The 111737-nt window shown below is 60.8% G+C and carries 101 protein-coding genes, 4 tRNA genes and 2 pseudogenes (1 of these 107 running past the window's edge); 59 read left to right on the top strand and 48 right to left on the bottom strand.

Annotation, left to right across the window (positions count from 1 at the left end; translation table 11 throughout):
* Both cydB and ACM6IP_RS13145 read left to right on the top strand, forming a co-directional pair.
* A protein-coding gene (cydB, locus tag ACM6IP_RS13150) for a cytochrome d ubiquinol oxidase subunit II (protein ID WP_095166424.1) crosses the window boundary here: on the top strand, positions 1-887 show its 3' portion. It extends 121 nt beyond the left edge of the window; only the last 887 of its 1008 coding nucleotides appear in the window; its start codon lies off the left edge, out of view; the stop codon is at positions 885-887.
* A gap of 54 nt (positions 888-941) precedes the next feature.
* A complete protein-coding gene (locus ACM6IP_RS13145; protein WP_401127225.1) occupies positions 942-1109 on the top strand; it encodes a DUF2474 domain-containing protein in 168 nt (55 codons plus the stop codon).
* Between the two features lie 73 nt (positions 1110-1182).
* Here ACM6IP_RS13145 and ACM6IP_RS13140 read toward each other — a convergent pair whose 3' ends face one another.
* Together ACM6IP_RS13140 and ACM6IP_RS13135 are read right to left on the bottom strand one after the other, a co-directional pair.
* Positions 1183-2307, bottom strand: coding sequence for a methyltransferase (locus ACM6IP_RS13140; RefSeq protein WP_159998070.1), 1125 nt, complete (start codon positions 2305-2307; stop codon positions 1183-1185).
* Between the two features lie 200 nt (positions 2308-2507).
* A complete protein-coding gene (locus tag ACM6IP_RS13135) occupies positions 2508-3224 on the bottom strand; it encodes an autoinducer binding domain-containing protein (RefSeq protein ID WP_414861631.1) in 717 nt (238 codons plus the stop codon).
* 359 nt (positions 3225-3583) lie between these two features.
* Here ACM6IP_RS13135 and ACM6IP_RS13130 point away from each other — a divergent pair, with 359 nt between their 5' ends.
* Entirely contained in the window at positions 3584-4360 is a 777-nt protein-coding gene (locus ACM6IP_RS13130) for a ferredoxin--NADP reductase (RefSeq protein WP_095166431.1), read from the top strand.
* Positions 4361-4405: 45 nt separating this feature from the next.
* Here the strand turns inward: ACM6IP_RS13130 and mscL are convergent, their stop codons facing one another.
* Entirely contained in the window at positions 4406-4819 is a 414-nt protein-coding gene (mscL, locus tag ACM6IP_RS13125) for a large-conductance mechanosensitive channel protein MscL (RefSeq protein ID WP_095166433.1), read from the bottom strand.
* A 695-nt stretch (positions 4820-5514) separates the two neighbouring features.
* On the opposite strand from mscL, the gene radA reads away from it, so the two are divergent.
* Entirely contained in the window at positions 5515-6882 is a 1368-nt protein-coding gene (radA, locus tag ACM6IP_RS13120) for a DNA repair protein RadA (protein ID WP_095166434.1), read from the top strand.
* Between the two features lie 9 nt (positions 6883-6891).
* Here radA and ACM6IP_RS13115 read toward each other — a convergent pair whose 3' ends face one another.
* A complete protein-coding gene (locus tag ACM6IP_RS13115) occupies positions 6892-7260 on the bottom strand; it encodes a PilZ domain-containing protein (RefSeq protein WP_401127231.1) in 369 nt (122 codons plus the stop codon).
* A 159-nt stretch (positions 7261-7419) separates the two neighbouring features.
* Between ACM6IP_RS13115 and ACM6IP_RS13110 the strand changes: the two genes are divergently transcribed.
* The 3 genes from ACM6IP_RS13110 to yjiA all read left to right on the top strand — a co-directional run bounded on the left by ACM6IP_RS13110 (position 7420) and on the right by yjiA (position 10775).
* Entirely contained in the window at positions 7420-9486 is a 2067-nt protein-coding gene (locus tag ACM6IP_RS13110; protein ID WP_095166437.1) for a carbon starvation CstA family protein, read from the top strand.
* Between the two features lie 15 nt (positions 9487-9501).
* A complete protein-coding gene (locus tag ACM6IP_RS13105; RefSeq protein WP_028620750.1) occupies positions 9502-9699 on the top strand; it encodes a YbdD/YjiX family protein in 198 nt (65 codons plus the stop codon).
* A gap of 104 nt (positions 9700-9803) precedes the next feature.
* A complete protein-coding gene (yjiA, locus tag ACM6IP_RS13100) occupies positions 9804-10775 on the top strand; it encodes a GTPase (RefSeq protein ID WP_095166439.1) in 972 nt (323 codons plus the stop codon).
* A gap of 262 nt (positions 10776-11037) precedes the next feature.
* Here the strand turns inward: yjiA and ACM6IP_RS13095 are convergent, their stop codons facing one another.
* From ACM6IP_RS13095 to ACM6IP_RS13085, 3 genes are all read right to left on the bottom strand, one after another.
* Entirely contained in the window at positions 11038-11619 is a 582-nt protein-coding gene (locus ACM6IP_RS13095) for a hypothetical protein (RefSeq protein ID WP_414861630.1), read from the bottom strand.
* 205 nt (positions 11620-11824) lie between these two features.
* Positions 11825-13078 (bottom strand): serine hydroxymethyltransferase, encoded by a 1254-nt coding sequence (gene glyA / locus ACM6IP_RS13090; RefSeq protein WP_095166449.1) that lies wholly within the window; start codon positions 13076-13078, stop codon positions 11825-11827.
* A 248-nt stretch (positions 13079-13326) separates the two neighbouring features.
* A complete protein-coding gene (locus ACM6IP_RS13085) occupies positions 13327-17175 on the bottom strand; it encodes an EAL and GGDEF domain-containing protein (RefSeq protein WP_414861629.1) in 3849 nt (1282 codons plus the stop codon).
* 283 nt (positions 17176-17458) lie between these two features.
* Between ACM6IP_RS13085 and ettA the strand changes: the two genes are divergently transcribed.
* Complete coding sequence (gene ettA / locus ACM6IP_RS13080; RefSeq protein ID WP_095166464.1) at positions 17459-19123, top strand: energy-dependent translational throttle protein EttA; 1665 nt, start codon at positions 17459-17461, stop codon at positions 19121-19123.
* A 264-nt stretch (positions 19124-19387) separates the two neighbouring features.
* Positions 19388-20725, top strand: coding sequence for an NADP-specific glutamate dehydrogenase (gene gdhA / locus ACM6IP_RS13075; RefSeq protein ID WP_095166466.1), 1338 nt, complete (start codon positions 19388-19390; stop codon positions 20723-20725).
* Here gdhA and ACM6IP_RS13070 read toward each other — a convergent pair.
* From ACM6IP_RS13070 to ACM6IP_RS13055, 4 genes are all read right to left on the bottom strand, one after another.
* Positions 20722-21216 carry a GreA/GreB family elongation factor gene (locus tag ACM6IP_RS13070; protein ID WP_095166468.1) on the bottom strand — a complete coding sequence of 165 codons (495 nt, stop codon included), beginning with the start codon at positions 21214-21216 and terminating at the stop codon, positions 20722-20724. The two genes, gdhA and ACM6IP_RS13070, sit on opposite strands and share 4 nt — an antisense overlap.
* A 135-nt stretch (positions 21217-21351) precedes the next feature.
* Entirely contained in the window at positions 21352-21657 is a 306-nt protein-coding gene (locus tag ACM6IP_RS13065) for a chorismate mutase (protein WP_414861628.1), read from the bottom strand.
* Between the two features lie 60 nt (positions 21658-21717).
* On the bottom strand, positions 21718-23571 hold the full coding sequence (locus tag ACM6IP_RS13060; RefSeq protein WP_320333049.1) for a DUF4105 domain-containing protein: 1854 nt from the start codon (positions 23569-23571) through the stop codon (positions 21718-21720).
* A 92-nt stretch (positions 23572-23663) separates the two neighbouring features.
* Positions 23664-24152 carry a DUF3015 domain-containing protein gene (locus tag ACM6IP_RS13055; protein WP_095166474.1) on the bottom strand — a complete coding sequence of 163 codons (489 nt, stop codon included), beginning with the start codon at positions 24150-24152 and terminating at the stop codon, positions 23664-23666.
* Between the two features lie 277 nt (positions 24153-24429).
* Here ACM6IP_RS13055 and ACM6IP_RS13050 point away from each other — a divergent pair, with 277 nt between their 5' ends.
* Both ACM6IP_RS13050 and ACM6IP_RS13045 read left to right on the top strand, forming a co-directional pair.
* On the top strand, positions 24430-26868 hold the full coding sequence (locus ACM6IP_RS13050; protein WP_095166476.1) for a Lon protease family protein: 2439 nt from the start codon (positions 24430-24432) through the stop codon (positions 26866-26868).
* 265 nt (positions 26869-27133) lie between these two features.
* Positions 27134-27475 carry a hypothetical protein gene (locus ACM6IP_RS13045; protein WP_095166481.1) on the top strand — a complete coding sequence of 114 codons (342 nt, stop codon included), beginning with the start codon at positions 27134-27136 and terminating at the stop codon, positions 27473-27475.
* A gap of 2 nt (positions 27476-27477) precedes the next feature.
* On the opposite strand, the gene ACM6IP_RS13040 is transcribed toward ACM6IP_RS13045, so the two are convergent.
* Positions 27478-29307 (bottom strand): hypothetical protein, encoded by a 1830-nt coding sequence (locus tag ACM6IP_RS13040; protein ID WP_414861627.1) that lies wholly within the window; start codon positions 29305-29307, stop codon positions 27478-27480.
* Positions 29308-29464: 157 nt separating this feature from the next.
* On the opposite strand from ACM6IP_RS13040, the gene ACM6IP_RS13035 reads away from it, so the two are divergent.
* From ACM6IP_RS13035 to ACM6IP_RS13025, 3 genes are all read left to right on the top strand, one after another.
* On the top strand, positions 29465-29953 hold the full coding sequence (locus ACM6IP_RS13035) for a TIGR00645 family protein (RefSeq protein WP_095166485.1): 489 nt from the start codon (positions 29465-29467) through the stop codon (positions 29951-29953).
* Positions 29954-30063: 110 nt separating this feature from the next.
* Positions 30064-30366 (top strand): DUF6482 family protein, encoded by a 303-nt coding sequence (locus ACM6IP_RS13030; RefSeq protein WP_095166487.1) that lies wholly within the window; start codon positions 30064-30066, stop codon positions 30364-30366.
* Between the two features lie 129 nt (positions 30367-30495).
* A complete protein-coding gene (locus tag ACM6IP_RS13025) occupies positions 30496-31113 on the top strand; it encodes an FKBP-type peptidyl-prolyl cis-trans isomerase (RefSeq protein ID WP_095166489.1) in 618 nt (205 codons plus the stop codon).
* An 83-nt stretch (positions 31114-31196) separates the two neighbouring features.
* Here the strand turns inward: ACM6IP_RS13025 and ACM6IP_RS13020 are convergent, their stop codons facing one another.
* The 3 genes from ACM6IP_RS13020 to ACM6IP_RS13010 form a co-directional block, all read right to left on the bottom strand.
* The gene (locus ACM6IP_RS13020) at positions 31197-31454 is read right to left on the bottom strand and encodes a hypothetical protein (RefSeq protein ID WP_095166625.1); all 258 of its coding nucleotides are present in this window, start codon (positions 31452-31454) and stop codon (positions 31197-31199) included.
* Positions 31455-31659: 205 nt separating this feature from the next.
* Positions 31660-32001: a zinc ribbon domain-containing protein YjdM gene (locus tag ACM6IP_RS13015; RefSeq protein ID WP_414861626.1), complete on the bottom strand. Its 342-nt coding sequence runs from the start codon at positions 31999-32001 to the stop codon at positions 31660-31662.
* A 195-nt stretch (positions 32002-32196) separates the two neighbouring features.
* Entirely contained in the window at positions 32197-33165 is a 969-nt protein-coding gene (locus ACM6IP_RS13010) for a polyprenyl synthetase family protein (RefSeq protein ID WP_095166627.1), read from the bottom strand.
* 240 nt (positions 33166-33405) lie between these two features.
* Here ACM6IP_RS13010 and rplU point away from each other — a divergent pair, with 240 nt between their 5' ends.
* The 5 genes from rplU (at position 33406) to ACM6IP_RS12985 (ending at position 37167) form a co-directional block, all read left to right on the top strand.
* A complete protein-coding gene (gene rplU, locus ACM6IP_RS13005) occupies positions 33406-33720 on the top strand; it encodes a 50S ribosomal protein L21 (protein WP_003176051.1) in 315 nt (104 codons plus the stop codon).
* Between the two features lie 35 nt (positions 33721-33755).
* A complete protein-coding gene (rpmA, locus tag ACM6IP_RS13000) occupies positions 33756-34031 on the top strand; it encodes a 50S ribosomal protein L27 (RefSeq protein ID WP_093419745.1) in 276 nt (91 codons plus the stop codon).
* A 193-nt stretch (positions 34032-34224) separates the two neighbouring features.
* On the top strand, positions 34225-35448 hold the full coding sequence (gene cgtA / locus ACM6IP_RS12995) for an Obg family GTPase CgtA (RefSeq protein WP_095166490.1): 1224 nt from the start codon (positions 34225-34227) through the stop codon (positions 35446-35448).
* A gap of 123 nt (positions 35449-35571) precedes the next feature.
* The gene (proB, locus tag ACM6IP_RS12990) at positions 35572-36690 is read left to right on the top strand and encodes a glutamate 5-kinase (RefSeq protein WP_414861625.1); all 1119 of its coding nucleotides are present in this window, start codon (positions 35572-35574) and stop codon (positions 36688-36690) included.
* A gap of 15 nt (positions 36691-36705) precedes the next feature.
* Entirely contained in the window at positions 36706-37167 is a 462-nt protein-coding gene (locus ACM6IP_RS12985; RefSeq protein WP_095166494.1) for a CreA family protein, read from the top strand.
* A 116-nt stretch (positions 37168-37283) separates the two neighbouring features.
* Here the strand turns inward: ACM6IP_RS12985 and rpsT are convergent, their stop codons facing one another.
* Positions 37284-37562 (bottom strand): 30S ribosomal protein S20, encoded by a 279-nt coding sequence (gene rpsT, locus ACM6IP_RS12980; RefSeq protein WP_003185593.1) that lies wholly within the window; start codon positions 37560-37562, stop codon positions 37284-37286.
* Between the two features lie 252 nt (positions 37563-37814).
* Here rpsT and murJ point away from each other — a divergent pair, with 252 nt between their 5' ends.
* From murJ to ispH, 6 genes are all read left to right on the top strand, one after another.
* Positions 37815-39353: a murein biosynthesis integral membrane protein MurJ gene (gene murJ / locus ACM6IP_RS12975; RefSeq protein ID WP_414861624.1), complete on the top strand. Its 1539-nt coding sequence runs from the start codon at positions 37815-37817 to the stop codon at positions 39351-39353.
* A 129-nt stretch (positions 39354-39482) separates the two neighbouring features.
* Complete coding sequence (gene ribF / locus ACM6IP_RS12970; RefSeq protein WP_095166498.1) at positions 39483-40421, top strand: bifunctional riboflavin kinase/FAD synthetase; 939 nt, start codon at positions 39483-39485, stop codon at positions 40419-40421.
* A gap of 13 nt (positions 40422-40434) precedes the next feature.
* Positions 40435-43266 (top strand): isoleucine--tRNA ligase, encoded by a 2832-nt coding sequence (gene ileS / locus ACM6IP_RS12965; RefSeq protein ID WP_095166500.1) that lies wholly within the window; start codon positions 40435-40437, stop codon positions 43264-43266.
* A complete protein-coding gene (lspA, locus tag ACM6IP_RS12960) occupies positions 43259-43771 on the top strand; it encodes a signal peptidase II (RefSeq protein ID WP_095166502.1) in 513 nt (170 codons plus the stop codon). Before ileS ends, lspA begins: the two co-directional genes overlap by 8 nt.
* Positions 43772-43778: 7 nt before the next feature.
* Positions 43779-44216, top strand: coding sequence for an FKBP-type peptidyl-prolyl cis-trans isomerase (gene fkpB / locus ACM6IP_RS12955; protein WP_174244638.1), 438 nt, complete (start codon positions 43779-43781; stop codon positions 44214-44216).
* 153 nt (positions 44217-44369) lie between these two features.
* Positions 44370-45317: a 4-hydroxy-3-methylbut-2-enyl diphosphate reductase gene (gene ispH, locus ACM6IP_RS12950; protein WP_095166506.1), complete on the top strand. Its 948-nt coding sequence runs from the start codon at positions 44370-44372 to the stop codon at positions 45315-45317.
* Here the strand turns inward: ispH and ACM6IP_RS12945 are convergent.
* Positions 45294-45833 carry a GspH/FimT family pseudopilin gene (locus tag ACM6IP_RS12945; protein ID WP_095166507.1) on the bottom strand — a complete coding sequence of 180 codons (540 nt, stop codon included), beginning with the start codon at positions 45831-45833 and terminating at the stop codon, positions 45294-45296. The genes ispH and ACM6IP_RS12945 overlap by 24 nt on opposite strands.
* A 211-nt stretch (positions 45834-46044) precedes the next feature.
* Between ACM6IP_RS12945 and pilV the strand changes: the two genes are divergently transcribed.
* The 5 genes and pseudogenes from pilV to thiO all read left to right on the top strand — a co-directional run bounded on the left by pilV (position 46045) and on the right by thiO (position 49388).
* Positions 46045-46494, top strand: a complete 450-nt coding sequence (pilV, locus tag ACM6IP_RS12940; RefSeq protein WP_414861623.1) for a type IV pilus modification protein PilV — start codon at positions 46045-46047, stop codon at positions 46492-46494.
* Positions 46491-47195: a PilW family protein gene (locus tag ACM6IP_RS12935; protein WP_401127260.1), complete on the top strand. Its 705-nt coding sequence runs from the start codon at positions 46491-46493 to the stop codon at positions 47193-47195. Before pilV ends, ACM6IP_RS12935 begins: the two co-directional genes overlap by 4 nt.
* A 9-nt stretch (positions 47196-47204) precedes the next feature.
* A pseudogene (locus tag ACM6IP_RS12930) lies at positions 47205-47675 on the top strand (PilX N-terminal domain-containing pilus assembly protein); the annotation flags it as partial.
* 153 nt (positions 47676-47828) lie between these two features.
* A complete protein-coding gene (locus ACM6IP_RS12925) occupies positions 47829-48230 on the top strand; it encodes a type IV pilin protein (protein WP_095166512.1) in 402 nt (133 codons plus the stop codon).
* A gap of 57 nt (positions 48231-48287) precedes the next feature.
* Positions 48288-49388, top strand: a complete 1101-nt coding sequence (thiO, locus tag ACM6IP_RS12920; RefSeq protein ID WP_095166514.1) for a glycine oxidase ThiO — start codon at positions 48288-48290, stop codon at positions 49386-49388.
* Positions 49389-49397: 9 nt separating this feature from the next.
* Here the strand turns inward: thiO and ACM6IP_RS12915 are convergent.
* From ACM6IP_RS12915 to ACM6IP_RS12905, 3 genes and pseudogenes are all read right to left on the bottom strand, one after another.
* A pseudogene (locus ACM6IP_RS12915) lies at positions 49398-50351 on the bottom strand (sigma-54 interaction domain-containing protein); the annotation flags it as partial.
* Between the two features lie 103 nt (positions 50352-50454).
* Positions 50455-50691: a PP0621 family protein gene (locus tag ACM6IP_RS12910; RefSeq protein ID WP_095166631.1), complete on the bottom strand. Its 237-nt coding sequence runs from the start codon at positions 50689-50691 to the stop codon at positions 50455-50457.
* Positions 50692-50815: 124 nt separating this feature from the next.
* Positions 50816-51832, bottom strand: a complete 1017-nt coding sequence (locus tag ACM6IP_RS12905; RefSeq protein ID WP_095166515.1) for an outer membrane protein assembly factor BamD — start codon at positions 51830-51832, stop codon at positions 50816-50818.
* Between the two features lie 151 nt (positions 51833-51983).
* On the opposite strand from ACM6IP_RS12905, the gene rluD reads away from it, so the two are divergent.
* The 7 genes from rluD (at position 51984) to ACM6IP_RS12870 (ending at position 57078) form a co-directional block, all read left to right on the top strand.
* Entirely contained in the window at positions 51984-52946 is a 963-nt protein-coding gene (gene rluD / locus ACM6IP_RS12900; protein ID WP_095166517.1) for a 23S rRNA pseudouridine(1911/1915/1917) synthase RluD, read from the top strand.
* Positions 52943-53668, top strand: a complete 726-nt coding sequence (pgeF, locus tag ACM6IP_RS12895; protein ID WP_095166519.1) for a peptidoglycan editing factor PgeF — start codon at positions 52943-52945, stop codon at positions 53666-53668. Before rluD ends, pgeF begins: the two co-directional genes overlap by 4 nt.
* A 130-nt stretch (positions 53669-53798) precedes the next feature.
* A complete protein-coding gene (clpB, locus tag ACM6IP_RS12890) occupies positions 53799-56363 on the top strand; it encodes an ATP-dependent chaperone ClpB (protein WP_320333040.1) in 2565 nt (854 codons plus the stop codon).
* A gap of 299 nt (positions 56364-56662) precedes the next feature.
* A tRNA-Asn gene (locus ACM6IP_RS12885) sits at positions 56663-56738 on the top strand.
* Positions 56739-56747: 9 nt separating this feature from the next.
* Positions 56748-56824, top strand: a tRNA-Pro gene (locus ACM6IP_RS12880).
* 5 nt (positions 56825-56829) lie between these two features.
* Positions 56830-56905: transfer RNA gene (locus ACM6IP_RS12875), tRNA-Lys, on the top strand.
* Positions 56906-57001: 96 nt separating this feature from the next.
* Positions 57002-57078, top strand: a tRNA-Pro gene (locus ACM6IP_RS12870).
* Between the two features lie 170 nt (positions 57079-57248).
* On the opposite strand, the gene ACM6IP_RS12865 is transcribed toward ACM6IP_RS12870, so the two are convergent.
* From ACM6IP_RS12865 to ACM6IP_RS12845, 5 genes are all read right to left on the bottom strand, one after another.
* The gene (locus tag ACM6IP_RS12865; RefSeq protein ID WP_095166523.1) at positions 57249-58547 is read right to left on the bottom strand and encodes an NAD(P)/FAD-dependent oxidoreductase; all 1299 of its coding nucleotides are present in this window, start codon (positions 58545-58547) and stop codon (positions 57249-57251) included.
* Between the two features lie 60 nt (positions 58548-58607).
* Positions 58608-58781, bottom strand: a complete 174-nt coding sequence (locus ACM6IP_RS12860; RefSeq protein ID WP_095166525.1) for a DUF3094 domain-containing protein — start codon at positions 58779-58781, stop codon at positions 58608-58610.
* Between the two features lie 63 nt (positions 58782-58844).
* Entirely contained in the window at positions 58845-59375 is a 531-nt protein-coding gene (locus ACM6IP_RS12855) for an MOSC domain-containing protein (protein ID WP_095166527.1), read from the bottom strand.
* Complete coding sequence (locus ACM6IP_RS12850) at positions 59372-59998, bottom strand: DUF1780 domain-containing protein (protein WP_095166529.1); 627 nt, start codon at positions 59996-59998, stop codon at positions 59372-59374. The genes ACM6IP_RS12855 and ACM6IP_RS12850 overlap by 4 nt, the downstream gene beginning before the upstream one ends.
* A gap of 126 nt (positions 59999-60124) precedes the next feature.
* Positions 60125-62776, bottom strand: a complete 2652-nt coding sequence (locus ACM6IP_RS12845; protein WP_414861622.1) for an autotransporter outer membrane beta-barrel domain-containing protein — start codon at positions 62774-62776, stop codon at positions 60125-60127.
* A 351-nt stretch (positions 62777-63127) separates the two neighbouring features.
* Here ACM6IP_RS12845 and ACM6IP_RS12840 point away from each other — a divergent pair, with 351 nt between their 5' ends.
* The 3 genes from ACM6IP_RS12840 to ACM6IP_RS12830 all read left to right on the top strand — a co-directional run bounded on the left by ACM6IP_RS12840 (position 63128) and on the right by ACM6IP_RS12830 (position 67056).
* The gene (locus ACM6IP_RS12840; RefSeq protein ID WP_095166533.1) at positions 63128-64471 is read left to right on the top strand and encodes an aromatic acid/H+ symport family MFS transporter; all 1344 of its coding nucleotides are present in this window, start codon (positions 63128-63130) and stop codon (positions 64469-64471) included.
* Between the two features lie 3 nt (positions 64472-64474).
* Positions 64475-65686, top strand: a complete 1212-nt coding sequence (locus tag ACM6IP_RS12835; protein WP_095166535.1) for a benzoate/H(+) symporter BenE family transporter — start codon at positions 64475-64477, stop codon at positions 65684-65686.
* Positions 65687-65787: 101 nt separating this feature from the next.
* Positions 65788-67056, top strand: coding sequence for an OprD family porin (locus tag ACM6IP_RS12830; protein ID WP_414861621.1), 1269 nt, complete (start codon positions 65788-65790; stop codon positions 67054-67056).
* Here ACM6IP_RS12830 and ACM6IP_RS12825 read toward each other — a convergent pair.
* Positions 67051-67290 (bottom strand): DUF2790 domain-containing protein, encoded by a 240-nt coding sequence (locus ACM6IP_RS12825; RefSeq protein WP_159998021.1) that lies wholly within the window; start codon positions 67288-67290, stop codon positions 67051-67053. The genes ACM6IP_RS12830 and ACM6IP_RS12825 overlap by 6 nt on opposite strands.
* 230 nt (positions 67291-67520) lie before the next feature.
* On the opposite strand from ACM6IP_RS12825, the gene ACM6IP_RS12820 reads away from it, so the two are divergent.
* Together ACM6IP_RS12820 and ACM6IP_RS12815 are read left to right on the top strand one after the other, a co-directional pair.
* The gene (locus tag ACM6IP_RS12820; RefSeq protein ID WP_095166540.1) at positions 67521-68207 is read left to right on the top strand and encodes an energy-coupling factor ABC transporter permease; all 687 of its coding nucleotides are present in this window, start codon (positions 67521-67523) and stop codon (positions 68205-68207) included.
* Between the two features lie 63 nt (positions 68208-68270).
* Complete coding sequence (locus tag ACM6IP_RS12815) at positions 68271-68486, top strand: hypothetical protein (RefSeq protein WP_095166542.1); 216 nt, start codon at positions 68271-68273, stop codon at positions 68484-68486.
* Here ACM6IP_RS12815 and yacG read toward each other — a convergent pair.
* The 4 genes from yacG to ACM6IP_RS12795 are packed head-to-tail and all read right to left on the bottom strand — an operon-like array spanning position 68483 to position 71392.
* A complete protein-coding gene (yacG, locus tag ACM6IP_RS12810) occupies positions 68483-68683 on the bottom strand; it encodes a DNA gyrase inhibitor YacG (RefSeq protein ID WP_095166544.1) in 201 nt (66 codons plus the stop codon). The genes ACM6IP_RS12815 and yacG overlap by 4 nt on opposite strands.
* Complete coding sequence (gene coaE, locus ACM6IP_RS12805) at positions 68680-69303, bottom strand: dephospho-CoA kinase (protein WP_414861620.1); 624 nt, start codon at positions 69301-69303, stop codon at positions 68680-68682. The genes yacG and coaE overlap by 4 nt, the downstream gene beginning before the upstream one ends.
* Positions 69300-70172 (bottom strand): prepilin peptidase, encoded by an 873-nt coding sequence (locus tag ACM6IP_RS12800; protein ID WP_095166548.1) that lies wholly within the window; start codon positions 70170-70172, stop codon positions 69300-69302. The genes coaE and ACM6IP_RS12800 overlap by 4 nt, the downstream gene beginning before the upstream one ends.
* Before the next feature lie 2 nt (positions 70173-70174).
* Positions 70175-71392, bottom strand: coding sequence for a type II secretion system F family protein (locus ACM6IP_RS12795; RefSeq protein WP_414861619.1), 1218 nt, complete (start codon positions 71390-71392; stop codon positions 70175-70177).
* Between the two features lie 266 nt (positions 71393-71658).
* Between ACM6IP_RS12795 and ACM6IP_RS12790 the strand changes: the two genes are divergently transcribed.
* Together ACM6IP_RS12790 and ACM6IP_RS12785 are read left to right on the top strand one after the other, a co-directional pair.
* Positions 71659-72075, top strand: a complete 417-nt coding sequence (locus ACM6IP_RS12790; RefSeq protein ID WP_414861618.1) for a pilin — start codon at positions 71659-71661, stop codon at positions 72073-72075.
* Positions 72076-72268: 193 nt separating this feature from the next.
* Positions 72269-72625, top strand: coding sequence for a BON domain-containing protein (locus tag ACM6IP_RS12785; RefSeq protein WP_095166553.1), 357 nt, complete (start codon positions 72269-72271; stop codon positions 72623-72625).
* 172 nt (positions 72626-72797) lie between these two features.
* On the opposite strand, the gene ACM6IP_RS12780 is transcribed toward ACM6IP_RS12785, so the two are convergent.
* The 14 genes from ACM6IP_RS12780 to dksA all read right to left on the bottom strand — a co-directional run bounded on the left by ACM6IP_RS12780 (position 72798) and on the right by dksA (position 92612).
* Positions 72798-75746, bottom strand: coding sequence for a DUF748 domain-containing protein (locus ACM6IP_RS12780; RefSeq protein ID WP_159998013.1), 2949 nt, complete (start codon positions 75744-75746; stop codon positions 72798-72800).
* A gap of 93 nt (positions 75747-75839) precedes the next feature.
* Positions 75840-76856, bottom strand: a complete 1017-nt coding sequence (locus tag ACM6IP_RS12775) for a class I SAM-dependent rRNA methyltransferase (RefSeq protein WP_095166557.1) — start codon at positions 76854-76856, stop codon at positions 75840-75842.
* Positions 76857-76942: 86 nt separating this feature from the next.
* Positions 76943-77812, bottom strand: a complete 870-nt coding sequence (locus tag ACM6IP_RS12770) for an oxygenase MpaB family protein (RefSeq protein WP_095166559.1) — start codon at positions 77810-77812, stop codon at positions 76943-76945.
* Positions 77813-77866: 54 nt separating this feature from the next.
* Positions 77867-79804, bottom strand: coding sequence for an acetate--CoA ligase (gene acs, locus ACM6IP_RS12765; protein WP_414861617.1), 1938 nt, complete (start codon positions 79802-79804; stop codon positions 77867-77869).
* A gap of 129 nt (positions 79805-79933) precedes the next feature.
* On the bottom strand, positions 79934-81598 hold the full coding sequence (gene pgi, locus ACM6IP_RS12760) for a glucose-6-phosphate isomerase (protein ID WP_095166563.1): 1665 nt from the start codon (positions 81596-81598) through the stop codon (positions 79934-79936).
* A 265-nt stretch (positions 81599-81863) separates the two neighbouring features.
* Positions 81864-82724, bottom strand: coding sequence for a pantoate--beta-alanine ligase (panC, locus tag ACM6IP_RS12755; RefSeq protein ID WP_095166565.1), 861 nt, complete (start codon positions 82722-82724; stop codon positions 81864-81866).
* Positions 82721-83521 carry a 3-methyl-2-oxobutanoate hydroxymethyltransferase gene (panB, locus tag ACM6IP_RS12750; RefSeq protein WP_159998007.1) on the bottom strand — a complete coding sequence of 267 codons (801 nt, stop codon included), beginning with the start codon at positions 83519-83521 and terminating at the stop codon, positions 82721-82723. The genes panC and panB overlap by 4 nt, the downstream gene beginning before the upstream one ends.
* Positions 83522-83766: 245 nt before the next feature.
* Complete coding sequence (folK, locus tag ACM6IP_RS12745; protein ID WP_414861616.1) at positions 83767-84255, bottom strand: 2-amino-4-hydroxy-6-hydroxymethyldihydropteridine diphosphokinase; 489 nt, start codon at positions 84253-84255, stop codon at positions 83767-83769.
* Between the two features lie 4 nt (positions 84256-84259).
* Entirely contained in the window at positions 84260-85663 is a 1404-nt protein-coding gene (locus ACM6IP_RS12740; protein ID WP_095166571.1) for a polynucleotide adenylyltransferase PcnB, read from the bottom strand.
* A gap of 765 nt (positions 85664-86428) precedes the next feature.
* Positions 86429-87865, bottom strand: coding sequence for a sigma-54-dependent transcriptional regulator (locus ACM6IP_RS12735; RefSeq protein ID WP_095166573.1), 1437 nt, complete (start codon positions 87863-87865; stop codon positions 86429-86431).
* Between the two features lie 22 nt (positions 87866-87887).
* Positions 87888-90842 carry a sensor histidine kinase gene (locus ACM6IP_RS12730; RefSeq protein WP_162530212.1) on the bottom strand — a complete coding sequence of 985 codons (2955 nt, stop codon included), beginning with the start codon at positions 90840-90842 and terminating at the stop codon, positions 87888-87890.
* Positions 90826-91002 carry a hypothetical protein gene (locus ACM6IP_RS12725; RefSeq protein WP_003176118.1) on the bottom strand — a complete coding sequence of 59 codons (177 nt, stop codon included), beginning with the start codon at positions 91000-91002 and terminating at the stop codon, positions 90826-90828. Before ACM6IP_RS12725 ends, ACM6IP_RS12730 begins: the two co-directional genes overlap by 17 nt.
* Positions 91003-91079: 77 nt before the next feature.
* Complete coding sequence (gluQRS, locus tag ACM6IP_RS12720; protein ID WP_095166577.1) at positions 91080-91976, bottom strand: tRNA glutamyl-Q(34) synthetase GluQRS; 897 nt, start codon at positions 91974-91976, stop codon at positions 91080-91082.
* Between the two features lie 192 nt (positions 91977-92168).
* Complete coding sequence (gene dksA, locus ACM6IP_RS12715; protein WP_095166579.1) at positions 92169-92612, bottom strand: RNA polymerase-binding protein DksA; 444 nt, start codon at positions 92610-92612, stop codon at positions 92169-92171.
* 333 nt (positions 92613-92945) lie between these two features.
* Here dksA and ACM6IP_RS12710 point away from each other — a divergent pair, with 333 nt between their 5' ends.
* Together ACM6IP_RS12710 and sfsA are read left to right on the top strand one after the other, a co-directional pair.
* Positions 92946-94118: a pyridoxal phosphate-dependent aminotransferase gene (locus ACM6IP_RS12710; RefSeq protein ID WP_095166581.1), complete on the top strand. Its 1173-nt coding sequence runs from the start codon at positions 92946-92948 to the stop codon at positions 94116-94118.
* Positions 94118-94831, top strand: a complete 714-nt coding sequence (sfsA, locus tag ACM6IP_RS12705; RefSeq protein WP_414861615.1) for a DNA/RNA nuclease SfsA — start codon at positions 94118-94120, stop codon at positions 94829-94831. Before ACM6IP_RS12710 ends, sfsA begins: the two co-directional genes overlap by 1 nt.
* Here the strand turns inward: sfsA and ACM6IP_RS12700 are convergent.
* Entirely contained in the window at positions 94828-95145 is a 318-nt protein-coding gene (locus ACM6IP_RS12700) for a Rieske (2Fe-2S) protein (RefSeq protein ID WP_320333026.1), read from the bottom strand. The genes sfsA and ACM6IP_RS12700 overlap by 4 nt on opposite strands.
* Positions 95146-95329: 184 nt before the next feature.
* Here ACM6IP_RS12700 and ACM6IP_RS12695 point away from each other — a divergent pair, with 184 nt between their 5' ends.
* The 4 genes from ACM6IP_RS12695 to ACM6IP_RS12680 are packed head-to-tail and all read left to right on the top strand — an operon-like array spanning position 95330 to position 98879.
* Positions 95330-96217 carry a heme/hemin ABC transporter substrate-binding protein gene (locus tag ACM6IP_RS12695; protein ID WP_095166587.1) on the top strand — a complete coding sequence of 296 codons (888 nt, stop codon included), beginning with the start codon at positions 95330-95332 and terminating at the stop codon, positions 96215-96217.
* Positions 96218-96267: 50 nt separating this feature from the next.
* Entirely contained in the window at positions 96268-97251 is a 984-nt protein-coding gene (locus tag ACM6IP_RS12690; RefSeq protein ID WP_414861699.1) for a FecCD family ABC transporter permease, read from the top strand.
* Positions 97251-98018: a heme ABC transporter ATP-binding protein gene (locus ACM6IP_RS12685; RefSeq protein WP_320333025.1), complete on the top strand. Its 768-nt coding sequence runs from the start codon at positions 97251-97253 to the stop codon at positions 98016-98018. Before ACM6IP_RS12690 ends, ACM6IP_RS12685 begins: the two co-directional genes overlap by 1 nt.
* A 9-nt stretch (positions 98019-98027) precedes the next feature.
* Positions 98028-98879, top strand: a complete 852-nt coding sequence (locus ACM6IP_RS12680; protein WP_414861614.1) for a ChaN family lipoprotein — start codon at positions 98028-98030, stop codon at positions 98877-98879.
* Between the two features lie 261 nt (positions 98880-99140).
* Here the strand turns inward: ACM6IP_RS12680 and ACM6IP_RS12675 are convergent, their stop codons facing one another.
* From ACM6IP_RS12675 to ACM6IP_RS12665, 3 genes are all read right to left on the bottom strand, one after another.
* Positions 99141-99413 carry a TfoX/Sxy family protein gene (locus ACM6IP_RS12675; RefSeq protein ID WP_095166596.1) on the bottom strand — a complete coding sequence of 91 codons (273 nt, stop codon included), beginning with the start codon at positions 99411-99413 and terminating at the stop codon, positions 99141-99143.
* 224 nt (positions 99414-99637) lie between these two features.
* Complete coding sequence (locus ACM6IP_RS12670; RefSeq protein ID WP_414861613.1) at positions 99638-99982, bottom strand: pentapeptide repeat-containing protein; 345 nt, start codon at positions 99980-99982, stop codon at positions 99638-99640.
* 93 nt (positions 99983-100075) lie between these two features.
* Complete coding sequence (locus ACM6IP_RS12665) at positions 100076-101632, bottom strand: AAA family ATPase (RefSeq protein WP_414861612.1); 1557 nt, start codon at positions 101630-101632, stop codon at positions 100076-100078.
* A 117-nt stretch (positions 101633-101749) separates the two neighbouring features.
* On the opposite strand from ACM6IP_RS12665, the gene mrcB reads away from it, so the two are divergent.
* The 9 genes from mrcB (at position 101750) to msrQ (ending at position 111643) form a co-directional block, all read left to right on the top strand.
* A complete protein-coding gene (gene mrcB / locus ACM6IP_RS12660; protein WP_414861611.1) occupies positions 101750-104074 on the top strand; it encodes a penicillin-binding protein 1B in 2325 nt (774 codons plus the stop codon).
* Between the two features lie 16 nt (positions 104075-104090).
* A complete protein-coding gene (locus ACM6IP_RS12655; RefSeq protein ID WP_095166604.1) occupies positions 104091-104840 on the top strand; it encodes a hypothetical protein in 750 nt (249 codons plus the stop codon).
* Complete coding sequence (locus ACM6IP_RS12650) at positions 104840-105175, top strand: YqcC family protein (protein WP_095166606.1); 336 nt, start codon at positions 104840-104842, stop codon at positions 105173-105175. The genes ACM6IP_RS12655 and ACM6IP_RS12650 overlap by 1 nt, the downstream gene beginning before the upstream one ends.
* Positions 105176-105659: 484 nt before the next feature.
* On the top strand, positions 105660-107384 hold the full coding sequence (locus ACM6IP_RS12645) for an acetolactate synthase 3 large subunit (protein ID WP_095166633.1): 1725 nt from the start codon (positions 105660-105662) through the stop codon (positions 107382-107384).
* 2 nt (positions 107385-107386) lie between these two features.
* A complete protein-coding gene (gene ilvN, locus ACM6IP_RS12640) occupies positions 107387-107878 on the top strand; it encodes an acetolactate synthase small subunit (RefSeq protein WP_003176102.1) in 492 nt (163 codons plus the stop codon).
* Between the two features lie 48 nt (positions 107879-107926).
* On the top strand, positions 107927-108943 hold the full coding sequence (gene ilvC / locus ACM6IP_RS12635; protein WP_007948647.1) for a ketol-acid reductoisomerase: 1017 nt from the start codon (positions 107927-107929) through the stop codon (positions 108941-108943).
* 145 nt (positions 108944-109088) lie between these two features.
* Complete coding sequence (gene pssA, locus ACM6IP_RS12630) at positions 109089-109946, top strand: CDP-diacylglycerol--serine O-phosphatidyltransferase (RefSeq protein WP_095166608.1); 858 nt, start codon at positions 109089-109091, stop codon at positions 109944-109946.
* Between the two features lie 63 nt (positions 109947-110009).
* On the top strand, positions 110010-111023 hold the full coding sequence (msrP, locus tag ACM6IP_RS12625) for a protein-methionine-sulfoxide reductase catalytic subunit MsrP (protein WP_414861610.1): 1014 nt from the start codon (positions 110010-110012) through the stop codon (positions 111021-111023).
* Positions 111023-111643, top strand: a complete 621-nt coding sequence (gene msrQ, locus ACM6IP_RS12620) for a protein-methionine-sulfoxide reductase heme-binding subunit MsrQ (RefSeq protein ID WP_095166612.1) — start codon at positions 111023-111025, stop codon at positions 111641-111643. The genes msrP and msrQ overlap by 1 nt, the downstream gene beginning before the upstream one ends.
* Positions 111644-111737: the final 94 nt, after the last annotated feature.

Below are 111737 nucleotides of genomic sequence, written 5' to 3'. Positions count from 1 at the left end.
GCGACCGTGATGTGATGATGAACACCGTCGCCCCGGTCTGGGACGGTAACGAAACCTGGCTGGTACTGGGGGGCGCCGCGTTGTTCGGGGCCTTCCCGCTGGCCTACTCGGTGGTCCTTTCGGCCTTGTACCTGCCGTTGATCCTGATGCTGATCGGCCTGATCTTTCGCGGGGTGGCATTCGAGTTCCGCTTCAAGGCCAAGGACGACAAGGTGCACGTCTGGGACAAGGCGTTTATCGGTGGCTCGATCACCGCGACCTTCTTTCAGGGCGTGGCCCTCGGTGCGTTTATCGATGGCTTCAAAGTGGTTGACCGACAGTTCGCCGGCGGCTCGCTGGACTGGCTGACGCCTTTCACCCTGTTCTGCGGTGCGGCACTGGTGGTGGCGTATGCGCTGCTGGGGTGCACCTGGTTGATCATGAAGACCGAAGGCAAGCTGCAGGAGCAAATGCACAACCTGGCGCGGCCGCTGGCGTTCGTGGTGTTGGCGGTGATCGGTATCGTCAGTATCTGGACGCCGCTGGCCCATGCCGAGATCGCTGCGCGCTGGTTCACCCTGCCTAACCTGTTCTGGTTCCTGCCGGTGCCGATCCTGGTATTGGTGACCATGTACGGATTACTGCGTGCGGTGGCCCGCAATGCCCACTACACCCCGTTCCTGTTGACCCTGGTGCTGATCTTCCTGGGCTACAGCGGGCTGGGCATCAGCCTGTGGCCGTACATCGTGCCACCGTCGATCACCATCTGGGACGCTGCCGCACCGCCGCAAAGTCAGGGCTTCATGCTGGTCGGCACGCTGTTCATCATTCCGTTCATCCTGGGCTACACCTTCTGGAGCTACTACGTGTTCCGCGGCAAGGTGACCCACGAAGACGGCTACCACTAGGTGCATGACGGCGCCTTGAACGGCGCCGTCTCCCCCCAACCGAGGACCTGAGCAATGGCAGATAAACATTCTTTGCGGGAAATCGAAGAGGCTGAAAAGAAGCCGCTGTGGCATCGGCTTGGCTGGCTGGCCGGGATCTGGGTCGGCAGCGTGCTGGCGCTGTTCGTGGTCGCCAGCCTGATGCGCCTGTTCATGAACGCCGCAGGCTTGAGTACCCACTGAGCACTGAACTTCCCATCCCGTTGCCTTGCGGCACGGATTTACAACCCTCCGCTGGAGGGTTTTTTTTGGCCGGTTACTTGCGTGCTTTGAGGATCACGAATTTTGGCGTGGCTGCGACTTGCTCGACGCCTCGGAACAGCCGCGCCAGTTTGCTGTGATAGCCCAGGTGCCGGTTGCCGACGATGTACAGCGCACCGCCCACTACCAGGGCTTCACGCGCCTGCTGGAACATGCGCCAGGCAAGGAAGTCGCCCACCACCTGCTGCTGGTGGAACGGTGGATTGCACAGCACCACGTCCAGCGACTGCGGCTCTTGCCCGGCCAGGCCATCGCCGGCGCGCACTGTCACCTCGCGCTGACCCAGCGCGGCTTGCCAGTTCTGCTCGGCCGACTGCACGGCCATGAACGACTCGTCGACCAGGGTGTAGTGGGCCTCGGGGTTGTTCAGGGCGCTGGCGATGGCCAGTACGCCGTTGCCGCAACCGAGGTCGGCGACCCGCGCCTGGCCGAGGTTGCTTGGCAGATGGGGGAGAAACGCGCGGGTCCCGATATCCAGGCCTTCGCGGCAAAATACGTTGGCGTGATTGAGCAGTTCGATCGCCGGTTGATCGAGGCGATAGCGGGTTGGGTAGGGCGACGCTATCGCCGGTCGGGCGTCCGGGGTTGCGATCAGCAACCGGGCCTTCTTCACCGCCAGCGAGGCCTGCATCGGGCCGACATAACGTTCCAGCAGTTCGCCCGCAGCCCGCGGCAGATGCTTGATCATGGCGGCCGCGATCACTTGAGCGCCGGGCGCGAGTTGCCCCTGCAGGCGAATCAACTGCTCCTCCAGCAAGGCCAGCGTCTTGGGCACACGAATCAGCACCCGATCAAACGGGCCAAGCAAGGGCGCGCTGGCGGGCAACACCGTGGCCGCGTCAAACGGCAGGCCATTGCGCACCAGGTTCTTTTCCAGGCCCTGGGCGGCGAGAAACGAGTCACCGCTGCTAGTGAGCAGCACCTTGCCCACCAGGCTTGCCGCCAAGGCGCCAAAGCTGTCGTTGAGCACCAGCACCCGAGTGTTCGCGGCGGGCTGCTGTTCGGCCAGATGATTGAGCAGGTACTCATCCGCGGCATCGAAAGCCTGCAGCGGTTCGTTAGGCTGTTCCGGTTGGCGAATCAGGTCGAGTTGAGCGAAGGGGCTTTCGAGCAGGGGCATGGGGCGGGGACTCTGGATAATCAACGAATGTCCCGCAGGTCTGCAGGGGGTGAGGCTGGCGGGACCGTCTGAGTGGACCGCGGCGCTTGGTTTGGGCGCAGTCACTCAGAACGGAGCAAATGGTACGTTTTTTTCGATGGGAATACTCGTCGGTTTTCCTCTTTGGGCATGGCTCATCCCCGGTACGGTTCGTCCAAGGCTCAGATCATGTGTGATTTGGTGGCCTTCACCACGGCCGAGATTTTGTTGTTCACCCCCAGTTTCTTGATCGAACTGCTGACGTGGAAATTTACCGTGCGCTCACTGAGGCTCAGGATGGTGGCAATGTCCGAGGCGGTCTTGCCATCTGCTGACCATTTCAAGACTTCGATCTCGCGCGGCGACAGGTGGGTCACGCTTATGCACGGAGGGTGTTGGCTGGAGAGTTTATGCATCGCCAGGGCGTGCAGCGTGTGACTGATGAAAACCGCATAGCCGAGGTGCTCGTAAAGCTCGAAAGAGCTGACTTGGCAATGACTGCGAGCCAGGCTGAGCATGCTGATGGCTGGGCCGTTTGCGTCATGTGCCGGTTGTGACCAGCCATGCTGCAAACCTTGCTCCTGCAGTGCGCTCCAGAGGGCGGGGGCTTTGGCGAACGTCTTGCGGTTCCAGACAATGGGCAGGATTGAATGGTGGCAATGGGCAACTATCGGATCAATCGAGCTGTAGTGGTTTTTTTCATACTGGGTATTCCAGACATGGGGGTAGTTGTTCAGGTTGACGCTGTCAAAACGTTGAGCTGTTGTGTGGGAAGTAATTGAAAATGCGCAATATTCATAACCCATGTTATTGAACAGGTTCAGAGCGATTTTGTAGGCGATTTCGATGTTTGATTCGGTTGCCAGTTTTCTGAGTTGTGTTTCCTTCCAGATCTCCATTGAACACTCTCCTGATACCTAACTGCGAAAGTGCTGGGTACGTCCAAAAAACAGCACTTACTGAGTGTAGGAGATATCCTACCGTAAGCGTGCGACTTTTTTGCTCTTGTAGGGGGTCGCGAAATAATTAATTAGTTATGTGTTGCGAAATCTGGCTTATATTCGGCTGCGTCTGTCTGCTATTTGATATTTAAGTGACTGGATTTGAATGGTTTATTTGTATGTTAAACATAATTGTTTAAGTTATTAACTATCTAGTGGGTAATGTCGAGCTCGTGGGTTAATAACACTACAAATCAACGGTGTTTCTTCCCTTGGCTTTGCGGGACACTGGGGGCATCAGACCTGCGGAGTCCCTCATGAGCGCCAGTGAAGAGAAATTCACCCGTCAGACCTTGCTCGATGTACAGCCATTGACCCCCAGCCTGTTTACCTTGCGCACCACGCGTGACGCGGGTTTTCGGTTTCGGGCGGGGCAGTTTGCGCGCCTGGGTGTAACCAGGGCCGACGGCAGCACGGTGTGGCGAGCCTATTCCATGGTGTCTTCACCCCATGATGAGTATCTCGAGTTCTTCTCAATTGTCGTGCCGGGTGGTGAGTTCACCAGCGAGCTGAGTCGCCTCAACGTCGGCGATACCTTGCTGGTCGACCGGCAGGCTTTTGGGTATCTGACGCTTGATCGTTTTGTCGATGGACGTGATCTGTGGTTGCTGTCCACTGGCACCGGGATCGCGCCATTTCTATCGATCTTGCAGGACTTCGAGGCCTGGGAAAAATTCCAGCGGATCATTCTGGTGTACAGCGTGCGTGAGGCCCGCGAGCTAGCGTATCAGGCATTGATCGCCGGCTTGGCAGAGCGTGAGTATCTGGCGGAGTACGCCCACAAGCTGCAGTTTATTGCCACGGTGACACGTGAACAGCACCCGGGGGCGTTGCAGGGGCGAATCACTCACCTGCTTGAAAATGGTGAGCTGGAGCGGGCCGCGGGGGTGCCGATCACTGCCGAGCATTCGCGGGTGATGCTGTGTGGCAACCCGCAGATGATCGACGAGACGCGTAACCTGTTGAAACGGCGTGACCTGCAATTGAGCCTGAGTCGACGTCCTGGCCAGGTCGCGGTAGAAAACTACTGGTAGAAAAAACGGCGCCATTGGGCGCCGTTCTGGTTTTCTTCACCGCCCTCAGGGCTTGCTGTTCTGTACCTTGAGCAGGTCGCGGATCTCTCCCAGCAGCTCTTCTTCCTTGGTCGGAACAGGCGGCAGGCTTGGTGCCACGGCCTCTTCGCGCTTCAGGCGGTTGATGGCCTTGACGCCCATGAAGATCGCGAATGCGACGATCACGAAGTCGATGATGCTCTGGATGAATTTACCGTAGGCCAGCACCACGGCCGGGGCGTCGCCCTGTGCCGCTTTCAGGGTGATTGCCAGGTCCCCGAAGTCCACCCCACCGATCAGCAGGCCGATTGGCGGCATGATCAGGTCCCCGACAAACGACGTTACGATCTTGCCGAACGCCGCACCGATGATGATGCCCACGGCCATGTCGACCACATTCCCTTTGACCGCGAAGGCCTTGAACTCACTTATCACGCCCATAGGTTATTCCTTGTTACAGATGAGGTTGGTGAACGCAGTGTAATTCACCAAAACGGGTCTTGCTCGACACAAGTGCTTGCGTTTCACGTCACTATCGACCTGAAAGGTGGCAAGAAGTTTACAAAATGCCATCAACTCCGCACCTGGATGGGCATCGGTGGCCGCTCTGCGTGGTCTTTTGTGCACTGAGATGCGTGGGTCAGTTGGACCTTCTGCCTGTCCTCGATATTGGTCAGTGACGAAAGGGGCTGGTGATAAGGTCGGGCTGAGATTGAGCGGTTAATTGAACTCACTTTTTGAATGTTTTTGGTCTGTCTTTGTAAGTTTTTGTGTTTCTGGCTGTTAGGTAAATACCCGAATAAAACAAGTGATATCAAGATGAAGGTTTTTTGATGTTTGAGTTGTACAGGTGCTGTACTTATTTGAAGGGTTGTACAAGTTTTTGGGTTTGATTGCTTGAGAGTGCTTGTCGAAAAAGGTGTGGTGGTTCTAACTCGGTGACAGCCAAGCAATACGTTTATTACGTTGCTGAAACTTGAGCAGTGCGGGTCGTGGTGTTAAACGGGGAATTGAATGGTGGATAGTTTTAACCTTTCTGGACACGGTGCCTAAGTTGTACAAAATAACCATCAGCCTTCTGCCGTACCGAACCTTTCCAGCTGGGTTATCATCGCGGTTTTTTCCTGGGAGTTCAGATGGCCAAGGCAAAACGCATGTACGGCTGCACCGAGTGCGGTTCGACCTTCCCCAAATGGGCGGGCCAATGCGGTGAGTGCGGGGCCTGGAACACCCTGACCGAAACCATGGTGGAGAGTGGCGGTGCCGCCGCCCCTAGCGGACGTACCGGCTGGGCCGGGCAGCAGGCGCAGATCAAGACCCTGGCCGAAGTCAGCGTCGAAGAGATTCCGCGTTTCTCCACCGCTTCCGGCGAGCTCGACCGCGTGCTGGGCGGTGGCCTGGTCGACGGCTCCGTGGTGCTGATCGGCGGTGATCCGGGGATCGGCAAGTCAACCATTCTCCTGCAAACCCTGTGCAACCTCGCCACCCGCATGCCGGCCCTCTATGTCACCGGTGAGGAGTCACAGCAGCAAGTGGCCATGCGTGCCCGACGCCTGGGCTTGCCCCAGGATCAACTGCGGGTCATGACCGAAACCTGTATCGAAACCATCATCGCCACGGCGCGGGTGGAAAAACCCAAGGTCATGGTGATCGACTCGATCCAGACGATTTTCACTGAACAACTGCAGTCGGCACCCGGCGGCGTGTCCCAGGTGCGCGAAAGTGCGGCGCTGTTGGTGCGTTACGCGAAACAAAGCGGCACGGCGATTTTCCTGGTCGGTCATGTGACCAAGGAAGGCGCGCTGGCGGGGCCTAGGGTCCTGGAGCACATGGTCGACACCGTGCTGTATTTCGAAGGCGAGTCCGATGGTCGCCTGCGCCTGTTGCGAGCGGTGAAAAACCGTTTTGGCGCGGTTAACGAACTGGGTGTTTTCGGCATGACCGACAAGGGGCTGAAAGAAGTCTCCAATCCGTCGGCGATTTTCCTTACCCGGGCCCAGGAAGAAGTGCCGGGCAGTGTGGTCATGGCTACGTGGGAAGGTACCCGTCCCATGTTGGTGGAAGTCCAGGCACTGGTGGACGACAGCCACCTGGCCAATCCGCGCCGGGTGACCCTGGGCCTGGATCAGAACCGGCTGGCCATGTTGCTGGCCGTCCTGCACCGGCATGGTGGTATTCCGACCCACGACCAGGATGTATTCCTCAACGTGGTGGGCGGGGTCAAGGTATTGGAAACCGCTTCGGACCTGGCGTTGATGGCCGCCGTGATGTCCAGCCTGCGTAACCGGCCGTTGCCCCACGATCTGCTGGTGTTTGGTGAAGTCGGTTTGTCCGGGGAAGTGCGCCCGGTGCCCAGCGGCCAGGAACGCTTGAAAGAAGCCGCCAAGCACGGCTTCAAGCGCGCGATCGTGCCCAAAGGCAATGCCCCGAAGGAAGCCCCGGCAGGGTTGCGAATCATCGCGGTGACGCGCCTGGAACAAGCCCTCGACGCATTGTTCGAGTAACCCCGGCGCTCAGGTTTCGATCAGGGCACCCAGTTCGCGCTCCAGCTCCTGCGGGTCACCGAGATTGAGTTCGATCAGCCGGCGCAAGCTGCTGACGGACTCCAGGCTGATGTAGCGACAGACAAATCCGAGTTGGTCGTGCTCTTCGTGGGTCAATTGCACGTCCATGCGGATTTCGGTTTCTTCACTCAAGTGAATGTCCACCGAAAAGATCCGGTTGCGATCGCCCAGCCAGGGATCCGGGCGTTGCACCAGCAAGCCCTTGAGCGACAGGTCGAGCAGTTTCACCGGCCAGCGCTGATTACCTTGGCTCAGTTCGGTACGGGCATCGAATGCGATTCGCCGGAAACGACGGCGATTGCCAGCGTGGGTGCTCATGGTGCAGTTCCTCCGCGAATGGGCTGACTATAGACCCGCATCCGTAGGCGCTGCCACTCAAGGCAAGGCTCTAGACCAATGTCGGGGTATGGCCTTTGGCGAAATCGGCGCTAAACTCGGGGTGGCTGTCTCTCAAGTCCACCTGGCTGGAATAAAAAAATGAAAAATAATAATAGCCTGCTACGCCACTTACCCTGGCTGCTGCTGGCAATCGTAGGAGCGTGCGCCCTCGGCGTAGTGGCATTGCGACGGGGTGAGGCGATCAACGCCTTGTGGATTGTGGTCGCGGCAGTGGCCATTTATCTGGTCGCATATCGTTACTACAGCCTGTTCATCGCAACCCATGTGATGCAACTCGACCCACGGCGGGCCACCCCCGCAGTGCTCAACAATGATGGTCTGGACTATGTGCCGACCAACAAACACATTCTGTTCGGTCACCACTTTGCCGCTATTGCCGGTGCAGGCCCGTTGGTCGGCCCGGTGCTGGCAGCGCAGATGGGCTATTTGCCCGGCACGCTGTGGCTGATCGCGGGCGTGGTGCTGGCGGGTGCCGTCCAGGACTTCATGGTCCTGTTCATGTCCACCCGCCGCAACGGCCGTTCCCTGGGTGACATCGTCCGTGAAGAAATGGGCCGCGTCCCTGGCACCATCGCGCTGTTTGGCTGCTTCCTGATCATGATCATCATCCTTGCGGTGCTGGCGCTGATCGTGGTCAAGGCCCTGGCCGAAAGCCCTTGGGGCATTTTCACGGTGATGGCGACCATCCCGATCGCGATGTTCATGGGCCTCTACATGCGCTACGTCCGCCCGGGTCGCATTGGCGAGATCTCGGTGATCGGCGTGTTGCTGCTGCTGGGCTCCATCTGGCTGGGCGGGCAGATTGCCGCGGATCCGGTCTGGGCCAAGGCTTTCACCTTCACCGGGATCGAGATTACCTGGATGCTGGTGGGCTATGGCTTTGTCGCGGCGTCGTTGCCGGTGTGGCTGATTCTGGCGCCTCGTGACTACCTGTCTACCTTCCTCAAGATCGGCACCATCATTGCCCTGGCCATTGGCATCCTGGTGACCATGCCTGAGCTGAAAATGCCGGCGCTGACCCAGTTCATTGATGGCACGGGCCCGGTGTGGAAGGGCGGTCTGTTCCCGTTCCTGTTCATTACCATTGCCTGTGGTGCGGTTTCCGGCTTCCATGCGCTGATCTCTTCGGGCACTACGCCCAAGCTGCTGGATAACGAAACCAACGCCCGCTATATCGGTTACGGCGGCATGCTGATGGAGTCTTTCGTGGCCATCATGGCCATGGTTGCCGCCTCGGTGATCGAGCCAGGCGTGTACTTCGCCATGAATAGCCCGGCAGCCGTGGTTGGCAGTGATGTGGTCAGCGTGGCGCAAACCGTCAGCAGTTGGGGCTTTGCGATTACCCCGGAAGCCCTGCAGGCGGTGGCCAATGACATCGGCGAAACCACCATCCTGGCGCGTGCCGGCGGTGCACCGACCCTGGCGGTTGGTATCGCGCAGATCCTGCACAGTGTCCTGCCTGGTGAAAACACCATGGCATTCTGGTACCACTTTGCCATTCTGTTCGAAGCGCTGTTCATCCTGACGGCCGTGGACGCCGGTACCCGTGCTGGGCGATTCATGCTGCAGGACCTGCTCGGGTCCTTTGTTCCGGCCCTCAAGCGTACCGAGTCCTGGACTGCCAACCTGATCGCGACAGCCGGTTGTGTGGCGATGTGGGGCTGGTTGCTGTACCAGGGCGTGGTCGATCCGCTGGGTGGGATCAATACCTTGTGGCCGCTGTTCGGTATCTCCAACCAGATGCTGGCCGGTATTGCGCTGATGCTTGCCACGGTCGTGCTGATCAAAATGAAGCGCCAGCGCTACATCTGGGTCACCATGCTGCCGGCGGTTTGGCTGCTGATCTGCACCACCACCGCAGGCTTCATCAAGCTGTTCGACGCCAACCCGGCGATCGGCTTCCTGTCCCTGGCCAAGAAGTACAGCGATGCCTTGGCTAATGGCCAGGTTCTCGCTCCGGCCAAGAACATTGCGCAGATGGAGCACGTGATCTTCAACGCCTACACCAACGCAACGCTCACCGCGCTGTTCCTGTTCGTGGTCTTCAGTATCCTGTTCTATGCGCTCAAGGTCGGTATTGCCGCCTGGGGCAGCAAGGAACGTACGGATAAAGAATCGCCCTACCAGGCCCTGCCGGATGCGTAAGAGAGGATTGCACCTGTGTTCAATGACCTGAGTCGCCTCGGTAAATACCTCGGTCAGGCCGCGCGCCTGATGGTCGGCATGCCCGACTACGACAACTACGTCGAGCATATGCAAACCAACCACCCGGACAAGCCGGTGATGAGCTACGAGATGTTCTTTCGCGAACGCCAGGAAGCTCGTTACGGCGGCAAGGGTGGGCCCAAGTGCTGTTGAGGCACGAGATGTAGGAGCATGGCTGGCCCGCGATGGCGATCTTTTGAACGCCATCGCGGGCCAGCCTTGCTCCTACAGTTTTATCCGCGTACGGAGATTTTCTTTTGCCTGCCCCCATTCCAGTCACCATCCTCAGCGGCTTTCTTGGCGCGGGTAAAACCACGCTGCTGCGCCACCTGCTCAAGGCCGAGCATGGCCTGAAGATCGCGGTAATCGAAAACGAATTCAGTGATGCCGGTATCGACACCCAATTGTTGGGAGACGAGCCGGTGCAAGTGATGACGCTGTCCAATGGCTGCGTCTGCTGCACTATTCACACCGACCTGACCAAAGCCCTGTACCTGCTGCTCGAGCGCCTGGACAGTGGCGAGCTCACTTTTGATCGCCTGGTGATCGAATGCACCGGCCTGGCCGACCCGGCTCCCGTGGCCCAGACGTTCTTTATCGATGAAGAGCTGCGCGAGCGCTATATCCTCGACGGCATCATCACCCTGGTAGACGCGGCGCACGCCGACGTGCACCTGACCCAGACCATTGCCCAGGCCCAGATCGGTTTTGCCGATCGCCTGCTGGTCAGCAAACGTGATCTGGTGGACGAGGCGACATTCACCGCACTGAGTGAGCGCCTGACCCGGATCAATCGCCGCGCACCGATCCGCCTGGTCGAACACGGCAAGATCGACCTGGCCGAGTTGCTTGATGTGCGCGGCTTCAATCTCAATGCCGACCTCGGTGGCGGAGTCAGCTTGCGCCCGGTGAGCAAGGCGCCATCAATCGACCGCATCTCCAGCCTGGTGCTGCGCAGCGATCAGGCGCTGGATATCGACCGACTCAGCGAGTTCATGAACGAACTGCTGGAAGCGCACGGCAAACAACTGCTGCGCTATAAAGGCGTGCTGAGTATTGCCGGGGAATCGCGACGCATGGTGTTTCAGGGCGTGCTGAAGCTGTATGGCTTCGATTGGGACACTGAGTGGGCCGAAGGTGAAGCGCGCGAAAGCGTGATCGTGTTCATTGCCGATGATTTGCCGGAAGACAAGATCCGCGCAGGCTTTGCCCGGGTGGCCGCTGCCTGAAGTTGTCAGCCTTGCCCGGGCTGCCGATCACGGGTTGAGCAATAGCGCTTGCAGATGATCCAGATGACGGTTGATCAAGGTTTCGGCCATCCGTGCATCCGCTGCCGCCCGCTGGTTCTGCTCCAGGCATTGGCGTTCACGTTCGACCCATTGGCGTAACTGCGGCAGGTGCAGTTACCGGAAATGTTTTTTTTGCAGAGGTTGAGGCTGCCCTGAAAGGCAGCCTGCGGGCCACATGATTAACGTCGCGCTTTGATGTTTTTTAGATGTTGATGTGCGGCTCAAAGGGCGCTTGAGGGACTTTTCTTTCGAGGATGCTCAGGATGAAAGTTATCTTCGAGCGCTCTTCTGTTTTGCCAAGATAAACATAGGGCGAGCCGTTTAACTTAAGTCCGCCTACGTAATGCTTTTCTTTTGTCTTGAGTGAGATCGGCGAGTGAGTGTCCGGAAAGTTATCCAGTGTCACGGGTTCGCCTTGAGGGTTGAGCAGTATAAAAGTGGTTGGCTCATCAGTGTATGTGTTCATGCCTTCGAAAGTATCCAGCGCGTTCTCGGTGATGATCCGATTGTAATACGCTCCGTTATTTTTGATTGTAAGTACGTAGCCGTCAGGGGTATGCAGAAAGTGCAGTTTCAAGCTCGTTACCTCACCGATCTGCTCGTTGGGCCGTATGCCGAGTACGTGGGAGTGGTCCAGGGTCTGCGGTTTGCCTGTGTAAAAGCCGCCGCTGAACAGGCGTATCGTGGCCAGCGCCGGTTTGCCATGGAGCACTTCAAGAACATTCACTTTATGGTCAAACATTCTCAGTGTTGCGATAAAGGATTTTTCTATATTGCCATTCATAATCTAGCCCGTTGGTAATTTTATTGGTTGAAGCGGGTTTTAGATTAGGGGGTTTTTGTCGATGGCTGGGGGTGTGAGTGTTGCAAGAGTTTGGGTGGGTAATGGGTTGATGTGTCTTGCTGATGTTTGTCGCTCATTAAACTCCAGGCAATAAAAAACCGGTCATCTCTGACCGGTTTTTATGACTGCGATTTAGCGGGGCTGATTAAGCGCCGTATACCGGCAGTTTCTTGCAGATAGCTTTTACTTTTTCACGAACAGCGTCGATTACCGCTTCGTTGTTCAGGTCTGCCAGGATGTCGCAGATCCAGCCGGCCAGTTCCTTGCACTCGGCTTCCTTGAAGCCACGAGTGGTCACAGCCGGGGTGCCGAAGCGCAGGCCGGAGGTGACGAACGGGGAGCGTGGATCGTTCGGTACCGAGTTCTTATTGACGGTGATGAACGCTTTGCCCAGAGCGGCGTCGGCGTCTTTACCGGAGATTTCCTGCTTGATCAGCGACAGCAGGAACAGGTGGTTTTCAGTACCGCCGGAGACCACGTCAAAACCACGCTCGATGAACACGCTGGCCATGGCCTGGGCGTTTTTCACCACTTGTTGCTGGTAGGTCTTGAACTCAGGCTGCAGTGCTTCCTTGAAGCAGATCGCTTTAGCGGCGATCACGTGCTCCAGCGGACCACCCTGGGCGCCCGGGAATACTGCGGAGTTCAGCTTCTTCTCGATGTCGGCGTTGGCGCGAGCCAGGATCAGGCCGCCACGTGGACCGCGCAGGGTCTTGTGGGTAGTGGTGGTCACTACGTCAGCGAATGGCACCGGGTTCGGGTAGACGCCTGCAGCGACCAGACCGGCTACGTGAGCCATGTCGACGAACAGGTAGGCGCCAACCTTGTCAGCGATTTCGCGGAAGCGCGGGAAGTCGAGGATCTGCGAGTAGGCAGAGAAACCGGCGACGATCATTTTTGGCTTGTGCTCGACCGCCAGGCGCTCGACTTCGTCGTAGTCGATCAGGCCGTTGGCGTCGATGCCGTACTGGATGGCGTTGTACAGCTTGCCGGAGGACGAAACGCTGGCACCGTGGGTCAGGTGACCACCGTGGGCCAGGCTCATGCCCAGGATGGTGTCGCCAGCCGACAGCAGGGCCAGGTAAACGGCGCTGTTGGCTTGGGAGCCGGCGTGCGGCTGAACGTTGGCGTAATCGGCGCCGAACAGTTCCTTGGCGCGATCAATTGCCAGTTGCTCAACCACGTCGACGAACTCGCAACCGCCGTAGTAGCGCTTGCCCGGGTAACCTTCGGCGTACTTGTTGGTCAGTACCGAGCCTTGAGCTTCCATCACCGCTGGGCTGGTGTAGTTCTCCGAAGCGATCAGCTCGATGTGTTCTTCCTGGCGCTGAGCTTCTTGCTCCATGGCGGCAAAAAGGTCGGCGTCGTACTTGGCAATGGTCAAATCACGGCTGAACATGGCGGTCCTCAAGGATCGGGGGGGCAGAAAAGGAGGGCATTCTAACTCAATGGCTTTTGTCTGGCATATGAAACGACATCATGTCGCAGACAAGTGGGCTTCATGACGGGATCAGCGGTGATCATGCTGGCCCCATCGCGATCAAGCTCGCTCCCACAGGGTTTTGGGGACACATAAAATTTGTGTACACCGAAAATTCCCTGTGGGAGCGAGCCTGCTCGCGATGGCGTAATCTGAGTCAACCCAACTCAATCGAGCATGAACAACGCATCATTGCTGAACTGCGCTTCAAACCGCGCCGCCGGCATCGGCCTGCCGAACAGATAACCCTGCACCTCGTCGCAATCATGCTCACGCAGGAATTCCAGTTGCTCATGGGTTTCCACGCCCTCGGCGATCACCGCCAGGTTCAAGCTGTGGGCCATGGCAATGATCGCCCGGGCAATCTGTGCATCCTGCTCGCCAGACGGCAGGCCGTCGACAAAGGTGCGGTCGATTTTCAGTACGTCGATCGGGAACTGCTTGAGGTAGTTAAGCGATGAATAACCGGTGCCGAAGTCGTCGACCGCGATGCTCAGGCCGAGGTTCTTCAGGCCGGCGAGGATCTGCATGGCCTCGCTGACTTCGCGCATCAGGATGCTTTCGGTCAGCTCCAGCTCCAGGCAGGCCGGCGCCAGGCCCGTGTCCTTGAGGATGGTGGCGATGCGGGTGCCGAGCTGGCCATCGGAGAACTGCCGCGCGGAAATGTTCACCGAGACCTTCGGCACGCGCACCTGCGCCTGGTGCCAGCGCTTGAGTTGCTGACAGGCCTCGCGGATCACCCAGTCACCAACGTCCACCACTAGCCCGAGCTCTTCCAGCACCGGAATGAACTCCCCCGGTGGCACCAGCCCGCGCCGCGGATGCTGCCAGCGCAGCAGGGCTTCAGCCCCGGTCAGGCGCTTGCCATCGCCGCTGAACTGCGGCTGGTAATACAGCACGAATTCATTCTGTTCGAGGGCGTGGCGCAGGTCGCTTTCCAGTTCCAGGCGTTCCAGGGCGCTGGCGTTCATCTCCGCCTGGTAGAACTGGAAGTTGTTCTTGCCGCGTTCCTTGGCGTGGTACATCGCCGTGTCGGCGTTTTTCATCAACTGGCTCAGTTCGTTGCCGTCCTGCGGGCTCAAGGCGATGCCGATACTGGCGGTCACAAAGAACTCACGGCCTTCGAGGACAAACGGCTTCACCAGGCTGGCGAGAATCTGCTCGGCGACATGAATCGCCCGGTTCAGCGCCAGTTCGCGGGTGGTGCGCGGTTGCAGCAGCAGGGTGAACTCATCGCCACCCATGCGGGCCACGGTGTCATCGTCGTCGACGCAGCCGAGCAGGCGGGTGGCCATGTCCTTGAGCATGCGATCGCCGGCGGCGTGGCCCAGGGAGTCGTTGATCGGCTTGAAGCGGTCCAGATCAAGGAACATCAGCACCACCCAGGACTTGTGCCGCTGCGCTGTTTGCAAGGCCGTGTGCAGGCGGTCCTGGAACAGGGTGCGGTTGGGCAGGTGGGTCAGGGCGTCGTAGTAGGCGAGGCGGTGAATCCGCTGCTCGCTGGCCTTGCGCTCGCTGATGTCGCTGAAAAAGCACACGTAGCTGGCCAGGTCGCCCTCGTCATCGAGCACCGCGGTGATGCCGACCCAGGCCGGGTAATGCTCGCCGTTGCGGCGCTTGAGCCAGATTTCACCTTCCCAGCTGCGGTGCTGGTGCAGTTGCTTGAGGATGTAGCCCAGGTGCGCTTCCTGCTGCTCGTCGACGGTCAACATGTTCGGCAGTTGATCGAGGACCTGGGACACCGCGTAGCCACTGACCCGGCTGAAGGCGTCGTTGGCCTGGACGATGTAGCCGGCGGGGTCGGTGATCAGGATCGCCGACGTCGAGTGTTCGAAAACCGTGGCGGCCATGCGCAGGTCTTTCTCTGCGCGCCGTTGCTGGCTGATGTCGCGACCGACTCCCAGCACGCCTTCGAAGGCGTCGTGTTCGTCCCACACCAGCACCAGCCGCAACTCGATCGGGATCTTGCGGCCATCGGCGCGCAGGCAGTCGAACAGGAATAGCTGGGTCTGCACCTGGCTGCGCAGTTGTGCCAGTTGTTCGGGTTGGTTCAGGGCCCGGCTGACGCGGTCCATCAGGCTGTAGATGCCGGTCAGTTGCTGCGGGTTGGCGACGATGGACTGCCAGCCGTTCTGGAAGATCCAGTTCGCGTCATAGCCGAGCACGGCCTGCACCGATGGGCTGACGTAGTTCAGCGCGAGTGTGTTGTTGGTGGAGAAGATCACGTCGCTGATGCTTTCAGCGAGCATGCGGTAGCGCTGCTCACTGTCGCGCAGGGATTCGCTGGCTTCGATCTGATCGGTGATGTCCTTGGCCACGCCGATGATCCGCGTGACCTGCTCGTCGGCATCCCGCGCCAACGCCTGCTCGCGGACTTCGAAGCAGCGCCACTGGCCGTCGCGGTGGCGAAAGCGCAGCGGGCACTGGCGCAACTGGCGATAACCGGCCTGGCGTTGCTCCTCGCGCAGGCGGTGGTAGAGCTCGGCGTCTTCCGGGTGCAGGAGGATTTCCCAGAAGTACTCGCCCATCTGTTGCAGTTCGGACTTGTTGTAGCCCAGGGTCTGCCCCAGGTGGTGGTTGCTGTAGATCATGCGCTGGCTGAGCACATCCTGGACGTACAGGTGATCGGGCACGGTGCGCACCACGTCGGACCAGAAGCTTTCACGCTCCTGCAGCGACAGTTCCACCAGCTTGCGGCTGGTGATGTCGTTGATGCTCAGGATCACCGCGCGGTAGTCCGGTTGTTCCTGGGGCAGGTGCAGGACCAGCCACAGGTGTTGATCCTGGCCCTGGTCATCCTTGAGCTTGATTTCCAGTTCCAACTGGCCCTGCTGGTTGAGCACGGCCTCCAGCAGCGCGGCGCCAATGCTGTTGTCGTCCAGTGGCCGGCCTTCGATCAGCAGTTGCCAGGCCTGCGCGCAGGACTCGACACCGAGCAGGTGCAAGGCCACCTGGTTGACTTCGGTGATGCGCAGTTCCTGCAGCAGTGACTGACGTTGTTCGTGACTGTCCAGGGCGGCACGCAGGGTTTCGCTGTCGTGCACCCGGGTTTTATCGAGGGCGCTGTGGAGTCCCGACAGATCCAGTACGCACAGCGCAACACCGGTACCATCGAAAATGTCCTGGTAACGCCTGCGGCCTTCATGCAACTGGTGTTGGCGGCGGCGCATGCTCAACAGGGCGATGAACGGCAACAGGGACAGTGCCAGCCCCAGCAGGCATTTACCGATGAAGGCCGGCAGCAGCTCCTCGATCACCCGCTGGCGGTCGAACAGGCCGCGCAGTTGCCAGTCGCTGCTGCTCAGCGGCACGGTCAGCACGGTGTTGGCCTGGTCCTGCGCGGTCAGCAGGCTCGGCTGGGCCGAGGGTCGCAGGTCTTCACGGCTGATGATTTGATGATTGATGCGGTTTTCCACCAGCCACAGCGGACGTAGGGTGCCTTCGCTCTGCTTGGCCAGGCCGGCGAAAAAATTCGGTCGCAGGCGCAGGGCCCAGTAGCCGCGAGTGTTGCCGCTGGCCTGATGCAGCAGCAGGTGCACCACCGAACCGTCATTGGCGTTGCTGAAATAGTGCGCCTGGGCGTGACTGCGCCTGACCAGTTCGTTCAGGTAGTCGGCATCCGGAGTGGTGTTGGCGCTGTCCTTGAGCACTTTGCCCGAGGGGCTGAGCAGCGCCACGCTGAGCAGATCCGGCAGCGACTGCTGCAATTTGCGCAACAGGGCCTGTTGCTGCTCAGCAGTTTGCGGTTGTTCGACGATCGGTAGCAGATTGAGTGCGATCTGCGCATTCAGCGCCATGTTCAGGCTGACTTGGGCGGCCAGGTCGGCGGTGTAGTCGATGGTGTGCTGGCGCTGGTCTTTCTGGGTTTCGTGCAACTGATCGAGCAACTGCCAGAACAACAGTCCGAGCAACAGCAGCACCAGCATCGCCAAGGCGCCTTTGAGCGTCCCGCGCAGGGGCGATCCGGTCGCAGGGTTCAGTGCGCGCGCGGAGGAAGGCGGAGTGGCATTGGACAATCTGTAATCCTGCGGTGGGGCTGGACTGGCGCGACGTGCACTATAAGCCTGACGCCCGAAGGGCGGCTAGCATGCCTTGAGTTGTGGCAAAGTGCCAGCCCCGTCCGGCTGGACGGGTATGCCACATTGAGGTAGCTTTGCCGGTTACGCAGGGCGTTCCAGCCCCAGACATTCAGGCTTTTTTACGCAAGCAGGCATCGACCCCCGGTCCATGTCCGCGCCGCGCATGGCCTGACACGGGCTTGGCCCGCTTTATTCCACCGTTACTGACGCTAGGTTCTCCATGGCTCAATACGTCTTCACCATGCATCGGCTGGGCAAAGTTGTTCCGCCGAAGCGGGAAATCCTGAAAAACATTTCGCTGTCGTTCTTCCCTGGCGCGAAGATCGGCGTTCTCGGCCTCAACGGTTCGGGTAAGTCCACGCTGCTGAAAATCATGGCCGGCGTCGACACCGAGTTCGAGGGCGAGGCTCGCCCGATGCCGGACCTGAACATCGGCTACCTGCCGCAGGAACCTATCCTGGATCCGACCAAGACCGTGCGTGAAGTGGTCGAGGAAGCAGTCAGCGTGATCAAGAACGCCCAGGCACGCCTGGACGAGGTCTACGCGGCGTACGCTGAAGAAGACGCCGACTTCGACAAACTGGCTGCTGAACAGGCCAAGCTCGAAGCCATCCTGCAAGCCAGCGATGGCCATAACCTGGAACGCCAACTGGAAGTCGCCGCCGATGCGCTGCGCCTGCCGGCCTGGGATGCCAAGGTCGAATTCCTTTCCGGTGGTGAGAAGCGTCGTGTGGCCCTGTGCCGCCTGCTGCTGTCCGCCCCGGACATGTTGCTGCTCGACGAACCAACCAACCACCTGGATGCCGATTCCGTGGCCTGGCTGGAGCACTTCCTGCACGACTTCCCGGGTACCGTGGTAGCGATTACGCACGACCGGTACTTCCTGGACAACGTTGCCGGCTGGATTCTGGAACTTGACCGCGGTGCGGGTATTCCTTACGAAGGCAACTATTCGGGCTGGCTGGAAGCCAAGTCCGATCGTCTGGCGGCCGAATCCAAGCAGCAGTCGGCCCACGAAAAGGCCATGAAAGAAGAACTGGAATGGGTGCGCAAAGGCGCCAAGGCCCGTCAGTCGAAATCCAAGGCTCGCCTGCAACGCTTCGAAGAAATGCAGTCGCAGGAATTCCAGAAGCGCAGCGAAACCAACGAGATCTACATCCCGGCCGGTCCGCGCCTGGGCGACAAGGTCATCGAGTTCAAGAACGTCACCAAGGGCTACGGCGATCGCGTGCTGATCGACAACCTGTCGTTCTCCATGCCTAAAGGCGCCATCGTTGGCGTGATCGGCGGTAACGGTGCGGGTAAATCCACCCTGTTCCGCATGCTGATGGGCAAGGAACAACCGGATTCGGGCAGCATCGAAGTCGGTGAAACCGTGCAACTGGCGTGTGTGGACCAGAGCCGCGAAGACCTGGACGGCAGCAAGACTGTGTTCCAGCAGATCTCCGACGGTTCCGACCAGATCCGCATCGGCAACTACGAGATCCCGTCGCGCACCTACGTGGGCCGTTTCAACTTCAAGGGCGGCGATCAGCAGAAGTTCGTCAAGGACCTGTCCGGTGGTGAGCGTGGTCGCTTGCACCTGGCCCTGACCCTGAAAGAGGGCGGCAACGTGCTGCTGCTCGACGAACCGTCCAACGACCTCGACGTCGAAACCCTGCGTTCCCTGGAAGAAGCCCTGCTGGACTTCCCGGGCGCCGCCATTGTGATCTCTCACGATCGGTGGTTCCTTGACCGCGTGGCGACGCACATCCTGGCGTACGAAGACGACTCGCAAGCGATCTTCTTCGAAGGTAACTACACCGAGTACGAAGCCGACCGCAAAAAGCGTCTTGGCGAAGCGGCTGCCCAGCCACACCGGGTACGCCACAAAAAACTGGCCTGATTGGCTGGTGGCATGAAATTACGGAGCCTGCGGGCTCCGTTTTTTTTGGCGGCCGGTTCGCCAGGGCGCTGTCACTGATGGTGCGAAATGCTGATCTGGGGTCCCTGTTTCTGTGCACAAACGGCGCAAAAATTGGCTTAAGTTATATCCATTGCACCATTTAATTTCATAACTGCGACATTTTGCGCTGTTCCGGTGCTCCTCTCGTTTGTTACAGTCCGGCTCAATCTCTCCCAACGACAATAAATTTGCCGAGACTTTTCCATGATCGAATCCGTCGAGTCCTTCCTTGCGCGCCTGAAAAAACGTGACCCTGACCAACCTGAATTCCATCAGGCCGTCGAAGAGGTCCTACGCAGCCTGTGGCCCTTTCTCGAAGCCAATCCCCACTACCTGACTTCCGGCATCCTGGAGCGCATCTGTGAGCCGGAGCGGGCCGTGGTGTTTCGCGTTTCCTGGGTCGACGATCACGGCGCGGTGCAGGTCAATCGCGGATTCCGGATCCAGATGAACAGCGCCATCGGCCCGTACAAGGGCGGCCTGCGTTTCCACCCGTCGGTGAACATGGGCGTGCTGAAGTTCCTGGCCTTCGAGCAAACGTTCAAGAACTCCCTGACTTCACTGCCGATGGGCGGTGGCAAGGGCGGCTCGGACTTCGATCCGAAGGGCAAGAGCGATGCCGAAGTGATGCGTTTCTGCCAGGCCTTCATGAGCGAGCTGTATCGCCATATCGGCTCGGACGTTGACGTTCCAGCCGGCGACATCGGCGTGGGCGCGAGGGAAATCGGCTTCCTGTTCGGCCAATACAAGCGCCTGAGCAACCAGTTCACCAGCGTGTTGACCGGCAAGGGCATGAGCTATGGCGGCAGCCTGATTCGCCCGGAGGCCACCGGTTTTGGTTGCGTGTACTTTGCCGAGGAAATGCTCAAGCGCCGCGGTGAAAAGGTGCAGGGCAAGCGTGTGGCAATTTCCGGCTCCGGCAACGTCGCGCAGTACGCAGCGCGCAAGGTCATGGACCTGGGCGGCCAGGTGATTTCCCTCTCCGACTCCGAAGGTACGCTGTACTGCGAGGGTGGGCTGAGCGAGGAGCAATGGTCGGCGCTGCTGGAGCTGAAAAACGTCAAGCGCGGCCGCATCAGTGAACTGGCTGCACGGTTCGGTCTGGAGTTTCGTGCCGGACAAAGCCCGTGGGACTTGGCGTGTGACATCGCGCTGCCGTGTGCCACGCAGAACGAACTGGACGCCGAGGCTGCGCGCACCTTGCTGCGCAATGGCTGCATCTGTGTCGCCGAAGGGGCGAACATGCCGACTACCCTGGCGGCCGTGGATATCTTCATCGAGGCTGGAATCCTGTTCGCCCCGGGCAAGGCGTCGAACGCCGGCGGTGTCGCGGTCAGTGGCCTGGAAATGTCGCAGAACGCCATGCGCCTGCTGTGGACTGCCGGTGAAGTCGACAGCAAGTTGCACAACATCATGCAGTCGATCCACCACGCATGCGTGCACTACGGCGAAGAAAACGGGCAGATCAACTACGTCAAGGGCGCGAACATCGCCGGTTTCGTCAAAGTCGCCGACGCAATGCTCGCCCAGGGCGTGGTTTAAGCGGCTTCGATGCGGATCACTTCGATCAGTTGATCGCCGGCGGGGCGTTGCCAGAGCACTTCATCATTGAGTTGCGCGCCCAGCAATGCCCGGCCCAGTGGTGAGCTCCAGTTGATCAGGCCCTGGGCGGCAACAGCCTGGTCTTCACCGACCAGTTGCACGCGCCGCTCAGTGCCTTGCTCATCGGCATAGGTCACCCAACTGCCGATCTGCACCTTGTCGGTCGAGGTGGCCGGGGGCACGACCTGAGCGCTTTGCAGGCGTTGGTGGTAGTAGCGCAGGTCGCGCTGCAGATCCGCCAGGCGCTGCTGGTCGGCTAACTCACCGAGGGCCGACTGCGCGCTGTGCAGGGTCTGCAGTTCGGCGACCTTGTCCTGCAACTGGCGCAGGCCGTCGGGGGTGACGTAATTGGGTTGGCTGCTGACCTGGCGCTCGACGGGCTGGTCGGCTTGGGCGGCGGCGTTATCTTCATTGACGAAAGCGCGGCTCATGGCGGTTCTCCCTGTATGGGGTTTAGGCCATGCTCGCAGGCTTTTAGTTTCCTGGGTTGTTCAAAAGCGACCGCACCTCGCCATATTCCAGACTCCGGGCCGCTAAATCTGCAGGGATCCGTAAGAAGCCTGTGATTATTCCGTTGGCGCGCCTGCCAGGCGACTGTGCTCGGTCAGTTCCTGATCGATGAACGCGGCGATCATGGCTCGGTATACCTGTTCGGTCACATCGGGGTGGGCGCCGACTTGCTCGGATAACGCGCGCACCTTGGCGATGACCTGTTCCACCCGTTGCGGCGCTTTGACCGCATCAACGTCTTTCTTGAAGCGGGCCGCCTGCGCCACATAGGCACCACGTTCGGCCAGCAGGGTGACGATCTGCCGGTCCAGGCGATCGATATGGGTGCGTACTTCTTCGAGGGTGTGGCAGTGGACGTCCATGTATTTTCCGTTCGTGTTTTTTGGGGGGCTGGTCAGCGAAGGCATGCGCCTGAAGGCCGCTCAATAGTGATACCACTTCAGCTCCAGCATCACCTCGTTCTGCGCCGATGCGAGGTGGCTGAATTCGCGCTGGGCGCTCAGGCGCAGGCCGAGGTTGCGCGACAGTTCCCACTGCTGGTTCAGGCTCAGGCTACGGCGCACCTCGCCGTTGGTGAAGAAATCGCCGCGGGTTTCCAGGCTCAGGTTGCCCAGTGGGTTGCGCCACAGCAGGCCACTGTTGAATCCGGCCGCCGGCGAGATGAACTCGGCGAAGTCATTGTTGTGTTCGACCCGCACCGTGCCAAGGGCAAACCCCAGCACATCCTCGCCCAATTGCCAGGTACCGCCGGCACCGCCGTTGACATGGCTGACCAAGGTCTCGTCATCGTGCTTGCCCGGCACCCGTTCCAGGCCGCCGGTAACTTGCCAGGACCAGGGTTGCAGGAGCTCGTTGCGTGGCGTCAGGGAGCGGATGGTGGCCAGGTCCAGTTGTTGCAACTGCCACTGGTTGCCCTCGTACTGGCGCAATTTCATCTGCAGGATCTCAATCTGTGCGCCCAGCGGGAAGCTCTCGGCATTGTCGTTGAGGTCGTGATACGCCATGCGCAGGCCATATTCACCGAACGCCTGGTCGCCGCGGGTACCGATACCCGCCTGCCAGGTGCGTGATTGGTGCCCGTCTTCCGGCAGCCCCGGGCGCTCGATGGCTAGCTCCGGTGGTGGATTCTGGTTGATCGCCCGCAGCAGTTCGAAACTGCGTTGCGCTCGTGCCGGGTCGCGCTCCTGGCCATTGGCGCGGTAGCGTTCCAGGCGGTAGGCGGCATCGATGATCAGTGCCTGGCGGTCCCGTGGCAGCGCCTTGCAGGCGGGTGCCTGCAATTGTTGCGGGTCGGCGCTGACCTTCAGCACCCACTGCTGCTCTTCGTCAGACAGTGTTTCGGCGCGGCTGAGCAACTCGCGCTCGCGGGACGGCCGATAGTCGATTTTTTCCACCAGCCCGGCATCTTTCACCGCTTTGACGGTGTCGGTGGGAATGGCCGTCAGCGGGAATTGTTCGGTCAGCTTGAGCCCCGGTCGTGCCACCTGCAGCAGCTCCAGCAGGCGGTAAGAGCAGTTTTCATCGAAGAAGAAATAGTCGAACTGGATCTGCTTCAGTTCCCAGACGTGCTCGACCATGCGCTCGGTTTCGACCTGGGTCAGGTTCAGCCGGTACTCCCACAGGTCGCGGTTCTCCAGGCTGCGGTATTCCGAGAGTTTTTCCTGGTAGGGGACCAGGGCGAACAAGCCCGGGTAGCCGCCCATCAGACCCTTCCAGGCATACAGGATGCTGTTGTCCGAGCCCTCAATGTAGGCACCGAAGTTGATCGCATAGCTGAGCAGGGCAGTGTTGTCGCTTTGTACGCCGGCCTGGTCGATCCGCAACAGCGTGTGGCCGAACATAGAAGACGGGCTGTTGAGGTAGGCCGCAGGGAAAATCATCACCGCACTGTGGGGCGAGACATCCTTGAACCATTGCTTGAATTCGCTGCAGTCCACCGCGGGCAGGTCGTTGAGCTGCAGTTGTGCCTGCAGCCAGCGGGTACGCGCCGGGTAAACGCATTGTGCATGTTGCTGACCGAGGCTGGCCGGGGCATACAGCGCCTGTACGGTGGCCGCCAGTTCGGCATCCGGGTGTTCGGCACCGTCGCGGGCCAGGAAAAATTTGTGGTCGCTGATGTAGCTGCGCCAGCCGCCCAGCTTGGCGGTTTCGTAATGGCCCAGGGAAATCCAGAACGGGTCGTTGGCCAGTTGCTGCAGGCGTTGGTTGTCGAGGTGGGGCGCGGCGGACAGCGGGGCGCAGACAAACAGCGCCAGACAGGCAAGGCGTTTGAGCATGGTGGGCAACTTAAGTCGAAAAAATAAAGACCAAATGCAGTCAGGTCCAAAAAACAAAACCCGCCCCGGTGAGAGGGCGGGTGAGGTCGAGCTTAAGCTGGGGTGGCGTATTTGGCCAGGCGAGTATCGGCCTTGAGTACGGCCAGGGTATTGGTATGCACATCTTCAGCGGTCACGTCAGCCTTGCTGAAGATCTGCTGGAAATGTTCGTGGGTAACGGCGGCGAAGTGCGCACGGTCTTCCGGTGCGACGCCCAGGACCACAGCGTAAGTGGTCAGTGCTTCACCCTGACCCTTGGCCATGTCTTCGGACAGCTCGTTTATCATGCCGTTCATGGCGAACCAGGACTTGCCACCATAGGTCAGCGCAGCGTTGGTCGCGCAGCCGTTGGTGCCGGAGGTCATGCCGAACGTGGCGTTGCCGGAGGTGCCGTTGGTGGTGGAAGCCAGGAAGTGAGCCGGGGTGCCACGCTGACCTTCAAACAGCATGTTGCCCCAACCGCAATCCGGACCGCCTGGCGCCTGCGCCATGGCGTTGAGGGATACAGCGGTGAAGAGAGTACCAAGAAGAATCCGTTTCATAGCTTTGTTCTCTTTATGTGCGTACCAATGGACAGGAGTTCTGAGGCCAATTTGGCATCAGTGGGCCGGTTATTAGTCCAGCCGCGCAGTTTGGAGTTTAGGCAGGTTCCGTGGGTTCCGTGGTTTTTTGGAAAAATATTCCTCAAACCAGTGATTTAGCCGGCGCCTGGGTAGGGTTCGGCGTTTGACTATGCTTTTACCCAAGGCGCGCCTTGCCAGTCAGGTGCAGGCAGCGCCAGAATGCCTCCAACTGCCCCGCCTGATGTAAGGAAGCCCGATGCCTGATCCTGTTGCTGCCAGCTTGCGTCTAGCGCCCGAAGCGCTGACCCGTCCGTTTTCCGCTGAACAGTTCAGCTTCTCTACCACCAATGATCTGGAGCCTTTTCGCGGTGTGCTCGGCCAGGAACGCGCGGTCGAAGCCTTGCAGTTCGGTGTGGCCATGCCACGCCCCGGTTACAACGTGTTTGTCATGGGTGAGCCTGGCACTGGTCGGTTCTCGTTCGTCAAACGCTACCTCAAGGCCGAAGGCAAGCGCCTGCAGACCCCGGCGGACTGGGTCTACGTCAACAATTTCGATGAGCCACGCGAACCCCGCGCCCTGGAGTTGCCCTCGGGCACGGCCGGTGCATTCATCGCCGATATCAATGGCCTGATCGACAACTTACTCGCGACCTTTCCTGCGGTCTTTGAACACCCGTCCTACCAGCAAAAGAAAAGCGCTATCGACCGCGCGTTCAACCAGCGCTACGACCGTGCACTGGATGTGATCGAGCGTCTGGCACTGGAGAAAGAAGTCGCGCTGTACCGCGACAGCACCAATATTGCCTTCACTCCGATGAGTGAGGGCAAGGCGCTGGATGAGGCTGAGTTCGCCCAGTTGCCGGAAGCGGTGCGTGAGCAGTTCCACGAAGATATTTCCGGGCTTGAAGAGCGACTCAACGAGGAGCTCGCCAGCCTGCCGCAGTGGAAGCGTGAATCCAGCAATCAGATGCGTCACCTGAACGAAGAAACCATCACCCTGGCCTTGCAGCCATTGCTTGCACCGCTGTCGGAAAAGTACGCGGAAAATGCAGCGGTGTGCGGTTACCTGCAGGCGATGCAGGTGTACTTGCTCAAGACCGTGGTCGAACAACTGGTCGACGACAGCAAGACCGATGCCGTCGCCCGTAAACTGCTGGAGGAGCAATACGCGCCGAGCCTGGTGGTGGGGCATTCGGTCAGTGGTGGTGCGCCGGTGGTGTTTGAACCGCACCCGACCTACGAAAACCTGTTCGGCCGTATCGAGTACAGCACCGATCAGGGCGCGCTCTATACCACCTATCGTCAACTGCGACCCGGTGCCTTGCACCGGGCCAATGGTGGGTTCCTGATCCTGGAAGCGGAAAAAATGCTCAGCGAGCCGTTCGTGTGGGATGCGCTCAAGCGTGCCCTGCAGTCGCGCAAGCTGAAAATGGAATCGCCACTCGGGGAGATGGGCCGCCTGGCCACGGTGACGCTGACGCCGCAACACATTCCGTTGCAGGTCAAGGTGGTCATCATTGGCGCCCGCCAGCTGTACTACACGCTGCAGGACCTGGATCCGGACTTCCAGGAGATGTTCCGGGTGCTGGTGGATTTCGACGAAGACATTCCAATGGTCGACGAGAGCCTGGAGCAGTTCGCCCAGTTGCTCAAGACTCGCACTTCGGAAGAAGGCATGGCCCCGCTGACCGCCGATGCGGTGGCGCGCCTGGCGACTTACAGTGCGCGCCTGGCCGAGCACCAGGGGCGTTTGTCGGCACGCATCGGCGACCTGTTCCAGTTGGTCAGCGAGGCGGACTTCATCCGGCACCTGGCCGGCGACGAAATGACCGACGCCGGGCATATCGAGCGTGCACTCAAGGCCAAGGCCACCCGTACCGGGCGCGTCTCGGCACGGATTCTCGATGACATGCTGGCGGGGATCATCCTGATCGACACCGCTGGCGCGGCCGTGGGCAAATGCAACGGGCTGACGGTGCTGGAAGTGGGTGACTCGGCCTTCGGCGTTCCGGCGCGGATTTCCGCGACGGTCTACCCGGGTGGCAGTGGCATCGTCGACATCGAGCGTGAGGTCAACCTCGGGCAGCCGATTCACTCCAAGGGCGTGATGATCCTCACCGGTTACCTGGGCAGTCGTTATGCCCAGGAATTCCCGTTGGCGATCTCGGCGAGTATTGCCCTGGAGCAGTCCTACGGTTATGTCGACGGCGACAGTGCGTCGTTGGGCGAGGCATGTACGCTGATCTCGGCCTTGTCGAAGACGCCGCTCAAGCAGTGCTTCGCCATCACCGGCTCGATCAACCAGTTCGGCGAAGTACAGGCAGTGGGTGGGGTCAACGAGAAAATCGAAGGCTTCTTCCGGCTGTGCGAAGCTCGCGGCCTTACCGGTGAGCAGGGCGCAATCATCCCGCAGGCCAACGTGGCGACGCTGATGCTCGATGAGAAGGTCCTGGCGGCGGTGCGGGCCGGGCAGTTCCATGTGTATGCGGTGCGCCAGGCCGACGAGGCATTGAGCCTGCTGGTTGGCGAGCCGGCCGGTGAGCCGGACGAGGAGGGCCAGTTCCCTGAGGGCAGCGTCAACGCACGGGTGGTCGAGCGTTTGCGAGTGATCGCGGAAATGATCAGCGAAGAGGACTTGAAGGAGGCCGAGAAAGAGCTGGCGCAGGAGGCGTTGGCCGAAGCCAAGCCGGCTTGATCCCAGTCATCCACCCGCTGTAGGAGCAAGGCTTACCCGCGAATGCGTACGAAAGGACGCCTTCGCGGGTAAGCCTTGCACCTTTTTTATGGCGCAGCGAATGACGTCAAAAAACCAACAGCGACCATTCGGCGCTTCGTTACCCTCGGCAACTTGCTGATTCGACTTTTCTTCTATGCTCAGGTCTAGGATATCGACAGTTATCACTGGATCGAGACAGCCTTCGCGTGGAGGCTGAATACCGGATCTATCGAGGGTCGCCGCCATGTCGCGCAACCTCTGCCTTACCCGCCAATGCCTGGGTCTCGTGACCCGGATCGAATGCAGTGTGCGCCCGCTCGCCGGCGATACTGGCATGTGGACCTTGCTGTTTGCTGCCGGCATGGCAGGCGAACAGCCCTCGGCCATCAAGGCCCAAGGCCCGTTTCATGGCCCTTTTGTGGCTGAATCGATACTCGATACCATCGTTGAAAGCCTGACCCTGCATGGTTATCAACTGGCCGACGACCCGCAGATCTGGTGCTTGCACCTGCAAGCCCAGCTACGGGAAATCAACGGCGGCCGGTACCGCAACCAGGATGGTTTCGATTCGACTCCAAGGCATTGACCTCACTCGGCAGGGGTGGGGTTCTGCACCTTGTCGAGCTTGACCTCAAAGCCATACTCGATGGTTTCCAGGTCGGTGCGTTGGTAGCTTTCCAATTGGCTCGGCTGACCATAGAAGTAGTGCACGTCCAGCACTGCGGGGCCCTCTGTGTTGGCGTCATGACTGACCAGCAGAATTTCCTTCAGGTAGTTGCCGCTCGCGTCCTTGGCGAAGAAGCGCCAGTCCTGCGCGGGGAAAACCTTCTGGTCGACCAGCAGGGCGTTACCCCTGAGCTCCAGGCCTTTGGGTAGTTTGCTGGTGTCGAGGCTGTGCTTTTCGATATCGGCGAGAAACAGTGGCATGGAGCCCACGGCGTAGGCCGGGGTTTCGGGGAACAGGGTCAGGTCGTAGGTGATGGTGGCGTGTAATGGATCGATTTCGAAGGCTTCGGCTGGCAACTCGATGGGAGTGCCACGCTGGCCATCGTCATTCTGGGTAAAGAAGGTCAACGGAGTCGGGCCGGGGCTGAATGAGCTGCCGAGGAGTTCATCGTTGAAGCTGCTGGGGTGGTCGAACTGAATGCGCGCGGCACTGGCGTCCTCCACCGACTGGGTGATGCGAATACTGTTTTTCAGTTGCTGCGCGTCCAGGCTCGCGCCTTTGAGCCAGTTGCCGGCCTGGTCGTCATAGACCACCACGGGCGGGGTGAGGCTTTGAATGGTTTTGTCGGTGGTGTTGCGGTCAAAACGCCTGACGGGCAGATCCAGTTCCTTGCGGGTCACGGTGGCGGCGGAAAAATCCAGCACGTTGACTTCCAGGCTGTCGATGGGGCCATTGAAGTAGACCTTGGTGTAATGATGGCTCTGCTGGCGCTCGAAGGCTTGCAGTTCGTCATTAAGCTGCTTTTCCAGTGCCTCGCTCCAGGCGGTCTGTTTTTGCATCTCGGCCAGTTGGTTTTGATAGAAGGCTATTTGTGCTGAGTCTTCGTTGATCGAGCCGGCGCGTGCGAGGAACTGCCCGGTCTGGTCCCGGGCCTGGACGATCAGCGGATTGAGCGGGGTGTCGCCGACCTGTGGGGCCAACGCTGCGCGGTTGTCGACCGTGATTTCGGCGTAGTTGTTCTCGAGGCTGTGCAGGGTGACGCTGAGGTTGGCCTCGGTCCGCGTAAGCCCGATGTCCTTTTTGCTCAGGTTGAAGGTCGCGACCTTGTGCGGTGCGATCACTTCGACCTTGCCTTGCAGGGTCAGGGGTTGTGGCTGGCTGTTGTTGGCCACCTCCAGTCCCTCGACAAAGGGGTAGGCGAGGGTTAGGTCATCCGGGGCGGTCAAGCTCGAGCTTGAAGGGCTCAGCTGGATGCCGGGGTCGGTTTCCGACCATTCGGCCTGGAAGGGGATGACCTGCTTGTTGCTAAGAGTGACCGATTGCCATTCCAGGCCGTGGGGGAAGGGAAACTCCGAGGGCATGTTGAAGTTGAACGGGAATACCGGTTGCAGGTCGGTCAGGTAGTCGGAGCTGGCATCCTTGCGCAGGACGATCAGGCCATTGATGTAGGTGTCGACCAGCGCCTGCGGGCTTGCGTAGTGCCGGAGCAACGCCATGGCGTCGTCACCGTATTCGGTTTCGACCGGCTTGGCGGCCAGCTTCTGTTGGGCGCGTTCGAGCAGCAGCAGGGAGCCGCCGAGACTGGATACGGCATCCTTGAGCTTGGGGTCGGTGATGGCGTCCAGTGACTTTTCGAACTGGACGGTCTTGTCTTCAAGGCTTTGCGCAGGCTTTTCGTCCGCGGGCGAGCAGCCGCTGAGCAGCGCCACCAGGCACAGGCCGATCGTCGTCAAGGGTAAGCGCACATCCATTTTCCAGTATTCCCGTACGACGCACGTGGGTGCGAACGCTTTGGACACTAGCAGAAAACCCTCGGTCAGACTTCCAGGTTATGGATTTGCCAGCGGTTTATGGGTGTTTGAGCGGCTGGTATACTCGCCGCCATTTCCAGCCTTGGTGTGAGATTTAATGGAACGCTTTATCGAAAACACAATGTACGCTTCGCGCTGGTTGCTGGCCCCTATCTACTTCGGCCTGTCCCTGGGTTTGCTGGCCCTGGCCCTGAAGTTCTTTCAGGAAGTCTTCCACGTTATCCCCAACGTCTTCTCGATGGCCGAGTCGGACCTGATCCTGGTCCTGCTGTCGCTGATCGACATGGCCCTGGTGGGCGGCCTGCTGGTGATGGTGATGATCTCCGGCTATGAAAACTTCGTGTCCCAGCTGGATATCGATGAATCCAAGGAAAAGCTCAACTGGCTGGGCACCATGGATTCGTCTTCGCTGAAGATGAAAGTCGCGGCCTCGATCGTGGCGATTTCCTCGATCCACTTGCTGCGCATTTTCATGGACGCCAAGAACGTCGATCCCGAGCACCTGAAGTGGTACGTGATCATTCACATGACGTTCGTGATTTCGGCGTTCGCCATGGGCTACCTGGACAAACTGACCAAGCACTGATTACCCCGCAGGTGGTAAACGGACGGGCGGCAGCGTTGTCGGCTTGTGCTTTGGTGCGTCGAGGCTTATCCCTGTAAGGGTCCTGGCTCGCCAATGCACGGGGTGTGCACATGAACCTGCAAGAGTTGAACGCCTATGCCATCGCCGGCAAGGTCGATGAGCTGAATCTGATCTCCATGGAAGGCGGGATCTATCTCCTCGAGGCGCGGATGCACGGCGCGGCCTACCCGCTGAGCGACACCCATGGCCAGATGATGCACCTGCGCTCGGTGGAGCATGCGCGGCAAATGCTCCACGCCTTTCCCAAGCTACCGTTCAATCTGGTCCACACCTCGGTCCACGACGAGATGTGCGGATTGGGCGCCAGTAGCGAGGACAGCCTGAAAGTGCCGATCGCCTTCCGTTCGGCTTGAGGGTGCTGGCCCCCTGATCAACGCACGGGCATCTGTGCTAGTCTGCTCGCCCTTTTGGTTCCGGGCGCTCCGGGATGCGCTGTGCACGCACGGCAATGTCTCGGGCCGTCCGCACAGCGGAGCAGTGTCATGTCCGAAGTAAATCTGTCCACCGACGAAACCCGCGTCAGCTACGGCATCGGCCGTCAGCTGGGCGACCAGCTGCGCGACAACCCGCCACCGGGCGTTAGCCTGGACGCAATCCTGGCAGGTCTGACCGACGCTTTCGCCGGTAAGGAAAGCCGCGTTGGCCAGGAAGCCATGTCGGCCAGCTTCAAGGTCATCCGTGAAATCATGCAAGCCGAAGCGGCAGCCAAGGCTGAAGCAGCGGCGGGTGAAGGCCTGGCATTCCTGGCTGAAAACGCCAAGCGTGACGGCATCACCACCCTGGCTTCCGGTCTGCAATTTGAAGTCCTGACTGCCGGTGAAGGCGCCAAGCCATCCCGCGAAGACACCGTGCGTACTCACTACCACGGCACCCTGATCGACGGCACTGTGTTCGACAGCTCCTACGATCGTGGTCAACCTGCAGAATTCCCGGTTGGCGGCGTGATCGCTGGCTGGACCGAAGCCCTGCAACTGATGAACGCAGGCAGCAAATGGCGTCTGTACGTGCCGAGCGAATTGGCTTACGGCGCTCAAGGCGTTGGCAGCATCCCGCCGCACAGCGTTCTGGTATTTGACGTCGAGCTGCTGGACGTTCTGTAATACCCGGCCCGATATGACATCGGGCTAATGTGGGAGCGAGCGCTCGCTTGCGGGCGCTAGCTCCCACAGTTTTTTGTGCTGCATCATATTTCGATCTTGTGCGTCAGATCATGCGTCGGGCGCAATGCCCGGGCATAGCAGAACAGAAACAGGTTGCGCACCAGCTCCTTGAGCACCACCGGTTCGCTGGAGCTCAGGCCATTGAGGTCGAGGTCGCCCTGGTCCTGCAGTTCGCTCAAGGCTTCTTCTTCCAGTACAGCGCAGACTTCCCCGGTTTCCCGATGCAGGATTCTGAGGTAAGGGTGTGGGCGGTCCAGCCATGCATCGATCAAGTAAGTCATGATGCTCATCTCCTTTCTAATGGTTTGATGAGAATAATTCTTATTCAATTAATAGCAAGTGCCTATTGGCGGTTTCTGCGGATTTTGTGCGCGGGGATTGCCCAGGATCAAAACGGCTGGCGTTTTGCTATTGGGGCGGGAGGAAGGCTTACGAGGGGGGAGAGAGCAGCCATCCCGCGCGGACGCGCGATGGCTTGCAGCAGGCTCAGACTTTTCTGACGAACTCGGATTTGAGTTTCATCGGGCCGATGCCATCGATCTTGCAGTCGATGTCGTGGTCGCCATCGCACAGGCGGATGTTCTTGACCTTGGTGCCGACCTTGACCACCAGCGAGGTGCCCTTGACCTTGAGGTCCTTGATCACGGTGATGGTGTCGCCATCTTGCAGGACGTTGCCGACCGAATCCTTTTTCACGGTTTCATCGGACACCGCCTCGGCTTCGCCGCTGGCGGACCATTCGTGGGCGCACTCCGGGCAGATCAGTTGGGCGCCGTCTTCGTAGGTGTATTCGCTATTGCATTTCGGGCAGGGTGGCAACGTGCTCACTAAAGCTCCTTGAGTTCAGGATGGCTAAAAAGCGCACATTATATAGGGTTTTAAGCGCAGGCGGGGGGAGGCATAGAAACAACTGTGGGAGCGAGCCTGCTCGCGAAGAACTCACAGACACAGCGTTCATCCAGGATGCACGCGTTATCGTTAACGTCCTTCGCGAGCAAGCTCGCTCCTACCCGTGGCGGCACGTCAGTGCGTGCGGGCGACCGCGAACTCGCTCAGCTCAACCAGGGCATCGCGGTACTCGCTGGCCGGCAGCATTTCCAGGCACTTGATCGCGCGGGCTACATAGTCGCGCGCCAATTGCGCGGTGTATTCCAGCGAGCCTGAGGCCTCCACAGCGGCGCGGATGCTCTCCAGGTCTTCGATGCCGCCTTTCTGGATCGCCTTGCGCACCAGGGCTGCCTGTTCTGGCGTGCCTTCGCGCATGGTGTAGATCAGCGGCAGGGTCGGCTTGCCTTCGGCCAGGTCGTCGCCGACGTTCTTGCCCAGGGTCTCGGCATCGCCGCGATAGTCGAGCAGGTCGTCGACCAGTTGGAATGCCACGCCCAGGTGATCACCAAAGGTGCGCAGGGCTTCGCTCTGCTCCGGGGTTGCACCCGCGAGGGCAGCAGCGCTGTGGGTCGAGGCTTCGAAGAGCATCGCGGTCTTGCCGCGAATGACTTCCATGTAGGTTTCTTCGGTGGTGCTGGCGTCGCGCACCTTGGACAACTGCAGGACTTCGCCTTCGGCGATGATCCGCGTGGCCTGGGAGAGGATCTTCATCACCGGCATGGAGCCCAGTTCGACCATCATCTCGAACGAACGCGAATACAGGAAGTCGCCGACCAGCACGCTCGGGGCATTGCCCCACATGGCGTTGGCAGTCGAGCGGCCACGGCGCATACCGGACATGTCGACCACGTCGTCGTGCAGCAGGGTGGCGGTGTGCAGGAACTCGATAGTGGCTGCCAGCAGGCGCATGTCATCGCCTTCGCGACCCAGGGCCTTGCCGCACAGCAGCACTAATAAAGGACGCAGGCGTTTGCCGCCAGCCGAGGTGATGTAGTCGCCGATTTTCGATACCAGCGGCACTCGGGAAGTCAGCTGCTTCTTGATGATGCCGTCGACGGCGCTAAAATCGTCCGCCACCGCGCGGTAGAAAGCTTGGGGTTGCATCAGCGACAGGTGCTCCATAAGGGTTGCGCGGCATGCTAGGACCCACGCCAGCGGGTGTCAAGGCACGATGGACGGCCCCTTGCAACGCGCTCGTGGCTTGCGTACAATCGCGCACCCTGAACTTCCTGGGCAGCACCTGCCTTACGCAATTGCAAACCGGCCTTCCAGCCTTATGCAGCCATGCCAGCCAATACCTCTTCTTATAAAGAGCTGGGTGAGCAGGATTATCGGAGAAATACCATGTCTTATGCAGTAATCGTTACTGGTGGCAAGCAGTACAAAGTTGCTCCAGGTGAATACCTGAAGATCGAAAAACTGGAAATCGCTACCGGCGAATCCGTTACTTTTGATCGCGTTCTGTTGGTTGCCAATGGCGACGACGTGAATATCGGCGCTCCAGTTGTTGCTGGCGCTACCGTTGTGGCTGAAGTGATCTCCCAAGGTCGTCACGATAAAGTCCGCATCATCAAGTTCCGTCGCCGTAAGCACCACATGAAGCGTATGGGCCACCGCCAGTGGTACACCGAGATCAAAATCACCGGTATTCAGGCTTAATTTCAGCCTAATTCCTCACTAGGAGAATTGAACTCATGGCACACAAAAAAGCTGGTGGTAGTACCCGTAACGGTCGCGACTCAGAAGCCAAACGCCTTGGCGTGAAGATGTATGGCGGCCAGGTTATCATTCCGGGCAACATCATCGTGCGTCAGCGCGGCACCCAATTCCACGCTGGCTACGGCGTTGGCATGGGCAAAGATCACACTCTGTTCGCTAAAATCGACGGCGTGATCAAGTTCGAAGTAAAAGGCGCTTTCAACCGCCGTTACGTGAGCATTGTCCCGAAGACTCCAGTCGTCGCGGCATAATTACGTAGTTGCTGGAAAAGCCCTGTCTTGCGACGGGGCTTTTTCGTTTGTGGGGTGAGTCTCTTGCAAAGCTGTTTGTGATGGGCGAAAGCAGTGGGTTTGCGGTCGTTGCTTGAGGTCGCTGCGCTCATTTTTGCAAGAGTCTTATGTCTTGGTTTTTTCGGCTCGTCCGTATGGCGAGAGGCGTTTTGTTATGAAGTTTGTTGATGAAGTATCGATTCGAGTAAAAGCTGGCGATGGCGGCAATGGTTGCATGAGCTTCCGTCGGGAAAAATTCATCGAGAACGGTGGTCCGAACGGTGGTGATGGGGGTGATGGCGGCTCGGTCTACATGATCGCCGACGAAAACCTCAATACCTTGGTGGACTACCGTTACACCCGGCACTTCGATGCCGAGCGTGGCGCCAACGGCGGCAGCACTGACTGCACCGGCAAGAAGGGTGAAGAGCTGGTTTTGCGGGTTCCGGTCGGTACCACGGTGATCGATTCGGCAACCCAGGAAGTTATCGGCGACCTGACCAAGGCTGGTCAGCGGTTGTTGGTGGCGCATGGTGGCTGGCACGGTCTGGGTAACACCCGTTTCAAATCCAGTACCAACCGGGCGCCACGCCAGACTACGCCGGGCAAGCCGGGCGAGCAGCGTGACCTCAAGCTGGAAATGAAAGTGTTGGCGGACGTCGGCCTGCTGGGTTTGCCTAACGCCGGTAAAAGTACCTTTATCCGTTCGGTGTCGGCTGCCAAGCCGAAAGTTGCCGATTACCCGTTCACCACCCTGGTGCCAAACCTGGGCGTGGTCAGTGTCGATCGCTGGAAAAGCTTTGTCATTGCCGACATCCCGGGTCTGATCGAGGGTGCTTCGGATGGCGCCGGCCTGGGGATTCGTTTCCTCAAGCACTTATCGCGTACCCGCCTGCTGTTGCACCTCGTCGACATGGCGCCGCTGGATGAAACCAGTGCAGCCGATGCCGCTGAAGTGATCGTCAGCGAGCTGACCAAGTTCAGCCCGTCCCTGGCTGAGCGTGATCGTTGGCTGGTGCTGAACAAGTGCGACCAGATTCTTGAGGAAGAGCACGAAGAGCGCGTCAAGGAGATCGTCGATCGCCTGGAGTGGACCGGTCCGGTCTACGTCATCTCGGCTATCGCCAAAGAAGGCACCGAGCGCCTGACTCGCGACATCATGCGTTACCTGGAAGATCGTGCTGATCGCCTGGCCAACGATCCGGCGTACCGCGAAGAGCTGGCCGATCTTGACCAGCGCATCGAAGATGAAGCGCGTGCCCAGCTGCAGGCCCTGGATGACCAGCGTGCCCTGCGCCGCAGCGGCGTGAAGTCGGTCCATGACATCGGTGACGATGACTGGGATGAAGAAGATGTGGATGACGAAGATGGTCCGGAAATCATTTACGTGCGTGACTGATACGTTGCGATAAACTTAAGCGCCGCTCCCTGGAGCGGCGTTTTAGTATCTGGAAATCGGTAGTCACGAATAACGTTATGGGCAGCACTGGGTCGTGCTGTCCTCAAGCTAAGGTTGAAGATCATGCGGAGCAAGGTGACAGGTGCGCAGCGTTGGGTCGTGAAGATCGGCAGCGCTTTGCTGACGGCTGACGGCAAGGGTCTGGATCGCGCGGCAATGGGCGTCTGGGTTGAGCAGATGGTGGCGCTGCACGAGGCGGGCGTCGAGTTGGTGCTGGTGTCCTCGGGGGCGGTGGCGGCGGGCATGAGTCGTCTGGGCTGGACTGCACGACCCAGTGCAATGCATGAGTTGCAGGCGGCGGCCGCTATTGGCCAGATGGGCCTGGTGCAGGCTTGGGAGTCGAGCTTCGCCGAGCATGGCCGGCACACTGCGCAGATCCTGCTGACGCATGATGACTTGTCCGATCGCAAGCGTTACCTCAATGCTCGCAGCACCCTGCGCGCGCTGGTCGATCTCAAGGTCATCCCGGTGATCAACGAGAACGATACGGTGGTCACCGACGAAATCCGCTTCGGCGACAACGATACCCTGGCGGCGCTGGTGGCCAACCTGGTCGAGGCTGACCTGTTGGTGATTCTTACGGACCGTGATGGCATGTTCGACGCAGATCCGCGGAACAATCCCGATGCCCGGCTGATTTACGAGGCGCGTGCCGATGATCCGGCGCTGGATGCGGTGGCTGGCGGTACGGGCGGCGCGCTGGGGCGTGGCGGTATGCAGACCAAGCTGCGGGCTGCGCGGCTGGCGGCGCGTTCCGGTGCGCACACGATCATCGTGGGCGGGCGCCTGGAGCGGGTGCTGGATCGCCTGAAGGCGGGCGAGCGTATCGGCACCTTGCTGTCGCCTGAGCGTGGCCTGCTGGCGGCGCGCAAGCAGTGGTTGGCGGGGCACTTGCAGACGCGCGGCACGCTGGTGCTGGATGCGGGCGCGGTTTCGGCCTTGTCCCAGGGCAACAAGAGCTTGCTGCCAGTCGGCGTCAAACTGGTCCAGGGCAGCTTCCGCCGTGGCGAAATGGTGGTGTGCGTGGCGCCGGACGGTCGCGAGATTGCCCGTGGCCTGGCTAACTACAGCGCCCTGGAGGCGCAAAAAATCATCGGTCAATCGTCCGAGGCGATTGTCGGTTTGCTGGGTTACATGGCGGAGCCGGAACTGGTTCACCGCGATAACCTGATTCTGGTTTGAGTGAAGGAAAAGCGCATGCGCATGGCAAAGGGCTTGTTGGGGTTGTTGCTGGCGATGCCGCTATTGGCTTCGGCCGAAGAGATTGGTCAGGTATCGACCGTGTTCAAGTTTGTCGGGCCCAATGACCGTATTGTGGTCGAGGCCTTTGATGATCCGAAGGTCGATGGTGTGACCTGCTACCTGTCGCGCGCCAAGACCGGCGGAGTGAAGGGTGGCCTGGGGTTGGCCGAGGATCGTGCCGAGGCGTCCATTGCCTGTCGTCAGGTCGGGCCGATCAGCTTCAGGGGTGAGCTCAAGGATGGTGACGAGGTGTTCAAGGAGCGCACGTCCCTGGTGTTCAAGACCATGCAGGTGGTGCGATTTCTCGACAAGAAGCGCAATACCCTGGTGTACCTGGTCTATAGCGACCGCCTGATCGAAGGCAGTCCGCAGAATGCGGTGACGGCGATTCCGATTTTGCCGTGGGCTCAGCATTGATTTGATTCGAGGCTTGTAGGGGCGGGCACCCACCCCTACAGTTTTTGTATTGGTTTGATCAAATCGCAGGCAATAAAAAACCGACCCTGAGGTCGGTTTTTTAATGAGCGTGTCGCTTAGGCAGCAGCGGCAACGTTCAGAGCCTTTACGTGGCCATTCAGGCGGCTCTTATGGCGAGCAGCTTTGTTCTTGTGGATGATGCCTTTATCGGCCATACGGTCGATAACTGGCACGGCCAGAACGTAAGCAGCTTGCGCTTTTTCAGCGTCTTTTGCGTCGATGGCTTTAACTACATTCTTGATGTAGGTACGAACCATGGAACGCAGGCTGGCGTTGTGGCTGCGACGCTTCTCAGCCTGTTTTGCACGTTTTTTGGCGGAAGGTGTGTTGGCCACCGTCGAGCTCCTCGAAAGACTTTTTGGGAAATAGCAAACAAAATAGGCCGCGAATCATGCCGATGAGTTGAAGTCTTGTCAAGGGCGGTTGAGACGTTCCGCTAAGTGGTAGGTATAAAGCACCGGGATATTTCATTCCGGCGTACGACCTGTAAACTCGCGAGCTTTGGCTCTGTGCTGTTGCGGCGCGGAGTATCGCATAAGTAGGCGCATTGTTCGCCTGCTGTTTATCGACAGGCAAAAAACTCTTCCATGAACCTGCTTAAATCCTTGGCCGCCGTCAGCTCTATCACGATGATCTCCCGGGTTCTGGGATTCGTGCGTGACACCCTCGTCGCCCGTATATTTGGCGCCGGCATGGCCACGGACGCCTTCTTCATCGCCTTCAAACTGCCCAACCTGTTGCGGCGGATCTTTGCCGAGGGCGCGTTTTCCCAGGCGTTCGTACCGATCCTGGCAGAATACAAAAGTCAGCAAGGCGAGGAGGCGACCCGCACTTTCGTGGCTTATGTTTCGGGTTTGCTGACGCTGGTGCTGGCGCTGGTGACGATCATCGGGATGATCTTTGCGCCCTGGGTGATCTGGGCCACGGCCCCGGGTTTTACCGATACCCCGGAAAAGTTCGAGCTGACGGCCAGCCTGCTGCGGGTCACGTTCCCTTATATATTGCTGATCTCCCTGTCTTCGCTGGCTGGGGCGATTCTCAACACCTATAACCGGTTCTCGGTGCCGGCGTTCGTGCCGACCCTGCTCAACGTCAGCATGATCATCTTCGCGCTGTTCCTCACCCCCTACTTCGATCCGCCGGTGATGGCGCTGGGTTGGGCGGTACTGGCTGGCGGCCTGGCGCAGTTGCTCTATCAACTGCCACACCTGAAAAAGATCGGCATGCTGGTGCTGCCACGGCTGAACCTGCGTGATAGCGGGGTCTGGCGCGTGATGAAGCAAATGCTGCCGGCGATCCTCGGGGTTTCGGTCAGCCAGATTTCGTTGATCATCAACACCATTTTTGCTTCTTTCCTGGTGGCCGGCTCCGTGTCCTGGATGTACTACGCCGATCGGCTGATGGAGTTGCCATCAGGGGTGTTGGGCGTGGCCCTGGGCACCATTCTCCTGCCGACCCTGGCCAAGACCTATGCCAGCCAGGACCGCCACGAATACTCGCGCATTCTCGACTGGGGCCTGCGCCTGTGCTTCGTGCTGGTGCTGCCCTGTGCGCTGGCCCTGGGGATCCTCGCGGAGCCGTTGACGGTGTCGCTGTTCCAGTACGGTCAGTTCAGTGCCTTTGATGCGTCGATGACCCAGCGAGCGCTGGTGGCGTATTCGGTCGGATTGCTGGGGATTATCGTGATCAAGGTGCTGGCTCCAGGCTTTTACGCGCAGCAGAACATCCGCACCCCGGTAAAAATCGCAATTTTCACCCTGATAGTCACCCAACTGTTCAACCTGGCCTTGGTCGGTCCGCTGCAGCACGCGGGCCTGGCGCTGGCCATCAGTGGTGGGGCGTGCCTGAACGCCGGCCTGTTGTTCTATCAACTGCGCAAGCAGAATATGTATCAACCGCAGCCGGGCTGGGGCAAGTTTGCCCTTAAGCTGTTGCTGGCGGTGGCCGTGATGTCCGCAGTACTGCTGGGGATAATGCATTTCATGCCGGCCTGGAGCGACGGTCACATGCTCGAGCGTTTCCTGCGTCTGGGCGTGCTGGTTGGTGCTGGGGTGGTAACGTATTTCGGCATGCTGGCGCTGCTGGGCTTCCGTCTGCGGGACTTCAATCGCAAGGCGTTGAGCTGACGCCAATGCTGGAATAATCGCGAGCCAGGCGTCGGTTTTGTCGGTTCGATCACTTTGGGTTGCGGTGTTGCCTGTCGTCGGCCGCCGGGTGTGGTTATAATCGACCACTTTATGAGCAAGAAGCGCGTTATGCAGCTGGTTCGAGGCCTCCACAATCTGCGCCCCCAGCATCGGGGCTGCGTCGCCACTATTGGCAACTTTGACGGTGTTCACCGTGGTCACCAGGCTATCCTGGGCCGGCTGCGTGAGCGTGCGCTTGAGTTGGGCGTACCCAGCTGCGTGGTGATTTTCGAGCCCCAGCCCCGCGAGTTTTTTGCGCCCGACACCGCGCCAGCGCGTCTTGCTCGCCTGCGCGACAAGCTGCAACTGCTGGCAGACGAAGGCGTTGACCGGGTGTTATGCCTGGCGTTCAACCAGCGCTTGAGCAAGCTCAGCGCCGCCGAATTCGTCGACACCATCCTGGTCGATGGCCTGGGCGTCCAGCATCTGGAGGTCGGTGACGATTTCCGCTTCGGCTGTGACCGGGTAGGGGATTTCGATTTCCTGCAGCAGGCGGGTAGCGTCCAGGGTTTTACCGTGGAAGCGGCGCAGACGGTCGAGCTGGACGGTCTGCGGGTCAGCAGCACCCAGGTGCGAAACGCCCTGGCCGCCGCTGATTTCGAGTTGGCTGAGCGTTTGCTCGGGCGGCCGTTCCGGATTGCCGGGCGGGTCCTGCACGGGCAGAAGCTGGCGCGCCAGTTGGGTACGCCAACGGCCAACGTGCAACTCAAGCGCCGTCGCGTGCCGCTGACCGGGGTGTACCTGGTGAGTGTCGACCTCGACGGTAAGACCTGGCCAGGCGTCGCCAATATCGGCGTCCGGCCAACGGTCGCAGGTGACGGCAAAGCCCACCTTGAAGTCCATATACTCGATTTTGCCGGCGATCTGTATGACCGGCGTTTGACGGTGGTTTTCCACCACAAGCTGCGTGATGAGCAGCGTTTCGCCTCTCTGGAGGCGCTTAAGACGGCGATCAATGCGGATGTCGCCGCCGCCCGTGCCTATGCCGCACCTAGCGCCAATCGCTAATGAAGAGCCTTAAATGACCGACTATAAAGCCACGCTAAACCTTCCGGACACCGCCTTCCCAATGAAGGCCGGCCTGCCTCAGCGCGAACCGCAGATTCTGCAGCGCTGGGACAGCATTGGCCTGTACCAGAAGTTGCGTGAGATTGGTAAGGATCGTCCGAAGTTCGTGCTGCACGACGGTCCTCCGTACGCCAACGGCACCATTCATATCGGTCACGCGCTCAACAAGATTCTCAAGGACATGATCATTCGTTCGAAGACCCTGTCGGGCTTCGACGCACCTTATGTTCCGGGCTGGGACTGCCACGGCCTGCCGATCGAGCACAAAGTCGAAGTGACCCACGGCAAGAACCTGGGCGCGGACAAGACCCGCGAACTGTGCCGTGCCTACGCCACCGAGCAGATCGAAGGGCAGAAGTCCGAGTTCATCCGCCTGGGTGTGCTGGGCGACTTCGCCAACCCGTACAAGACCATGGATTTCAAGAACGAGGCCGGCGAAATCCGCGCCTTGGCTGAAATCGTCAAGGGTGGTTTCGTGTTCAAGGGCCTCAAGCCCGTGAACTGGTGCTTTGACTGCGGTTCGGCCCTGGCCGAAGCGGAAGTCGAATACGAGAACAAGAAGTCCTCGACCATCGACGTTGCCTTCCCGATTGCCGATGAAGCCAAACTGGCTACGGCTTTCGGCCTGGCATCGCTGGGCAAGCCGGCTTCGATCGTGATCTGGACCACCACCCCGTGGACCATCCCGGCCAACCAGGCGCTCAACGTTCACCCGGAATTCAACTACGCCCTGGTCGACGTCGGTGACCAGCTGCTGGTGCTGGCTGAAGAGCTGGTGGAATCGTGCCTGGCCCGCTATAGCCTGGAAGGTTCGGTCATCGCGACCACCACCGGTAAAGAGCTGGAGCTGATCAACTTCCGTCACCCGTTCTACGATCGCCTGTCGCCGGTTTACCTGGCGGACTACGTCGAACTGGGCGCTGGCACCGGCGTGGTTCACTCCGCCCCGGCCTACGGCGTGGACGACTTCGTGACCTGCAAGAAGTACGGCATGGTCAACGACGACATCCTCAACCCAGTGCAAAGCAACGGTGTGTACGCGACTTCGCTGGAGTTCTTCGGCGGCCAGTTCATCTGGAAGGCCAACCCGGCCATCGTCGACAAACTGACTGAAGTGGGTGCGCTGCTGCACACCACCATCATCGAACACAGCTACATGCACTGCTGGCGTCACAAGACCCCGCTGATCTACCGCGCCACCGCGCAGTGGTTCATCGGCATGGACAAAGAGCCGGCAACTGGCGAGACCCTGCGCAAGCGTGCGATCAAGGCCATCGAAGAGACCAAATTCGTTCCGGCCTGGGGCCAGGCACGCCTGCACTCGATGATCGCCAACCGTCCTGACTGGTGCATCTCCCGCCAGCGCAACTGGGGTGTGCCGATCCCGTTCTTCCTGAACAAGGAAAGCGGCGAACTGCACCCGCGTACCGTTGAGCTGATGGAACTGGTGGCCCAGCGCGTCGAAGTCGAAGGCATCGAAGCCTGGTTCAAGATGGACGCTGCCGAGCTGCTGGGCGATGAAGCGCCACAGTACGACAAAATCAGCGACACCCTCGACGTCTGGTTCGATTCGGGCACCACGCACTGGCACGTCCTGCGCGGTTCGCACCCGATGGGCCACGAAAGCGGTCCGCGTGCCGACCTGTACCTGGAAGGTTCGGACCAGCACCGCGGCTGGTTCCATTCGTCCCTGCTGACCGGTTGCGCCATCGACAACCACGCGCCGTACCGCGAGCTGCTGACCCACGGCTTCACTGTCGATGAGTCCGGCCGCAAGATGTCCAAGTCCCTGGGCAACGTGATTGCGCCACAGAAGGTCAACGACACCCTGGGTGCCGACATCATGCGTCTGTGGGTGGCTTCCACCGATTATTCGGGTGAAATGGCGGTTTCCGAGCAGATCCTGCAACGCAGTGCGGACGCCTACCGGCGGATCCGTAACACCGCGCGCTTCCTGCTTTCCAACCTGAGCGGTTTCAACCCGGCCACTGACATCCTGCCGGCCGACGAAATGCTCGCCCTGGACCGTTGGGCCGTGGACCGCACCTTGCTGCTGCAACGCGAGTTGCAAGAGCACTACGGTGAATACCGCTTCTGGAACGTCTACTCCAAGATCCACAACTTCTGCGTGCAGGAGCTGGGCGGTTTCTACCTGGACATCATCAAGGATCGTCAGTACACCACCGGCGCCAACAGCAAGGCCCGCCGTTCGGCGCAAACCGCGCTGTACCACATCTCTGAAGCGCTGGTGCGCTGGATCGCGCCGATCCTGGCCTTCACCGCCGACGAGCTGTGGCAGTACCTGCCGGGCGAGCGTAACGAATCGGTAATGCTCAACACCTGGTACGAAGGCCTCAGCGAACTGCCGGAAGGCTTTGAGCTGGACCGCGCCTACTGGGAGCGGATCATGGCGGTCAAGGTGGCGGTCAACAAGGAAATGGAAATCCAGCGCGCTGCCAAGGCGGTGGGTGGCAACCTGCAAGCCGAAGTCACGCTGTACGCCGAAGAGGCGCTGAGCGCCGACCTGGCCAAGCTGAGCAACGAGCTGCGCTTCGTCCTGATCACCTCGACCGCGAGCATTGCCCCGTTCGTGCAGGCACCGGCCGACGCAGTCGCGACCGAAGTCAGCGGCCTGAAACTCAAGGTGGTCAAGTCGGGCTTCGCCAAGTGCGCCCGTTGCTGGCACTGCCGCGAGGACGTCGGGGTGAACCCGGAGCATCCGGAAATCTGCGGTCGTTGCGTTGACAACATCAGCGGCGCAGGCGAGGTTCGTCACTATGCCTGATGCTGCTAGCCGTTTCGGACGGTTGAGCTGGCTGTGGTTGAGCCTGCTGGTCCTGGTCATCGACCAGGCCAGCAAGTTCTACTTCGAAGGTTCGTTGACGATGTACCAGCAGATCGTGGTGATCCCCGATTACTTCAGCTGGACCCTGGCCTACAACACGGGTGCGGCCTTCAGCTTCCTGGCTGATGGCGGTGGTTGGCAGCGTTGGCTGTTCGCCTTGATCGCGATCGTGGTCAGTGGCGTGCTGGTGGTCTGGCTCAAGCGCCTGGGGCGCAACGACACTTGGCTGGCCGTCGCCCTGGCGCTGGTGCTGGGCGGGGCGCTGGGCAACCTGTACGACCGCATTGCCCTGGGCCATGTGATCGACTTCATTCTGGTGCATTGGCAGAACCGCTGGTATTTCCCAGCGTTCAACTTTGCCGATAGCGCCATCAGCGTCGGCGCCGTGATGCTTGCGCTGGATATGTTCAAAAGCAAGAAAACCGGAGAAACCGTTCATGACTGAACAGGTATTGGCTGAGCAACGCATCGGTCAGAACACGGAAGTCACTTTGCATTTCGCATTGCGCCTGGAGAACGGCGACACCGTCGACAGCACCTTCGACAAAGCCCCGGCGACCTTCAAGGTCGGCGATGGCAACCTGTTGCCAGGTTTCGAAGCCGCCTTGTTCGGCTTCAAGGCGGGCGACAAGCGTACACTGAGCATCGAGCCAGAGCGTGCGTTTGGCCAGCCCAACCCGCAGAACGTACAGATCATCCCGCGCTCGCAGTTCCAGGACATGGAGCTGTCCCCGGGTTTGCTGGTGATCTTCAACGATGCGGCCAACACCGAGCTGCCGGGTGTGGTCAAGGAATTCGATGACACGCAAGTGACCATCGACTTCAACCACCCGCTGGCGGGCAAGACCTTGACCTTTGACGTAGAGATCATCGACGTCAAGGCGCTCTAAGTAACAAAGCAGGTCCCGTGTGGGAGCGGGCTTGCCCGCGAAAGCGATGTAAAGCCAGCTTTCATGTGAATGTCAGGCCGTCATCGCGGGCAAGCCCGCTCCCACAGGGATCGCAACGATCCAATTTCTTACGCGCAAGACACGAGGCACAGCATGCAAATCAAACTCGCCAATCCCCGTGGCTTCTGCGCCGGTGTGGACCGGGCGATCGAAATCGTCAACCGCGCCCTGGAAGTCTTCGGGCCGCCGATCTATGTGCGCCACGAAGTGGTCCATAACAAGTTCGTGGTTGAAGACCTGCGTGCACGCGGAGCGATTTTCGTCGAGGAACTGGATCAGGTGCCGGATGACGTCATCGTGATTTTCAGCGCCCACGGGGTTTCCCAGGCTGTTCGCAGCGAAGCCGCAGGCCGTGGCCTGAAGGTGTTCGACGCAACTTGCCCGTTGGTGACCAAGGTGCATATCGAAGTCGCGCGCTATAGCCGTGACGGTCGCGAGTGCATCCTGATCGGGCATGCCGGCCACCCGGAAGTCGAAGGCACCATGGGCCAGTACGATGCCAGCAACGGCGGTGCGATCTACCTCGTCGAAGACGAAAAAGATGTTGCCGCCTTGCAGGTGCATAACCCGGACAAGCTCGCCTTCGTCACCCAGACCACCTTGTCGATGGATGACACCAGTCGAGTGATCGACGCCTTGCGCACGCGTTTCCCGGCCATTGGCGGTCCACGCAAGGACGACATCTGCTACGCCACGCAAAACCGTCAGGATGCGGTCAAGCAACTGGCCGACGAATGCGATGTGGTGTTGGTGGTGGGCAGCCCCAACAGCTCCAACTCCAACCGCCTGCGCGAACTAGCCGAGCGCATGGCTACCCCGGCCTACCTGATCGACGGCGCCGAAGATTTGCAGCGCAGCTGGTTCGATGGCGTCGAGCGGATCGGCATCACCGCCGGGGCTTCGGCACCGGAAGTGCTGGTTCGTGGGGTAATCCAGCAACTGCACGCCTGGGGTGCCACCGGTGCCGATGAACTGGCCGGTCGCGAGGAGAACATCACCTTCTCCATGCCCAAGGAACTACGGGTTCGCTCCCTGCTTTGATCCCGCGCACAAGGCCTGCTCGGCCTTGTCGTGGCGCAGGCTGACGCGGCCGCTTCTGGACAGCACCACCTGATGGTGGCTGATCGGCTGGCGGCTCGCGCAGATGTGCAACGTCCCTACCTGAAAAGTACCTGCGGGCAATAACGGCTCGCCCAGGCTGCTGAATCGTACAAAACGCCTGACCCATTGATTGCCGACGATCCGCAGCGGTCCGCCAGTCTGGTGCTGGCGCAACAGTGGGTTGCTGCTGTCCTCCTGGCCGCGACCACTGAGGTCCAGGATGATTCGCCAGCCCTGGCTCCAGTCATCGTTCAAGCCATGCACCACCACCGCCTGATTGCGCAGCAGCGCCTCGCTGCGCGCATTGCGCAGGCCGCTGGCAAGGCTCAGGGCCGCGCTTTCCCGGCGCACTGACTGGGCGTATTGACTGAGCGCCGGCACGCTGAGGTGCAGCGCCATGGCGGCGATGGCCAGGCCCACCAGCAACTCGATCAAGCCCAGGCCTTTTTGATCCATGACGGCTCCTTCCCTGGAGTTACGAGGTATCCCTAGGTGTAGCTGTTGGCGGCACAGGGCGGCGGCCAATCATTGTGCAAAAGGTTTCGCTGCGTAGGGCCGCACTGGCGCAGTCGCGAATGTATTGCGCCTTGTTCCGGCGGCGAGCAGCGACGCGCAGCCGGCGCTAACCTTCCTGGTGATCAGGATCGATCACAGGGAGGTAGGAACCGTGCGGATGACGGTAGCGGGTGCACAGGGCGGTGTGACTTTGATTGAAGTGATGGTGGCCTTGCTGATTCTGACTGCAGGGTTGCTAGGGGCGGCGGCGGTTCAGCTCAATGCCTTGAAATACACCGACAGCTCGCTGATGAGCAGCCAGGCGAGTTTTATTGCCTACGACATGCTGGACCGGATTCGCGCCAATGTGGCGGCTGACTACAGTCTCCCTGCGCCGATATCGGGCCCTGTGGTGTCGGCGCGGAATCAAGACCTGGCGGATTTCCACAGCTATATCCGCGAGTTCGGTGGCTCTAGCGCCCGCGGCAGTATCAGCCACGCCCAAGGGCTGTACAGCATCACCATTACCTGGGATGGCGCACGCGCCGCCGGTATTGCGGATACCCGGCGTAGCCTGGTCTTGAGCAGTCGTGTCGCGGTCGAACCGCTGGGGGCGCCATGAGCTGCAGGTGCCGGGGGTTCAGCCTGATCGAGCTGCTACTGGCGTTAGCCATCAGCCTGGCGGTAGTGCTGGGTGTGACGCAGATCTTCATGGCGGCGAACAACACCTACCGCGCGCAGAACGCAGCGGCCGGCATGCAGGAAGATGCGCGTTTTGTCTTGAGCAAGTTGCTGCAGGAGATTCGCATGGTCGGTGTGTTCGGTTGCCTGCAAAACATCACCGATGCCAGTGAAAGCGGGGATTTCAGTGCTGGCCGCAACGCACCGATCAAATGGGACAACACCTTGAAAAAGCTCAGCCTGGTCACCGCGGACGTTGGCGGCAATGGCGGCGTGCCGACCTGGACGGTAGTGTCGGACTGTCGCACCCGGGCCACTGCCTACAGCAAGCGACAGAGCCCGGCAGCGGGAGAAATTGCCTTAGCGATTCGCCGCCTGGATTACCGCCTGCGTGATGACGAAATCCTGCTGACGGCAGGTGACAGCACGCAGGCCCTGGTCAGCAACGTCAAGGCCTTTGCCGTGAGTTTCGGTCTGGCCGACAGTGCCAGCGGTACAGCAGTTTCCAGTTACAGCCCCAACCCCGGCGACCCGGCGCGGATCCGCAGCGTACGCTTGACCCTGACTCTGGCAGATCCCGGCCAGCGCGTGCGCGATCAAACCTTCAATGTCGTGGCCAGCTTGCGTAACCGCTTGCCTTAGGAGGCGCTGATGACGTCTCTCAAGACAAGAGCCCAGTCGGGCATGGCGCTGTTGCTGAGCCTGGTATTCCTCTCGCTGTTGACGCTGATCGGGGTTGCGGCGATGCAGAACGCCACACTCCAGGAAAAACTGGCGGCAAGCCTGGTCGCGCGCAATCAGTCATTCCAGGGGGCGGAGGCGGCCCTGCGGATTGGCGAGAGTGCCGTGCAGCGTAGCAGCTACTTATTGCCGGAGTGCGCTGGGGGGATACGCTGCGGGCCGCCGGCCGAATCCTCGGTAGTCACCTCGGCCGGGTTCAACGCCACGTCCGGGGTGACCTGGATCGCCGCCGCCAATGGCGTTTATGGGGTGCAGAGCCTAGGCAGTATCACGGGGGCGGTGCGGGTTCCGGTGGATACCAGGGCCACGCTGTATCGGGTCAGCGCAGTGGGGCTGGGTGGCCATTCACGTACGGTGGTGGAGAGTATTTATGCCAAGTTCGAGAGCGAAGCCGCTGCGATCGGCGGTAAGATGCTCGGCACCTGCTTGGCTGGGGAGACCCTCGGCGACGGCAGGTCCTGCGCGGTTGAAAACAGCGATGGCGGCAGCCGTCGAATCATTTGGCGACAAATACAGTAAGTGAGACTTGAGGCAATGCGTAGATTCAACCAAGGCTTTACCCTGATCGAAATCATGATTGTGATCGCGATCATCGGCATTGTGGTGACCATATCCGCTCCGCTGCTCACCGAGTACGTGAAAAAGACCCACCGTAGCGAGATCGCAGGGCTGCTGTCAGAGCAGGCGCAGTTGCTTGAGCGGTTCCACTCCCAAAACAATGTCTACAGCAATGCCACGGGACTGAGTGCCGGTAACGAGTACTACAGCATCGTCCCGACCCTGGCGGATCAAAGCTTCCTGCTGACGGCCGTGCGTAAGTCTGACGCCAGCATGGCCAGCGACAAATGTGGCGATCTCACGCTGAGCAACACCGGTGTGATGGGCATGAACAATGCGGCAGCCGAGCTGACCAGCAAAGATTGCTGGGGCCGCTGAGGCGCTTTTTCGGGGTGCGGCTTGCACCCCCTGTCTTTTTTACTGTTGGATCAGATGATGGCCAAGCAAGAGCAAGTGGTGATTGTCGGCGGCGGAGTGATCGGCCTGCTGACGGCGTTTAATCTGGCGCCCCATGTAGAGCGGGTGATCCTGCTGGATCGTTCCAGTCTTGGCCAGGAATCTTCCTGGGCGGGCGGCGGTATCGTTTCGCCGCTGTATCCATGGCGCTACAGTCCGGCAGTCACGGCCTTGGCTCATTGGTCCCAGGACTTTTATCCACAGTTGGCCGAGCGCTTGTTCGCCGCCACCGGGGTCGACCCTGAGGTTCATACCACGGGCTTGTACTGGCTGGACCTGGAGGACGAAGCCGAGGCGCTGGCCTGGGCGCAGCGGGAGAATCGCCCGCTCAGTGCTGTGGATATCTCGGCCGCTCACGACCACGTGTCCGTGTTGGGGTCAGGTTTTTCTCGGGCGATCTACATGGCAGATGTGGCCAACGTGCGTAACCCGCGCCTGGTCAAATCACTCAAGGCGGCATTGCTGGCGCTGCCCAACGTGACCGTTCACGAACAGTGCGAGGTCAGCGGCTTCATTCGCCAGGGTGAGCGAGTGCTGGGAGTCGAGAGTTCCAGCGGCCCGATCCTGGGTGATCAGGTGGTGCTGACCGCAGGTGCCTGGAGTGGCGATCTGCTCAAGACCCTGGGCCTGGTTTTGCCGGTGGAACCGGTGAAAGGCCAGATGATTCTCTACAAGTGTGAAGCGGACTTTCTCTCGAGCATGGTTCTGGCCAAGGGCCGTTACGCCATTCCACGTCGCGACGGCCACATTCTGATCGGCAGCACCCTGGAGCACGAAGGGTTCGACAAGACGCCGACCGAGACTGCGCTGGAAAGCCTCAAGGCTTCGGCAGTGGAGTTGATTCCAGCGCTCGCACGGGCCGAAGTGGTTGGGCATTGGGCGGGGCTGCGTCCCGGTTCACCAGAGGGTGTTCCCTATATTGGTGCGGTGCCGGGGGTTGGCGGGTTGTGGCTCAACTGTGGGCATTACCGCAATGGCCTGGTACTCGCGCCCGCTTCCTGCCAGCTGTTCGCCGATGTGTTGCTGGGACGCGAGCCAGTGATCGATCCGGCCCCCTATGCGCCGGCCGGCCGAATCTGAGGCCGCGCTTCACTCCAGGCCGAGCTTTTTCAACCGGTAACGCAGGGAGCGAAACGACAGGCTCAAGCGCTGGGCGGCTGCGGTGCGGTTCCAGCGGGTTTGCTCCAGGGCCTGGAGAATCACCCGGCGCTCGATCTCCTCCAGGTAATGCTGGAGGTTGTCGACCTGCTTCAGGTCGCAGAGAGGGACGTCCTCACTGGCACTAGCGCTGCCATCGGCTTGGATCAGCCGCAAGTCAGTGGTTCCTATCTGCTGGTTTTCACACAGTGTGTGGGCGCGTTCGAGCATGTTTTCCAGTTCGCGGACGTTACCCGGAAAACCATAGCCCTTGAGGGCCTCCAGGGCTTGCGGCAGCAGGTGTGCGAGGGGCGCGCCCGTGTCGGCGGCCAGGCGTTTGAGCATCTGGGTGGCCAGCAGCTCTATGTCACCGCGGCACTCGCGTAACGGCGGCACGCGCAGCTCGATCACGTTCAGCCGATAGTACAGGTCCTGACGAAAACGTCCGGCGCTGACTTCTGCGTCCAGGTTCTTGTGCGTGGCACAGAGTATTCGCGTATCAATCAGGCTTTCGTGCAACTGACCGATGCTGCGCACGGCCTTTTCCTGGATGGCCCTGAGCAGTTTGACCTGCATGCCCAGGGGCAGGTCCGCGACTTCATCAAGGAACAGGGTCCCTGCATTCGCTGCCTGGAATAACCCGGGTTTGTCTTCGATGGCGCCGCTGAAGCTGCCTTTGCGGTGACCGAAAAATTCGCTTTCCATCAGGTCCGTCGGGATGGCCCCGCAGTTGACGGGGATGAAAGGCTGGCTGGCGCGTGGGCCTTGATCGTGAATCAGCCGGGCAACCAGCTCTTTGCCACTACCTGATTCGCCGCTGATGTACACCGCAGCCTGGCTTTGGGCCAGTTTGTCGATCTGCTGGCGCAGGCTACGGATGGGCAGCGAATCACCCAGCAGGCGCCGGAGCCGGCAGGGGGGAGCCGGAATATGCTGGGAAGTCTTCAACGTCGTGTCCGTCCGTGGGCTAACGTTTGTCGCCGCTACTTGAGTAGCGGCAGGTAATGCCTCAACGATCCCGCGAGCTTGGGCCTTGCTCAAGGTGGCCCTGGCTGCAATACCACTGTTGCTGCAGGCTCAGGGCGCGGTCGCGTGGCAGGTGAACACCGCAGTGGGCGCAACGGACCATGGGTGGGGCATTTTGCTCGCTGGGTGTCGGGCGGGAGGCGTCGGCGGGGCGCTTGAACTTGCGCCAGAACCATACCGCAGCAGCAATCAGGGCAATCCAGAACAGTAAACGAAGCATGGTCAGCGGCTTTTTGGGAGGATGATTGGGCAGTTTAGCCAAGGTCTCATCCAGCGCACAGCGCTATAAAATCCGGAAATAAAAAAGGAGACTCGAAAGTCTCCTTTTGTGTATCTGGCGGGTATCAGTCGAACACGCCGAAGGTCATGTAGCTGAACCAGGAGCGGTCGTCGTTGCTGCCTTCCGCTTCGTGTTGCTCTTCTTCGACAGCATCGCCGTCTTGTGGCTTGAGCTCGGCGGGGATGGAGTCCTTGGCATCCTGATACTGCTTCATGATGTCCTGGTTGGCGCGGGTTTCACCCGGCGGCAGCGGCGGACGGGACTCGATCAGGCCCAAGGTGGCCTTGCTGGCCCACGAACGGTTGTCGGCTTCGGCAACCCGTGGCACGAACTGACCGTCCACCAGGCTTGAGTGATTCGGGTAGTTCAGCTTCAGGGTTTCCAGGCTGGTATTGGCCAACTCGTCCAGGTGCAGGCGCTGGTAGGCTTCGACCATCACGGCCAAGCCATCACCGACCGACGGTGTTTCCTGGAAGTTTTCCACCACGTAGCGACCGCGGTTGGCCGCTGCGACATAGGCCTGACGGGTCAGGTAGTAGTCGGCAACGTGGATTTCGTAGGAGGCCAGCAGGTTGCGCAGGTAGATCATGCGCTGCTTGGCGTCCGGCGCGTAGCGGCTGTTGGGGTAGCGGCTGGTGAGCTGGGCGAATTCGTTGTACGAGTCGCGGGCTGCACCTGGGTCACGCTTGGTCATGTCCAGCGGCAGGAAGCGCGCCAGCAGGCCAACATCCTGGTCAAACGAGGTCAGGCCCTTGAGGTAATAGGCGTAGTCGACGTTCGGGTGCTGGGGGTGCAGGCGGATGAAGCGCTCGGCAGCCGACTTGGCAGCCTCGGGCTCGGCGTTCTTGTAGTTCGCATAAATCAGTTCGAGTTGAGCCTGGTCCGCATAGCGACCGAAGGGATAACGCGACTCCAGGGCCTTCAGCTTCGCTGTGGCCGCGGTGTAGCTGTTGTTGTCCAGATCGGTCTGAGCCTGCTGGTACAGCTCGACTTCGCTGAGGTTTTCGTCTACGACTTCCTTCGACGAGCAAGCAGCGGTCAATGCGAGGATGGCGATCAGCAGCAGGTGTTTCACTTGCATGGCGGCTTGCGTCCCTATGACGGCCGCTGTCTTGGGCGGGGCCGTCCTGTTATGATGAGTGCCCCGTTGAATAGCCTCGGGGCAAAAGACGCCGTATTTAACCACAAGCGCGCAGCCGAAACCAAAGGCTGTGCCGACGCCTAGTCTGAGCATGTCCGATAAAATTGAACTTCGCGCAGAGGTGCCGTCCGAATTGGGCGGCCAACGCCTCGATCAAGTCGCCGCACAATTATTCGCTGAGCACTCGCGCTCGCGCCTTTCCGCCTGGATCAAAGACGGCCGCCTGACTGTGGATGGGGCGGTTATCCGCCCGCGAGACATTGTCCATGGTGGCGCTATCCTTGAGTTGACCGCCGAGCAGGAAGCTCAGGGCGAATGGATCGCTCAAGACATCGCCCTGGACATCGTCTATGAAGATGACGACATCCTGGTGATCAACAAGCCTGCCGGGCTGGTGGTGCATCCTGCCGCCGGTCACGCCGACGGCACGTTGCTCAACGCCTTGCTGCACCACGTGCCGGACATCATCAATGTTCCGCGCGCCGGTATCGTGCACCGTCTGGACAAGGACACCACCGGTTTGATGGTGGTGGCCAAGACCATTCAGGCGCAGACGCAACTGGTTACACAGTTGCAGAGCCGCAGTGTCAGCCGGATCTACGAGTGCATCGTGATTGGTGTGGTCACCGCCGGCGGCAAGATCAACGCGCCGATCGGTCGTCACGGCCAGCAGCGCCAGCGCATGGCGGTAATGGAAGGCGGCAAGCAGGCGGTCAGCCACTACCGTGTGCTCGAGCGTTTCCGCTCCCACACCCACGTGCGGGTCAAGCTGGAAACCGGTCGAACCCACCAGATTCGGGTGCACATGGCCCACATCAACTTCCCGTTGGTCGGAGACCCTGCCTACGGCGGTCGCTTCCGTATCCCGCCGGCAGCCAGTGTGACCATGGTCGAGTCGCTGAAACACTTCCCGCGTCAGGCGCTGCATGCGCGTTTCCTGGAACTGGATCATCCGACCACCGGCAAGCGCATGAGCTGGGAATCGCCACTACCAGAAGATTTCGTCTGGTTGCTGACGCTGCTCAAGCAGGACCGTGAGGCGTTCATCGGATGAGTGACTGGCTGATTCCTGACTGGCCGCTGCCTGCCGGGGTCAAAGCCTGTGTCACCACCCGTGCGGGCGGCGTCAGCCTGACGCCGTTCGACAGCCTCAACCTGGGCGATCATGTTGATGACAGCCCTGCAGCAGTGGCCGAGAATCGCCGGCGCCTGACGGATCACTTTGCGATACAACCGGCCTGGTTACAGCAGGTGCACGGTGTTGCCGTGGCTCACGCTGACCCGGCCCTGGTCGCGACCGCGGACGCCAGCTGGACGGCCACGCCCGGCATCGCCTGCACGGTGATGACGGCCGATTGCCTGCCTGTGTTGTTCTGTGATCGTGCCGGTAGCCGTGTTGCGGCAGCTCATGCCGGCTGGCGCGGATTAGCCGCAGGCGTGCTGGAGGCGACGCTCGACAGCCTCGCCGTGGATCCGGCGCAAGTGCTGGTCTGGCTCGGTCCGGCCATTGGCCCGAGGGCCTTTGAAGTGGGTCCGGAAGTTCGCGAAGTGTTCATCGCGCAACTTGCAGAAACACATCAGGCTTTTGTGCCCAGTCATAATGCTGGCAAGTACCTGGCCGACATCTACCTGCTGGCGCGCTTGCGCCTCAAAGCCCGCGGCGTCAACGCCGTGTACGGTGGCGGCTGGTGTACCGTGACCGACCCACGCTTCTTTTCCTACCGCCGTGCGCCACGCACCGGCCGGTTTGCCTCCCTGATCTGGCTCGAACGCTAGACTCTCCTGACCTGCATCAACTGCCCGACGCTTGAAACTCCCAGAATCGACCGCATCTAGTGGGGTATCTGGCAGGTTTCTCTATTTAGGTGTGTCCATCGCTCCGGCCTGCTCAAAAGGAAGGTGACCAATGCGTATAGACCGTTTAACCAGCAAATTGCAGTTAGCCTTATCCGATGCCCAATCCCTGGCCGTTGGCCTCGATCATCCGGGCATTGAACCTGCGCACCTGATGCAAGCACTGCTTGAACAGCAGGGTGGCTCGATCAAGCCGCTGCTGATGCAAGTGGGCTTCGACGTCAACAGCCTGCGCAGCGCGTTGAGCAAAGAGCTCGACCAATTGCCAAAAATCCAGAATCCGACTGGCGACGTGAACATGTCGCAGGACCTCGCGCGCCTGCTCAACCAGGCCGATCGCCTGGCCCAGCAAAAAGGTGATCAGTTCATCTCCAGCGAGCTGGTGCTGCTCGCCGCCATGGACGAGAACAGCAAACTCGGCAAGTTGCTGCTCGGCCAGGGCGTGAGCAAGAAAGCCCTGGAGAATGCGATCACCAACCTGCGTGGTGGTGAAGCAGTGAACGATCCGAATGCCGAGGAATCGCGCCAGGCGCTGGATAAATACACGGTCGACCTGACCAAGCGCGCCGAAGACGGCAAGCTCGATCCGGTGATCGGTCGTGATGACGAAATTCGCCGGACCATCCAGGTCCTGCAGCGCCGGACCAAAAACAACCCGGTGCTGATCGGTGAGCCGGGTGTGGGTAAAACCGCGATTGCCGAAGGCCTGGCCCAGCGCATCATCAATGGTGAGGTGCCAGACGGCCTGCGTGGCAAGCGCCTGCTGTCGCTGGATATGGGCGCGCTGATTGCCGGTGCCAAGTACCGTGGCGAGTTTGAAGAGCGCCTCAAAGGCCTGCTCAACGAACTGTCGAAGCAGGAAGGGCAGATCATTCTGTTCATCGACGAACTGCACACCATGGTCGGCGCCGGTAAAGGCGAAGGCTCGATGGATGCCGGTAACATGCTCAAGCCGGCCCTCGCCCGGGGTGAGCTGCACTGCGTCGGCGCGACCACGCTCAACGAGTACCGCCAATATATAGAGAAGGACGCGGCCCTCGAGCGACGCTTCCAGAAAGTCCTGGTGGATGAGCCAAGCGAGGAAGACACTATCGCTATCCTGCGTGGCCTGAAAGAGCGCTACGAGGTTCACCACAAGGTGGCGATCACGGACGGTGCAATCATTGCGGCGGCCAAGCTGAGCCATCGCTATATCACTGACCGGCAGTTGCCGGACAAGGCCATCGACCTGATCGACGAAGCGGCCAGCCGCATTCGCATGGAAATCGACTCCAAGCCCGAAGTGCTGGATCGCCTGGAGCGGCGCCTGATTCAACTCAAGGTCGAATCCCAGGCCCTGAAGAAAGAAGATGACGAAGCGGCGATCAAGCGCCTGGAAAAACTCCAGGAAGAGATTGTCCGGTTGGAGCGCGAGTATTCCGACCTGGAGGAAATCTGGACCTCGGAGAAAGCGGAAGTGCAGGGTTCTGCGCAGATCCAGCAGAAAATCGAGCAGTCGCGCCAGGAACTGGAAACTGCCCGCCGTAAAGGTGACCTGAATCGCATGGCCGAGTTGCAGTACGGGGTGATCCCGGACCTGGAGCGCAGCCTGCAAATGGTCGACCAGCATGGCAAGAGCGAAAACCAGTTGCTGCGCAGCAAGGTGACTGAAGAAGAAATTGCCGAAGTCGTGTCGAAATGGACCGGTATCCCGGTGTCGAAAATGCTCGAGGGTGAGCGCGACAAGCTGATGAAGATGGAAAGCCTGTTGCACCAACGTGTGATCGGCCAGAACGAAGCCGTGGTGGCTGTGGCCAACGCGGTGCGGCGTTCGCGCGCCGGGTTGTCCGACCCTAACCGCCCAAGTGGTTCGTTCATGTTCCTCGGCCCGACTGGCGTGGGCAAGACCGAGCTGTGCAAGGCGCTGGCCGAGTTCCTGTTTGATACGGAAGAGTCGATGGTGCGTATCGACATGTCCGAGTTCATGGAGAAACATTCCGTGGCGCGGCTGATCGGGGCACCACCAGGCTACGTGGGTTACGAGGAGGGCGGTTACCTGACCGAAGCGGTACGTCGCAAGCCGTACTCGGTGATCCTCCTGGACGAGGTCGAGAAGGCCCACCCGGATGTGTTCAACGTATTGCTGCAAGTGCTGGAAGACGGTCGCCTGACCGACAGTCACGGACGCACCGTGGATTTCCGTAATACGGTGATCGTCATGACGTCCAACCTGGGCTCGGTACAGATCCAGGAACTGGTGGGTGATCGTGAGGCGCAACGTGCCGCGGTGATGGATGCGGTGTCGACACACTTCCGTCCGGAGTTCATCAACCGGATCGACGAAGTGGTGATCTTCGAGCCTCTGGCCCGTGATCAGATTGCCGGCATCACTGAAATCCAGTTGGGCCGCCTGCGCAGCCGTCTGGCTGAGCGTGAGCTGAAGCTGGAACTGAGCAGCGAAGCGTTGGATAAGTTGATCGCGGTGGGTTACGACCCGGTCTATGGCGCACGGCCGCTCAAACGAGCGATCCAGCGCTGGATCGAAAACCCGCTGGCCCAACTGATTCTGTCGGGCAGCTTCCTGCCAGGCACCAGCGTAACGGCCACCGTGGTGAACGACGAAATCGTGTTCAACTGAGGCGTAATTGCCGTAAAAGAGCAGAGGCCCCGCATTGCGGGGCCTTTTTTTTCACAGGGTGTTGAACTGTAAGGAAAAGGCTTGTAAAGTGCGCCCCGCAGTAAGTCGCCCCAAGGGTTTCCACTCCCCAAGTAGAAATCTGAAATAAGTTGCAAATCATTGTCTTGAAAGCAATTTAGGGGGTTGACAGAGGTGTTTAAGGTTGTAGAATAGCGCGCCTCAGACACACGAACGCAGCGATGCGAACGGGTCGAAGAGAACGCAGTAAAGCTTCAAATGTTGTGATTGAAATATGTAGTTCCGTGATAGCTCAGTCGGTAGAGCAAATGACTGTTAATCATTGGGTCCCAGGTTCGAGTCCTGGTCACGGAGCCAATTTCAAACCGGGGTATAGCGCAGTCCGGTAGCGCGCCTGCTTTGGGAGCAGGATGTCAGGAGTTCGAATCCCCTTACCCCGACCATTTTTGGGTCGTTAGCTCAGTTGGTAGAGCAGTTGGCTTTTAACCAATTGGTCGTAGGTTCGAATCCCACACGACCCACCATTTTTGAAACCAGTTAACGCTGGAATCGAATCTTAAGATCAGAGGCCAAAAGCGCTGATCGAAGAAGGCGACTTGTAAAGGTCGCCTTTTTTTTACCGGGGTATAGCGCAGTCCGGTAGCGCGCCTGCTTTGGGAGCAGGATGTCAGGAGTTCGAATCCCCTTACCCCGACCATATTAAAAATCCTCGTATCGAAAGATACGGGGATTTTTTTTGCCTGCACAAAATCCCGACGTGCCGCAGACCTCTAATGTGGGAGCGGGCTTGCCCGCGAAAGCGGTGTATCAGTCACAGTCGATGTTGAATGTGCTGCCGTCATCGCGAGCAAGAGTTACATCGAGTTCTCAGTGCAATTTCAGGCGTGGCTCGGTGCCGCGTCCAATCTTGCTGCCCAGCATCAGCATCGCCGTGCGGAACGGCCCGTACAGCGCCACTTGGTGCATGCGGTACAGCGACACGTAGAACATCCGCGCCAGCCAGCCCTCCAGCATCACGCTGCCCGTCAGGTTGCCCATCAAGTTACCCACAGCCGAAAACCGCGACAGCGAGATCAACGATCCGTAATCGGTGTACTTGTAGGAGGGCAGTGGTTTGCCTTCGATCCGCAGTTTCAACGATTTGGCCAGTAGCGAAGCCTGCTGGTGTGCAGCCTGGGCACGCGGCGGCACGTTGCGATCAGTCCCGGGTTGCGGGCAGGCGGCGCAATCACCGAAGGCGAAGATGTTCTCGTCGCGGGTGGTCTGCAGGGTCGGCAATACCTGCAGCTGGTTGATGCGGTTGGTTTCCAGGCCGTCGATATCCTTGAGGAAACCCGGTGCGCGGATCCCGGCCGCCCAGACTTTCAGGCTGGCTTTGATTACATTGCCATCGGCGGTGATCAGGCTATCGGCCGTCACTTCGCTGACCGCCGCGTTGGTCATGACATTGACCCCAAGTTTCTCCAGGGTTTTATGCACAGGACCGCCGATCCGGTCCGGCAGGGCCGGCAGCACTCGGGGGCCAGCCTCGATCAGGGTGATGTGCATGTTTTCCGGCTTGATCCGGTCCAGGCCGTAGGCGGCCAGTTCATGGGCCGCGTTGTGCAGTTCGGCGGCCAACTCGACACCGGTGGCGCCAGCGCCGACGATGGCCACGCTGATTTGCTCGACCTTATCGGTCTGTCCGGCATGGGCACGCAGGTAATGGTTGAGCAGTTGCTGGTGGAAACGCTCGGCCTGTTTGCGGGTGTCGAGGAACAGGCAGTGCTGGGCCGCGCCCAGGGTGCCGAAGTCGTTGGTGGTGCTGCCTACCGAGATTACCAACGAGTCGTAGGACACTTCACGAGCCGGTACCAGCTCCAGGCCGGCTTCGTCGTAGGTAGCGGCCAGCTGGATTTTCTTCTGCGCGCGATCGAGCCCGCTCATGCGCCCCAGTTGGAACTCGAAGTGGTTCCATTTGGCCTGGGCGACATAGTTGAGTTCGTCTTCGGAAGAGTTCAGCGAACCGGCGGCCACTTCATGCAGCAGCGGTTTCCAGATGTGGGTCAGGTTGGCGTCGACCAGCATCACACTGGCCGTGCCACGCTTGCCCAGAGTCTTACCCAGACGGGTAGCCAACTCCAGACCGCCGGCGCCGCCGCCAACGATGACAATACGATGAGTCATGGGGATATCTCGCAAGGCTAAAGGAAATCGGTGCAGTCAACCGAGCGAGCGCCACGCAGCTCATAGCGTCAGGTAACTGATAAAACGGCTCAGCAGGCCCAGGCCAATGGTCACCGCCAGGACTATCACCAGGAGCATCCACGGCCGAAAAGGCCGGCGCTCGACTTGGTGCTGGGACAGGTGCAGGTACTCTTCGACATGCTGTTGGTCGTCCGGGTTCAGGCGGCTGGTCATATCAAGGCCTCGTCAGGTAGATAGACGTTGCTAAAGGTGTAGAAGCTACAGCGCACGGCCAAGTCAGCCGCCAGTATTGAAGGGAGCATAGCCGCTCACTGGCACGGGCTCGACACACAGCCTGTCATCCAGGCGAATGATGCCACTTTGTATCACCCGCGCGGTAATCCCGCCATGGCCGCGCACGGCCTGGAAAGTCCCTGGGCCGAGGTTCTGTTCGAGCCTGGCGCAGGGCTGGCACCAGCCCGTGGTTTCGAAGATGGCCTGGCCAATTCGGAAGCGCCGGCCCTTGAGGCTGAACAGATTGATCCCGCTGACCACAATATTGCGGCGCAAGTCCTGGGGTTGGATCGGCTGGTCTGCAGGGCGTTCCATCAAGGAACTGATCACGGCCAGGTGTTCCCACTGGATCAGCGTGACCTGCCGCGCATTGCGCACCCCGGGCCGCGCATGATCGCCCGTCAGGCCGGCCTCCAGGCGTGCTTCCACGGCATCGAGCGCGAGCATCGGCCCGCGCGATTGCGGGCGCACGCCCAGCCAACGCACGCGGCCTTGCTGGGGTACCGCGGCAATCAGCTCCTGCAACGGGCTCACAGGCTGATCCCGACGTCGAAGACGATACTGCGCCCCAGGTTACTGCGCAGGAAGTCCGGCGCGTCGGGATGGGCGAAGAGCACGCGGGCGAAGGTCGGGCCTACCAGTGAGAGCGAGCGCCAGCCCTGGCGCAGGTATTCGGTGGGGGGTGGGAAATGGCTGTTGAGGTCCAGCACTTCACGCTTGAGGCTGGCGAAAGCGATGATGTCCAGTTCACCCAGGTCCATGCCACGTTCTTTGTAGTTGTGCGCTTTTTTGCGCAGGGTCGGCGCCAGCCTGAGTAAAAACTCGTTGGCCGGAATCCGCTTGGGCTTGGCCTCGCGGCGCACCAACTGGCTCAAGGAGAACGCGCTGCGTCGGCGCTGCAGTTCATCGCGCCACTCGTCATTGAGCCGCCGACCTTCGTCGAGAACGAAGAACACTTCGAAATTGGCCTCGCGAAACAGCACGTCGGGCGGCTCGCCGGCGGGGCTGAACTCGTCGGCGCGGTAAGGAATGTTCAAGCCCTGCAACAGGCGCTGGCACACCCAACGCTCACGCTCCCATTTGCGGGCATTGGAGAGGAACGCGTTGGCCTGCTCGGCCGCGATGGTCAGCAGGCGTAAATAATCTGAATCATCCATAGGCCAAGCTTAGCGTTCAAATGCGTTCACAAAGAACACAATTTGTCGGACAGGCGCAAACTTTTGCATTCCCGTAAGCCTGGCTGGCGGGATGTCCTGGCGCGGCCGTGACTATGCGCGGGGCGTCTACCAGCTCATGCGCATGCCCAGATTGCCGGAGACGCCGTCCAGGTCGTTGCTGTCCAGATGGGTGTTGTAGTCGGCCCCCATGTAAACGCTGACACTCGAAGACAGCTTCGCCACCAGGCCCACGCCCAGATCCGCAGATGAAGACTCATGCTCGCTCTTGATCCGATCGATGTCGTCATAGGTGACGGTGTCGTAACCGCCGAAAGTTTTCCACAGGTTGGCCCGCAGATAGGGCTCGAGCGGGATGTCCTGTGCCACGAACCGCCCCTTGAGGCGGGCACCGAGGCGGCCGGTCCAGTAGTCCTGGGAGTCGAATGCGACATTGGAGATGCCGTCGTTCTGCGAGTCCAGGTCAATTTGCTGGTTGATTACCTGCACCTGGGGCTCCAGCACCCAGTCTTGCGCGACGGCAATCGGGTATCCCGCCTCCACGGACAGTGCCAGCGCATGGCCATCGGTGTCGATCTTGACTCCGCGATCGGAGCGGTTGTCGCCGTCCAGGCTCGACCACATCGCTACGGTATCGAGGTACCAGCCGCTGGGGTCGACCAGGGTCCAGTAGGCGCCTACCTGATCGCCGTCCAGCTTGACCCGTCCCGAGCGTCGATCCTCGAAGCCTTCGGCAAACCCATCGACGTCGCCTTGCAGATGACTGTGGCCGACAAAAAAACCGAAGCGTTGCAACTGTCCGCCGCTGGTCTGCGAGGCATACAGGTCATGGCCAATCTGAAAGCCCTGGAGCGAGCCGTCAAAGCTCGGGGCCACAGTGCCGGACCAGCTTTTTTGCAGATTACTGCCATACATACGGCCCCAGCCAGCAGGGACGGCGCCGGTTTCGCTCAGCAGGCTTTGCTCGCCCTGACGGTCATGGAAGGTGCCGAGGGCTTGTATCGTCAGCAACTGAGCGGCGGGGAGGACCACGGAATACACCGGGACTTCCAGGCGATACAGGGGAATCGGATCGGCGCCGGCCACGGCCGTGGGGATCGGCGGCGTGCTGATGGCCGGTGTCGGCGAGGTCTGGGCCAGGGTTTGTGGCGGCGGCACCGGGTTCGGCTCGACGGGGGCTACTGGCCGCGCGGTCGGCGGTTCGACGGCGGGCTCATCCGGGTCAACCTCGGGCGCAGGCTGCTCGATCGGTGGCGGGGCCGGTGGCACCACCGGTGGGACAACTACTGGTGGAACGGTCGGCGGCGGCACTGCCACCACCGATGAGCGCAGGTACCAGTTGTTCTCGGAGCCTGCGGTGACCCCGCCCTTGAACAGGTAGTACTGATAGGCACCGGCAGACAGCGAGCCCTTCAAGGCAAAGGCATCGCTGCTGCTGGTGGCGCCGTTCTGGGCCTGCACCACCGCGATCCCGTTCTGGCGGGTCAAACCGCCCAGGCCACCGAGGTTGGTGATGCCCAGTTGGGTGTTACCACTGAGGGTGCCTTGGGACACCACCAGCTTGTCACTGGCAGAGTTGTCGGTACCCAGCACGGTTTGCAGCAACAGTTGCCCGTTGTTGCCAACGTAGTTGCCATGGACGGTCAGTGCATCGCTGGCACTGCTGCTGCCGTTGGTCATGTCGATGATTCCGGCGTTGCTCAGTGTCGTCCGTTGGCCGGCGGTGTAGGGGCGGATAGCGCCTTGGGTCACGGCCAGGGTACTGCTGCCGTCAATGGCAAATACGCCCGTGGCGCTGGCGCTGTCTCCGAGGAAAAAATCCCCCGCCAGGGTAAAGTGCGAGCGGTTGCCCAGGCTCACTGACTCCCAGCCGACATAACGTGCGGCGCCTGCCGAGGTGCTGTTGTCGAAGCTCAGGCGGTCAGTGCCCAGCCCACCGTCCACGGAGGGGGTGGAGGCGAGTGTGTTCTCGGAGAGATTGCTCAACAGGGCACTGTCGTCGCCGTCACCCATGAGGATGGCGGAGTTGATCTGTCCGCCGTTGCCCCAGGTGAAGCGGTCGTTGCCAGCGCTGGCGCGGATCTGCCCGGCAATCACCCCGCCGGAAACGCTGATGATGTCATCGCCGCCGCTGGTGCTGATGTTGCCACCGATCGAGCCCGCTGACACGGTGATCGTATCCCGGCCAAACGCGGTGACCAGGTTGCCGATAATCCGCCCCCCCGACATATCAAAAATGTTGTTATCGAGTTTCATGTCGACGCGGCCGATGGTGCCCCCGGTCATCGTCGCCACATCGCCATCCTCGAAGGCCCCGACGATGGTGCCCGCGGTCATCAGAAAACGATCTCGACCGTCGCCCTGGGCCAGCGACTGGATCTGCCCGCCGGTCATTTTGAACTCATCGATGCCGTTGCCCTGGTAGACCGCGCCAGTGATCTGTCCGGCGTTGATCTCCAGGGAGTCGCTGCCATCGCCCTGGTCCAGCGAGCCGGCAATGGTGCCGGAATCCATCAACACCCGGTCCGCTCCGGCGCCGAACGTGACGTTGCCATTGATCACGCCGGAGCCGTTGGCCGCAAAGGTCAGGGAGTTGTTGCCCAGGGTGTCGGTGAGTGGACCGCTGGCGCCACTGGCGCACGTATGGCTGGTATCACCGGTGCCGGGGAGCAGGGTACAAGCCGCCTCGACGACGGGACTGGCGAGCAGCAAGAGGGAGGTGCACGACAGGAGCGTGCTAAGCCTTGGATGAAGGTGCATGACAGTGTCCCTACTGAAGGAGTGATGGCATCGTCCTGATGGTTTAAGGCCTGGCTTCACCCATGTTCACGCTTCACTGCAGCCGTTGCCCTAACGCGCTGAAAACTGATTCATCAGTCAGGTACAAGGTGTAGACGGTTAATTTCGCCAGTGTGGCTTTTTCGACCAGCGGGCTGTCACTGCTCCCGGCCTTGATCCCTGGGATGTTCTGCAATCCACTCGCTGCACAAAACGGATAGCGATCTGCGCAAAGCGGATATTGCCGCGCCACTGGCCTCTCTACCCTCGGTGATACGCACGCTTACCCCGTGACCGATGCTCTTAAAAAAACAACAACAAGAGACAGATGCCATGCGCAAGATCGACGTACATGAGCTGATCGACAACGCTCGTTTCAACCGCTTCCACTGGATGGTGCTGTTCTGGTGTGCCCTGATCATCATCTTCGATGGCTACGATCTGGTGATCTACGGCGTGGTCCTGCCGATGCTGATGAAAGAGTGGGGGCTGAGTCCTTTGCAGGCCGGTGCCCTGGGCAGTTACGCGCTGTTCGGGATGATGTTCGGCGCGCTGTTTTTCGGCCCGCTGTCGGACCGGATCGGCCGCAAGAAAGCCATTACCCTGTGTGTGATCCTGTTCAGCGGTTTCACCGTGCTCAACGGGTTTGCCCGCAACCCGACGGAGTTCGGGATCTGCCGGTTCATCGCTGGGCTGGGCATCGGCGGGGTCATGCCCAACGTGGTGGCGCTGATGAACGAATACGCGCCGAAAAAAATCCGCAGCACCCTGGTGGCGATCATGTTCAGCGGCTACTCGGTCGGCGGCATGCTATCGGCCGGGCTGGGGATTGTGTTGATCCCGAGTTTTGGCTGGCAGTCGGTGTTCTACGTCGCGGTGCTGCCGTTGTTGATGCTGCCGCTGATCATGTACTTCTTGCCTGAGTCGGTGGGTTTCATGCTGCGCCAGGGGCGCAATGAAGAGGCACGCAAGGTCCTCGAGCGAGTGGAGCCGACGTACGTTGGGCACAGCAGCGATCAACTGCAGATGAGCGAAGTGAAGGGCACGGGAACCCCGGTGCTGCAGTTGTTTCGCGAAGGTCGGGCGCTGCGCACGCTGATGCTGTGGCTGGCATTTTTCTGCTGCCTGTTGATGGTTTATGCCTTGAGTTCCTGGCTGCCGAAGCTGATGGCCAACGCTGGCTATAGTCTGGGCTCGAGCCTGTCGTTCCTGCTGGTGCTGAACTTCGGCGCAATCTTCGGCGCCGTCGGTGGCGGCGTGCTGGGCGACAAGCTGAACCTGCCGCGGGTGTTGGCGGTGTTCTTCGCCATGGCGGCGGTGTCGATCACCTTGCTCGGTTTCAACAGCCCGATGCCTTTGCTGTACCTGCTGATCGCCATTGCCGGTGCCACCACCATCGGTTCGCAGATCCTGCTGTACGCCTGCGCCGCACAGTTCTACTCCATGACGATCCGCTCCACCGGCTTGGGCTGGGCCTCCGGTATCGGTCGCAACGGTGCTATTGTCGGTCCATTGCTCGGTGGTGCCCTGCTGGGGATCAACTTGCCGTTGCAACTCAACTTCATGGCGTTTGCCCTGCCGGGTGCGGTAGCTGCCATTGCCATGACCGTGTTTGCCATCAGTAACCAGCGCAGCGCATCGAGCGCTACCAGCGCGCTGTCGCCATCGGGTGCCTGAAGCATGAAAGGGCTATTGCGGGACTTTTCGCTGTCGGCGGCAGTCGCCGGTTTTATTGCCACGGTGATTTCCTATGCCGGCCCCCTGGTGATCATTTTCCAGGCGGCCGACGCCGCCCATCTGTCGCGCGAGGTGCTGTCGTCCTGGGTCTGGGCGATTTCCATTGGCAGTGCGCTGTTGGGCATCGGCTTGAGTCTGCGCTACCGCGTGCCGGTGATCATCGCCTGGTCGGCGCCGGGATCGGCGCTGCTGGTGGCGCTGTTACCGGGGATCAGCATGCCGGAAGCGGTGGGGGCGTATCTGGTCAGCAGCCTGATCATCTTTTTGATTGGGGTCTCGGGGGCGTTCGACCGGATCATCAGCAAGCTGCCGGCCGCCATTGCCGCAGCCATGCTGGCGGGGATTCTGTTCAGCTTCGGCACCGGTCTGTTCGTGTCGTTGCAGGGCAAGCCGTGGCTGGTGCTGGCGATGTTTGCCACCTACCTGATGTGCAAGCGCCTGATGCCGCGTTACGCGGTGTTGATGGTGCTGCTGGTGGGTTGCTCCATGGCCTTGCTCGCCGGGGACCTGCGGGTCGACGCACTGGTGATCGGCCTGGCTACGCCGGTCTGGATAACCCCGCAATTCAGCTTGAGCGCGACCTTGAACATCGCGTTGCCGCTGGTGATGGTGGCACTGACGGGGCAGTTTGTCCCCGGCATGGCAGTGCTGCGAGCCAGCGGTTACTCGACTCCCGCCAGCCCGATCATCGCCAGCAGCGCGTTGGGTACGGCGTTGCTCGCACCCTTTGGCTGCCACGGTTTGAACCTGGCGGCGATCACCGCGGCAATCTGCACGGGCCGTGAATCTCATGAGGACCCAGGCAAGCGGTATGTCGCCGGGGTCGTCGGCGGCTTGTGTTACCTGGTGCTGGGGATCTTCGGCGCGACCCTGGTCTCGCTGTTTTCGGCCTTTCCCAAAGAGCTGATCGCAGCCCTCGCGGGGCTGGCGCTGTTCGGGGCGATTGCCGGGGCATTGGCGGGTGCGATGGCGGTGCCCAACGATCGCGAAGCGGCGCTGGTGACCTTCCTGGCGACGGCCTCGGGGATGTCGCTGTTCGGTTTGTCCGCCGCGTTCTGGGGACTGATCTTCGGCATGCTCACCCACCTGCTGTTGAACGCGCGCCGCGCCGCTCCAGGGGCCAAGGCAACGCCCGCCCCGGAGTCTGTGCGCTGACCGCACTGGACTGATTCCTACCCGCTTGACCTTCCCCCGCAGCGCCAGTGCTGCGGGCGGATCACTGCACCCTGTCGATCAATAACAATAAGAGCAAAACGATGAAACAGACTCTCGCCACAACCGCTTCGCTGTTGTCCCTGACGCTCGCCTCGGGTTTTTCCGACCGTGCGCTGGCCGCCGACAATAGCTTGGTAAAAGACACCACTGCGACCTTGCAGGCGCGCAATTATTATTTCAGCCGCGACTTCTCGGACATAGTCGGCGCCAATCAGCAGTCCAAGGCCGAGGAGTGGGCCCAGGGCTTCATTTTCAACCTCAAGTCCGGCTACACCCCGGGTACCCTCGGGGTGGGCGTGGATGTCATCGGCCTACTGGGCCTCAAGCTCGACAGCAGCCCGGACCGGGTCAACACCGGCCTGCTACCGGTGCAGGACGATGGCCGCGCGGCCAATGACTACAGTCGCCTGGGCGCGGCGCTGAAAGTGCGTTACTCGAAAACCGAATTCAAGGTCGGCGAGCTGCAACCCAACCTGCCGGTGCTGGCCTTCAGCGACATCCGCTTGCTGCCACCCAGTTACCAGGGGGCGAGCATCAGCTCCAGCGAACTCAATGGCCTGACCGTGCAGGGCGGTCACCTGAACTCCACCAGCCTGCGCAACGAGTCCGGCGATGAAAAAATGCAGGCCATGCTGGGGCATGTGCCTCAGCGCCAGGTCAGCAGCGATGGCTTCAACTTTGCCGGGGCCGACTACGCGTTCAATGACAAGCGCAGCTCGCTCAGTGCCTGGTACGGACAACTGGAAGATATCTACAACCAGCGCTTTCTCGGGCTCAAACACAGTGAGCCGCTAGGGGACTGGACCTTAGGCGCGAACCTGGGCTATTACGATTCGAAGCAAGACGGCAAACAGCTGCTGGGCAATATCGACAACCAGGCGTTCTTCTCCCTGCTGTCGGCCAAACGTGGTGGCCACACCTTCTACCTCGGTTACCAGGGCATGTTTGGTGACAGTGCCTTCCCACGCGTCTTTGCCAATATCTCGCCACTGGGCAACGAGGTGCCCACCTACGAGTTTGCCTACACCGACGAACGGTCCTGGCAGGTACGTTACGACTATGACTTTGCGGCGCTCGGTGTGCCCGGGCTGACCAGTACCGTGCGTTACATCACCGGCAATAATGTCGACACCGGCAAAGGCTATGAAGGCAAGGATCGCGAGCGCGACCTGGATCTGGGTTACGTGCTGCAGAGCGGCAGCCTCAAGGGCCTGGGGATTCGAGTGCGCAATGCGATGGCGCGGTCCAACTACCGCAGTGACATCGACGAAAACCGCCTGATCCTCAGTTACACCTGGACCCTGTTATGAGCCGCTGCAGTCGCCCATGACCTGGTAAGACACCCGGTGGGTCTGGCCCTGGTGGTCGACATAGACCATGCTCGCCGGCACCACGCCGCAACCGCTGGCAGTGTCGGAGACTGAAACCACCTTGGCAATGTCCAGCGGCTGCGCTGGGTCGTAGGGAGTGGCAGGCGGTTCGTTACCGGCGGCCAGGGCCGAGGTGGCAACCAGGGCCAGCAACAGGCTGATCAGGCTTTTCATCTTGCGGTACTCCGTGTGGATCTCGATACCTGAAGTTTAGTCTTCGCCGGCCGCTGAAAAAGGGGGTAAAACCGGATGCAGTGTTGCAGGAAACGTAACAGTCGCCGCCCTGGCAGGGCCCTTGGCTTTACGCCAGGGGGCAGCAGGGCGGTGTAGACTGATGGCCTGTTCGGTTTCGCCAAGGAGTCTGACGTGAAGGTCTGTGCAATAGGGTGGATGGAGGCCGCGGCATGATCGGTGCCGAACTGCTGTCACCGTTCACCCTCACGGTAGGGTGGTTGCTCTACGTGCCGGTGTTGCTCTGGGCCATCGCGCGCGCGCCCTGGGTCGAACTGTTCAGCGACAGCCGACGCCAGCACCTGCTGTTCGGCACGGTGTTCGCATTGTTCCTGCTCTGGCTGGTGCGGCGCGACTTCGACACCGGTGTGTCCTATCACTTCATCGGCATGACCGCCGTGACCCTGCTGCTCGACTGGCCGCTGGCGATCGTCGGCGGGCTGGTCGCCCAGGTCGGCCTGGTGTTGCTGGGGCGCCAGGACCTGGCGGCGATGGGGGTCAACGGTGCCTTGCTGATCCTGCTGCCGGTGCTGGTCACCGAAGGCTGCGCATTGCTGGTGGAGCGCGCGCAACCGCGTAATCCGTTTGTGTATATCTTTTGCTCGGGGTTTTTTGCCGCCGCCTTGTCGGCGCTGCTCTGCCTGTTGCTGGCGTTGGGCGTGCTGTGGTTCGACGAGCGTTTTGCGCTGCCGGAATGGCTCGAGGATTTTGTCGGCTACCTGTGGCTGATCATCTTTCCCGAAGCCTTTATCAACGGCATGGTGATCAGCGCCCTGGTGGTGTTCTGCCCCGAGTGGCTGGAGACCTTCAACCGCACCCGTTACCTGTCGGCGCCGTGGAAGGACGATGACAAGTCTTGATCCTTATCAACAGGTCGCTGGACAGACGCACCTATGCTCCGAGAAATCCTCAGGAGCAGCCGCATGAGCGTTTACCAGTGGGCGAGGCAAGAGTTGCGCGACAGTCTGGCGTCGGCGGAGGCGGCCGGTTTTGAGCCGGGGTTGAGCCTGCGCGCCTTGCTCAGCGCGGTGGTCGAGGAGAGCAAGGGAGTGCGCAGTGTCGAGGACCTGGCCGATGAACTGCAGTTCCTGGCCGAGAACCTCGATGACAGTGCCGACTACAGCTTCATGCGGCCTTAGTGGCGCGGTTCGAAGTCTTCGCTGAACAGATCGTCTTCCGCGTCCGGGCTAACCGGGATCTTGTGTTCTTCCGAGGCCCAGGCGCCTAGGTCGATGAGTTTGCAGCGGTCCGAGCAAAACGGCCGGAAGGTGCTGCTGGCGCTCCATTCCACGGGGGCGCCGCAGGTTGGGCAGGTGACGACAGGGGGTTGGCTCATGACTGGCCTCCACGCAAAGTTAGGTAAAAGTGATGCAGGCGTTCGACTTCGCTGTGCAGCCAGGCGAGGTCGCGGTCATTGACCAGCACATCGTCGGCATGGCGGATGCGCTCCTGACGGCTGGACTGCGCCTTGAGAATCGCCTGGACCTGCTGTTCGCTGGTCTGGTCGCGCTGCAGGGTGCGTTCGATCTGCAGTTGTTCGGGGGCATCGATCACCAGCACCCGTTGGGTCATGGCGTACTGCCCGGACTCGATCAGCAAGGGTGATACCAGGATCGCATACGGCGATTTTGCGCGTGACAGGTGCGCGGCAATTTCCTCGGCGATCAATGGATGCAGGAGCTTTTCCAGCCAGCGGCGCTCCTCGGGGATTTCGAAGATCAGCTTGCGCAGTGCTGCCCGATCCAGTTGGCCGTCTGTCTGCAACACGCCGCCACCGAAGTGCTCGGCGATCTGCGCCAGTGCCGGGCGGCCGGGCTCGACCACCCAGCGCGCAGCATGATCGGCATCCACCGCATGGATACCGAGGTCGATGAAATGCTGGGCCGCCGCGCTTTTGCCACTACCGATGCCACCGGTGAGGCCGAGAATCCAGGGTTGTTCCACAGGGGTATTCATTGCAAACCGACAAACTGCCAATAGAAGTCGGTTATTTGACCACCCCAGAGCATGGCAATCCAGCCGGCAATTGCCAGATAGGGACCGAAGGGGATCGGCGTCGAGGTTTTCGCCCGTTTCCAGCGCAGCCAGAGCAGTCCGCTGACCGCCCCCACCAGCGAGGCCAGCAGGATCGTCAGCGGCAAGATCTGCCAGCCACCCCAGGCCCCCAGTAGCGCCAGGAGCTTGAAGTCGCCATGGCCGATGCCTTCCTTGCCGGTGATCAACTTGAACAGCCAATACACCGTCCACAAGCTCAGGTAGCCGGCTACGGCGCCCCACACGGCGTCCTGGAGTGGCACGAACAGTTCGAACGCGTTGACGATCACCCCCAGCCACAGCAACGGCATGACCAGTACGTCGGGCAGCAACTGATGGTCGGCGTCGATCAGGCACAGGGCCAACAAGCCCCAGCTCAACACCAGTAGCCCCGCGGCCTGCCAGCCAAACCCCAGGTGCCAGGCGATAAAGCCCGAGAGCAGTGCGCAACTGAGTTCGATCAGCGGGTAACGGGCACTGATCGGGGTTTTGCAGCTAGCGCAGCGCCCGCGCAGCATCAGGTAGCTGAGCAGTGGAATATTCTCCCAGGCGCGCAGTGGATGGCTGCAGTGGGGGCAATGGGAGTGGGGCAGCATCAGGTTGTAGGTGGGGCCTGGGGCCTCGCCAGGCAACTCGAGGATCTCCCGGGCCTGCTGGCGCCAATCTCGAGCGAGCATGCTTGGCAGGCGCCAGACCAGGACGTTGAGAAAGCTGCCGACCACCAGCCCCAGCCCGAGGGCCAGGATCACGAAGGCCGTCGGGGAGCTGGCGAGAAATTCATTCAAGGGCATGTTCAGATCGCCGTACCAAGTTGGAAAATGGGCAGGTACATAGCAATCACCAGCCCGCCGACGATTACCCCAAGTACAGCCATGATAAGGGGTTCCAGCAGGCTGGTCAGGTGATCGACCAGGGTCTCGACGTCGTCTTCATAGTAGCTCGCGACGTTGCCGAGCATGTCGTCCAGCGCCCCGGATTCTTCGCCAATCGCGGTCATCTGGATCGCCAGGTTGGGAAATACCCCGCTGTTGCGCATCGCCACATGCAACTGCATGCCGCTACACACGTCCTCGCGGATCGCCAGCACTGCCTGTTTGAAAACCCGATTGCCCGTGGCCCCGGCCACCGAATTCAAAGCCTCCAGCAGCGGCACCCCGGCGGCGAAGGTAGTCGATAACGTGCGCGCATAGCGGGCGACCGCCGACTTGCGCAGCAGGGGGCCGACCACCGGCAGATCCAGCCAGCGCGTCTGTAGCCAGTCGCGAAACCTCGGGGAGCGGCGTTGGGTCTGGTGCACCCCCAACGCGGCAGCGAGCAGCCCACCTAGCAGCAGCCAGCCGCTGTGCCGGAGGAATTCGGCAAGCCCGATCACACCGCGGGTCAGTGCCGGAAGCTCGGCACCAAAACCCTGGAACATCACTTCGAACTGCGGCACCACCTTGAGCAACAGGATAGCGCTGACGATCACCGCAACCAGGAGCACCGCCAGCGGGTAGGTCATGGCTTTACGCACCCGCGCCTTGAGCCGTTGAGTTTTTTCCCGGTAACTCGCCACCCGCTCCAGCAAGGTGTCGAGGGCGCCGGCCTGCTCGCCGGCGTCAATCAGGTTGCAGTAGAGCTCGTCGAAGTGTTGCGGCTTTTTGCGCAGGGCGGTGGTCAGGCTGCTGCCGGCCATCACGTCCAGTCTCAAGTCCTCCAGCAGGCCCCGCATGCGTGGGTTGTCGAAGCCTTCGGCGATGATGTCGAAGGCCTGCAGCAGCGGCACTCCGGCCTTGAGCATGGTCGCCATTTGCCGAGTGAAGAGCGCGATATCCTGGGCAGTAACCCGTTGGCCAGCGCTGAACAGGGGGGCGAATTTTTTGCGTACTTTGCCCGGGATGATGCCGCGCTGGCGCAACTGGGCCTTGATCAGGGCCGGAGTCTGCGCGCTCGATTCGCCGGACATTTTGCGGCCTGTTCTATCGGTGCCTTGCCAGGCGTACAGGCTGACCTTTGCTGCTTTGACCGCCATGACTCAATCCTTGATGACCTGTCGGGTGTTTGCCGGCGGACGCCGCGGCAAATCTGGCTTGCGCTGCAAAGCCTAGCCAAGGCCGGACGCTGTGGGCGCGCGCTGCAGTGACAAATAGTGTCAGTTAGTGCGGTTTTGCAAAGCCTTGGATGCGCGAAACCAGGCTTTGCTGCCCGGTTTGCAAGGGCTGGCGGACTTGGCATGGGCTGTGCGTTATCTGCTGCCGAGCATGAGCCTTCGCCTCATGCAGAAAGGGAGTTGTAGCGATGAAGGGACAAAGGGGATTCAGCCTGATCGAACTGCTGGTCGTGGTGGCGATCATTGGCATTCTGGTCACGGTGGCGTTGCCGCTGTATTCCAAATATCAGGCGCGGGCCAAGGTCACGGCCGGACTGGCCGAGATCTCGGCGCTCAAGGTGCCATTCGAAGACGTCATCAACCAGGGGGCTGATCCGACCCTGGAACGACTCGGCGCCAGCGAGATCACCAGCCATTGCACCGTCTCGGCGGCGGGCAGTGGTGCTTCCGGGCTAGGCAGCCTCGGCTGCACTCTGGTCAATGCGCCAGGCCCGGTGCTCAACCGCACCCTCACCCTTTCACGCACCGAGGCGGGCGGCTGGAGTTGCGCGACCACGGTAGCTGCGGACTACTCCCCCAAAGGCTGTACCTCCAGCGAGGGCTGATTCCGGCAACTTGCATGTCGAGAATGTCCGGGTCATGCAAATTGCATGATTCCGGGTTTTTGATTATTTTTTAAGTTATTGATAATTAAGGAGTTATTCCGAAGGTCAAAGTTGGCACAGCGTTCGCACTATTACCGGTAACCCTGCTGAGAAGGCAAACAGCAGACTTTCTGGAAAAACAGGAGTTACCCGTATGAAGAAGTTCGCTATCGCTACCGCAACTGCTACCGCTCTGACCCTGACTCTGGCCAACGCAGCTTTTGCGCAGACCACCCAAAACACCCAGTCGCCAATGGTGCTGGCTGCCGGTGAAGTGACCGAGGCGAAGGAAGCGACTTCCGACACCTGGATCACCACCAAAGTGAAGGCTGACCTGGTCACCGAGAAAGGCATTCCGGGTACCGATATCAAAGTCGAAACCAACAAAGGTGTGGTATCGCTGTCTTCCACCACTGCGGTGACCGAGTCGCAGAAAGCCACTGCGGTGAAAATCGCGAAAAACATCAAGGGCGTCACTGCCGTATCGGCTGACGGTCTGAAAGCCGAGTAAGGCGCAGGCTTCTCGCCTGGACTGGGAGAAGAAGCGGCAGGTGAGCCGAGTCATGCACCTGTCGCGACTCTAGTGTTCATGCGACCGACCACAGGGATGTGGTCTCCACAGGCCCCGACATTCGTGTCGGGGCCTGTTTTATTGGGCTGCGATAAAGTTGCGCGAGCCTTGGTTATTCAGCGTCCAGGTGCAGCGGCGTGATGACTCGGCCGTCACTTTCGGCCTGACCCAGGTTGGCATCGATGAAGTACACCCGGTCATCGGCCAGTTGGCCCTTGTCCACCAGGTAGTCCTTGATGCTGCTGGCGCGGTCCTGGCCCAGTTGACGCAACAGCACATCGCTGCCCGCCCAGAACGTGATGACCCCTTCACGCATTTTTGCGGCGCGCTCTTCCTTGCCCAGGTCCTTCCATTCAGCCGGTGGTTGGGTTTTCAGGCGAGTGCGGTAGATCCCTTCGAGCAACGGAGTTTTTTCCCCTTCCGGGACTTCCAGCAATGAAGCCTGGGCCGGTACCTTGTCGCCGCGACGCTGGAGAATCTTGTAGTAGTTGTACTGGTACTCGCGCTCCAGGCGCTGCTCGGCAATCAACGGGCCGTCACTGCTTTGCGCGGCGGTGCCTTCGATTTCCAGGCGCAGGGCCGGGCGCTCCTTGAGGGCGCTGGCCAGTTTGACCAGTGCGCCCTCGGCATCCTTGCTCAGTTCGCTGGAGCCCGGTGCGAAGGACACGGTACCCAGGTCTTCGGAACCGCCGCCGGCGACCAACCCGCCGATCAGTTTGAATGGCGCAGCCGCCGCTTTTACGATCAGGTTGCGCAGGGTTTGCCAGACAATCGGCATCACACTGAACTGGGGGTTGTTGAGGTCGCCAGTGACCGGCAGTTCGATGGAAATCTTGCCGTCGACGTCCTTGAGCAAGGCCACGGCCAGTTTCAGCGGCAGGCTGACCGCATCCGGGCTGTCGACTTTCTCGCCCAGCTCCAGCTGCTCGACCACCACTTTGTTATCCGCCTTGAGCTGGCCCTTGGTGATCCGGTAATGCAGGTCGAGATTGAGGCGACCCTTACGGATCCGGTAGCCGGCGAATTTGCCGGAGTAAGGGGTCAGGGTCGTCAGCTCGACTCGTTTGAAGCTGGTGGCGATATCCAGTGCTGCCATTGGGTCGAACGGATTGACGCTGCCCTTGATGGTCACCGGGGCGTAACGGTCGACCTTGCCTTTGACGTCCACCGAGGCCGGCTTGGCCTGGCGACTGTCGATGGTGCCGATCTGGCCATTGAGTTGTTGGATCGCGGTGGCGAAGTTCGGCGTCAGGCTGAAGTCGGCAAAGTTCGCCGAGCCGTCGTTGATCGCAATGCCACCGATGTGAATGCCCAGCGGCTTGTCCTGGCTGGTGGCAGGTTTGCCTGCCGTGGTTTTCGCCGTGCTGTCGGCTGGTTGCGGGATCAGCAGGTCGTCGACGTTGGTGGTCCGATCATCGTTGATCATGAACCGCACGTAGGGCTGCTGCAGGTTGATTCGATTGATCGACAGGCTGTCGCCGTGCTGATAGTTCAGCCCTTCGACCATGACCTTCTGCCACTTGAGGAAATCACGGGATTTGAGGGTGTCGAGGGTGTGCAACTGGTCGACCTGGGCCTTGCCGGTGACGTTGAAGGCCAGGGGCTCGGTGCTCTTGAGATTGACGGCCAGGTCGCTGCCGAGCATCCCGGAGCGCAGTTCCAGAAGAATGAACGGGCTGATGTAGGACTGGGCGACCCGCAGGTCGATGTCCCGGGTCTGTACGTTGAGCCGGGCGCTGACCGGGGCCAGGTTGACTTCGCCGTCGGCCATCAGCTTGCCTTGCTTGCCCACGCCGGTATCGAGCTTGAGGGTAAAGGGCGAGCCATTGAGACTGTCGAAATTTTTCAGGTCCAGGTTCAGCGGGCCGACCTCCAGCGCCACCGCCGGTTTGACTTGGCGATCGGCCAGGTGCACCTGGTAATTGCGCAGCTCGACATCCTTGAGCAGCACCTGCCAGGGTTTGCTCGGCGCAGCGGGCTCGGGTTTAGGTGAGTCGGCCGCCGCCGGTGCATCCACCGCTTCGGCCTTGACCGCCGGCTTGGCTGGCTGGCTGGCGAACAGCTTCTGCCAGTCGAGTTGGCCATCGGCTTCGCGGGCGGCCCAAGTCTCCAGTTTCTGGCTGCGGATCTTGCCGACAATCACTTGTTGCTTGGCCAGGTCGATGCTGGTTTCGCTGATGTCCAGGCGTTCGAGACGGGCGAGCGGCCGGCCATCCGGGGCCTTGATGGCAAAGGGGGCGATGCTGGCCGAGGTGTTGCTCAGCAGCAGTTCGGTTTCCTTGGACAGGTTGAGCTTGTAATCGGTGCTGAGGCTGACCGTGCCTTCTTCAAGCACCAGTGGCAGCGCGTCGCGCACATAGGGCCAAAAGGCTTTCATCTTGCCATCGGTGATTTTCAAGCTGCCTTCGGACGTGATGGGCACCAGGCTGATCTTGCCGCTCCAGTCGATCTGGCCACCGGCCGGACCAATCGCCACCAGGTTCATGTCGGCATTGTCTTCCGGCAAGGTGCTCAGGTTCTTGAGCTCGAAATCCAGTTTGTCGTAGAGGAACTCGATGGGTTCGCTCGGCCGCAAGTCCTGGAAGTGGATGTAGCCACGGGCCAGGTCGATACGGTCGATGCGCAGCGGGAAGGGCTTGGCCTCGGGGTCGGCCGGCGTCGGTTCACTGGCCGGCAGCTTGAACAGCTGGGTGAGGTTCAGGGTGCCGTCCTTGCTGAACAGCACCGAGGTTTTTGGCTTGTCCAGTTGCACATCGGCCAGGTGCAAGGCGCGGGTCCAGAGGCTGTCGATCTGCAGGTCGGCGTACAAACGCTCGAAGCCGACGTGCTCCTTGCCAGGCTCGCCGATGTTCAGGCCCCACAAGGTCAGCTCCAGGCTGAACGGGTTGAACTCGATGCGTTGGATGCTGGCTGGCACCGCTGCGTAATTGGCCAATTGTTGATTGGCGATCCGCAAGGCGATACCCGGCAGAATCAGAAAGCCCAGCAAGCTGTAGAGGGCCAGAGCAGTCAACAAGGCGCCGATGGCGCGAATCAATCCTTTGGGCATGTGTGGCTTCATCTGTCTGAATCGGAGTGCCTTGGAGTATGGCATGCGATTCTGGTTCCGAAGCAATGACCTCGATCAGGATTATTCAGATTCCGGCGCCGCGACTCAGAGCTGCAGGATCAGGGTCTTGAGTGGTGGTTGCTGATCCATCGACGGGAAATCGGCGGCTGGCGGCAACACTGTGCATTCGCGCACCGGGCGCCCGGCCTTCTCCGCGCACCGTAGGACTTGCTCACGCCAGTCGTCCATGCTGACTTTCGCCAGGTTGTTGCAGCAGATCAGTACGCCATTGTCCGCGGTGCTGAGCAGCGCCGGTTTCAGCAGGCTCTGGTAGTCGCGCAGCAGGTCGACGGTGCCGAACGCGCTTTTCGCCCAGGCCGGTGGGTCGAGCAACACCAGATCGTACTGGCGCTGTTCCAGGCGTGGATAGCTGGGCAGCTTTTGCCCGCGGCGCTGGCTGATCGGCAGGCCGGCCAATTGACGGATTGCCGGGAAATAGTCGGACTGGACGAACTGCATGCTCGGCAACTGCGGATTGAGTTGGCCGTTTTCCCGGCCTACCGCCAGGTTGCCCTCGGCGAAATCCAGGTTGCACACTTCGCGCGCGCCACCGGCGGCGGCACTCAGGCCGACCCCACAGGTGTAGGCGAACAGGTTCAGCACACTCTTGCCCTGGCTGTGTTGCTTGACCCAGCCACGGGCATTGCGCAGGTCGAGAAACAGCAGCGGATCCTGCCCGGCGTGGCGCCCGCGCACCCGATAGTTCAGGCCCCACTCGTGGCCGACCATGTCTGCCAGCGCGGCCTCGTCGGCGCGGTACACGGTGTCTTCCCGGTCGATGCGCGAATTGCCCCGGGAGCGGTCGTTGTAGACCAGCAGGGTGTCGAGGCCCAGCTGTTGATTGACCGTGGCGTGCAACGCCAGCAGGTCGTCGCGCTCCAGCGCCTGGTGAAAGCTCTGCACCAGCAACTGCGGACCGTAACGGTCGACGGTCAGGCCGCCGGCGCCTTCCTGGCTGCCATGGAACAGGCGGTAGCAGTCGGTGCCTTGCTGGTGAAGCTCGGCGAGCAAGTCTTGGCGATGATCGAGGGCGGCGCGCAGCGCCTGATTCAAGGAAGACATGCGTAGCGCCTTGCAGGGGGAATTGGGCGCGAGAGTTTAACAGCTATGGGGCTTCTCTGGAGGTGCGAGCACGTTTGCTCCCGGACCTACAACAGCCCCATACGTCGCTTGGCGCGCTGCACCGAGCCATTACGCACCGCCCAGCGCAGCATCGGCGCACTGCGGTTGATGCTGGCGCGGATCAGTTGGCGTTGCAGTGCGCTCTGGCTGACGTCGAGCATGGCGCTGGCCCAGTCCGGCAGCAGGTCGATCCCGGCCTGCATCATCAGCCCGCCGAAAGGTTTGGCGAGACGACTGGGGGCGGGGGCGTTCAACAGCAGGCGCAATACTTCCCGACTGCGTTCGTCGCACAGCAGTTGTGGACGGATCCGTTGCAGGTAGTCGGCGACTTGCTGGCGCGAACGCGGCACCTCACGGGCGCCCAGACGCTCAGCGACCAGCGCGATCTCGGCGTAGTAGCGGTCCTGGTCGGCGCCTGAGAGATGCGGATTGCGGTAGCGCAGGTGAGCGGCGAGAAAGTTGCTGACTTCGGCCACGTGCACCCAGGTCAGCAGGTCCGGGTCGCTGGCGGCGTAGGCTCGGCCATCGGGGGCGGTGCCGACCACTTGCAGGTGGATGGTGCGCACTTTTTCGATCAGCCACTCGGCGTCCTGCCGTGAGCCGAAGGTGGTGCCGGAGATGAACTGCCCGGTGCGGCGCAGGCGCCCGAGCATGTCCTGGCGAAAGTTCGAATGGTCCCAGACCCCGGCCAGCGCCAGCGGGTGCAAGGCTTGCAGCATCAAGGCACTGATGCCGCCGATGAGCATGCTGCTGAAGTCCCCGTGGACCTGCCAGCTCACCGAGTCGGGGCCGAACAGGCCGGGATCGCCCTTGGGGTTCTCCAGGTCGAGCTTGCCCAGGGACAGTCCGCTCAGGCTCATGATCTGGGTTTCAATGCGGGTACGGATGAATTCCATGACAACTCGTTGGCGACAGCAGAAAAAGGCTGCGGCCCACCGGCCGCAGCGGACTCATTGATTCAGGCGCTTGTCGATCAGCCCCGCGACCACACTCGGGTCAGCCAGGGTCGAGGTGTCGCCGAGGCTGTCGAGCTCATTGCAGGCGATCTTGCGCAAGATACGCCGCATGATCTTGCCTGAGCGGGTTTTCGGCAAGGCCGGCGCCCACTGGATCAGGTCCGGCTTGGCGAAGCTGCCGATTTCCTTGCTGACATGGGCCAGCAATTGTTGTTTCAGGGCTGCGTCGGGCTCGATGCCGTTCATCGGGGTAACGAAGGCGTAGATGCCCTGGCCTTTGACGTCGTGGGGGTAACCGACCACCGCCGCCTCGGCAATGCTGTCGTGCAGCACCAGGGCGCTTTCGACTTCGGCGGTGCCGATCCGGTGCCCGGAAACGTTGATCACATCGTCGATGCGCCCGGTGATCCAGTAATCGCCGTCCTCATCCCGGCGAGCGCCGTCACCGGTGAAGTAGTAGCCGGGGTAGGGCTTGAAGTAGGTATCGAGCATTCGCTGCGGGTCGCCGTAGACGCTGCGGATCTGCGCCGGCCAGCTGGACTTGAGCGCCAGTACGCCACTGCCGGGGCCGCTGATTTCCTGGCCTTGCTCATCGAGCAGCACCGGCTGTACACCGAACATTGGTTGTGTGGCGCAACCGGGTTTGATCCGTTGTGCGCTGACCAGCGGGCTGAGCATGATGCCGCCGGTTTCGGTCTGCCACCAAGTGTCGACGATCGGGCAGCGTTGTTCGCCGACGGCATTGAAATACCATTCCCAGGCTTCCGGGTTGATCGGTTCGCCGACGCTGCCCAGCAGGCGCAGGCTGCTGCGCGAGCTGTCCTGCAAGGGCGCGGAGCCTTCACGCATCAAGGCGCGCAACGCGGTGGGGGCGGTGTAGAAGATGTTGACCTGGTGTTTGTCGATGACGTGCCAGAAACGCGAGCTGTTGGGGTAGTTGGGCACGCCTTCGAAGATCAGGGTGGTGGCGCCGTTGGCCAGCGGGCCATAGACGATGTAGCTGTGGCCGGTGACCCAGCCGACATCGGCGGTGCACCAGAATACTTCGCCGTCGCGGTAGTCGAGCACGTACTTGAAGGTCATCGCTGCTTGCAGCAGATAGCCCCCGGTGGTGTGCAGCACGCCCTTGGGTTTACCGGTGCTGCCGGAGGTGTAGAGAATGAATAGCGGGTCCTCGGCGTCCATCGGCTGGGGCGGGCACTGTGCGCTGGCATCGTGCACGGCCTGGTGAAACCAGAGGTCGCGGCCCTCCTGCCAATTGACCTGGCCCTGGGTGCGCTGGACCACGATCACCGTACCGACAGCGGGGCAACTGAGCAGGGCCTGGTCGACGTTGTGTTTGAGCGGCACGCTCTTGCCGCCGCGCACGCCTTCGTTGGCGGTGATGACTGTGCGGCAGTCGGCATCGAGGATGCGGTCGCGCAGCGAGTCCGGGGAAAATCCGCCGAACACCACCGAATGCACGGCACCGATGCGCGAGCAGGCGAGCATCGCGTAGGCGGCTTCAGGGATCATCGGCATGTAGATGCACACCCGGTCGCCTTTTTTCACGCCGCGGCTTTTCAGCACGTTGGCCAGGCGGCAGACGTGGTCATGCAGTTGTTGGTAGGTGATCTGTTGCGAGTCAGCGGGGTCGTCGCCTTCCCAGATGATCGCGGTCTGTTGACTGCGTGTGGCCAGGTGACGGTCGATGCAGTTGTAGCTGACGTTGAGCTGGCCGCCGACGAACCATTGGGCTTGGCCAGTCTTGATATCGCAGCGCTGGACGGTCTGCCAGGGCTGGGACCAGTCGAGAAATTGCCTGGCCTGTTCGGCCCAGAAGCTATCGGGATGATCGATGGACTGGCGGTACAGGCGTTGATAGTCGTCCTGACTTAATTGCCCAGCCCGGCGGACGGCATCGGCTTTGGGGAATGTGCTGATATCGAACATGACGGTTCCTTATTCTTGTCTTGGCCACAAGAGATAAAGATGCGCCGAGTGATCAATGGGTTCAAGTCATGCGCTACTACCCCTGTGGGAGCAAGCTCGCTCCCACAGGGGTAGTAGCGGGGCTTCAGATCAGCCGCGGTGACGCCCGCGGAAGTAGTTGATCAAGCCCTGGGTCGAGGCATCGTCGGCGGGGGCTTCTTCGCTGCCCACCAGACGGTTGTAGACGCCTTTGCCCAGTTCCTTGCCCAGCTCCACGCCCCATTGGTCGAACGCGTTGATGCCCCAGATAACGCTCTGCACGAAGACCTTGTGTTCGTACATCGCGACCAGTGCGCCGAGGCGTCGTGGGCTGATGCGCTCGACCACCAGGGTATTGCTCGGACGGTTGCCCGGGATCACCTTGTGCGGCGCGAGTTTCTCGATCTGCTCTTCGCTCATGCCCTTGTCACGCAGCTCGGCTTGCGCTTCGCCCAGGGTCTTGCCGAGCATCAGCGCCTGGCTTTGCGACAGGCAGTTGGCGTACAGCCACTGATGGTGGTCCGCTACCGGGTTGAAGCTGACGATCGGCACGATGAAGTCGGCCGGGATCAGTTGGGTGCCCTGGTGCAGCAACTGGTGGTAGGCGTGCTGACCGTTGCAACCTACGCCGCCCCAGATCACCGGACCGGTATCGGTGGACACGGGCGTACCGTCCTGGCGCACGCTCTTGCCGTTGGATTCCATGTCCAGTTGTTGCAGGTGCTTGGTGATGTTGCGCAGGTAGTGGTCGTACGGCAGGATCGCGTGGCTCTGTGCGCCCCAGAAGTTGCCGTACCACACGCCCAGCAAGGCTAGCAGCACCGGCATGTTCTGTTCGAACGGTGCGCTCTGGAAGTGCTGGTCCATGGTGTAGGCACCGGACAGTAGTTCCTTGAAGTTGGACATGCCGATCGCCAGGGCAATCGGCAGGCCGATGGCCGACCACAGCGAGTAACGACCGCCAACCCAGTCCCACATCGGGAAGATGTTTTCTTCGCGAATGCCGAAAGCCACGGCGGCCGCGTTGTTGCTCGAGACCGCGATGAAGTGGCGATACAGCTCGGCTTCCGAGCCACCCTGGGCCAGGTACCAGGCGCGAGCGGCCTGGGCGTTTTTCAGGGTTTCGAGGGTGTTGAAGGATTTCGAAGAAACGATGAACAGCGTGGTCTCGGCGCGCAGCTTCTGGGCCAGCTCGTGGAACTCACTGCCGTCGATGTTCGCCAGGTAGTGGCAGCGCACGCCTTTCTGGGCGTAGGACAGCAGGGCTTCGGAGACCAGCTCCGGGCCGAGGAACGAGCCGCCGATACCGATGTTCACCACGTCGGTGATCGGTTTTTCAGTGTAGCCGCGCCACAGGCCGTCATGGATACGCCCGACCATGTCGGTGATCTGGTTCAGCACCTTGTGCACTTCCGGCATCACGTTGACGCCGTTGACCGACAGCTTGTCGCCCACCGGACGACGCAGGGCAGTGTGCAGCGCTGGGCGGCCTTCGGAAGCGTTGACGATTTCGCCGCTGAACAAGGCCTTGATGGCGTCCTGCAGGCCGGCTTCATTCGCCAGGCCCACCAGCAGGTTGCGGGTTTGCTCGTTGATCAGGTTTTTCGAGTAGTCGAGGAACAGTCCACAGCTGCTCAGGGTGAACTGGGTGAAACGCTGCGGGTCGGCATTAAACGCTTCACGCATGCTGAAATCCTGCATGGCTTGGCGGTGATCATTCAGCGCCTGCCAGGCTGGCAGAGCGGTAACGTCTTGAGGGTTGCGGTAGTACGCCATCGCTGCGGGTTTCCTTTTACTTGAACTGCCTTTAGGACACTGAAAAGCCCGGAACATCCTGCCGGGCGGCAGATATTATCCGGTAAAACTACGAAGACATGATTAAAAAACGCAGGCCGACAACAGTAAACCTTGAGGGGGGTATCTGTCTTGGCTTTGTGGTGGGAGCGAGCTTGCTCGCGATGAGGCCGTCAGATTCTACATCTCATTGACTGACATGCCGTCATCGCGAGCAGGCTCGCTCCTACAAGGGGAAGTGCGGGGTTTAGGCGGGGGTATCGAGGTTCAGGTGCAGGTTGTCGATCAGGCGGGTGGTGCCGAGGAAGGCAGCCACCAGGATCACCAGGTCGCGATCTTCGGGGGTCGCCGGGCGCAGGTTTTGTGCGTGGCGAATCTCCAGGTAATCAGGCCGCAATCCAGCCGCTTCAAGTTGCTGGAGCTGCGCCTGGAGCAACGCCGGATAATCGCGTCGACCCTGCTCGATGGCGTCGGCAATGCCTTTCAGGGTGCGATACACCACGGGTGCCACGGCCCGTTGTTGCTCATCGAGGAAGCCATTGCGCGACGATAGGGCCAGGCCATCGGCGGCGCGTACAGTCGGCTCGCCAATGATCTGGATCGGCATGTTGAGGTCATGCACCAGTGCGCGGATCACCGCCAGTTGCTGGAAGTCTTTCTGGCCGAACACTGCGAGGTCCGGCTGGACCATGTTGAACAGCTTGCTGACTACCGTCGCCACGCCTTCGAAATGCCCGGGACGGCTGGCGCCGCACAAGCCTTCTGCCAGGTTGGGGACACTGACGCGGGTCTGGCCGGACATACCGTCGGGGTACATTTCCTCGACGGTCGGCGCAAACAGCAAGTGGCAACCGGCTTGCAGCAGTTGTTCCTGATCGCCGGCCAGGGTCCGCGGGTACTTATCCAGGTCTTCGCCCGCACCGAACTGCAGCGGGTTGACAAAGATACTCGCGACTACGAAATCCACCTGCTGGGCGGCCTTGGTGACCAGGGCCATGTGGCCGCTGTGCAGGTTGCCCATGGTCGGGACGAAGCCGATGCGCTTGCCTTCGCTGCGCGCGCGGGCGACCGCGGCACGCAGTTCAAGTACGGTGTTGACGGTGATCATGCAGAAAATCCGTGTTCAGCACCCGGGAAGGTCACTGCTTTGACTTGCGTGACGTAAGCGCTGAGGGCCGCCTGGATGCTCTCTTGGCCGGCCATGAAGTTCTTCACGAACTTGGGTGCGCGGCCGGTCAGCGACAGGCCGAGCATGTCGTGCAGCACCAACACCTGGCCGTCGGTACCGCTGCCGGCACCGATGCCGATCACCGGGATCTTCACCGCCTGGGAGATTTCCAGGGCCAGTTCGCTTGGCACACATTCGAGCAACAGCATCGAGACACCGGCCTGTTCCAGGGCAATGGCGTCGGCACGCATCTGCCGTGCCTGGTTCTCGTTGCGACCCTGGACCTTATAGCCGCCCAGGATGTTCACCGCCTGCGGTGTCAGGCCCATGTGCGCGCACACCGGAACCCCGCGCTCGGCCAGCAAGCGAATCGAATCGGCCAGCCACAGTGCGCCCTCGACCTTGACCATGTGCGCGCCGGCCTGCATCAGCTGGGCGCTGTTGATCATGGTTTGCTCGGTCGTCGCATTGGCCATGAACGGCAGGTCGGCGAGGATCAGTGCATCAGTGTTGCCGCGCTTGACGCAGGCCACGTGGTACGCCATCTCGGCCGTCGTGACGGGTAGGGTGCTGTCATGGCCTTGCAACACCATACCAAGGGAGTCGCCCACCAGTAACACTTCAACACCGGCCTCATTGCAGGCGTGGGCAAAAGTAGCGTCGTAGCAGGTCAGCATGGTGATCTTTTCACCTTTCTGCTTCAGGGACTGCAGGGTGGTGAGAGTAATAGCTGGCATGAAAAGGATCCTCGTTCAGGCGCTTGGAAAACTACTGCGAGTAACGCGCGTGATTCTTCATGGACTCAGGCGCACGGTCTTTTGTCGTGCTTGAAAAGCCTGGATTGCGCCCTTGGTGCCGGGTTGGCGGCAGCGGGACGCCTATAGTCGTGATGAGAACTCGGGAAGTCAATTGGATGTGTTACCGCCTGGGTGTTACCGGCGTTACTGATGCGATTCAGCAGAGTGCGGTGCGCTCTGTAGGATTAATCGCCGGTGGCCAGGCGATCCAGGCCGACAAACGGGCAGGCTGCCAGCAGGTCGCTCAAGCGACGGCCGTCCGCCAGTTCCAACTGGGCGGGGGCCAGCTCAGCCAGGGGGTAGAGCACAAAGGCCCGTTCCTGCATCTGGTAGTGGGGGACCTTGAGGCGTGGCTCGTCGATGAGGCGGTCGCCGAACAGCAGGATGTCCAGGTCGAGGGTGCGCGGACCCCAGCGCTCAAGGCGTTCGCGGCCTTGCTGGTTTTCGATGGTTTGCAGCGCATCGAGCAGCTCGAGGGGCGCGAGGGCACTCTCCAGCGCCGCTACGGCGTTGGTGTAGCGAGGCTGGCCTGGCAGCAGGGAGTCGCTTTGATAGAAGGCCGAGACCCCGGTCAGTTGGGTCTTGGGCAACTGCATCAACGCCTGTACAGCGCTGCGCAGTTGCTCTTGCGGGGCCGCGAGGTTGCTGCCCATGCCGATGTAGATGCGTTCCATCGACTTACTCGCCTGAAGCGCTCGTGCCGTCAGCGGCACGTTTGCGCTTGGCACCACCGGTGCGGCGACGTTTGCGTGGGGCTGCGCCGGCACTTTCATCCTTGCCGCTGAGGTCGCGAATCATGTCCCGGCGTTCGCTGTCGTTGGCGTCCTGATAGTCCGTCCACCATTCGCCCAGGCCGTTGGTCTGTTCGCCGGCGCTTTCGCGCAGCAGCAGGAAGTCGTAGCCGGCACGGAAGCGTGGGTTGTCCAGCAGCAGGTCGGCGCGTTTGCCGCTGCGGCGGGGCAGGCGTTCCTGCATGTCCCAGATCTCGCGGATCGGCATGGTGAAACGTTTGGGAATGGCAATCCGTTGGCACTGCTCGGCGATCAGTTCGTGAGCGGCTTCCTGCATGGCCGGGATCGGCGGCATGCCACGGTCCTGCAAGCGCAGGACCCGGGCCGGCAGCGCGGGCCACAGCAGGGCGGCGAACAGGAAGGCTGGGGTCACCGGCTTGTTCTGCTTGATCCGCAGGTCGGTGTTGATCAGCGCTTCACTGATCAGGGTGTGGGTATAGGTCGGGTTGTGCTCCAGTGCATCGGCGCTGGCCGGGAACAATGGATCGAACAATTGCAGGTCGACCAGCATTTCAAAGGTGTCAGCGGCATGCCCCGAAAGGAACAGCTTCAACACTTCTTCGAACAGGCGTGCCGACGGGATTTCCCGCAGCATGGGGGCCAGGTCGCGGATCGGTGCGGCCGTGTGCTTCTCGATACCGAAGTTCAGCTTGGCGGCAAAACGCACCGCTCGCAGCATGCGTACCGGGTCTTCCTGGTAGCGCTGGGTCGGGTCGCCGATCAGGCGGATCAGGTGGTTGCGAATATCGTGTACGCCGTTGGCGTAGTCGAGGATGCGCTCACTGACCGGATCGTAGTACAGGGCATTGATGGTGAAGTCGCGACGTTGCGCGTCTTCTTCCAGGGTGCCGTAGACGTTGTCGCGCAAAATGCGCCCGCTTTCGTTACGCGAGGACTGGTTGCTGTCTTCCTCTTCGTCGTTTTGCGGGTGATTGGCGCGGAAGGTCGCCACTTCGATAATTTCGCGGCCAAAGTGGATGTGCACCAACTTGAAGCGACGGCCAATGATGCGCGCGTTACGAAACTCGGCGCGAACCTGTTCTGGTGTGGCACTGGTGGCGACGTCGAAATCTTTGGGCGTGATGCCAAGCAACATGTCACGCACACAGCCACCGACCAGGTAAGCCTGGTAACCGGCGTTCTGCAGGCGCTCGACGATATTCACTGCGTAACGGCTGAATTGGCCCTTTTGCAGCGAATGTTGGCCGCTGTTGAGCACTTCAGGCGTGCTGCGAATGTGTTGCGTATGACGCTTGGGAGAACGGAATGACTGGAACAGCTTCTTCAGCATGGGATGCACTGTTTGAAGGAATGTTCGGCCATAACCAAGAATGACCGCATGATGGGCCGGGATTCTAGCATTTAGTCGAGGGATGGTGTAGGAAGCTGCGCGGTTCTCTGTAGCAGCTGTCGAGCCATGCGAAGCAGTGTTCGCCGGCGAAGCCGTCGTGAAGGCGGGAATTGTGCAGTGTCAGTCGGCTAAACGGCAGAAACTACAAGGGGAGCCGAAGCTCCCCAAGAAGTAGTTGCGTGCTCTATTTTTATTATGGGTTTCGGGCTTCTTGTTTTTGTGTCGCGCCCATGTCATGAGGTTTTCCCTGCATGACCCTCCCAATCGGGAGCCAAGAGCAAACGGATTGCTTTGATCGCTGTGTTGCAATGATCTATCGATCCAACCAGTTCAGGCTCTGCCTTAGGGCAGTTTTTGTTGTTCTCGGCCTGGTTGTGGGGCAAGCCCCAAATACAACGCCTCTCCAAAAGAATCAGTTAGCTACGCCTCTCGCCGTCTTGTTTTTATTGTGCGTGAGTCGATTCGTCTTATTTTTATTGTCTTGTGCATTGCTTGTTATTGTTCTTGTACCAAACATATAGCAGAAGCCGTGCCAACTTTTGCGATCCCCAGTAAAACAAGGGGTTAGCCAGGCAGAGGGCTTTATTCGAGGCGAAAAAAAACCGGGGTTTCGTTACCTTAAGCCCCGGCTTTTGTTACGAAAAAAGCTGCGGTAACAGTTTTTTCACATTTTCAGCTGTTACCTGCACAGTCGACAGGTAACGTTCAGCCCTCGCTGGTTACCCCGGTCTTGCGCCGCGGGATACCCAGGCGTTGGCGGCGTTCCCACAGGCATTTACGGCTGACCCCCAGCTTGCGGGCCAGTTCGGTTTCCGTCATGTGGTCCTGGTGTTCGAGGACGAAGTGCTGGAAGTAGTCTTCCAGGGACAGGTCTTCGGTCGGCTCGTGGCTGGCGTTGCTGGTGCTGCCCTGATGCGGTGCCAGGCCAATGAACTCGTCTTCTTCCAGGTCACTGAGTTCGATGTCGATGCCCAGCAGCTCGGCAGATATTTCCGGGCTCTCGCACAGGATCACGGCACGCTCGACGGCGTTTTCCAGTTCGCGCACGTTGCCCGGCCAGCTGTAATGACGAATCGCCTGCTCGGCGTCAGGGGCGAACTTCAGGTCGGTACGATTGACCCGCGCACTCTGGCGTGCAAGGAAGGCATTGGCGATTTCGTTGACGTCGGCACCGCGTTCGCGCAATGCCGGCAGTTTCAGGGCGATCACGTGGAGGCGGTAAAACAGGTCTTCACGGAACTGGCCGATTTTCGCCAGGCTCTTGAGGTCGCGGTGAGTGGCCGCGATCAGGCGCACGTCGACTTTTTGCGACTGCACCGAGCCGACACGGCGGATCTCGCCTTCCTGCAATACGCGCAGCAGGCGCGCCTGGGCTTCCAGTGGCAGTTCGCCGATCTCGTCGAGGAACAGGGTCCCGCCGTCCGCCGCTTCCACCAGGCCGGCACGTCCGGCGCTGGCACCGGTAAAGGCGCCTTTCTCGTGGCCGAACAGTTCGGACTCGATCAGGCTTTCCGGAATGGCCGCGCAGTTCACCGAGATCATCGGCGCCTTGGCACGCTTGGACAGGTTGTGCAGGGCGCGGGCCACCAGCTCCTTGCCGGTCCCGGACTCACCCTGGATCAGCACATTGGAATCGGTTGGCGCGACTTTGCGGATCTTGCTGTAGAGGTCCTGCATCGGTGGGCAGGAGCCGATGATGCCGATCTCGCCGTTGCTGTTGTCGAGCCCTGGCTTGTCGCTGCCATTGGCGACCTTGCCGGCCGGTCGCTCATTGGCGGTGCTCTGTGCCGTCTGTCGGTCACGCAGGATGCGTGCGACGGCCTGGAGCATTTCGTCGTGGTCGAAAGGCTTGGCGATGTAGTCCACCGCGCCCATCTTCATCGAGTCCACCGCCGAGCGCAGGCTGGCGTAGCTGGTCATGATCAGCACTGGCGTGCCCTGGCCGAGCTTGATCAGTTCAGTCCCCGGAGCGCCGGGCAGGCGCAGGTCGCTGACAATCAGGTCGAACGTGGGAATGCTGAAGCGTTCTTGTGCTTCCTGCACTGAACCGGCTTCGCTGACCTGGTACTGGTTACGTTCCAGCAGGCGGCGCAAGGCGGAGCGGATAATGGTTTCGTCTTCGACGATCAAAATGTGCGGCATTGATTCGATTCTCTCGACGGTCTCAGTTCACAGCGGACGTCGCTTCGACATGACGCGGTAAGGTCACCCGGATACGGGTGCCGCGTTGGCTTTGGATGTCAGCCGGGCTGTCGATGGTGATTTGTCCATAATGCTCTTCAACGATGGAATAGACCAGTGCAAGGCCCAGACCGGTGCCTTCGCCAGGATCCTTGGTGGTAAAGAAAGGTTCGAACAAGCGGTCCTTGATGTTCGCCGGGATGCCACTGCCTTCGTCTTCCACGATCAGGTCGACCGTGTGTTCGCTGGCTTCGCTTTTTACCCGCACCGCACTGCCGGCCGGTGTTGCATCGCGGGCGTTGGACAGCAGGTTGATCAGGACCTGGGCGAGCCGCTGTGGGTCACCCACGACCCAGTGCTCGGGATCGCACAGGTTGAAGAACTGCACTTCGAAGTTGCGTCGGTTCAGCGCCAGCAGACCAATGGCATCCTGCGCCACCTCGGCCAGGCACACCGGCTCGTCATTGTGCTGGTGGCTGCCGGCGTGGGCAAAGCTCATCAGCGACTGCACGATGCGTGACACCCGCTTGGTCTGCTCGAGAATCTGTCCGCTGATTTCGGTCAGTTCGCCATCTTCTTCCCGCTCTTCGCGCAGGTTCTGCGCCAGGCAGGCGATGCCGGTGATCGGGTTGCCAATTTCATGGGCCACGCCGGCCGCCAGGCGACCGATGCTCGCCAGGCGTTCGGAGTGCACCAGTTTGTCTTCGAGCATCTGGGTTTCGGTCAGGTCCTCGACCAGCAACACCAGGCCACTGTTACCCGGCGCCAGCGGTTCGTCGATGGCCGCCTTGTGCAGGTTCAGCCAGCGGGTCTGGCCGTCGAGGGCCAGGTGCTGTTTGTGCAAGTGTTCGTCGGGCAGGTTGATGAAACCTTGCAGCAGTTCCTTCCACGGCTCGCCCAGGGTGCTCAGGCGTGAACCCACCACGCGCTGCGCGGCAATGCCGGTCAGCTCTTCCATGGCTTTGTTCCACATGAGGATTTCCTGGTCCTTGGCCAGCGAACAGACGCCCATCGGCAATTCTTGCAGGGTCTGGCGGTGGTAGCGGCGCAGGGCGTCGAGTTCGGCGGCAAGGCCGGTGAGGCGCGAGTGATAGTCCTCGAGCCGGCTTTCGATGAAGTGAATGTCTTCGGTGACATAGTTTTCGCCGCCGGCCTTGTAGGGCAGGAAGGTCTCGACCATGTCTTGCGCCACGCTGGGGCCCATCAGGCCGGAGAGGTTGGCTTCGATGCGGTCGCGCAGGCGGCGCAGGGCATAGGGCCGCCGTTCATCGAACGGCAGGTACAGATCGCGCAGGGCTTGCTCGACTTCCTTTTGCGCGGCCTTGGCACCCAGTGGCTTGGCCAGTTGGGTGGCGAATTCCTGGGGCGAGGCGGCATGCAGCTCGCGTCGTTGCGGGCGCCGCACGTTGTCCACGGCGCAGGCTTCGGCAGCGCTGGCTTCCTCGGTGCTGGCATTGGTGAACAGCGAGATCAGGGTGAACATCAGCACGTTGGCCGCCAGCGAGGCGATGGCCGCCATGTGCCAACTGGTATCGTCGAGCACGTAGATCATGTTCAGCAGCGGGATATAGAACCCCTGAAGATTGCCTACCAACGGCAGCAGCATGGTCACCAGCCAAACCAGGATGCCTGCCAGCAACCCGGCGATGAAGCCGCGTCGGTTGGCGGTCGGCCAGTACAGCACCGACAACACGCCCGGCAGGAACTGCAAGGTGGCGACAAAGGCCACGATGCCCAGGTTGGCCAGGTCCTGCTCGGCGCCCAGCAGCAGGTAGAAGCCATAACCGGCCATGATGATCGCGACGATCAGCGCGCGGCGGGTCCATTTCAGCCAGCGGTAGATGTTGCCTTCGGCGGGCGGCTGGTACAGCGGCAGCACCAGGTGGTTCAAGGCCATCCCGGACAGCGCCAGGGTGGTGACGATGATCAGGCCGCTGGCAGCGGAGAGCCCGCCGACATAGGCCAGCAGGGCCAGGGCCTTGCTGTTGGCGGCGATGCCGATCCCGAGGGTGAAGTATTCCGGGTTGGTGGTGGCGCCCAGTTTCAGCCCGGCCCAGAGAATCAGTGGCACGGCCAGGCTCATCAACAGCAGGAACAGCGGCAGGCCCCAGCTGGCACTGACCAGGGAGCGCGGGTTGAGGTTTTCGGTGAAGGTCATGTGGTACATGTGCGGCATCACGATCGCCGAGGCGAAGAACACCAGCAACAGCGTGCGCCATGGACCTTCTTGCAGTGGTGTGTGCAGGGCGGCGAGGGCGGTCTGGTTCTGCAGTAGCCACAACTCAAGCTGTTGCGGACCGTCGAACACACCGTACAGCGCGTACAGGCCAACGCCACCAATGGCGATCAGCTTGATCACTGACTCGAAGGCAATGGCGAACACCAGGCCCTCGTGTTTCTCCCGGGTGGCAATGTGTCGCGAGCCAAAGAAAATCGTGAACAGGGTGATCAGCGCGCAGAAGCTCAGTGCCACGCGATGCTGCACCGGCTCGCGAGTGAGGATGCCGATGGAGTCGGCCACGGCCTGGATCTGCAGGGCCAATAACGGCAACACGCCGATCAGCATGAATATGGTGGTCAGCGCGCCGGCCCAGGTACTGCGAAAGCGAAAGGCAAACAGGTCGGCCAGGGACGACAACTGATAGGTGCGGGTGATCTTCAGGATCGGGTACAGCAGCACCGGTGCCAGCAGGAACGCGCCGGACACTCCCAGGTAACTGGACAGGAAACCATAGCCGTACTGATAGGCCAGGCCGACCGTGCCGTAGAACGCCCAGGCGCTGGCGTAGACCCCAAGCGACAGGGTGTAGGTCAGCGGGTGGCGAATGATCGCCCGTGGGATCATTCCACGTTCGCTGATCCAGGCAACGCCGAACAGCACCGCCAGGTAGGCGGCGCTGATCAGGATCATCTGGGTCAGGCTAAAGCTCATCGGCATCTTTTTGGCTCTGCAGGATGAAGGTCACGACGATCAGGATCAGCCACAGCAGATACGGGCGATACCAGGCGCCAGTGGCGTCGATCCACCAGTCCATGATGGCGGGGGAGAACAGATAGATCCCCACTACCAGCAGCAGGACCAAGCGATAGATGTACATCCCGGCCTCTCTTTATTGTGTGCGTGCCCGAAAACGTGCGGCGATGGTAACGGATGGGCGCCAACCTGCAAGCTTAGTCAGCGTAATAACGCTTCGGGCAGGCTCGGCGTACGCGGGATCCGCGTCGCGTCCCAGTGGATGCTGCCCCACTTGAGCACTTCGGCCGGCGTCGCATCGTCCAGGTCGGCAGGCGGCGTTTGCCCCAGGGCTCGCAATGCGCGCAGCAACAAGGGCGTGGCCTGGTCTGCGCGCAGCGGAGGCGAACGGTAGGATTTGCCCAGCTTGTTGCCATCGGGTTGGGTAATCAGGGGCAGGTGCAGGTAGCGCGGCTGGCGCAAGCCGAGCAGTTCCTGCAGGTACAGCTGGCGCGGGGTGGAGTCGAGCAGGTCGGCACCGCGCACGATGTCGGTGATGCCTTGCCAGGCATCGTCGAGCACCACGGCCAATTGATAGGCGTAGAGCCCGTCGCGGCGACGTATCACAAAATCGCCGACCTCGCGACCCAGGTGCTGACGGTATTCGCCTTGCACACGGTCATTAAAATGGTATTCCAACTCGGGTACACGCAGGCGGATCGCTGCGTTTTCACTCGGGTGGCCGGCGTTGCGGCACAGGCCCGGGTAGATGCCGTGATAGGGCTCCAGCTGTTTGCGCGAGCAGGTGCAGGCGTAGGCCAGGCCGTGATTGAACAGGCGGTTGAGCACCTCGACGTAGGCCTCGTGCCGGTCGCTCTGTCGGACCATTTCCCCGTCCCACTCGAAACCGTAACTTTCCAGGGCCTTGAGAATCGCCACCTGGGCGCCGGGTTCTTCCCGGGGCGGGTCAAGGTCTTCCATGCGCAGCAGCCAGCGCCCACCGACCGAGCGGGCGTCGAGGTAGGAGGCCAGGGCGGCGACCAGCGAGCCGAAGTGCAGATGGCCACTGGGCGTGGGGGCGAAGCGCCCGATGTAGTCGGGGGGTGTTTTGGCAGTCATGGAGACGAAGCTACTTTTCAGGCTATACGCAGGTCAACCTGTAGGAGTGAGCCTGCTCGCGATAGCGGTGTGACATTCAACACCGATATTGACCGACCCACCGCTATCGCGAGCAGGCTCACTCCTACAAAAGGCAAAAGGCAGAAACAAAAACGGAGCGTTCGCACGCTCCGTTTTTCGTTCAGGTCGAGATTACTTGCCGACCTGCTTTTCCTTGATTTCCGCAAGGGTCTTGCAGTCGACGCACATGTCGGCGGTAGGACGTGCTTCGAGACGGCGAATGCCGATTTCGACGCCGCACGACTCGCACCAACCGTATTCTTCGTCTTCGATCAGTTGCAGGGTCTTGTCGATTTTCTTGATCAGCTTGCGCTCGCGGTCGCGGGCGCGCAGTTCGAGGCTGAATTCTTCTTCCTGGCTGGCACGGTCGGCCGGGTCAGGGAAGTTGGCCGCTTCGTCTTTCATGTGGTCAACCGTACGGTCGACTTCCTGCATCAAGTCCTGTTTCCACTTGTTCAGGATCTTGGTGAAGTGAGCGCGCATGGGCTTGCCCATGTACTCCTCGCCCTTGGACTCAACGTAGGGTTCGAAGCCGCTGATCGACTGATTTGCCTGTTGCTTTGCTTGGGTGGGCATGAAATGGACCGCCTCTACTCTTGTAATCCATTGCGCAGGATTGCTCCATCACCGACACCTGCCGGCCCTGCGGCTGCAAGCGGGCGAACTTACCAGATCAAATCAGGCCGCGCTACTCCCTCATGTCGAGGCTGCGGCCCATAAGGCTTGCAAAGGGTTGCAAAGCCTGGTCTGGCGGCTCTGGAGACCTGATCAAATATTGATTTTAGTCAATCCTGCGCCTTGCGTATGGGCTCTATGACACATGAACCTTGGTCTTGTGACCGCATTAGCTTCTCGCTCGTTCCTGGCCTTGGGTAGAATCGTTTCTTTTACCCCGTTGAAGGAAGGCTAATGGCTCAGCCCTACAGTGCGCGCAGCCGCGCTATCGAACCTTTCCACGTCATGGCCCTGCTGGCGCGCGCCAACGAGCTGCAAGCAGCCGGGCACGACGTCATTCACCTGGAAATCGGCGAACCGGACTTCACCACTGCCGAACCGATCATCCAGGCTGGCCAGGCGGCGCTGACGGCGGGGAAAACCCGATACACCGCGGCGCGCGGCATACCTGAACTGCGTGAAGCCATCAGCGGCTTCTACGAGCAACGCTACGGCTTGAACATCGATCCGCAACGCATCCTGATCACCCCAGGTGGCTCCGGCGCGCTGTTGCTCGCCAGTGCCTTGCTGGTGGACCCAGGCAAGCACTGGTTGCTGGCCGACCCCGGTTACCCGTGCAACCGCCACTTCCTGCGGTTGGTGGAGGGCGCGGCGCAACTGGTGCCGGTCGGGCCGGAGGTGCGTTACCAACTGACCCCGGACCTGGTGCAGCGTTATTGGGACCAGGACAGCGTCGGTGCACTGGTGGCATCGCCGGCCAACCCCACCGGAACCATTCTGACCCGCGACGAACTGGCTGGACTGTCGACGGCAATCAAGGGGCGCAACGGTCACCTGGTGGTGGACGAGATCTACCACGGCCTGACCTACGGCACCGATGCCGCCAGTGTGCTGGAAGTGGATGACAGTGCCTTTGTCCTGAATAGTTTTTCCAAATATTTCGGCATGACCGGCTGGCGCCTGGGCTGGCTGGTGGCGCCGCAAGGGGCGGTCAGCGAGCTGGAGAAGCTCGCGCAGAACCTCTATATCAGCGCGCCGAGCATGGCCCAGTACGCGGCATTGGCCTGTTTCGAGCCGCAAACCTTGAGCATTCTGGAGGAGCGCCGCGCCGAATTCGGCCGGCGCCGCGATTTCCTCCTGCCGGCGTTGCGTGAGCTGGGCTTTGGCATCGCGGTAGAGCCCGAAGGCGCGTTCTATCTGTATGCGGACATCAGCGCCTTTGGTGGCGATGCCTTTGCGTTCTGTCGGCATTTCCTGGAAACCGAACACATCGCCTTTACCCCGGGGCTGGACTTCGGCCGGCACCAGGCCGGGCATCACGTGCGGTTTGCCTACACCCAGAGCCTGCCGCGGTTGCAGGAAGCGGTGGAGCGGATTGCCCGTGGCTTGCGGAGCTGGCAAGGCTGATGCGCTTCGATCCCCCTCTGGAAGAAGGTCGGCTGATCCGACGATACAAGCGTTTTCTCGCCGATATCGAAACTGTTAGCGGCGAGATGCTCACCATTCACTGCCCTAACACCGGCTCGATGTTCAATTGCATGGTCGAAGGCGGGCAGGTCTGGTTCAGCCGCTCCAACGACCCCAAGCGCAAATTACCCGGCACCTGGGAAATCAGCGAAACCCCGCAAGGACGCCTGGCGTGTGTCAACACGGCGCGGGCCAACCCGTTGATCGAGGAAGCGCTGCGCGCCGGGCTGATCAGCGAGCTGGCCGGCTTTACCGGGCTCAAGCGGGAAGTGCCGTACGGGCAGGAGAACAGCCGGATCGATTTCCGCCTCGATTACCCCCACGGACCGGCCTTCGTCGAAGTCAAAAGTGTCACCCTGGGGTTCGACGGCTCGGCGGTCGCGGCTTTTCCCGATGCGGTGACTCAGCGCGGTGCCAAGCATTTGCGCGAGCTGGCGTGCCTGGCCCGGGACGGGGTTCGCGCTGTGCAGTTGTATTGCGTGAACCTGACCGGTATCGAGGCAGTGCGCCCGGCGGTGGAGATCGATCCGGGCTACGCCGCCGCCCTGGCGCAGGCCAAAGCGTCCGGGGTTGAAGTGTTGGCCTACGGCGTGAGCCTGAGCGCCGAGGAAGTCAGGGTCGAGCGGCGTCTTGAGGTGCTGCTCGGCGTTTAGCCTTGGACCCAGATGCCTTGGGCGTCTTCGCGGCACTGCAGGGCCTTGAGTGATTGGCCTGCGCAAGGCCCAGCCACACATTCACCGCTCTCGATCAGGAACAGTGCGCCATGGGTGGCGCACTGGATCAGGCTGGCGCTGGGGTCGAGGAATTGGTCCGGCTGCCATTCCAGGCCGACGCCACGGTGCGGGCAACGGTTCTGGTAAGCGTAGACCCGGCCTTCGCGGCGCACGGCAAAGACCTTTTGCCCGGCAATCTCGAAGCCACGGCTGCTGGCATCGACCAGTTCGGCGCTGGTACAAAGAAACTTCATGACTATCCTCAGGTGCCGAAGACCCTGGCCTGCGGCGGTTATGTGCTGCGTGCGCTGGTTAGCAAATATGTCCGTGCTTGACGCGCAAATGCTAACAATTATCAAATGCCGGCTTCGCCCGCGAAGGTGCGTTAGCTATAGCGCCTGGGATTGTGCGGGAAAACTCCTGAAAGGAAACCCTGTTATGCGCCTGAGTACCAGCGCTATCGCGCTCTGTGTCGGACTTCTGGTTACCCATGGGGCCGCAGCGGCCGAATTGCCGCAACGCTGGGTCAGTGCCGGGGGCGCGCTGTCGGAGTGGGTCAGTGCCTTGGGCGCGCAGGCCAAGCTGGTGGGAGTGGACACCACCAGCCAGCACCCGGAGTCACTCAAGAGCTTGCCGAGTATCGGTTATCAACGCCAACTGTCGGCGGAAGGCATTTTGAGCCTGCGTCCGCAGATCCTGATCGGCACCGAAGAAATGGGCCCGCCGCCGGTGTTGTCGCAGATTCGCAGTGCCGGGGTCCAGGTCGAGCTGTTTTCGGCTCAGCCGGACTTGCCCACCCTGCAGAACAATTTGCAGCATCTGGGGCGCTTGCTGGGCAGCGAGGCGCAGGCCACGGCACTGTTCGACGGTTATCAACAGCAAATTGCGCAGCAGCAGGCCTGGGTCAGCCAGGCCCAGTCCAGCGCCAAGGCACCGGGTGTGCTGCTGTTGCTGGGCCACGCCGGGGGCAAGCCGTTGATTGCGGGTAAAGACACCGCGGCCGATTGGCTACTGCAACAGGCCGGCGGGCATAACCTGGCGACCCACAGTGGCTATAAGCCGTTTTCGGTGGAGTCCCTGGCGGGGCTAACGCCGGATGTCCTGGTGTTCTCGGACCGGGCATTGACCGGCGATGCCGCACGTGAAGCGTTGTTCAAGCAGAACCCGATCCTCGCCTCGACGCCGGCGGCCAAGGCCGGTCGCGTCCTGGAGCTCGACCCGACGCTGTTGGTCGGCGGCCTGGGACCGCGTTTGCCGCAAAGCCTGGTCAAGCTGTCTGCCGGGTTCTATCCGGCTGAGTCCGCCAAGGCCACTGCCGCCCAATGAGTACTCTGGTAAAACCGCGTTCGTTGTTCATTGGCCTGGGTCTGCTGTGTGTGCTGGCGACCTGGCTGTCCCTGGCCCTGGGCCCCGTCAGCTTGCCGTTGCTGGACACCTTGCGGGCGGCCCTGCGTATGCTCGGGTTGCCGATTGCGGGTGATGGTCTGGAGCAGGCCGAGCTGATACTCGGGCAGATCCGTTTGCCGCGTACCTTGCTCGGGCTGGCGGTGGGTGGCGTCCTGGCCCTGTCTGGGGTGGCGATGCAGGGGCTGTTCCGCAACCCGCTGGCGGACCCGGGGCTGGTGGGGGTTTCCAGTGGCGCGGCCCTCGGCGCGGCGATCGCGATTGTCGGTGGTTCGCTGTTCGGCGGAATGCCGGAGGCGATCGGTCCGTACTTGTTGTCGATCTGTGCCTTCCTCGGCGGCCTGGGGGTGACGGCGCTGGTTTATCGTCTGGGCCGGCGCAACGGCCAGACCAACGTCGCGACCATGTTGCTAGCGGGCATCGCCCTGACGGCGTTGGCGGGTTCAGCGGTGGGCTTGTTCACTTATTTGGCCGACGATGCGACCTTGCGCACCCTGACGTTCTGGAACCTGGGCAGTCTCAATGGCGCCAGTTATGCGCGGCTCTGGCCTTTGCTGCTGGTGACGGTGCTGGTGGCGCTGTGGTTGCCGCGCCGGGCCAAGGCATTGAATGCGCTGCTGCTAGGCGAGTCTGAGGCCAGTCACCTGGGGATCAATGTCGAGCGGCTCAAGCGCGAACTGGTGTTCTGCACCGCGCTAGGAGTGGGCGCGGCTGTCGCGGCGGCGGGGATGATCGGCTTTGTCGGCCTGGTGGTGCCGCACTTGGTGCGGTTGCTGGCCGGACCCGATCATCGGGTGTTGTTGCCGGCCTCGATCCTGGCGGGCGCCAGCCTGTTATTGCTGGCCGACCTGGTGGCGCGCCTGGCGCTCGCACCGGCGGAATTACCAATCGGCATCGTCACCGCGTTCATTGGTGCACCGTTCTTTCTGTTCCTGTTGTTGCGAGGTCGTGCCTGATGCTGCGCGTGGAAAACCTGCAGATCCGTCGAGGCGGCAACATCGTCCTGGCGGACATCGACCTTGCGCTCAACCCAGGCGAGGTGCTTGGTGTGCTGGGCCCCAACGGTGCTGGCAAAAGCACCTTGCTGGCAGCCCTGTGCGGGGAACTGCGTGCCGATCATGGCCACGTCTGGCTGGACCAGCGCCCATTGAATGAGTGGGACGGCGCCCGGCGCGCGCAACGTCTGGCCGTGCTGCCGCAGAGTTCGACCCTGGATTTCGCCTTCCGCGTCGAGGAGGTGGTCGGCATGGGCCGCTTGCCGCATCAGACCGGCCGCCAGCGAGATGACGAAATTGTCGCCGCGGCCTTGCAAGCAGCTGACGTTGCCCACTTGAGCGGGCGCAGCTACACCGCACTCTCGGGTGGTGAGCGCCAGCGGGTGCACCTGGCGCGGGTGCTGGCGCAGCTATGGCCGGGTGAAGCAGGGCAGACCTTGCTGCTCGATGAGCCAACCTCGATGCTCGACCCCTTGCATCAACACACAACGTTGCAGGCCGTGCGCCAGTTTGCCGATCGCGGTGCGGCGGTGCTGGTGATCCTGCATGACCTGAATCTGGCCGCGCGCTACTGTGACCGCATTCTGCTCCTGGAAAACGGTCGCCCCCATGCCCTGGACACCCCGCAACAGGTACTGCGCCCCGAGTCGCTGCAGGCGGTGTTCGGCCTGGAAGTGTTGGTGCAGCCGCACCCGGAGCGTGGGCATCCGCTGATCATTGCTCGTTGAGGTGAGCTCATGGGTCGAATCCTGATTCTGTTGTGCCTGCTGCTGGCGGCCTGCCAGAGCGGGGTGCCGACAGGCGTAGGTCAGCCTGCTGGCGAGATTGTCGATCTGCGCAGCGGGCAGACACTGACGGCCCAGGCGCTGGTCGAGCGTTTGGCCGCAGCGCCCCGGGTGATCGTCGGCGAGCAGCATGACAACCCTGATCACCACCAGGTCCAACTATGGCTGTTGCACGCGTTGGCCCAGCGCCGGGCGCAAGGCAGTCTGTTGCTGGAAATGTTCACCCCCGGGCAACAGGCCGCGGTCGATCAACTGCGCGCACGCAGCCCGGGGCAATGGCCGGCTGATCTGCCGGCCGCGTTGGCCTGGCAGCCGGGTTGGGACTGGAGTCTGTATGGCCCGATTGTGCGTTATGCCTTGGCCCAGCCTTATCCCTTGCTGGCAGCCAATCTCGATGGGCCTGAGGTGCGGCGTCTCTACAAAGAGGCACCAGCCCTGAGCGGTGGGCGCTCGAATGCGGCCTCGGTCAGGGCGTCGTTGCTGGCGCAAATTGCGTTATCCCATTGCGGCCTGCTACCCGAGAGCCAGATGCCGGCGATGCTGGCCGTGCAGCAACACCGCGATCGGCGAATGGCCGAGCGCCTGATGATTGCACCGACGCCCGCTATCTTGTTTGCCGGTGGTTACCACGCTCGCCTGGATCTCGGGGTGCCGATGCACATGGCGGATCTCGAAGCGCGCCCGCCAGCGGTGGTGTTGATGCTGGCGGAGAAAGGTCAGCCAGTGGCAACGGCCTCGGCGGATTACGCCTGGTACACGGCCGTCCGGCCGGTGCAGGATTATTGCGCCTCAATGCGCCAGTGAGCGACTGACGGTGGGTAATCGACAGGCAAAAAAAGACCCGGCAAGAGCCGGGTCAAATAACCGTGATTAGCCTGATGAGGAGATAATCTGAGAGTCCGAACCAATGGTCTTCCAGAAGATCAACTGATCTCGCGACCAGTTGTGATAATCATAACGATTCTCATTTCTAAGTCAACGGATGATTCTCGAATTCTTTTTCATTTCTCTAAACGCTTGTTTGAAACCCCTGTAAACCCTGGGGTTGCCCGCTGTCGAACGGGCTCAATTCTTTTGTCGGGACGAGATGGCTTCCAGTTGTTTGTTGAGGGCGTCTTTGCGTTCGGCGGGAATATCGTTCCAGTGCATGTCCAGCAGTGCCCCCTCGATCGCGTACAGCAGCACCTTCGATGCGCGGAACCCGCGGGTGCGTACCGCCCTGTAAGCATCCACCGCCCCCAGCCGGCGCAAATCCGAAGCACTGTGAATGCCTACGGCATGCAGCCATTGCGCCGACGTCTTGCCAAGATTCTTCAGGTGTTGCAGTTCGTCATTCATCAAGCCTCCTTGCGATGGGCGAAGAGTGCGTTGGGCGGACCTTTGAGGAGTGTAGCGGTCAGTAGGAAAAGCGTAGTTCTTTGGTCGGTTTGAACGCAAAAGCTTCTAAGGCCATGTGCCAGATGGCTCTGCGAGAGGCGTTGCGACGGGGGCGGGTGTCGTGAAAACGACGCACCAAGTCCGGCCCCGTGGCGGCGCCAGAGGCTCAGTGGGTGTGAGTCGGATTAGCGGGTGCGGTAACGCAGGCGGGTACCGAAGTTCATCGACATAAGGATTTCGTCGGCCGAAAGTTCGGGCGGGAAGTAGGCGCGGGAAATTTGCGCATGGGCCAGGCTCGCGCCTTCCAGGGAGGCCTGGCGAAAATCAATGCCGCGCAGGTCGGCGGAGCGGAAGTAGGCATCGCTGAAATCAATGCCTGCAGCGTTCAGTTCGCGCAGGTCGAGGCCGCGAAAATCACCGCCCACCATGTCGATCGTGCCGTTCTGTGGGCGTTCGCGATTGAAGCCGTGGATGTCGTCTTTGTGCAGCAGGGCGTAGAGCGGGGTATCGAGCAGTGTGGGCTGGCTCATGGGCGTCACCGTGTTGGATTTATGACGCCAGTATAGTGCCACTACGTAACCGGCGTGAGGTCATCACGACCTCACGCCGGTTACCTCGCGTGCTTACAGGCCTGGCAGGCGCTGGCGGATCTGGGCGACGACGGTGTCCAGGGTCCCGCTTTCGTTGGTCTGCACCCGTTTGCTGCAGAGAATCTCTGCAGGCGTCAGGGCTTCGCGATTGGCTTGTTGAGCGGCGATAACGGCCAGGTTGGCGTCGGATGGATCGTTTTTGTCGGCCTGGCGCTGGGCCAGCCAGCTCTCGATCACGGCTTGGGGTGCGTTGCAGTCAAGAATCAGGAAGGGTGCGCCAGTGGCCTCGGCAACGTGCGCCGCGCCATCGCGCTGCTCGCGCTTGAGGTACGTGGCGTCGAGCACCACTGGGAAGCCGGCACGCAGGATCACGTCGGCAATCTCGTGCAGGCGTGCATAGGTGGCGGCGCTGGCGTCGGCGCCGTAGATGCCGACTTGTGGATCGTTGGGTACCTGTTGCTCGCCGAACAGGCGCTTGCGCTCGACATCGGAACGCAGGCGGATGGCGCCCAGCGCTTCAACCAGGCGCATGGCCACGCGGCTTTTGCCGACTGCCGAGACGCCGTGGGTGATGGCCAGGAAGCGCGATGGGATGGTGCTGTAGCTTTCCGCCAGGTTGGCGTAGTTGCGGTACTGGCGCAGGGTAGTGGCCCGCTGCACGGGGGTCGCATCGGCAGGCATGCTGAACAGGCTGACCTTGGCGCGCACCAGGGCGCGGTAGGCTTTGTAGAAGTTCAGCAGCTCCAGGCCCTGATAATCGCCGGTCAGCTCCAGGTACTGGCTCATGAAGCGGCGAGCGAGGCTTTTCAGGCCGCGGTCTTCCAGGTCCATCGCGAGGAAACCGGTGTCGGCATAGACGTCGGTGAAGCGGAACGGCTCGTTGAATTCGATGCAGTCGAAAATCACCACGTTGCCGTCGATCACGGTGGCGTTGCCCAGGTGGATATCACCGTGGCATTCGCGGATGAAACCCTCGGCCTTGCGTTGGGCCAGCAGCGGCTTGAGGCGCTCGAAGCTGCTTTGCGCCCAGGCTTGCAGGGCTTCGAGTTGCAGCAGGTCGGCCTTGTCGTTGAGGAACGGACGAATCTGCTCGAAGTTCTGCTGTACCGGGGCCATGACGCTGTCCGGTGTGCCGGCTTCGTGGTCGGCCGGAACGCGCGGCGCTTCGAGGTGGAAGCGGGCAATCTGTTGGGCCATCGCGTCGATGTGCGCGGTGGTCAGCTCGCCGTTGGCCTGCAGAGTGCTGAGCAGTTGGCTTTGCGGGAACTGACGCATTTTCAGCGCGTAGTCCAGTACCGGACCGCTGCCGCCCAGTTGGGGGGCTTCAGCGCTGCCGGTGATCGGCAAGACTTCCAGGTACAGGTCGTTGGTCAGGCGCTGGTTGAGGCGCAGTTCCTCGGCGCAGAAGTGCTCGCGAGCGTCGAGCGTGGTGAAGTCGAGGAAGCCGAAGTTCACCGGTTTTTTCACTTTATAGGCGTAGGGGCCGGTGAGCAGCACCCAGGAGATGTGCGTCTCGATGACCTGGAATCCGTCTACCGGATGCGGGTAGAGGGCCGGGTTTTGCAGGGCAGCGATCAGGGATTGGCTCACGGGCGATCCTTCAGAGTCTGGGAAAATTCAAGGGCGCCATTATGGCCGCAAGCGGGGCCAACGCAAACCTCGCGGGGCTCATGTTGATCAGGAATAAAGTGCGTATAATCCGCCGCCATGACTCGTACCCGATCCCCCCGCACTGCTAAAAAACGTCCCTCCAAAGGCCTGAGCCCTTGGCTGGGCTGGGCCCTGAAGCTCAGTCTGGTCGGCCTCGTGGTGCTGGCAGGCTTTGCTGTTTACCTTGATGCCGTGGTCCAGGAGAAGTTCTCCGGCAAGCGCTGGACCATTCCAGCCAAGGTTTACGCCCGTCCGCTGGAGCTGTTCGTCGGACAAAAGCTCAGCAAGCAAGATTTCCTCACGGAACTCGATGCCCTGGGCTATCGCCGCGAAAGCGTGGCCAATGGCCCGGGTGCGGCGGCAGTCAGTGGCAATACCGTGGACCTGAATACCCGTGGTTTCCAGTTCTATGAAGGCATGGAGACGGCCCAGCCGGTGCGTGTGCGCTTCTCCGGCGACTACGTGGCCGAGCTGTCCGCGCTGAACGGGTCGAAGCTGTCCGTGGTGCGGCTGGAGCCGTTGCTGATCGGCGGGATCTACCCGAAAAATCTCGAAGATCGGATTCTGATCAAGCTCGATCAGGTCCCGCCCTATTTGCTGGAAACCCTGGTCGCGGTCGAAGACCGGGATTTCTACGGCCACTGGGGTGTGTCGCCCAAATCGATTGCCCGGGCCGTCTGGGTCAACACCTCTGGCGGCAAAATGACCCAGGGCGGCAGCACGCTGACCCAGCAATTGGTCAAGAACTTCTACCTGACCAACGAGCGCAGCCTGAGCCGCAAGCTGACCGAAGCGATGATGGCGATGTTGCTTGAGTTGCATTACGACAAGCGCGAAATTCTTGAGGCGTACCTCAATGAGGTGTTCGTCGGTCAGGATGGCCAGCGCGCGGTGCACGGGTTTGGCCTGGCGAGTCAGTTCTTCTTCGGCCAGCCGTTGTCCGAGCTGAAACTGCATCAAGTGGCCATGCTGGTGGGCATGGTCAAGGGGCCGTCCTACTACAACCCGCGGCGCAACCCCGAGCGGGCGCTTGAGCGGCGCAACCTGGTACTGGATGTCCTCGAGCAACAGGGCGTGGCCACGGCCGAGCAGGTGGCAGCCGCGAAAAAACTGCCACTGGGTGTGACCACCCGCGGCAAGCTGGCCGACAGTTCGTTCCCGGGCTTTATCGACCTGGTCAAGCGTCAACTGCGCGAAGACTACCGCGACGAAGACTTGACGGAAGAAGGCCTGCGGATTTTCACCAGCTTCGACCCGATCCTGCAGATGAAAGCGGAAGCTTCGGTCAACGACACCTTCAAGCGTCTTTCCGGACGCAAAGGTGCGGACGAGGTCGAGGCGGCAATGGTGGTAACCAACCCGGAAACCGGGGAAGTACAGGCCATGATTGGCAGTCGCCAGGCCGGCTTTGCCGGGTTCAACCGGGCGCTGGATGCGGTGCGCCCGATCGGTTCGCTGATCAAGCCAGCGGTGTATCTGACGGCGCTGGAGAAGCCGAGCAAGTACACCCTGACCAGTTGGCTGTCCGACGATTCGTTCTCGGTAAAAGGCGCCGATGGCCAGGTCTGGAAACCGCAGAACTATGATCGTCGGTCCCACGGTACGGTCTTCCTGTATCAGGGGCTGGCGCATTCCTACAACCTCTCGACCGCACGCCTGGGTCTGGAAGTCGGGGTGCCGAATGTCCTGAAGACCCTCGGCCGCCTCGGCGTCACGCGTGAGTTCCCGGCCTTCCCGTCGATGTTGTTGGGGGCGGGTGCCTTGACGCCGATCGAAGTGGCAACCATGTACCAGACCCTGGCCAACGGTGGTTTTAATACGCCGATGCGCGGGATTCGCAGCGTGCTGACGGCCGAGGGCGAGCCGCTCAAGCGTTATCCATTCCAGATCCAGCAGCGCTTTGATCCTGCGTCCATTTATCTGATCCAGAGCGCCATGCAGCGGGTGATGCGCGAGGGTACCGGCAGTTCGGTTTATAACGTGCTGCCCAAGACGTTGACCCTGGCAGGCAAGACCGGTACCAGTAACGATTCGCGCGATAGCTGGTTCGCAGGTTTCAGCCAGGATCTGCTGGCGGTGGTGTGGCTGGGCCGCGATGACAACGGCAAGACGCCGTTCACCGGGGCCACCGGTGCGCTGCAGGTCTGGAGCAGTTTCATGCGCAAGGCCGACCCGCTGCCGCTGGACATGCCACAGCCGGACAACATCGTGCAGGCCTGGGTCGATTCGCGGACCGGGCAGGGCTCGGATGCCAGTTGCCCGGGCGCGGTGCAGATGCCGTATATTCGCGGCAGCGAACCGCCTCCCGGCGCCGCCTGCGGTGGCACAGACCCCGCCTCAGGCGAATCGGTGATGGACTGGGTCAAGGGCTGGATGAATTAAGCAGAGAGGGTTTCAAGTGAACAAGTGGTTTATTCCAGCGGTGACGCTGACGGCTCTGACTTTGCTCAGTGGCTGCTCGACCGTGCAGCGCGGCTCGATTCCGGTGGTCGATTCGGGCACTGCGGTGTCCAACAGCGAGCGGCTCTCTGCCAACGGCGGCTTTCGCAAGACCACCGTGACCCGCCCGACACAGGGCCAGGTCCAGGCCATCCCACAGGGTGATACCGGTGTGGTGGTGATGGTGCCAGGGGGCGGCGCCACGACCTCGACGCCGATCAGCACCCAGCCGATCACCCCAGGGCCGATCAGTTCCGGGCCGATTACTCCGGGGCCGGTCGACAGTGGCCCGCTCGTACCGAGCACCAGCTACAGCCTGCCGCCGACGCCGAGCGGCGTGCCTTCTGCCAGCAGCGCGGCCGGTGGCCTGTCGGCTGACGAGCAGTTGGACGGTCCGGTGCTGGCCTTGCTCACCACGGCCCAGCAGCAACAGGCGGGTGGTGACCTCAATGGCGCGTCTTCGAGCCTTGAGCGGGCCCAGCGGGTAGCCCCGCGTGAGCCGCAAGTGCTCTATCGCCTGGCGCAAGTGCGCATGGCCCAAGGCGATGCGCCCCAGGCGGAGCAGTTCGCCCGTCGTGGTTTGACCCTGGCCAATGGCCGTCCTGACTTGCAGGCTAGCCTGTGGGGGTTGATCGCCCAGGCGCGTGAGCAGCAGGGCGATGCCGCCGGTGCGGCCCAGGCGCGGCAGAAGGCCAAGGTTACGCTGTGATGGATCAACGTTTTCCGAAGATTGCCGAGCAACTGTTGCTGATCGAGCGCGAATTGCGGGTCCAGGGCTGGTGGGACGAGGTTTCGCCTTCTGCGCAGGCGCTGTCCAGCGTCGAGCCGTTTTCGGTCGACACCTTGGACTTCGAGCAGTGGCTGCAATGGATCTTCCTGCCACGTATGAAGCTGATCCTCGAACAGGATCTGCCCTTGCCCAACGCCTCGGGGATTCAGGAGATGGCCGAAATGGTCTTCGCCGCCCGCGATGTCCAGGGCCGGGATCGTCAGTTGCAGGTTCTGCTCAAAGAGTTCGACCAACTGATCAGCGCCTCCCGTTGATGTGCTCACTGCCAGCGTCCTGCTGGCAGTGACGTTCTATCCCCCCAGAAAATCCCCTCTGCACGCCGCGACCGGTGCGTTCGTATGCCATTTTCCTGCCAAAACTGCGCAATTGAAATAATCCGACCTGGGGTTTGGCGGTTTTTTCTTGCGTTCTCATGCGCTTAGTTCGAATTAAGCACATTGACGGCTTGACTTGCAGAGGGCGAAACAGAAGAATCCAAAGTCCGCTGTAGAGGGACTGCCAGAAGCAGGCCCGCTCAGCAGATCATGAGGCGCACATCCGCGCCGACCTGTTACACCCGCAACGCGTTACCTCGCGCTGGGTGGGAAAGTCCCGCAACACTTGGGACGCTCCCAATACTTGCTCAGTCAGTGCTGACGTAGTCGGCGACCACCGTCGCTCATGCTCTGCTGAGAAGTAAACCTATTAAGACCCGTCCCCTTATGTGGGCGGTATTCTGGCGTTTTAGAGGTGAACAACGTGGAGCTTTTATCTGGCGGTGAGATGCTCGTCCGCTTTTTGCGTGACGAAGGCGTCAAATATATCTACGGGTACCCGGGTGGTGCTCTCCTTCATGTATACGATGCCCTGTTCAAAGAACCGGAAGTGACTCACATCCTGGTTCGCCACGAACAAGCGGCTACCCATATGGCTGACGGCTATGCCCGTGCCACCGGTAAAGCCGGCGTGGTATTGGTGACTTCCGGTCCAGGCGCCACAAACGCCATTACCGGGATTGCCACCGCCTATATGGACTCGATTCCAATGGTGATCATTTCCGGTCAGGTGCCTAGCACCATGGTCGGCACCGACGCGTTCCAGGAAACCGACATGATCGGTATCTCCCGGCCGATCGTGAAGCACAGCTTCATGATCAAGCACGCTTCGGAAATCCCGGAAGTCATGAAGAAGGCGTTCTACCTGGCGCAATCCGGTCGTCCTGGTCCGGTGGTTGTCGATATTCCGAAAGACATGACCAACCCGGCCGAGAAGTTCGAATACGTCTTCCCGAAAAAAGCCAAGCTGCGTTCCTACAGCCCGGCTGTTCGTGGTCACTCCGGGCAAATCCGCAAGGCGGCAGAAATGCTCCTGGCGGCCAAGCGTCCTGTGTTGTACGCAGGTGGCGGCGTGATCCTCGGTGGCGGCTCCGCGCCGCTGACCGAACTGGCCCAGATGCTCAACCTGCCCGTAACCAATACCCTGATGGGCCTGGGTGCCTACCCTGGCACCGACCGTCAGTTCATTGGCATGCTCGGCATGCACGGCAGCTACACCGCCAACCTGGCCATGCACCATGCTGACGTGATCCTGGCGGTCGGCGCGCGTTTCGATGACCGAGTGATCAACGGCCCGGCGAAATTCTGCCCGAATGCCAAGATCATCCACATCGATATCGACCCGGCTTCGATCTCCAAGACCATCAAGGCCGACGTGCCAATCGTGGGTCCGGTGGAAAGCGTCCTGAACGAAATGGTCGCGATCCTCAAGGAAATCGGCGAGACCCCTAACAAGGAGTCCGTTGCCAGTTGGTGGAAGCAAGTGGACGAGTGGCGCGGTGATCGCGGCCTGTTCCCTTACGACAAGGGCGACGGCAGCGTCATCAAGCCGCAGACCGTGATCGAGACCCTGTGCGAAGTGACCAAGGGCGATGCCTTTGTGACCTCCGACGTGGGTCAACACCAGATGTTCGCGGCGCAGTACTACAAGTTCAACAAGCCAAACCGCTGGATCAACTCCGGCGGCCTGGGCACCATGGGCTTCGGTTTCCCAGCGGCCATGGGTATCAAGTTGAGCTTCCCGGATGTCGATGTTGCCTGCGTCACAGGCGAAGGCAGTATCCAGATGAACATCCAGGAGCTGTCCACCTGCCTGCAGTACGGCTTGCCGGTCAAGATCGTGATCCTCAACAACGGTGTGCTGGGCATGGTTCGCCAGTGGCAAGACATGAGCTATGGCAGCCGTCATTCGCACTCCTACATGGAGTCGCTGCCTGACTTCGTCAAGCTGGCCGAGGCCTATGGTCACGTCGGCGTGCGCATCACCGACTCGAAAGACCTCAAGTCGAAGATGGAAGAAGCGTTTGCCATGAAGGATCGCCTGGTCGTGATCGATATTTCGGTCGACACCAGCGAGCACGTCTACCCGATGCAGATCAAAGACGGCTCCATGCGCGATATGTGGCTGAGCAAGACGGAGCGTACTTAATCATGCGGCACATTATTTCCTTGCTTCTGGAAAACGAACCGGGCGCTCTGTCGCGTGTAGTCGGGCTGTTCTCGCAGCGTAACTACAACATCGAAAGCCTGACCGTGGCACCTACCGAAGACCCGACCCTGTCGCGTCTGACGCTGACCACCGTAGGGCACGATGAAGTCATCGAGCAGATCACCAAGAACCTGAACAAGCTGATCGAAGTGGTCAAGCTGGTCGACCTGTCGGAAAGCGCGCACATCGAGCGCGAGCTGATGCTGGTCAAGGTCAAGGCTACCGGTGCCCAGCGCGCCGAGATCAAACGCACTACGGATATTTATCGTGGGCAGATCGTAGATGTCAGCGCCAGCGTGTATACCGTTCAACTGACCGGTACCAGCGACAAGCTCGACAGCTTCATCCAGTCCATTGGCACCGCTTCGATCCTGGAAACCGTCCGTAGCGGCGTAACCGGTATTGCCCGCGGCGACAAAGTACTCAGCATCTAAACCAAATTAGCGAATGGCCTGAACGGCCTGGATATATAGGGGAATTTCATGAAAGTTTATTACGAAAAAGACTGCGACCTGTCCATCATCCAGGGCAAGAAAGTTGCCATCATCGGTTACGGTTCCCAAGGTCACGCTCAAGCGTGCAACCTGAAAGATTCCGGCGTTGACGTTACCGTTGGCCTGCGTAAAGGTTCGGCTACCGTTGCCAAGGCTGAAGCTCACGGCCTGAAAGTGACTGACGTGGCTTCCGCTGTTGCAGCTGCCGACCTGGTCATGATCCTGACCCCGGACGAGTTCCAGTCTGCCCTGTACAAGAACGAAATCGAGCCGAACATCAAGAAGGGCGCCACCCTGGCGTTCTCCCACGGCTTCGCGATCCACTACAACCAGGTTGTGCCGCGCGCTGACCTAGACGTGATCATGATCGCGCCGAAGGCTCCGGGTCACACCGTGCGTTCCGAGTTCGTCAAAGGCGGCGGTATTCCTGACCTGATCGCGATCTACCAGGATGCTTCGGGCAATGCCAAAAACGTTGCACTGTCCTACGCGGCTGGCGTTGGCGGTGGTCGTACCGGCATCATCGAAACCACCTTCAAGGACGAGACCGAAACCGACCTGTTCGGCGAACAAGCCGTTCTGTGCGGCGGTACCGTTGAGCTGGTAAAAGCCGGTTTCGAAACCCTGGTTGAAGCTGGCTACGCGCCAGAAATGGCCTACTTCGAGTGCCTGCACGAACTGAAGTTGATCGTTGACCTCATGTACGAAGGCGGTATCGCCAACATGAACTACTCGATCTCCAACAACGCCGAGTACGGCGAGTACGTGACCGGCCCTGAAGTCATCAACGCCGAATCCCGTCAGGCCATGCGCAACGCCCTGAAACGCATTCAGGACGGCGAGTACGCCAAGATGTTCATCAGCGAAGGTGCAACCGGCTACCCTTCGATGACCGCCAAGCGTCGTAACAACGCTGCACACGGTATCGAAATCATCGGCGAGCAACTGCGTTCGATGATGCCGTGGATCGGTGCCAACAAGATCGTCGACAAAGCCAAAAACTAAGTCACGACCCTGTACGAAAAACGCGGCTTATGCCGCGTTTTTTCGTTTGGCGGGCTGGTTCTGGTATAAAGCTGCATCGTTTGTGCTGCGAACCGTTGACGCAGACACCTGTCAAAAATTTCCACACCGTTGCAAGGTACTGTCCATGAGCGAACGTCCCGAAGAGCCAAACCAGGCTTCTGACGCCGAAAGCCTGCTGCCCATCGATGAACACATCGAAGAAGGGCATGATGCTGAAGGCCGTAAAGTCCGGCATCGTGGTATCTATCTTCTGCCGAATCTGTTCACCACCGCGAACCTGTTCGCGGGGTTCTACTCCATCATTAACTCGATGAGCGCGCAGAGCGCCTTGAGTGCCGGTGATGCTGCCGGCGCGAGCAAGTACTTTGCTTTCGCGGCAATCGCGATCTTTGTCGCCATGGTGCTCGACGGCCTGGATGGCCGGGTAGCGCGGATGACCAATACCCAAAGTGCCTTTGGCGCCGAGTACGACTCGCTGTCGGACATGGTTGCCTTTGGTGTTGCGCCGGCGTTGCTGGCCTTCGGCTGGGCCCTGGGCGATATGGGCAAGGTCGGCTGGATGGTTGCCTTCATCTATGTGGCGGGCGCGGCCTTGCGTCTGGCGCGCTTCAACACCCAGGTGGGGACCGCGGACAAGCGTTACTTCATCGGCCTGGCCAGCCCGGCTGCCGCGGGTGTGGTGGCGGGTATCGTCTGGGCCTTCAGTGACTACGGGATCCAGGGCTCGAAAATGTCCTTCCTGGTGGCGCTGATGGTGGCTGCGGCCGGCATGTTGATGGTCAGCAACATCAAGTACAACAGCTTCAAGGAGCTGGACCTGAAGGGGCGTGTGCCTTTTGTGGCGATCCTGGCGGTGGTGCTGGTGTTTGCCGTGGTGTTCAGCGATCCGCCGCGCATTCTGCTCCTGGTGTTCCTCGCCTATGCCGCCTCTGGTCCGGTGCAGTACTTGTTACACCTTCGCCGGCACAAAAAAGCCGAGTGAGGTAATTTCCCCCATACTCCGCAGTCTATTGGTGCATCAGTCCTCCAATGCTGCGGAGTTGTCATGTTATTCAAATTCCCCAAATCGTCCGACTGCCCTGAGTCGGACGTCACGCCTGAATCCCTCTATATATCTCGCCGCAGCGTGCTGGGCAGTGCAGTCAGCGTAATGGCTGCCAGCAGTCTGCCGCGCTGGGCCAGCGCCGATGACGTCGCACGATACCCGGACGTCGAGCCGGGCAAGGCGCCAGCCTGGTTCAACGAGAAACTCCCGGCGACTCGTTGGGGGGCGGTCAACGTCAAGGATGAGTCGATCACGCCCTTCAAGGATGCGACCCACTACAACAACTTCTATGAGTTCGGCACCGACAAGGGGGATCCGGCCGCCAATGCCGGCGCCTTGAAAACCGAACCCTGGAGCGTGGTGGTGGACGGGGAGGTGGGGAAGCCGGGGCGTTATGCCCTGGAAGACCTGATGAAACCCTATCAGTTGGAGGAGCGCATCTACCGACTGCGGTGTGTGGAGGCTTGGTCGATGGTGATCCCCTGGATCGGCTTTCCTCTTTCTGCATTGCTCAAGCAGGTCGAGCCCACTTCCAAGGCCCGGTACATTCGCTTCGAAACCTTGCAGGACCCTCAGAGCATGCCGGGCCAGCGCTCCGGTTTTGCCCTGATCGACTGGCCTTATATAGAAGGGCTGCGCCTGGATGAGGCGATGCATCCGCTGGCGATCCTGGCAGTCGGGATGTACGGGCGTGAATTGCCTAACCAGAACGGCGCGCCATTGCGCTTGGTGGTGCCGTGGAAGTACGGCTTCAAGAGTGTCAAATCCATCGTGCGCATCAGTCTGGTCAGCGAGCAGCCAAAAACCACCTGGCAGAGCATTGCCGCGGATGAGTATGGCTTCTACGCCAATGTGAACCCCACTGTCGATCATCCGCGCTGGACCCAGGCGCGGGAGCGGCGTTTGCCCAGCGGATTGTTCAAGCCCAATGTGCGTGCCACCCAGATGTTCAATGGCTACGCAGATGAAGTAGCCGGCCTGTATGCAGGCATGGACTTGAGGACGAACTACTGATGCGGTTTGTGTTGTGGCGCAGTGCCGTCTTCATAGCGGCGGCGGTGTGGCCGCTGCTCTGGTTGTATGAAGCCTGGAGTTCGGCGTTGGGGCCTGACCCGGGCAAGGTGCTGGTCGATCGCTTGGGTTTGGGAACCCTGACGCTGCTCTTGATTACGTTGAGCATGACGCCTTTGCAGAAATTGAGCGGTTGGGCGGGCTGGATTGCGGTCAGGCGGCAACTGGGGTTGTGGAGTTTTGCCTATGCAGTACTGCATCTGTCTGCCTACCTGGTATTTATCCTTGGCCTGGACTGGTCGCAGTTGGGGGTGGAGCTGAGCAAGCGGCCATACATTATTGTTGGCAGTCTCGGCCTGGTGGGGTTGCTCCTGCTGGCGGCAACGTCCAATCGATACAGTCAGCGACGATTGGGTGTGCGCTGGAGGAAGTTGCACCGCCTGGTCTACGTGATTTTGGGGCTTGGTTTGCTGCATATGTTATGGATAGTTCGTGCGGACCTGAAAGAGTGGGCGATCTATGCCTCTATAGGTGCACTGCTATTAGTCTTGCGTGTGCCTGCCATTGCCCGGCGAATTCCGCGTCTAAAGGGTAAAAAGGCACCTTCTGCAACAAAAGCTTAATTAACGCTTGACGGCAGATCTCAGGTGTCTATAATTCGCCCCACTTCCGGCGCAGTCGAAACGGAAAACTCCTTGGTAAACAATGAGTTACGAG

It is taken from the genome of Pseudomonas sp. IT-P176 (assembly GCF_949767245.1).
Lineage (GTDB): Bacteria > Pseudomonadota > Gammaproteobacteria > Pseudomonadales > Pseudomonadaceae > Aquipseudomonas.
This window is presented reverse-complemented; position numbering and strand designations above follow the sequence as displayed.

What these genes read in the sequence shown, in the direction of transcription:
- ACM6IP_RS13145 (WP_401127225.1), top strand. Translation starts at nt 942, where the DNA reads ATGGCAGATAAACATTCTTTGCGGGAAATCGAAGAGGCTGAAAAGAAG.
- panC (WP_095166565.1), bottom strand. Translation starts at nt 82,724, where the DNA reads ATGATCACCGTCAACACCGTACTTGAACTGCGTGCCGCGGTCGCCCGC.
- ACM6IP_RS13060 (WP_320333049.1), bottom strand. Translation starts at nt 23,571, where the DNA reads ATGCTCAAACGCCTTGCCTGTCTGGCGCTGTTTGTCTGCGCCCCGCTG.
- ACM6IP_RS13030 (WP_095166487.1), top strand. Translation starts at nt 30,064, where the DNA reads ATGAACCTGCAAGAGTTGAACGCCTATGCCATCGCCGGCAAGGTCGAT.
- dksA (WP_095166579.1), bottom strand. Translation starts at nt 92,612, where the DNA reads ATGCCCACCCAAGCAAAGCAACAGGCAAATCAGTCGATCAGCGGCTTC.
- pssA (WP_095166608.1), top strand. Translation starts at nt 109,089, where the DNA reads ATGAGCGAACGTCCCGAAGAGCCAAACCAGGCTTCTGACGCCGAAAGC.
- ACM6IP_RS12790 (WP_414861618.1), top strand. Translation starts at nt 71,659, where the DNA reads ATGAAGGGACAAAGGGGATTCAGCCTGATCGAACTGCTGGTCGTGGTG.
- ACM6IP_RS12800 (WP_095166548.1), bottom strand. Translation starts at nt 70,172, where the DNA reads ATGCCCTTGAATGAATTTCTCGCCAGCTCCCCGACGGCCTTCGTGATC.
- ACM6IP_RS12945 (WP_095166507.1), bottom strand. Translation starts at nt 45,833, where the DNA reads ATGGATCAAAAAGGCCTGGGCTTGATCGAGTTGCTGGTGGGCCTGGCC.
- murJ (WP_414861624.1), top strand. Translation starts at nt 37,815, where the DNA reads ATGAACCTGCTTAAATCCTTGGCCGCCGTCAGCTCTATCACGATGATC.
- ACM6IP_RS13035 (WP_095166485.1), top strand. Translation starts at nt 29,465, where the DNA reads ATGGAACGCTTTATCGAAAACACAATGTACGCTTCGCGCTGGTTGCTG.
- ACM6IP_RS12865 (WP_095166523.1), bottom strand. Translation starts at nt 58,547, where the DNA reads ATGACTCATCGTATTGTCATCGTTGGCGGCGGCGCCGGCGGTCTGGAG.
- folK (WP_414861616.1), bottom strand. Translation starts at nt 84,255, where the DNA reads ATGGAACGCATCTACATCGGCATGGGCAGCAACCTCGCGGCCCCGCAA.
- rplU (WP_003176051.1), top strand. Translation starts at nt 33,406, where the DNA reads ATGTCTTATGCAGTAATCGTTACTGGTGGCAAGCAGTACAAAGTTGCT.
- ACM6IP_RS12850 (WP_095166529.1), bottom strand. Translation starts at nt 59,998, where the DNA reads ATGGATGATTCAGATTATTTACGCCTGCTGACCATCGCGGCCGAGCAG.
- ACM6IP_RS13020 (WP_095166625.1), bottom strand. Translation starts at nt 31,454, where the DNA reads ATGACTTACTTGATCGATGCATGGCTGGACCGCCCACACCCTTACCTC.
- pgi (WP_095166563.1), bottom strand. Translation starts at nt 81,598, where the DNA reads ATGGCGTACTACCGCAACCCTCAAGACGTTACCGCTCTGCCAGCCTGG.
- ACM6IP_RS13070 (WP_095166468.1), bottom strand. Translation starts at nt 21,216, where the DNA reads ATGAGCCGCGCTTTCGTCAATGAAGATAACGCCGCCGCCCAAGCCGAC.
- proB (WP_414861625.1), top strand. Translation starts at nt 35,572, where the DNA reads ATGCGGAGCAAGGTGACAGGTGCGCAGCGTTGGGTCGTGAAGATCGGC.
- ACM6IP_RS12675 (WP_095166596.1), bottom strand. Translation starts at nt 99,413, where the DNA reads ATGAATGACGAACTGCAACACCTGAAGAATCTTGGCAAGACGTCGGCG.
- ACM6IP_RS13065 (WP_414861628.1), bottom strand. Translation starts at nt 21,657, where the DNA reads ATGGACGTCCACTGCCACACCCTCGAAGAAGTACGCACCCATATCGAT.
- ACM6IP_RS12925 (WP_095166512.1), top strand. Translation starts at nt 47,829, where the DNA reads ATGCGTAGATTCAACCAAGGCTTTACCCTGATCGAAATCATGATTGTG.
- glyA (WP_095166449.1), bottom strand. Translation starts at nt 13,078, where the DNA reads ATGTTCAGCCGTGATTTGACCATTGCCAAGTACGACGCCGACCTTTTT.
- ACM6IP_RS12935 (WP_401127260.1), top strand. Translation starts at nt 46,491, where the DNA reads ATGAGCTGCAGGTGCCGGGGGTTCAGCCTGATCGAGCTGCTACTGGCG.
- rpmA (WP_093419745.1), top strand. Translation starts at nt 33,756, where the DNA reads ATGGCACACAAAAAAGCTGGTGGTAGTACCCGTAACGGTCGCGACTCA.
- ACM6IP_RS12685 (WP_320333025.1), top strand. Translation starts at nt 97,251, where the DNA reads ATGCTGCGCGTGGAAAACCTGCAGATCCGTCGAGGCGGCAACATCGTC.
- ACM6IP_RS13110 (WP_095166437.1), top strand. Translation starts at nt 7,420, where the DNA reads ATGAAAAATAATAATAGCCTGCTACGCCACTTACCCTGGCTGCTGCTG.
- ACM6IP_RS13095 (WP_414861630.1), bottom strand. Translation starts at nt 11,619, where the DNA reads ATGAATGGCAATATAGAAAAATCCTTTATCGCAACACTGAGAATGTTT.
- ACM6IP_RS12985 (WP_095166494.1), top strand. Translation starts at nt 36,706, where the DNA reads ATGCGCATGGCAAAGGGCTTGTTGGGGTTGTTGCTGGCGATGCCGCTA.
- ACM6IP_RS12670 (WP_414861613.1), bottom strand. Translation starts at nt 99,982, where the DNA reads ATGAGCCAGCCCACACTGCTCGATACCCCGCTCTACGCCCTGCTGCAC.
- ACM6IP_RS12730 (WP_162530212.1), bottom strand. Translation starts at nt 90,842, where the DNA reads ATGCCGATGAGCTTTAGCCTGACCCAGATGATCCTGATCAGCGCCGCC.
- gdhA (WP_095166466.1), top strand. Translation starts at nt 19,388, where the DNA reads ATGATCGAATCCGTCGAGTCCTTCCTTGCGCGCCTGAAAAAACGTGAC.
- lspA (WP_095166502.1), top strand. Translation starts at nt 43,259, where the DNA reads ATGCCTGATGCTGCTAGCCGTTTCGGACGGTTGAGCTGGCTGTGGTTG.
- ACM6IP_RS12820 (WP_095166540.1), top strand. Translation starts at nt 67,521, where the DNA reads ATGATCGGTGCCGAACTGCTGTCACCGTTCACCCTCACGGTAGGGTGG.
- ACM6IP_RS12785 (WP_095166553.1), top strand. Translation starts at nt 72,269, where the DNA reads ATGAAGAAGTTCGCTATCGCTACCGCAACTGCTACCGCTCTGACCCTG.
- ACM6IP_RS13010 (WP_095166627.1), bottom strand. Translation starts at nt 33,165, where the DNA reads ATGCAACCCCAAGCTTTCTACCGCGCGGTGGCGGACGATTTTAGCGCC.
- ACM6IP_RS12860 (WP_095166525.1), bottom strand. Translation starts at nt 58,781, where the DNA reads ATGACCAGCCGCCTGAACCCGGACGACCAACAGCATGTCGAAGAGTAC.
- yacG (WP_095166544.1), bottom strand. Translation starts at nt 68,683, where the DNA reads ATGAGCCAACCCCCTGTCGTCACCTGCCCAACCTGCGGCGCCCCCGTG.
- ACM6IP_RS12770 (WP_095166559.1), bottom strand. Translation starts at nt 77,812, where the DNA reads ATGGAATTCATCCGTACCCGCATTGAAACCCAGATCATGAGCCTGAGC.
- ACM6IP_RS13040 (WP_414861627.1), bottom strand. Translation starts at nt 29,307, where the DNA reads ATGGATGTGCGCTTACCCTTGACGACGATCGGCCTGTGCCTGGTGGCG.
- msrQ (WP_095166612.1), top strand. Translation starts at nt 111,023, where the DNA reads ATGCGGTTTGTGTTGTGGCGCAGTGCCGTCTTCATAGCGGCGGCGGTG.
- coaE (WP_414861620.1), bottom strand. Translation starts at nt 69,303, where the DNA reads ATGAATACCCCTGTGGAACAACCCTGGATTCTCGGCCTCACCGGTGGC.
- ribF (WP_095166498.1), top strand. Translation starts at nt 39,483, where the DNA reads ATGCAGCTGGTTCGAGGCCTCCACAATCTGCGCCCCCAGCATCGGGGC.
- ileS (WP_095166500.1), top strand. Translation starts at nt 40,435, where the DNA reads ATGACCGACTATAAAGCCACGCTAAACCTTCCGGACACCGCCTTCCCA.
- ACM6IP_RS12650 (WP_095166606.1), top strand. Translation starts at nt 104,840, where the DNA reads ATGGATCAACGTTTTCCGAAGATTGCCGAGCAACTGTTGCTGATCGAG.
- ACM6IP_RS13050 (WP_095166476.1), top strand. Translation starts at nt 24,430, where the DNA reads ATGCCTGATCCTGTTGCTGCCAGCTTGCGTCTAGCGCCCGAAGCGCTG.
- pgeF (WP_095166519.1), top strand. Translation starts at nt 52,943, where the DNA reads ATGAGTGACTGGCTGATTCCTGACTGGCCGCTGCCTGCCGGGGTCAAA.
- ettA (WP_095166464.1), top strand. Translation starts at nt 17,459, where the DNA reads ATGGCTCAATACGTCTTCACCATGCATCGGCTGGGCAAAGTTGTTCCG.
- ACM6IP_RS12815 (WP_095166542.1), top strand. Translation starts at nt 68,271, where the DNA reads ATGAGCGTTTACCAGTGGGCGAGGCAAGAGTTGCGCGACAGTCTGGCG.
- cgtA (WP_095166490.1), top strand. Translation starts at nt 34,225, where the DNA reads ATGAAGTTTGTTGATGAAGTATCGATTCGAGTAAAAGCTGGCGATGGC.
- ACM6IP_RS12830 (WP_414861621.1), top strand. Translation starts at nt 65,788, where the DNA reads ATGAAACAGACTCTCGCCACAACCGCTTCGCTGTTGTCCCTGACGCTC.
- ACM6IP_RS12740 (WP_095166571.1), bottom strand. Translation starts at nt 85,663, where the DNA reads ATGCTGAAGAAGCTGTTCCAGTCATTCCGTTCTCCCAAGCGTCATACG.
- ACM6IP_RS12905 (WP_095166515.1), bottom strand. Translation starts at nt 51,832, where the DNA reads ATGCAAGTGAAACACCTGCTGCTGATCGCCATCCTCGCATTGACCGCT.
- ACM6IP_RS12835 (WP_095166535.1), top strand. Translation starts at nt 64,475, where the DNA reads ATGAAAGGGCTATTGCGGGACTTTTCGCTGTCGGCGGCAGTCGCCGGT.
- mrcB (WP_414861611.1), top strand. Translation starts at nt 101,750, where the DNA reads ATGACTCGTACCCGATCCCCCCGCACTGCTAAAAAACGTCCCTCCAAA.
- acs (WP_414861617.1), bottom strand. Translation starts at nt 79,804, where the DNA reads ATGTTCGATATCAGCACATTCCCCAAAGCCGATGCCGTCCGCCGGGCT.
- ilvC (WP_007948647.1), top strand. Translation starts at nt 107,927, where the DNA reads ATGAAAGTTTATTACGAAAAAGACTGCGACCTGTCCATCATCCAGGGC.
- ACM6IP_RS12710 (WP_095166581.1), top strand. Translation starts at nt 92,946, where the DNA reads ATGGCTCAGCCCTACAGTGCGCGCAGCCGCGCTATCGAACCTTTCCAC.
- panB (WP_159998007.1), bottom strand. Translation starts at nt 83,521, where the DNA reads ATGCCAGCTATTACTCTCACCACCCTGCAGTCCCTGAAGCAGAAAGGT.
- mscL (WP_095166433.1), bottom strand. Translation starts at nt 4,819, where the DNA reads ATGGGCGTGATAAGTGAGTTCAAGGCCTTCGCGGTCAAAGGGAATGTG.
- thiO (WP_095166514.1), top strand. Translation starts at nt 48,288, where the DNA reads ATGGCCAAGCAAGAGCAAGTGGTGATTGTCGGCGGCGGAGTGATCGGC.
- ACM6IP_RS13055 (WP_095166474.1), bottom strand. Translation starts at nt 24,152, where the DNA reads ATGAAACGGATTCTTCTTGGTACTCTCTTCACCGCTGTATCCCTCAAC.
- msrP (WP_414861610.1), top strand. Translation starts at nt 110,010, where the DNA reads ATGTTATTCAAATTCCCCAAATCGTCCGACTGCCCTGAGTCGGACGTC.
- sfsA (WP_414861615.1), top strand. Translation starts at nt 94,118, where the DNA reads ATGCGCTTCGATCCCCCTCTGGAAGAAGGTCGGCTGATCCGACGATAC.
- ACM6IP_RS12910 (WP_095166631.1), bottom strand. Translation starts at nt 50,691, where the DNA reads ATGCTTCGTTTACTGTTCTGGATTGCCCTGATTGCTGCTGCGGTATGG.
- rluD (WP_095166517.1), top strand. Translation starts at nt 51,984, where the DNA reads ATGTCCGATAAAATTGAACTTCGCGCAGAGGTGCCGTCCGAATTGGGC.
- ACM6IP_RS12680 (WP_414861614.1), top strand. Translation starts at nt 98,028, where the DNA reads ATGGGTCGAATCCTGATTCTGTTGTGCCTGCTGCTGGCGGCCTGCCAG.
- ACM6IP_RS13025 (WP_095166489.1), top strand. Translation starts at nt 30,496, where the DNA reads ATGTCCGAAGTAAATCTGTCCACCGACGAAACCCGCGTCAGCTACGGC.
- ACM6IP_RS12735 (WP_095166573.1), bottom strand. Translation starts at nt 87,865, where the DNA reads ATGCCGCACATTTTGATCGTCGAAGACGAAACCATTATCCGCTCCGCC.
- ACM6IP_RS12725 (WP_003176118.1), bottom strand. Translation starts at nt 91,002, where the DNA reads ATGTACATCTATCGCTTGGTCCTGCTGCTGGTAGTGGGGATCTATCTG.
- ACM6IP_RS12780 (WP_159998013.1), bottom strand. Translation starts at nt 75,746, where the DNA reads ATGAAGCCACACATGCCCAAAGGATTGATTCGCGCCATCGGCGCCTTG.
- clpB (WP_320333040.1), top strand. Translation starts at nt 53,799, where the DNA reads ATGCGTATAGACCGTTTAACCAGCAAATTGCAGTTAGCCTTATCCGAT.
- ACM6IP_RS13130 (WP_095166431.1), top strand. Translation starts at nt 3,584, where the DNA reads ATGAGCGCCAGTGAAGAGAAATTCACCCGTCAGACCTTGCTCGATGTA.
- ACM6IP_RS12795 (WP_414861619.1), bottom strand. Translation starts at nt 71,392, where the DNA reads ATGGCGGTCAAAGCAGCAAAGGTCAGCCTGTACGCCTGGCAAGGCACC.
- radA (WP_095166434.1), top strand. Translation starts at nt 5,515, where the DNA reads ATGGCCAAGGCAAAACGCATGTACGGCTGCACCGAGTGCGGTTCGACC.
- ACM6IP_RS13135 (WP_414861631.1), bottom strand. Translation starts at nt 3,224, where the DNA reads ATGGAGATCTGGAAGGAAACACAACTCAGAAAACTGGCAACCGAATCA.
- ilvN (WP_003176102.1), top strand. Translation starts at nt 107,387, where the DNA reads ATGCGGCACATTATTTCCTTGCTTCTGGAAAACGAACCGGGCGCTCTG.
- ACM6IP_RS13140 (WP_159998070.1), bottom strand. Translation starts at nt 2,307, where the DNA reads ATGCCCCTGCTCGAAAGCCCCTTCGCTCAACTCGACCTGATTCGCCAA.
- ACM6IP_RS12840 (WP_095166533.1), top strand. Translation starts at nt 63,128, where the DNA reads ATGCGCAAGATCGACGTACATGAGCTGATCGACAACGCTCGTTTCAAC.
- ACM6IP_RS12700 (WP_320333026.1), bottom strand. Translation starts at nt 95,145, where the DNA reads ATGAAGTTTCTTTGTACCAGCGCCGAACTGGTCGATGCCAGCAGCCGT.
- ACM6IP_RS12845 (WP_414861622.1), bottom strand. Translation starts at nt 62,776, where the DNA reads ATGCACCTTCATCCAAGGCTTAGCACGCTCCTGTCGTGCACCTCCCTC.
- ACM6IP_RS13115 (WP_401127231.1), bottom strand. Translation starts at nt 7,260, where the DNA reads ATGAGCACCCACGCTGGCAATCGCCGTCGTTTCCGGCGAATCGCATTC.
- ispH (WP_095166506.1), top strand. Translation starts at nt 44,370, where the DNA reads ATGCAAATCAAACTCGCCAATCCCCGTGGCTTCTGCGCCGGTGTGGAC.
- ACM6IP_RS12825 (WP_159998021.1), bottom strand. Translation starts at nt 67,290, where the DNA reads ATGAAAAGCCTGATCAGCCTGTTGCTGGCCCTGGTTGCCACCTCGGCC.
- ACM6IP_RS13045 (WP_095166481.1), top strand. Translation starts at nt 27,134, where the DNA reads ATGTCGCGCAACCTCTGCCTTACCCGCCAATGCCTGGGTCTCGTGACC.
- ACM6IP_RS12775 (WP_095166557.1), bottom strand. Translation starts at nt 76,856, where the DNA reads ATGTCTTCCTTGAATCAGGCGCTGCGCGCCGCCCTCGATCATCGCCAA.
- ACM6IP_RS12695 (WP_095166587.1), top strand. Translation starts at nt 95,330, where the DNA reads ATGCGCCTGAGTACCAGCGCTATCGCGCTCTGTGTCGGACTTCTGGTT.
- gluQRS (WP_095166577.1), bottom strand. Translation starts at nt 91,976, where the DNA reads ATGACTGCCAAAACACCCCCCGACTACATCGGGCGCTTCGCCCCCACG.